113 protein-coding genes (2 of these 113 cut by a window edge) are annotated in these 112,049 nt (G+C 63.6%); 59 read left to right on the forward strand and 54 right to left on the reverse strand.

Going from position 1 to position 112,049, the window contains the following annotated elements; translation table 11 throughout:
* The 3 genes from ACZ1JM_RS15850 to ACZ1JM_RS15860 all read left to right on the forward strand — a co-directional run.
* Positions 1–425, forward strand: the 3' portion of a protein-coding gene (locus tag ACZ1JM_RS15850; RefSeq protein WP_465133319.1) for an Lrp/AsnC family transcriptional regulator. The gene continues 46 nt to the left of window position 1, outside the view; only the last 425 of its 471 coding nucleotides appear in the window; its start codon lies off the left edge, out of view; the stop codon is at positions 423–425.
* 68 nt (positions 426–493) lie between these two features.
* Positions 494–1,483, forward strand: a complete 990-nt coding sequence (gene trhO, locus ACZ1JM_RS15855) for an oxygen-dependent tRNA uridine(34) hydroxylase TrhO (protein WP_465133320.1) — start codon at positions 494–496, stop codon at positions 1,481–1,483.
* Positions 1,467–2,135 (forward strand): glutathione S-transferase, encoded by a 669-nt coding sequence (locus ACZ1JM_RS15860; protein WP_465133321.1) that lies wholly within the window; start codon positions 1,467–1,469, stop codon positions 2,133–2,135. The genes trhO and ACZ1JM_RS15860 overlap by 17 nt, the downstream gene beginning before the upstream one ends.
* Here ACZ1JM_RS15860 and ACZ1JM_RS15865 read toward each other — a convergent pair.
* From ACZ1JM_RS15865 to aroC, 6 genes are all read right to left on the reverse strand, one after another.
* Positions 2,111–3,421 carry a UDP-glucose dehydrogenase family protein gene (locus ACZ1JM_RS15865; protein ID WP_465133322.1) on the reverse strand — a complete coding sequence of 437 codons (1,311 nt, stop codon included), beginning with the start codon at positions 3,419–3,421 and terminating at the stop codon, positions 2,111–2,113. The genes ACZ1JM_RS15860 and ACZ1JM_RS15865 overlap by 25 nt on opposite strands.
* A 73-nt stretch (positions 3,422–3,494) precedes the next feature.
* Positions 3,495–4,499 carry an SDR family NAD(P)-dependent oxidoreductase gene (locus ACZ1JM_RS15870; protein WP_465133323.1) on the reverse strand — a complete coding sequence of 335 codons (1,005 nt, stop codon included), beginning with the start codon at positions 4,497–4,499 and terminating at the stop codon, positions 3,495–3,497.
* Positions 4,500–4,915: 416 nt separating this feature from the next.
* Positions 4,916–6,517, reverse strand: a complete 1,602-nt coding sequence (gene ahpF / locus ACZ1JM_RS15875; RefSeq protein WP_465135101.1) for an alkyl hydroperoxide reductase subunit F — start codon at positions 6,515–6,517, stop codon at positions 4,916–4,918.
* A gap of 197 nt (positions 6,518–6,714) precedes the next feature.
* Entirely contained in the window at positions 6,715–7,281 is a 567-nt protein-coding gene (ahpC, locus tag ACZ1JM_RS15880) for an alkyl hydroperoxide reductase subunit C (RefSeq protein ID WP_465133324.1), read from the reverse strand.
* 170 nt (positions 7,282–7,451) lie between these two features.
* Entirely contained in the window at positions 7,452–7,895 is a 444-nt protein-coding gene (locus tag ACZ1JM_RS15885) for a YaiI/YqxD family protein (protein ID WP_465135102.1), read from the reverse strand.
* Positions 7,896–7,934: 39 nt separating this feature from the next.
* Positions 7,935–9,014, reverse strand: a complete 1,080-nt coding sequence (gene aroC / locus ACZ1JM_RS15890) for a chorismate synthase (protein ID WP_465133325.1) — start codon at positions 9,012–9,014, stop codon at positions 7,935–7,937.
* A gap of 217 nt (positions 9,015–9,231) precedes the next feature.
* On the opposite strand from aroC, the gene ACZ1JM_RS15895 reads away from it, so the two are divergent.
* The 4 genes from ACZ1JM_RS15895 (at position 9,232) to ACZ1JM_RS15910 (ending at position 11,153) form a co-directional block, all read left to right on the forward strand.
* Entirely contained in the window at positions 9,232–9,558 is a 327-nt protein-coding gene (locus tag ACZ1JM_RS15895; protein WP_465133326.1) for an antibiotic biosynthesis monooxygenase family protein, read from the forward strand.
* A 99-nt stretch (positions 9,559–9,657) separates the two neighbouring features.
* Positions 9,658–10,005 carry an arsenate reductase gene (locus ACZ1JM_RS15900; protein WP_465133327.1) on the forward strand — a complete coding sequence of 116 codons (348 nt, stop codon included), beginning with the start codon at positions 9,658–9,660 and terminating at the stop codon, positions 10,003–10,005.
* Between the two features lie 51 nt (positions 10,006–10,056).
* The gene (gene pnuC / locus ACZ1JM_RS15905; RefSeq protein ID WP_465133328.1) at positions 10,057–10,635 is read left to right on the forward strand and encodes a nicotinamide riboside transporter PnuC; all 579 of its coding nucleotides are present in this window, start codon (positions 10,057–10,059) and stop codon (positions 10,633–10,635) included.
* Positions 10,632–11,153: an AAA family ATPase gene (locus ACZ1JM_RS15910; RefSeq protein ID WP_465133329.1), complete on the forward strand. Its 522-nt coding sequence runs from the start codon at positions 10,632–10,634 to the stop codon at positions 11,151–11,153. The genes pnuC and ACZ1JM_RS15910 overlap by 4 nt, the downstream gene beginning before the upstream one ends.
* 7 nt (positions 11,154–11,160) lie before the next feature.
* Here the strand turns inward: ACZ1JM_RS15910 and ubiG are convergent, their stop codons facing one another.
* A complete protein-coding gene (gene ubiG / locus ACZ1JM_RS15915) occupies positions 11,161–11,925 on the reverse strand; it encodes a bifunctional 2-polyprenyl-6-hydroxyphenol methylase/3-demethylubiquinol 3-O-methyltransferase UbiG (RefSeq protein WP_465133330.1) in 765 nt (254 codons plus the stop codon).
* A gap of 83 nt (positions 11,926–12,008) precedes the next feature.
* Here ubiG and ACZ1JM_RS15920 point away from each other — a divergent pair, with 83 nt between their 5' ends.
* The 6 genes from ACZ1JM_RS15920 (at position 12,009) to ACZ1JM_RS15945 (ending at position 19,187) form a co-directional block, all read left to right on the forward strand.
* Positions 12,009–13,268, forward strand: coding sequence for an aspartate kinase (locus ACZ1JM_RS15920; RefSeq protein WP_465133331.1), 1,260 nt, complete (start codon positions 12,009–12,011; stop codon positions 13,266–13,268).
* A 194-nt stretch (positions 13,269–13,462) separates the two neighbouring features.
* A complete protein-coding gene (bglX, locus tag ACZ1JM_RS15925; protein ID WP_465133332.1) occupies positions 13,463–15,739 on the forward strand; it encodes a beta-glucosidase BglX in 2,277 nt (758 codons plus the stop codon).
* A 112-nt stretch (positions 15,740–15,851) separates the two neighbouring features.
* The gene (locus ACZ1JM_RS15930) at positions 15,852–16,886 is read left to right on the forward strand and encodes an NAD(P)H-dependent flavin oxidoreductase (RefSeq protein ID WP_465133333.1); all 1,035 of its coding nucleotides are present in this window, start codon (positions 15,852–15,854) and stop codon (positions 16,884–16,886) included.
* Between the two features lie 12 nt (positions 16,887–16,898).
* A complete protein-coding gene (purU, locus tag ACZ1JM_RS15935; RefSeq protein ID WP_465133334.1) occupies positions 16,899–17,753 on the forward strand; it encodes a formyltetrahydrofolate deformylase in 855 nt (284 codons plus the stop codon).
* Between the two features lie 29 nt (positions 17,754–17,782).
* A complete protein-coding gene (locus ACZ1JM_RS15940; protein WP_465133335.1) occupies positions 17,783–18,241 on the forward strand; it encodes a VOC family protein in 459 nt (152 codons plus the stop codon).
* 73 nt (positions 18,242–18,314) lie between these two features.
* Positions 18,315–19,187: a dienelactone hydrolase family protein gene (locus ACZ1JM_RS15945; RefSeq protein WP_465133336.1), complete on the forward strand. Its 873-nt coding sequence runs from the start codon at positions 18,315–18,317 to the stop codon at positions 19,185–19,187.
* A 38-nt stretch (positions 19,188–19,225) separates the two neighbouring features.
* Here the strand turns inward: ACZ1JM_RS15945 and ACZ1JM_RS15950 are convergent, their stop codons facing one another.
* The 4 genes from ACZ1JM_RS15950 to otsB form a co-directional block, all read right to left on the reverse strand.
* Entirely contained in the window at positions 19,226–19,498 is a 273-nt protein-coding gene (locus ACZ1JM_RS15950; protein ID WP_465133337.1) for a hypothetical protein, read from the reverse strand.
* 143 nt (positions 19,499–19,641) lie between these two features.
* On the reverse strand, positions 19,642–21,054 hold the full coding sequence (otsA, locus tag ACZ1JM_RS15955; protein WP_465133338.1) for an alpha,alpha-trehalose-phosphate synthase (UDP-forming): 1,413 nt from the start codon (positions 21,052–21,054) through the stop codon (positions 19,642–19,644).
* 83 nt (positions 21,055–21,137) lie between these two features.
* Positions 21,138–22,952, reverse strand: a complete 1,815-nt coding sequence (locus tag ACZ1JM_RS15960; RefSeq protein WP_465133339.1) for a glycoside hydrolase family 15 protein — start codon at positions 22,950–22,952, stop codon at positions 21,138–21,140.
* Entirely contained in the window at positions 22,952–23,752 is an 801-nt protein-coding gene (gene otsB / locus ACZ1JM_RS15965) for a trehalose-phosphatase (RefSeq protein ID WP_465133340.1), read from the reverse strand. The genes ACZ1JM_RS15960 and otsB overlap by 1 nt, the downstream gene beginning before the upstream one ends.
* 326 nt (positions 23,753–24,078) lie before the next feature.
* Between otsB and ACZ1JM_RS15970 the strand changes: the two genes are divergently transcribed.
* A complete protein-coding gene (locus ACZ1JM_RS15970) occupies positions 24,079–24,831 on the forward strand; it encodes an HAD-IIB family hydrolase (protein ID WP_465133341.1) in 753 nt (250 codons plus the stop codon).
* Positions 24,832–24,892: 61 nt separating this feature from the next.
* Here the strand turns inward: ACZ1JM_RS15970 and galE are convergent, their stop codons facing one another.
* A complete protein-coding gene (galE, locus tag ACZ1JM_RS15975; RefSeq protein WP_465133342.1) occupies positions 24,893–25,909 on the reverse strand; it encodes a UDP-glucose 4-epimerase GalE in 1,017 nt (338 codons plus the stop codon).
* 159 nt (positions 25,910–26,068) lie between these two features.
* Between galE and ACZ1JM_RS15980 the strand changes: the two genes are divergently transcribed.
* From ACZ1JM_RS15980 to ACZ1JM_RS15995, 4 genes are all read left to right on the forward strand, one after another.
* On the forward strand, positions 26,069–26,626 hold the full coding sequence (locus tag ACZ1JM_RS15980; RefSeq protein ID WP_465133343.1) for a hypothetical protein: 558 nt from the start codon (positions 26,069–26,071) through the stop codon (positions 26,624–26,626).
* Positions 26,627–26,708: 82 nt separating this feature from the next.
* The gene (locus tag ACZ1JM_RS15985) at positions 26,709–27,164 is read left to right on the forward strand and encodes a Dps family protein (RefSeq protein ID WP_465133344.1); all 456 of its coding nucleotides are present in this window, start codon (positions 26,709–26,711) and stop codon (positions 27,162–27,164) included.
* A 39-nt stretch (positions 27,165–27,203) separates the two neighbouring features.
* Positions 27,204–27,821, forward strand: a complete 618-nt coding sequence (locus tag ACZ1JM_RS15990; protein ID WP_465133345.1) for a 6-phosphogluconolactonase — start codon at positions 27,204–27,206, stop codon at positions 27,819–27,821.
* Entirely contained in the window at positions 27,809–28,294 is a 486-nt protein-coding gene (locus tag ACZ1JM_RS15995; protein ID WP_465133346.1) for an NUDIX domain-containing protein, read from the forward strand. Before ACZ1JM_RS15990 ends, ACZ1JM_RS15995 begins: the two co-directional genes overlap by 13 nt.
* On the opposite strand, the gene ACZ1JM_RS16000 is transcribed toward ACZ1JM_RS15995, so the two are convergent.
* A complete protein-coding gene (locus ACZ1JM_RS16000; RefSeq protein WP_465133347.1) occupies positions 28,291–30,516 on the reverse strand; it encodes a tetratricopeptide repeat protein in 2,226 nt (741 codons plus the stop codon). The two genes, ACZ1JM_RS15995 and ACZ1JM_RS16000, sit on opposite strands and share 4 nt — an antisense overlap.
* 119 nt (positions 30,517–30,635) lie before the next feature.
* Here ACZ1JM_RS16000 and ACZ1JM_RS16005 point away from each other — a divergent pair, with 119 nt between their 5' ends.
* Both ACZ1JM_RS16005 and ACZ1JM_RS16010 read left to right on the forward strand, forming a co-directional pair.
* Positions 30,636–31,784, forward strand: coding sequence for an aminotransferase class I/II-fold pyridoxal phosphate-dependent enzyme (locus ACZ1JM_RS16005; RefSeq protein WP_465133348.1), 1,149 nt, complete (start codon positions 30,636–30,638; stop codon positions 31,782–31,784).
* A 238-nt stretch (positions 31,785–32,022) separates the two neighbouring features.
* Positions 32,023–32,475, forward strand: coding sequence for a hypothetical protein (locus ACZ1JM_RS16010; RefSeq protein WP_465133349.1), 453 nt, complete (start codon positions 32,023–32,025; stop codon positions 32,473–32,475).
* Positions 32,476–32,622: 147 nt separating this feature from the next.
* Here ACZ1JM_RS16010 and ACZ1JM_RS16015 read toward each other — a convergent pair whose 3' ends face one another.
* Positions 32,623–33,225, reverse strand: a complete 603-nt coding sequence (locus ACZ1JM_RS16015; RefSeq protein ID WP_465133350.1) for a response regulator transcription factor — start codon at positions 33,223–33,225, stop codon at positions 32,623–32,625.
* Between the two features lie 215 nt (positions 33,226–33,440).
* Between ACZ1JM_RS16015 and ACZ1JM_RS16020 the strand changes: the two genes are divergently transcribed.
* On the forward strand, positions 33,441–35,234 hold the full coding sequence (locus ACZ1JM_RS16020; RefSeq protein ID WP_465133351.1) for a cation:proton antiporter domain-containing protein: 1,794 nt from the start codon (positions 33,441–33,443) through the stop codon (positions 35,232–35,234).
* Positions 35,235–35,241: 7 nt separating this feature from the next.
* Here the strand turns inward: ACZ1JM_RS16020 and ACZ1JM_RS16025 are convergent, their stop codons facing one another.
* The 18 genes from ACZ1JM_RS16025 to ACZ1JM_RS16110 are packed head-to-tail and all read right to left on the reverse strand — an operon-like array spanning position 35,242 to position 51,293.
* Complete coding sequence (locus tag ACZ1JM_RS16025; RefSeq protein WP_465133352.1) at positions 35,242–35,613, reverse strand: flagellar protein FliS; 372 nt, start codon at positions 35,611–35,613, stop codon at positions 35,242–35,244.
* Position 35,614: 1 nt separating this feature from the next.
* A complete protein-coding gene (fliD, locus tag ACZ1JM_RS16030) occupies positions 35,615–37,057 on the reverse strand; it encodes a flagellar filament capping protein FliD (RefSeq protein ID WP_465133353.1) in 1,443 nt (480 codons plus the stop codon).
* A 46-nt stretch (positions 37,058–37,103) separates the two neighbouring features.
* Positions 37,104–38,249, reverse strand: a complete 1,146-nt coding sequence (locus ACZ1JM_RS16035) for an EscU/YscU/HrcU family type III secretion system export apparatus switch protein (RefSeq protein WP_465133354.1) — start codon at positions 38,247–38,249, stop codon at positions 37,104–37,106.
* Positions 38,246–39,028 carry a flagellar biosynthetic protein FliR gene (gene fliR, locus ACZ1JM_RS16040; protein ID WP_465133355.1) on the reverse strand — a complete coding sequence of 261 codons (783 nt, stop codon included), beginning with the start codon at positions 39,026–39,028 and terminating at the stop codon, positions 38,246–38,248. Before fliR ends, ACZ1JM_RS16035 begins: the two co-directional genes overlap by 4 nt.
* A gap of 10 nt (positions 39,029–39,038) precedes the next feature.
* Positions 39,039–39,329 carry a flagellar biosynthesis protein FliQ gene (gene fliQ / locus ACZ1JM_RS16045; RefSeq protein WP_465133356.1) on the reverse strand — a complete coding sequence of 97 codons (291 nt, stop codon included), beginning with the start codon at positions 39,327–39,329 and terminating at the stop codon, positions 39,039–39,041.
* A 23-nt stretch (positions 39,330–39,352) separates the two neighbouring features.
* Positions 39,353–40,165 carry a flagellar type III secretion system pore protein FliP gene (fliP, locus tag ACZ1JM_RS16050; RefSeq protein ID WP_465133357.1) on the reverse strand — a complete coding sequence of 271 codons (813 nt, stop codon included), beginning with the start codon at positions 40,163–40,165 and terminating at the stop codon, positions 39,353–39,355.
* Positions 40,162–40,446: a flagellar biosynthetic protein FliO gene (locus ACZ1JM_RS16055; protein WP_465133358.1), complete on the reverse strand. Its 285-nt coding sequence runs from the start codon at positions 40,444–40,446 to the stop codon at positions 40,162–40,164. Before ACZ1JM_RS16055 ends, fliP begins: the two co-directional genes overlap by 4 nt.
* A gap of 5 nt (positions 40,447–40,451) precedes the next feature.
* The gene (fliN, locus tag ACZ1JM_RS16060; protein WP_465133359.1) at positions 40,452–40,754 is read right to left on the reverse strand and encodes a flagellar motor switch protein FliN; all 303 of its coding nucleotides are present in this window, start codon (positions 40,752–40,754) and stop codon (positions 40,452–40,454) included.
* Positions 40,755–40,772: 18 nt separating this feature from the next.
* The gene (locus tag ACZ1JM_RS16065) at positions 40,773–41,666 is read right to left on the reverse strand and encodes a FliM/FliN family flagellar motor switch protein (RefSeq protein ID WP_465133360.1); all 894 of its coding nucleotides are present in this window, start codon (positions 41,664–41,666) and stop codon (positions 40,773–40,775) included.
* Between the two features lie 7 nt (positions 41,667–41,673).
* Positions 41,674–42,276 (reverse strand): flagellar basal body-associated FliL family protein, encoded by a 603-nt coding sequence (locus ACZ1JM_RS16070; protein WP_465133361.1) that lies wholly within the window; start codon positions 42,274–42,276, stop codon positions 41,674–41,676.
* A 36-nt stretch (positions 42,277–42,312) separates the two neighbouring features.
* The gene (locus tag ACZ1JM_RS16075; RefSeq protein ID WP_465133362.1) at positions 42,313–44,382 is read right to left on the reverse strand and encodes a hypothetical protein; all 2,070 of its coding nucleotides are present in this window, start codon (positions 44,380–44,382) and stop codon (positions 42,313–42,315) included.
* 32 nt (positions 44,383–44,414) lie between these two features.
* On the reverse strand, positions 44,415–44,840 hold the full coding sequence (locus tag ACZ1JM_RS16080; RefSeq protein ID WP_465133363.1) for a hypothetical protein: 426 nt from the start codon (positions 44,838–44,840) through the stop codon (positions 44,415–44,417).
* Between the two features lie 6 nt (positions 44,841–44,846).
* Positions 44,847–46,163, reverse strand: a complete 1,317-nt coding sequence (locus ACZ1JM_RS16085; protein ID WP_465133364.1) for a FliI/YscN family ATPase — start codon at positions 46,161–46,163, stop codon at positions 44,847–44,849.
* A gap of 9 nt (positions 46,164–46,172) precedes the next feature.
* Complete coding sequence (locus ACZ1JM_RS16090) at positions 46,173–46,847, reverse strand: FliH/SctL family protein (protein ID WP_465133365.1); 675 nt, start codon at positions 46,845–46,847, stop codon at positions 46,173–46,175.
* Between the two features lies 1 nt (position 46,848).
* Positions 46,849–47,859 carry a flagellar motor switch protein FliG gene (gene fliG / locus ACZ1JM_RS16095; protein WP_465133366.1) on the reverse strand — a complete coding sequence of 337 codons (1,011 nt, stop codon included), beginning with the start codon at positions 47,857–47,859 and terminating at the stop codon, positions 46,849–46,851.
* Positions 47,860–49,581, reverse strand: coding sequence for a flagellar basal-body MS-ring/collar protein FliF (gene fliF, locus ACZ1JM_RS16100; RefSeq protein ID WP_465133367.1), 1,722 nt, complete (start codon positions 49,579–49,581; stop codon positions 47,860–47,862).
* A 6-nt stretch (positions 49,582–49,587) separates the two neighbouring features.
* Entirely contained in the window at positions 49,588–49,965 is a 378-nt protein-coding gene (gene fliE / locus ACZ1JM_RS16105) for a flagellar hook-basal body complex protein FliE (protein WP_465133368.1), read from the reverse strand.
* Complete coding sequence (locus ACZ1JM_RS16110; protein ID WP_465133369.1) at positions 49,962–51,293, reverse strand: sigma-54 interaction domain-containing protein; 1,332 nt, start codon at positions 51,291–51,293, stop codon at positions 49,962–49,964. Before ACZ1JM_RS16110 ends, fliE begins: the two co-directional genes overlap by 4 nt.
* A gap of 276 nt (positions 51,294–51,569) precedes the next feature.
* Here ACZ1JM_RS16110 and ACZ1JM_RS16115 point away from each other — a divergent pair, with 276 nt between their 5' ends.
* Positions 51,570–52,394 (forward strand): flagellin N-terminal helical domain-containing protein, encoded by an 825-nt coding sequence (locus tag ACZ1JM_RS16115; RefSeq protein ID WP_465133370.1) that lies wholly within the window; start codon positions 51,570–51,572, stop codon positions 52,392–52,394.
* Positions 52,395–53,055: 661 nt separating this feature from the next.
* Here the strand turns inward: ACZ1JM_RS16115 and ACZ1JM_RS16120 are convergent.
* The 13 genes from ACZ1JM_RS16120 to flgB form a co-directional block, all read right to left on the reverse strand.
* A complete protein-coding gene (locus ACZ1JM_RS16120) occupies positions 53,056–53,871 on the reverse strand; it encodes a flagellar motor protein MotB (protein ID WP_465133371.1) in 816 nt (271 codons plus the stop codon).
* A 13-nt stretch (positions 53,872–53,884) separates the two neighbouring features.
* Entirely contained in the window at positions 53,885–54,748 is an 864-nt protein-coding gene (gene motA, locus ACZ1JM_RS16125) for a flagellar motor stator protein MotA (protein WP_465133372.1), read from the reverse strand.
* A 70-nt stretch (positions 54,749–54,818) separates the two neighbouring features.
* Positions 54,819–55,739, reverse strand: a complete 921-nt coding sequence (locus ACZ1JM_RS16130; protein ID WP_465133373.1) for a flagellin N-terminal helical domain-containing protein — start codon at positions 55,737–55,739, stop codon at positions 54,819–54,821.
* A gap of 8 nt (positions 55,740–55,747) precedes the next feature.
* Positions 55,748–57,085 carry a flagellar hook-associated protein FlgK gene (gene flgK / locus ACZ1JM_RS16135; protein ID WP_465133374.1) on the reverse strand — a complete coding sequence of 446 codons (1,338 nt, stop codon included), beginning with the start codon at positions 57,083–57,085 and terminating at the stop codon, positions 55,748–55,750.
* Between the two features lie 3 nt (positions 57,086–57,088).
* Positions 57,089–57,460 carry a rod-binding protein gene (locus ACZ1JM_RS16140; protein WP_465133375.1) on the reverse strand — a complete coding sequence of 124 codons (372 nt, stop codon included), beginning with the start codon at positions 57,458–57,460 and terminating at the stop codon, positions 57,089–57,091.
* The gene (locus tag ACZ1JM_RS16145) at positions 57,457–58,563 is read right to left on the reverse strand and encodes a flagellar basal body P-ring protein FlgI (protein ID WP_465133376.1); all 1,107 of its coding nucleotides are present in this window, start codon (positions 58,561–58,563) and stop codon (positions 57,457–57,459) included. Before ACZ1JM_RS16145 ends, ACZ1JM_RS16140 begins: the two co-directional genes overlap by 4 nt.
* A gap of 11 nt (positions 58,564–58,574) precedes the next feature.
* Complete coding sequence (locus ACZ1JM_RS16150; RefSeq protein ID WP_465133377.1) at positions 58,575–59,309, reverse strand: flagellar basal body L-ring protein FlgH; 735 nt, start codon at positions 59,307–59,309, stop codon at positions 58,575–58,577.
* Entirely contained in the window at positions 59,309–60,097 is a 789-nt protein-coding gene (gene flgG, locus ACZ1JM_RS16155; protein ID WP_465133378.1) for a flagellar basal-body rod protein FlgG, read from the reverse strand. Before flgG ends, ACZ1JM_RS16150 begins: the two co-directional genes overlap by 1 nt.
* 24 nt (positions 60,098–60,121) lie before the next feature.
* Positions 60,122–60,865 (reverse strand): flagellar basal body rod protein FlgF, encoded by a 744-nt coding sequence (locus ACZ1JM_RS16160; protein WP_465133379.1) that lies wholly within the window; start codon positions 60,863–60,865, stop codon positions 60,122–60,124.
* Positions 60,866–60,887: 22 nt separating this feature from the next.
* Complete coding sequence (locus ACZ1JM_RS16165) at positions 60,888–61,694, reverse strand: flagellar hook-basal body protein (protein WP_465133380.1); 807 nt, start codon at positions 61,692–61,694, stop codon at positions 60,888–60,890.
* Positions 61,695–61,716: 22 nt separating this feature from the next.
* Positions 61,717–62,031, reverse strand: coding sequence for a flagellar hook capping FlgD N-terminal domain-containing protein (locus tag ACZ1JM_RS16170; protein WP_465133381.1), 315 nt, complete (start codon positions 62,029–62,031; stop codon positions 61,717–61,719).
* Positions 62,028–62,390, reverse strand: coding sequence for a flagellar basal body rod protein FlgC (gene flgC, locus ACZ1JM_RS16175; protein WP_465135103.1), 363 nt, complete (start codon positions 62,388–62,390; stop codon positions 62,028–62,030). The genes ACZ1JM_RS16170 and flgC overlap by 4 nt, the downstream gene beginning before the upstream one ends.
* A gap of 44 nt (positions 62,391–62,434) precedes the next feature.
* Positions 62,435–62,782, reverse strand: a complete 348-nt coding sequence (gene flgB, locus ACZ1JM_RS16180) for a flagellar basal body rod protein FlgB (RefSeq protein ID WP_465133382.1) — start codon at positions 62,780–62,782, stop codon at positions 62,435–62,437.
* Between the two features lie 362 nt (positions 62,783–63,144).
* Between flgB and ACZ1JM_RS16185 the strand changes: the two genes are divergently transcribed.
* The 8 genes from ACZ1JM_RS16185 to ACZ1JM_RS16220 all read left to right on the forward strand — a co-directional run bounded on the left by ACZ1JM_RS16185 (position 63,145) and on the right by ACZ1JM_RS16220 (position 69,501).
* Positions 63,145–63,786, forward strand: a complete 642-nt coding sequence (locus tag ACZ1JM_RS16185; protein ID WP_465133383.1) for a MotA/TolQ/ExbB proton channel family protein — start codon at positions 63,145–63,147, stop codon at positions 63,784–63,786.
* Positions 63,783–64,184, forward strand: coding sequence for a hypothetical protein (locus tag ACZ1JM_RS16190; protein ID WP_465133384.1), 402 nt, complete (start codon positions 63,783–63,785; stop codon positions 64,182–64,184). Before ACZ1JM_RS16185 ends, ACZ1JM_RS16190 begins: the two co-directional genes overlap by 4 nt.
* A 66-nt stretch (positions 64,185–64,250) precedes the next feature.
* Complete coding sequence (locus tag ACZ1JM_RS16195) at positions 64,251–64,751, forward strand: flagella basal body P-ring formation protein FlgA (protein WP_465133385.1); 501 nt, start codon at positions 64,251–64,253, stop codon at positions 64,749–64,751.
* A 194-nt stretch (positions 64,752–64,945) separates the two neighbouring features.
* Positions 64,946–65,257 (forward strand): flagellar biosynthesis anti-sigma factor FlgM, encoded by a 312-nt coding sequence (flgM, locus tag ACZ1JM_RS16200; RefSeq protein WP_465133386.1) that lies wholly within the window; start codon positions 64,946–64,948, stop codon positions 65,255–65,257.
* Between the two features lies 1 nt (position 65,258).
* Positions 65,259–65,603 carry a flagellar protein FlgN gene (locus tag ACZ1JM_RS16205; protein ID WP_465133387.1) on the forward strand — a complete coding sequence of 115 codons (345 nt, stop codon included), beginning with the start codon at positions 65,259–65,261 and terminating at the stop codon, positions 65,601–65,603.
* A 137-nt stretch (positions 65,604–65,740) separates the two neighbouring features.
* Positions 65,741–66,580: a transglycosylase SLT domain-containing protein gene (locus tag ACZ1JM_RS16210; protein ID WP_465135104.1), complete on the forward strand. Its 840-nt coding sequence runs from the start codon at positions 65,741–65,743 to the stop codon at positions 66,578–66,580.
* Positions 66,581–66,583: 3 nt separating this feature from the next.
* Positions 66,584–68,713 (forward strand): flagellar biosynthesis protein FlhA, encoded by a 2,130-nt coding sequence (locus ACZ1JM_RS16215; RefSeq protein ID WP_465133388.1) that lies wholly within the window; start codon positions 66,584–66,586, stop codon positions 68,711–68,713.
* Between the two features lie 32 nt (positions 68,714–68,745).
* Positions 68,746–69,501 carry a sigma-70 family RNA polymerase sigma factor gene (locus ACZ1JM_RS16220; protein WP_465135105.1) on the forward strand — a complete coding sequence of 252 codons (756 nt, stop codon included), beginning with the start codon at positions 68,746–68,748 and terminating at the stop codon, positions 69,499–69,501.
* 9 nt (positions 69,502–69,510) lie between these two features.
* Here ACZ1JM_RS16220 and ACZ1JM_RS16225 read toward each other — a convergent pair whose 3' ends face one another.
* A complete protein-coding gene (locus ACZ1JM_RS16225; protein WP_465133389.1) occupies positions 69,511–71,562 on the reverse strand; it encodes a protein-disulfide reductase DsbD family protein in 2,052 nt (683 codons plus the stop codon).
* A gap of 141 nt (positions 71,563–71,703) precedes the next feature.
* Here ACZ1JM_RS16225 and ACZ1JM_RS16230 point away from each other — a divergent pair, with 141 nt between their 5' ends.
* Positions 71,704–73,347 (forward strand): alkaline phosphatase family protein, encoded by a 1,644-nt coding sequence (locus ACZ1JM_RS16230; RefSeq protein WP_465135106.1) that lies wholly within the window; start codon positions 71,704–71,706, stop codon positions 73,345–73,347.
* Positions 73,344–74,588: a UbiH/UbiF/VisC/COQ6 family ubiquinone biosynthesis hydroxylase gene (locus tag ACZ1JM_RS16235; RefSeq protein ID WP_465133390.1), complete on the forward strand. Its 1,245-nt coding sequence runs from the start codon at positions 73,344–73,346 to the stop codon at positions 74,586–74,588. The genes ACZ1JM_RS16230 and ACZ1JM_RS16235 overlap by 4 nt, the downstream gene beginning before the upstream one ends.
* Before the next feature lie 351 nt (positions 74,589–74,939).
* Here ACZ1JM_RS16235 and ACZ1JM_RS16240 read toward each other — a convergent pair whose 3' ends face one another.
* Complete coding sequence (locus ACZ1JM_RS16240) at positions 74,940–76,751, reverse strand: ABC transporter transmembrane domain-containing protein (protein WP_465135107.1); 1,812 nt, start codon at positions 76,749–76,751, stop codon at positions 74,940–74,942.
* Between the two features lie 243 nt (positions 76,752–76,994).
* Between ACZ1JM_RS16240 and ACZ1JM_RS16245 the strand changes: the two genes are divergently transcribed.
* From ACZ1JM_RS16245 to ACZ1JM_RS16325, 17 genes are all read left to right on the forward strand, one after another.
* Complete coding sequence (locus ACZ1JM_RS16245; protein WP_465133391.1) at positions 76,995–78,239, forward strand: polyhydroxyalkanoate depolymerase; 1,245 nt, start codon at positions 76,995–76,997, stop codon at positions 78,237–78,239.
* A gap of 188 nt (positions 78,240–78,427) precedes the next feature.
* Positions 78,428–79,090 carry a murein L,D-transpeptidase catalytic domain-containing protein gene (locus tag ACZ1JM_RS16250; protein WP_465133392.1) on the forward strand — a complete coding sequence of 221 codons (663 nt, stop codon included), beginning with the start codon at positions 78,428–78,430 and terminating at the stop codon, positions 79,088–79,090.
* Positions 79,091–79,197: 107 nt separating this feature from the next.
* Positions 79,198–80,208 (forward strand): XdhC family protein, encoded by a 1,011-nt coding sequence (locus ACZ1JM_RS16255; RefSeq protein ID WP_465133393.1) that lies wholly within the window; start codon positions 79,198–79,200, stop codon positions 80,206–80,208.
* Positions 80,205–80,765, forward strand: a complete 561-nt coding sequence (locus tag ACZ1JM_RS16260) for a nucleotidyltransferase family protein (protein ID WP_465133394.1) — start codon at positions 80,205–80,207, stop codon at positions 80,763–80,765. Before ACZ1JM_RS16255 ends, ACZ1JM_RS16260 begins: the two co-directional genes overlap by 4 nt.
* 145 nt (positions 80,766–80,910) lie before the next feature.
* Positions 80,911–83,088, forward strand: coding sequence for a M13 family metallopeptidase (locus ACZ1JM_RS16265; RefSeq protein WP_465133395.1), 2,178 nt, complete (start codon positions 80,911–80,913; stop codon positions 83,086–83,088).
* 118 nt (positions 83,089–83,206) lie between these two features.
* Entirely contained in the window at positions 83,207–84,019 is an 813-nt protein-coding gene (locus tag ACZ1JM_RS16270) for an undecaprenyl-diphosphate phosphatase (protein ID WP_465133396.1), read from the forward strand.
* Positions 84,020–84,023: 4 nt separating this feature from the next.
* The gene (ppk2, locus tag ACZ1JM_RS16275) at positions 84,024–84,818 is read left to right on the forward strand and encodes a polyphosphate kinase 2 (RefSeq protein WP_465133397.1); all 795 of its coding nucleotides are present in this window, start codon (positions 84,024–84,026) and stop codon (positions 84,816–84,818) included.
* A gap of 164 nt (positions 84,819–84,982) precedes the next feature.
* Positions 84,983–85,150: a 50S ribosomal protein L33 gene (rpmG, locus tag ACZ1JM_RS16280; RefSeq protein WP_160986321.1), complete on the forward strand. Its 168-nt coding sequence runs from the start codon at positions 84,983–84,985 to the stop codon at positions 85,148–85,150.
* Positions 85,151–85,192: 42 nt separating this feature from the next.
* Positions 85,193–85,852, forward strand: a complete 660-nt coding sequence (locus ACZ1JM_RS16285) for a LolA family protein (RefSeq protein WP_465133398.1) — start codon at positions 85,193–85,195, stop codon at positions 85,850–85,852.
* Positions 85,853–86,176: 324 nt separating this feature from the next.
* On the forward strand, positions 86,177–86,965 hold the full coding sequence (locus tag ACZ1JM_RS16290) for an exodeoxyribonuclease III (RefSeq protein ID WP_465133399.1): 789 nt from the start codon (positions 86,177–86,179) through the stop codon (positions 86,963–86,965).
* 32 nt (positions 86,966–86,997) lie between these two features.
* On the forward strand, positions 86,998–88,032 hold the full coding sequence (gene ribA / locus ACZ1JM_RS16295) for a GTP cyclohydrolase II (protein ID WP_465133400.1): 1,035 nt from the start codon (positions 86,998–87,000) through the stop codon (positions 88,030–88,032).
* A gap of 40 nt (positions 88,033–88,072) precedes the next feature.
* Positions 88,073–88,885, forward strand: coding sequence for a bifunctional DNA-formamidopyrimidine glycosylase/DNA-(apurinic or apyrimidinic site) lyase (gene mutM / locus ACZ1JM_RS16300; protein ID WP_465133401.1), 813 nt, complete (start codon positions 88,073–88,075; stop codon positions 88,883–88,885).
* A gap of 146 nt (positions 88,886–89,031) precedes the next feature.
* Complete coding sequence (gene rpsT / locus ACZ1JM_RS16305) at positions 89,032–89,292, forward strand: 30S ribosomal protein S20 (protein WP_465133402.1); 261 nt, start codon at positions 89,032–89,034, stop codon at positions 89,290–89,292.
* Between the two features lie 587 nt (positions 89,293–89,879).
* Positions 89,880–91,313, forward strand: coding sequence for a chromosomal replication initiator protein DnaA (gene dnaA, locus ACZ1JM_RS16310; protein WP_465135108.1), 1,434 nt, complete (start codon positions 89,880–89,882; stop codon positions 91,311–91,313).
* Positions 91,314–91,511: 198 nt separating this feature from the next.
* Positions 91,512–92,363 (forward strand): GGDEF domain-containing protein, encoded by an 852-nt coding sequence (locus ACZ1JM_RS16315; protein ID WP_465133403.1) that lies wholly within the window; start codon positions 91,512–91,514, stop codon positions 92,361–92,363.
* A 60-nt stretch (positions 92,364–92,423) separates the two neighbouring features.
* Positions 92,424–92,831, forward strand: a complete 408-nt coding sequence (locus tag ACZ1JM_RS16320) for a DUF983 domain-containing protein (RefSeq protein WP_465133404.1) — start codon at positions 92,424–92,426, stop codon at positions 92,829–92,831.
* Complete coding sequence (locus tag ACZ1JM_RS16325) at positions 92,825–93,598, forward strand: HesA/MoeB/ThiF family protein (protein ID WP_465135109.1); 774 nt, start codon at positions 92,825–92,827, stop codon at positions 93,596–93,598. The genes ACZ1JM_RS16320 and ACZ1JM_RS16325 overlap by 7 nt, the downstream gene beginning before the upstream one ends.
* Before the next feature lies 1 nt (position 93,599).
* Here the strand turns inward: ACZ1JM_RS16325 and ACZ1JM_RS16330 are convergent, their stop codons facing one another.
* A complete protein-coding gene (locus ACZ1JM_RS16330) occupies positions 93,600–94,310 on the reverse strand; it encodes an NAD-dependent deacylase (RefSeq protein ID WP_465133405.1) in 711 nt (236 codons plus the stop codon).
* 90 nt (positions 94,311–94,400) lie between these two features.
* On the opposite strand from ACZ1JM_RS16330, the gene dapB reads away from it, so the two are divergent.
* The 3 genes from dapB (at position 94,401) to ACZ1JM_RS16345 (ending at position 96,302) form a co-directional block, all read left to right on the forward strand.
* Positions 94,401–95,129 (forward strand): 4-hydroxy-tetrahydrodipicolinate reductase, encoded by a 729-nt coding sequence (gene dapB / locus ACZ1JM_RS16335; protein ID WP_465133406.1) that lies wholly within the window; start codon positions 94,401–94,403, stop codon positions 95,127–95,129.
* Positions 95,130–95,139: 10 nt separating this feature from the next.
* Complete coding sequence (gene nth / locus ACZ1JM_RS16340; RefSeq protein ID WP_465133407.1) at positions 95,140–95,796, forward strand: endonuclease III; 657 nt, start codon at positions 95,140–95,142, stop codon at positions 95,794–95,796.
* 98 nt (positions 95,797–95,894) lie between these two features.
* Positions 95,895–96,302, forward strand: coding sequence for a hypothetical protein (locus tag ACZ1JM_RS16345; RefSeq protein WP_465133408.1), 408 nt, complete (start codon positions 95,895–95,897; stop codon positions 96,300–96,302).
* A gap of 6 nt (positions 96,303–96,308) precedes the next feature.
* Here the strand turns inward: ACZ1JM_RS16345 and ACZ1JM_RS16350 are convergent, their stop codons facing one another.
* Both ACZ1JM_RS16350 and dapE read right to left on the reverse strand, forming a co-directional pair.
* Positions 96,309–97,643 (reverse strand): dicarboxylate/amino acid:cation symporter, encoded by a 1,335-nt coding sequence (locus tag ACZ1JM_RS16350; protein WP_465133409.1) that lies wholly within the window; start codon positions 97,641–97,643, stop codon positions 96,309–96,311.
* A 48-nt stretch (positions 97,644–97,691) separates the two neighbouring features.
* Positions 97,692–98,789, reverse strand: coding sequence for a succinyl-diaminopimelate desuccinylase (gene dapE / locus ACZ1JM_RS16355; protein WP_465135110.1), 1,098 nt, complete (start codon positions 98,787–98,789; stop codon positions 97,692–97,694).
* 124 nt (positions 98,790–98,913) lie between these two features.
* On the opposite strand from dapE, the gene ACZ1JM_RS16360 reads away from it, so the two are divergent.
* From ACZ1JM_RS16360 to ACZ1JM_RS16370, 3 genes are all read left to right on the forward strand, one after another.
* Complete coding sequence (locus ACZ1JM_RS16360; RefSeq protein WP_465133410.1) at positions 98,914–99,393, forward strand: cupin domain-containing protein; 480 nt, start codon at positions 98,914–98,916, stop codon at positions 99,391–99,393.
* Between the two features lie 60 nt (positions 99,394–99,453).
* Positions 99,454–99,852, forward strand: a complete 399-nt coding sequence (gene msrB, locus ACZ1JM_RS16365) for a peptide-methionine (R)-S-oxide reductase MsrB (protein ID WP_465133411.1) — start codon at positions 99,454–99,456, stop codon at positions 99,850–99,852.
* A gap of 105 nt (positions 99,853–99,957) precedes the next feature.
* Positions 99,958–102,174 (forward strand): transglycosylase domain-containing protein, encoded by a 2,217-nt coding sequence (locus tag ACZ1JM_RS16370; protein ID WP_465133412.1) that lies wholly within the window; start codon positions 99,958–99,960, stop codon positions 102,172–102,174.
* Between the two features lie 89 nt (positions 102,175–102,263).
* Here ACZ1JM_RS16370 and ACZ1JM_RS16375 read toward each other — a convergent pair whose 3' ends face one another.
* The 3 genes from ACZ1JM_RS16375 to hflK form a co-directional block, all read right to left on the reverse strand.
* The gene (locus ACZ1JM_RS16375; RefSeq protein WP_465135111.1) at positions 102,264–103,805 is read right to left on the reverse strand and encodes a Do family serine endopeptidase; all 1,542 of its coding nucleotides are present in this window, start codon (positions 103,803–103,805) and stop codon (positions 102,264–102,266) included.
* Between the two features lie 152 nt (positions 103,806–103,957).
* On the reverse strand, positions 103,958–104,797 hold the full coding sequence (hflC, locus tag ACZ1JM_RS16380; RefSeq protein WP_465133413.1) for a protease modulator HflC: 840 nt from the start codon (positions 104,795–104,797) through the stop codon (positions 103,958–103,960).
* On the reverse strand, positions 104,797–105,981 hold the full coding sequence (gene hflK, locus ACZ1JM_RS16385; RefSeq protein ID WP_465135112.1) for a protease modulator HflK: 1,185 nt from the start codon (positions 105,979–105,981) through the stop codon (positions 104,797–104,799). Before hflK ends, hflC begins: the two co-directional genes overlap by 1 nt.
* A 277-nt stretch (positions 105,982–106,258) precedes the next feature.
* Between hflK and ACZ1JM_RS16390 the strand changes: the two genes are divergently transcribed.
* The 4 genes from ACZ1JM_RS16390 (at position 106,259) to ACZ1JM_RS16405 (ending at position 111,666) form a co-directional block, all read left to right on the forward strand.
* Complete coding sequence (locus tag ACZ1JM_RS16390; protein WP_465135113.1) at positions 106,259–107,257, forward strand: P-loop NTPase; 999 nt, start codon at positions 106,259–106,261, stop codon at positions 107,255–107,257.
* Positions 107,257–109,539, forward strand: a complete 2,283-nt coding sequence (locus tag ACZ1JM_RS16395; RefSeq protein WP_465133414.1) for a molybdopterin cofactor-binding domain-containing protein — start codon at positions 107,257–107,259, stop codon at positions 109,537–109,539. Before ACZ1JM_RS16390 ends, ACZ1JM_RS16395 begins: the two co-directional genes overlap by 1 nt.
* Positions 109,539–110,570 carry a ferrochelatase gene (gene hemH / locus ACZ1JM_RS16400; protein ID WP_465133415.1) on the forward strand — a complete coding sequence of 344 codons (1,032 nt, stop codon included), beginning with the start codon at positions 109,539–109,541 and terminating at the stop codon, positions 110,568–110,570. The genes ACZ1JM_RS16395 and hemH overlap by 1 nt, the downstream gene beginning before the upstream one ends.
* Positions 110,571–110,685: 115 nt before the next feature.
* Positions 110,686–111,666, forward strand: coding sequence for a MarR family transcriptional regulator (locus ACZ1JM_RS16405; protein WP_465133416.1), 981 nt, complete (start codon positions 110,686–110,688; stop codon positions 111,664–111,666).
* Positions 111,667–111,674: 8 nt separating this feature from the next.
* On the opposite strand, the gene dinB is transcribed toward ACZ1JM_RS16405, so the two are convergent.
* Positions 111,675–112,049 carry the end of a DNA polymerase IV gene (gene dinB, locus ACZ1JM_RS16410; protein ID WP_465133417.1) on the reverse strand. The gene runs 747 nt beyond the window's last position, so only the last 375 of its 1,122 coding nucleotides appear in the window; the start codon falls outside the window, past its right edge; the stop codon is at positions 111,675–111,677.

Raw genomic sequence — 112,049 nt, forward strand, 5'->3', positions numbered from 1 at the left:
ACCAGCTTCAACGCGATGCGTCGATCAGCCATGCCGAACTTGCCGAACGTGTGGGAGCGTCAACGGCATCCTGTTGGCGCCGCATACGCGCCCTGGAAGCTGACGGAGTGCTCGGCAAGCAAGTCAGGCTTGTGGATGCGAAGCAAATTGGCCGCGGCGTGAACGTAATCTGCCACATAAAGATCAAGAATCACCTTGCCGACACGACGGAGGCTTTCGAGCGTTTCATCGAATCTCGGGAAGAGATCATTGAATGCTATTCGATATCCGGGGACTGGGATTATCTCCTGCGCATTCTCGTCTCAGATGTGGAAGATTATAACCGCTTCCTTATGCGCACGGTCCTTCGCCACCCATCGGTTGCGACTGGTTCGTCCCATTTTGCGTTAACTCAGGTCAAATACACTACTGCGGTCCCGGTATAAGGATAAGGGCATCGCGGACGTGAGGATGAGCGTAATCAAGCTGAGTATCCTCGGCTCTTCGCTTCGCGATGCGTTCGGAGTATGGGCGCGGGATGCAGACTTCTGGCGATTCACTGTGCGTAGCGGCGCTTTATCGATTTACCCGGTTTGATGATTGCGCGGAATTGCGCGTGCCGCTTGAGCAGGTTTGTCGAGAGCAAGGGGTCCGGGGCACTCTGTTGCTGGCGCACGAGGGCATTAACGGCACGATCGCGGGAACCAATGATGGCATCGCCAAAGTTCTCGACCATATCCGCACGCTTCCCGATTGCGCCGATCTCGATGTAAAGCTGTCGAGCGCGGCGGTGATGCCGTTTCACCGCATGAAGGTGCGCGTCAAGCAGGAGATCGTGACGATGGGCCAGCCCAGTGTCGATCCGCTGGCGGTGGTGGGCACATACGTCGCGCCTCAGGATTGGAACGCCTTGATCGCTGACCCCGAAACCATCGTTATCGATACCCGCAACGACTACGAAGTGGCGGTGGGAACCTTCGAGCGGGCGATAGACCCGAAGACCGCAACCTTTAGGGACTTTCCAGCTTGGTTCCGCGCTGAGCGAGAGCGGCTGCTGGGTGAAGGCAAAGCACCCAAGGTCGCCATGTTTTGCACCGGGGGAATACGCTGTGAAAAGTCCACCGCGTTCCTGAAGCAGGAAGGTGTCGAGGATGTCTATCACCTAAAGGGAGGCATCCTGAAGTATCTGGAAACCGTGCCGGAGGAAGAGAGCCTGTGGCGCGGGGAATGCTTCGTGTTCGATCAGCGCGTGACGATTGGTCATGGACTGGTACCTGGAACGCACTCACTCTGCCATGCCTGCCGACGACCTGTGAACGCGCACGACCGTGCCTCCTCTCTGTATGAGGAGGGCGTCAGTTGCCCGGCATGTCATTCCGAACGCACGGACGAGCAGCGCGCTTCTTACCGGGAGCGCCACAAGCAGGAAGCATTGGCAGCCGCGCGAGGCGTGTCGCATGTTGGCGCGGTGCGCGAGCCACGTGAGGATGACGGTCTTGGCTGAGCCGATCCTCTACAGCTTTCGGCGATGCCCCTACGCCATGCGTGCCCGTTTGGCGGTGGCGATCAGCGGGACGCGGTGCGAACTTCGGGAAGTGAAGCTTTCGGCCAAACCCGATGCCATGCTGGCGGCATCGCCGAAAGGAACCGTTCCAGTGTTGGTGCTGTCAGACGGCACGGTTATCGACCAGAGCATCGACATCATGCGCTTCGTCCTGTCGGGTCATGACCCGGAAGGCTGGCTGTCGCGGGACGATCGCGATCTGATCGCCGCCAATGACGGTGCGTTCAAACACGACCTCGACCGCTACAAGTATCCCCATCGGCACGGCAGCGACCCTTCCGTGCATCGGCAGAACGGTATCGATTTCCTTCGCGATCTCGAGGCGCGGCTGGTTTCCAGCGGCCAGCTCTCCGGTAACTCCAGAGGTCTAACGGACGCGGCCATCATGCCGTTTGTGAGGCAGTTCGCCTCGGTCGAGCCGGACTGGTTCGCCTCTCAACCACTGCCTAACCTGCATGCGTGGCTGTCGGACCATCTGACGTCGGACCTTTTTGCCGCCATCATGATTCGCCCGGCGCCATGGACGCCGGGCGCTCCGCCGATCTTTTTCGGCGCCGACAATTCGGTTCAGGGACGCCCGATCGAGGAATAGGCGAACCCGGCTGCACGCATTTCGTCTGGTTTGTAGATGTTGCGCAGGTCCACGAGCACCGGTGCGTTGGCGATCGCCTTGACCCGGTCGAGATCGAGCGCCCGGAAGGCATCCCATTCCGTTACGATAACTACCGCGTCGGAACCCGTGATCGCGGCGTAGGGGTCGCCCACCATCTCGACGTCAGGCATCAGCGGTCTGGCCTGCTCCATACCTTCGGGATCGAACGCGACTACGTCCACGCCGGCATCGGTCAGCGTCTGCGCGATGGCAATCGCAGGCGAATCGCGCATGTCGTCCGTATTGGGCTTGAAGGTCAGTCCCAGCATGGCAACCCGCTTGCCGCGCGCGGTGTCTGCCCCGCGCAGCGCCTCGATCACCTTGCGGCCCATGGCGCGCTTGCGGGTGTCGTTCACTTTGGCGACCGCTTCGACAATGCGCAGCGGGGCATCGTGATCTTCGGCCGTCTTGAGAAGGGCGAGCGTGTCCTTGGGGAAACAGGAGCCGCCATAGCCCGGACCGGCGTGAAGGAACTTCTTGCCGATACGCCCATCAAGACCGATGCCGCGGGCCACGTCCTGCACGTTGCCGCCCACCTTTTCGCAAAGATCCGCGATCTCGTTGATGAAAGTGATCTTCGTCGCGAGGAAGGCGTTCGCGGCGTACTTGATCATCTCGGCCGAGCGGCGCGAGGTGAAGAGGAGCGGCGATTCGTTGAGGAACAGCGGGCGATAGATGGCCCGCATGATGTCTCGGCCAAAATCGTCTTCCGCGCCAATGACGATCCGGTCCGGGCGCTTGAAATCGCCGATGGCCGCGCCCTCGCGCAGAAATTCCGGGTTGGAAACGACGGCAAAGCGATGCGGCGTCCCGCTGTCCGCGAGGATACGCTCCACCTCATCTCCGGTTCCTACGGGAACAGTGGACTTGGTAACGATGACTGCGTCGTTGGTCAGGCTGTCACCCACTTCGCGCGCGACGGCGTGGACGAACGACAGGTCCGCATGCCCGTCACCCCGCCGCGATGGTGTGCCCACTGCGATGAAGATAGCACTGGCCCCGCGAATGCCTTCGGCAAGGTTGGTGGTGAAGGAAAGGCGTCCCGAACGCACGTTGCCTGCGACAAGGGCATCCAGTCCCGGTTCGTAGATCGGCATCACGCCATCATGAAGGCGGTCGATCTTCGACTGGTCCTTGTCGATGCAGACGACGTCATGGCCGAAATCGGCAAAGCAGGCGCCGGACACAAGGCCGACATAGCCCGAACCCACCATTGCAATCTTCATGTAAACCTCATCGGGTCGAAATCAGGGTCGGCCTTTAGAGCCTGGGTCCCGGAAGGGAAAGCGCAGGATGCCGTCAAAGTCCGGTATAGCTTCGGAACCATTCGGCAAAGCGCGGCACGCCAACCTCGATCGGGGTGCTGGGTCTGTATCCGATGTCGCGGGTAAGGGCGGCAATGTCTGCGTAGGTAGCGTGTACGTCACCCGGCTGCATCGGCATCAGATTGCGCACCGCGTTGCGGCCAAGCGCCTCTTCCAGCACGTCGATCAGGCGTAGCAGGTGTTCGGATTTATTGTTGCCGATGTTGTACAACGCATGCGGCTTGATGCTGCCTCCGGCTTTTTCGGCCCCGTCGTCGGCAGGCGGGCGATCCAGGCAAGCGAGGACGCCGCCGACGATATCGTCGATGTACGTGAAGTCACGATGCATCTCGCCATTGTTATACACGTCGATCGGTCGCTCGGTCAGGATGCGTTCCGCAAACTTCCACATCGCCATGTCAGGCCGGCCCCAAGGCCCGTAAACGGTGAAAAACCGGAGGCCTGTCAACGGAATACGGAAAAGATGGGCGTAGGTTTCGCTCATCAGTTCATCTGCCTTTTTGGTGGCAGCGTAAAGTGAGACAGGGTGATCGCAGCGGTCTTCAACCGCGAACGGCAGCTTGGTATTTCCGCCATAGACTGAGCTGGAGCTGGCGTAGACCATATGGGAGACTTGCCTTGAACGCGCCAATTCGAGGACGTTGACATGGCCAGCGAGGTTTGAGGCGACATAAGCCCCGGGGTTCTCCAGCGAATAGCGAACCCCCGCCTGTGCGCCGAGATGGACGATGCGATCAAACTGCAAAGGTTCCAGCGCGCGGTTCAAGGCATCTGCGTCGGAAAAATCGAGACGATGGAAATCGAACATATCACCGCGCGCGGTAAGGCGGGCAAGCCGCGCTTCTTTCAGCGACACAGGATAGTAGTCATTCAGATTGTCGATCCCGACAACGGATGTACCGCGCGCCATGAGCGCTTCCGCCACGGCGGCGCCGATGAAACCTGCGGCGCCTGTCACCAAAACTGTCGATTTGCTCATGCCGTCGTCCCTGCCGCCTTTGGGTGTCACGCCCGTTACGGGCTTTGATCTAGCGTGAAAAGGTGGACCGGATACTAACTCGGGCGGGAGTGCCGGTTTGCGGAGCGGGGACAGGAGAGAGGGACACGTCCCTCTTGTCCCCGCTCCGCGTTCCTTCCAGCAGCAAGCTATCGGAAGGAACGGTCACCTCGGTCTGATCCGTACAGAGAGCCCTGAAGCCGTCGCTCGGATGAAAACTGGATGCGGCGACTCATGGCCGTCGTTGCGCAGCCATTACCGCACAGCTGTGGCAATTTTTGGACTCTTGTGTTGCCAACGTCCGCATGATGGAAACTTTTTAATAATGCCGCCCTAACCAAAACGAAAACAGGCGGAGGGCTGTTCGCCACTCCGCCTTCCTCTCGTTACTGGCAATGTCAGGCGGCCTGCTGGGCTGCCTGAGCGATTTCTTCGGGGGCTTCGTTGCGGATTAGGTAATCGAAGGCTGAAAGAGCGGCCTTCGATCCTTCACCCATGGCGATGATGATCTGTTTGTAAGGCACCGTCGTCACGTCACCCGCCGCGAAAACGCCAGGGAGGCTGGTGGCGGCCTTTTCGTCGATGATGATTTCGCCGCGACCGGTCAGTGCGATGCCCGAATCCTTGAGCCATTCGGTATTCGGCACCAGTCCGATCTGGATGAACACGCCTTCCAGTTCGACCTTGCGCTCCTGGCCGGAATCGCGGTCCTTGTAGACGAGCGCATTGACCTTCTCGCCGTCGCCTTCGACTTCGGTCGTCTGCGCCGAAGTGAAGATATCGACGTTTTTCATCGACTTCAGCTTGTCGACCAGCACCTGATCGGCACGCAGCTTGGCGTCGAATTCGATGAGCGTCACATGGCCCACGATGTTGGCAAGGTCGATCGCAGCCTCCACGCCGGAGTTGCCGCCGCCGATCACCGCCACGCGCTTGCCCTTGAACAGCGGTCCGTCGCAGTGCGGGCAATAGGCCACACCCTTGTTCTTGTACTCGGCTTCCCCTGGGACGCCCAAGTTTCGCCACCGTGCACCCGTCGTCAGGATGAGCGAGCGGGCCTTAAGCGATGCGCCATTGGCGAACACCACTTCGTGAAGGCCACCGACTTCGCTGGCCGGGATCAGCTTCTCCGCGCGTTGGAGGTTCATCACGTCGATGTCGTATTCCGCGACATGGGTTTCCAATGCGGACGCCAGCTTCGGTCCTTCGGTGTAGGGAACCGAGATGAAGTTCTCGATGCCCATGGTATCCTGTACCTGTCCGCCGAGGCGTTCTGCCGCGATGCCGGTCGAAAAGCCCTTTCGCGCGGTGTAGATCGACGCCGCCGCGCCGGCGGGGCCGCCGCCGACGACAAGCACTTCGAAGGGCTTCTTTTCGGCCAGCTTGGCAGCCGCTTTCGCATCCGCGCCGCTATCAAGCTTGGTGAGGATTTCCTCAACGCTCATCTTGCCGGAACCCCACATCTGGCCGTTCAGGAAGACGGCGGGCACCGCCATGACGCCGCGCTCCTCGACTTCGGACTGGAACGTGCCGCCCTCGATCAGAGTGGCGTTCACATGGGGGTTGTTAAGAGCGATCAGCGTAAGCGCCTGAACTACGTCGGGGCAGTTGTGGCATGATAGCGAGAAATACATCTCGAAGTCGGTGCTGCCTTCCAGCAGACGGATCTGCTCCAGCACTTCGTCAGATACCTTGGGAGGATGGCCGCCTGTCCAGAGCAGGGCGAGGACCAGCGAGGTAAATTCATGGCCAAGGGGCAGCCCGGCGAAGCGAACCCAGGCGCTGGCGTCCGAAGCGCGGCGGATGATGAAGCTGGGGCGGCGCTGGTCGTCGCCATCGAAAGTCGCGGTGACTTTGTCCGATAGCGAAGCGATGGTGTCCAGCAGTTCGCGGGTTTCGGAGGATTTCGCATCGTCGCCAAGCGATGCGACGAGCTCGATCGGCTCGCGCAGCATGCCGAGGTATTGCGACAGCTGTTGCTTCAGGGTGGCGTCGAGCATCATGGGTTCCTTATGAATGAAGCGTCCTGCTCCGGACGTGATCACCCTGAACCCGGCCCGTCATTCCCGCGTCAGCGGGAATCCTTCCCCGCCACTCACCTGAACAGGAAGCGACGGGAGACACATCCCCGCCGAAGCGGGGATGACGAGGGTTGGTAGGGTGATCACAAATCCGGCAGGAATGGACTGACTAAGTCTTAGAGCTTGCCGACGAGGTCGAGCGAAGGAGCAAGGGTCTCGCCGCCTTCTTCCCAATTGGCAGGGCAGACCTGGCCGGGATGCTCGCGCCAGTACTTGGCAGCCTTGATCTTGCGGACCAGTTCCTTGGCGTTGCGGCCCACGCCCTCTGGCGTGATTTCGACGAGCTGGATCACGCCGTCGGGGTCGACAACAAAGGTCGCGCGGTCAGCTAGGCCTGCTTCTTCACGCAGCACGCCGAAGTTGTTGGTCAGCTTGTGGTTCTGGTCGCCAAGGAAGGCATACTTCAGCTTGCCGATCTTGTCCGACGTGTCATGCCATGCCTTGTGGCTGAAATGGGTGTCGGTGGAAACGCCGTACACTTCGACGCCAAGGCCCTGAAGCGTATCATACTGAGCACCAAGGTCTTCAAGCTCGGTGGGGCAAACGAACGTGAAGTCGGCGGGATAGAAGAAGAACACGGCCCATTTCCCTGCAATGTCCTTTTCCGAAACGTCGAAGAAGTCCTTGCCGGCCTGAAAGGCGGTGTTGTTAAACGGCTTGATGGTGCTGCCGACGATACCCATGGATGTATGCTCCCTAAGAGGGTTGGTGAAACTGATGACCGGGAGATAGGCCGGTGAGGAGACTATTTTAAGTCCGTTGATCCGATTGGCGTCATCGATAACAACGATCACAGGCCGATGGATTGTGCGGCTGCGTCGATGATCGGTTAAATCTTATTTGTTAGGATTCATCAACGCGACAATTTCACTAAAACTTCATCGAGCGTGGAAAGAAATCGGGACCGATCCTGCTTCGAAAAGGGCGCCGGGCCGCCAACGATGTCGCCCCCAGCTCGGAGGTCCGCCATGATCGCTCGGGTTGCGACGGCGCCGCCGATGGAAGCTGGTGTAAAAGGCTTTCCGGTTGGCGAAACAGCCTGCGCTCCGAGCTTGAGACATCGATCGGCCAGCAGGATATCGGCGGTTATGACCACCGTAGCCGTATCCAGGTGCTCGACGATCCAGTCATCGGCAGCATCGAATGCGTCGCTCACGATCTTGCGGGAGATCAACGCGCTTTGCGGCACCTGGATCGGGCTGTTGCTGACAACCGTCACCGCAACCTTGTGTCGAAGCGCTACTTTGTAGACCTCGTCCTTGACCGGACAGGCGTCGGCATCGATCAAAATACGGATCACTGCGCGGAGCCGTTCGCCATCATCGCTGTAGCGGCGTTAGCCACACTGACCGCGATGGAGAAGTTTGTGATCCGCAAGCACCAGCGCCATCATCGCTTCCACGACCGGCACGCCTCTGATGCCGACGCAGGGATCATGCCGCCCTTTGGTGAACATCTCGGTCGCCTCGCCATCGCGGGTGATGGTGGGTTGTGGTGTCAGGATCGAACTGGTGGGCTTGAACGCAATCCGACAGGTGACCGGTTGACCCGTCGAAATTCCGCCAGCGATCCCGCCGGCGTGATTAGCGAGGAATTCGGGTGCTCCATCGGGACCTGTCTCTGCCGGTCGCATGGGGTCAGCGTTCTGTTCGCCAGAAAGGCGCGCTGCAGCAAATCCGTCACCGATTTCCACACCCTTCACCGCGTTGATCCCCATCATCGCTGCGGCAAGGTCTGCATCGAGCTTTCCGTACAGCGGAGCGCCCCATCCGGCTGGAACTCCGCTCGCATAGCATTCTACCACCGCGCCGACGGACGAGCCGGATTTGCGGGCGTCATCAACGATCTTTTTCCAACGCTTTGCCGCTGCTGCATCGGGGCAGAAGAACGGATTGATGCCGATCTCCGCTTCATCGAACTTGCCGGGATCGATCATGTCGCCACCGATTTCGGAGACGTAGGCAAGAATTTTGACCTCGGGGATCACCAAACGGGCTACCGCACCGGCAGCAACCCGGCTTGCGGTTTCACGTGCTGATGATCGTCCCCCACCGCGATAGTCGCGAAAGCCATACTTGGCGTCATATGCATAGTCAGCGTGGCCCGGGCGATAGGCCTGCGCGACTTCGGAATAGTCTTTCGATCGTTGGTCGACGTTTTCGATCATCAGGCTGATCGGTGTGCCGGTCGTCCGGCCTTCGAATACGCCCGACAATATCTTCACCTGATCGGGTTCCTGCCGCTGCGTCGTGTATTTGGACTGCCCGGGACGCCGCGCATCGAGGAACGGCTGGATCGTCGCCTCATCAATCGCCAGCCCAGGAGGGCACCCGTCCACGACAGACCCGATGGCGGGGCCGTGGCTTTCACCCCACGTGGTGAACCGGAAAAGGCGACCGAAGCTGTTGACGCTCATGTAAGGCGCCTTGTCGTGGATCGGTAGATTTGTCCAGAGGACGACGCTTATGACGCGCCGCTGGTGGAATGAAGTCTGGCAATCGCGAAATATTCTGTCCCGGTAACGGACGGGGTGAATCTATTTTACTCCGCTCGTCGCAATACATTGCAGCCTAGTGATCACATGGTAATTAACGGCTATTGCGATTTACGAAGCACATGCTCACATCCTAAGCATGTTCCTAGTAGTGTTCCGTAATCGCAAGCGCGACGATATCGACCCGGATGCGTATATTGCCGACGCAGTCATGATGGAAGAATTGGCTCACCAGCAGCCGGGGTTCCTTCTGTTTCGCAGCTATACCGCCGACGATGGGGAAGTGCTTGCGATGTCGGAGTGGGAAAATGAGGCTGCGGCTCAAGCGTGGGCTCGTCATGCGGAGCATCGGATAGTTCAGCTACGTGGCAAAAACGAATACTATCAGACTTATACGCTCTATTGCTGTGACTCTCCGCGCGTTAGTCATTTCCAGCTGGGCGATGGCAGGGGGTGTCGCCTTTAAACCCATTTTATTTATTGGGCCGGGCAGGCGAACAGTATCCAGCAATATCAACTTGATGTAACGGCCGCTACCGAGCTTCAGATCGAGATTGAGCGGTCCATGATCGAATTCTACGGCATTCCGAATTGCGATACGGTGAAAAAGGCGCGTGCTTGGCTGGATGCCAATCGCAAAGCGTACTGGTTCCACGACTACAAGAAAGAGGGCATTGATCCCGATAGGCTTGAGCGGTGGATCGAACAGATCGGTTTGGAACGAGCGCTCAATCGCGCGGGGACAACCTTTCGAAAACTATCTGACGACCAGAAGGCAGACCTTGATACGCCACGTGCCATAGCGCTGATGGTCTCCAATCCCAGTATGATAAGGCGTCCAATCGTTGAATATTCGGGCGGTGTCTTGGCAGGCTTTAACGAGGCCGAGTGGAGCAGCGCCTTTGGCGATTGATTGCAGCATCCCACGATCCGGTTTGATGACAGCTAAACATCAAGCGTCAGCATGAACTGGTTGGAATGGCTGGCTGCGGCGCTGGGACTCGCCAATATTGCGCTGATCGTTCGGCGCAGTGTCTGGAATTTTCCGTTCGGAATGGCGATGGTCGCCCTATACTCTTGGGTGTTCTTCGAAGCGCGTCTCTACGCCGAAGCGGCCCTTCAGGGGTTCTTTTTTGTAGCCCAGATCTGGGGTTGGTTTTTGTGGGTGAAGGCGGGGCATGGAGATGACCCTGTCCCAGTGCGCTGGTTACGAAAATCCAACCGCATCGCCTGGATGGCTGCGACGGCGGCCATTGCCGTTAATTTCGGTTGGGTACTGCATCGCTTCACCGACGCCTCGTTGCCATACGCAGACGCCGCTATTGCGGGCGCCAGCATCGTTGCTCAAATACTGATGGCGTTTCGCAGGGTCGAAAACTGGGTGCTTTGGATCGCCATCGATATAGCCTCTGTTGCCGTCTACCTGACCAAGGGGTTGTGGCCCAGCGCTGCTCTTTACGCTGTGTTTCTGGTTATGTCGGTCATTGGCTTACGCGAATGGATCTTGGCCGCGACGTTGCATAAAAGGGAGAAGCCCGCTTGAAGACCGTTTGCCTCCATGGCGCGGAAAGTACGGGTAAGTCTGTGCTGTGCGAACGACTTCTGGTGACGCGCGGATGGCCATTCGTGCCGGAATATGGTCGGCTCTATTGTGAAGAGAATGGCGTAGATCTGGCCATGAATGACCTGCTGCTCATCGCCGAAGGCCAGGCGCGGATGAACAGGCACGCGATGCAGCAGGAAGCCGAGGTTGAGGTCCTGTTACTGGACACCGACCAGCTGATGACGGCGGCCTGGGCGAAAATGTTGTTCGGAGAAGTCCCCTATCAACTGCTGACCTATCCCAAGGCCGATCTCTACCTCCTGTTCGAACCCGATGTGCCCTGGCAGGAGGACGGCACACGATTTTTCGGTCAGGACGATACCCGCGCCAGGTTCGCAGCGCTTGCCGAAGAGGTACTTATCAACGCTGATGTCCCCTTTATTCGAATTGCCGGTGCCTGGGATGAGCGCATTGCCCTTGCCGAGGCCTCAGTCGAACAGCTGCTGCGATCCAACTGATCGGCCGTTACGGTTTGCGAGCGGTCACTATGTAGTTCAGCGAAAGGTCGTCAGACAAGTGCAGTCCCTTCAACGGTGACCAGGCAATACCTTTGGGTTTGCCCAATATCAGGCCTGCATTTTCAGCAAGCGCATGAAGCTCGCCCGGCGTCGGAAACTGGTTCCAGTCATGCGTGCCGCGAGGTACCTTGCCTAAGCGTTCTGCTGCTTCGACCAGTAGCAGCCGCGATGCGGGCGTACGGTTGGGGCAGGAAAGAATCATCAGGCCATCATCGGCCAGAGTGGCAGCCAGGCCGGAAAGGAATGCCGCCTTGTCAGTGACGTGCTCAATCACCTCTAGCGAGCAGACCAGGTCGAAACCGGTGAGCCCCAAGCTGGCCAGCTCGCCTGCCGTATAATCTATAGTCAGTCCCATCTGCGCGGCATGCGCTTTGGCCGCAGCAATGTTCTCTGTCGCAGCGTCTACGCCGGTAACCGCTGCCCCCATCCGGGCCAGCGGTTCGCAAAGCAGGCCTGCGCCGCATCCGACGTCTAGCGCACGCTTTCTAGCTAACGGACGGATTTGCTTTGATTCGCACCCGAAATGAGCATCGATAGCCTCTCGCACGAAAGTAAGCCGGACCGGGTTCAACCGATGGAGCATGCCGGAAGACCCCTTGGGATCCCACCAATCGGCGGCCAAGGCTCCAAAGTGCGCTGCTTCCTTTGGATTAATCGTGCCGGGTTCGATTGTTGCGCGATCGCCGGGTATCGTTGCAGTTGCATTGTCCATCGCTCCCCCTTAACAGCGCGCCCGACCGTTATCCACACTCGCGCCGCCCCGCGCGGGCCTTTCCTCGCAGGAGCAAAGACGCCTTGGCACGTATCGTGATGAAATTCGGCGGGACTTCGATGGCCGGGACCGAGCGCATCCGGCGCGTGGCAGGCATCGTCAAGCGCCAGCAGGAAGCAGGGCATGAAGTCGCCGTGGTGGTGTCCGCCATGTCGGGCGAGACCGACCGGCTCGTGAATTTTTGCCGGGAGTCGAACGCGCTTTACGATCCGGCGGAATACGACGTCGTCGTCGCAAGTGGCGAACAGGTGACTTCAGGGCTTCTGGCGCTCACCTTGCAGGCGATCGGCTGCAAAGCCCGGTCGTGGCAGGGCTGGCAGGTGCCGATCAAAACGGACGATGCACACGCGAAAGCGCGGATCGAGGAAATCGACGCGGACGATCTCATCGCGTCGATGGCGCGGGGAGAGATCGCTGTGATCCCCGGCTTCCAGGGCGTATCTCCCGAAGGCCGTGTGACCACGCTTGGCCGTGGTGGCTCGGACACGTCCGCCGTGGCCGTGGCGGCCGCGGTTAAGGCGGATCGATGTGACATCTACACTGATGTCGATGGCGTCTACACCACCGACCCGCGCATCGTCGCCAAGGCCCGCAAGCTGCCTTTGGTGACGTACGAGGAAATGCTGGAACTGGCCTCGGTCGGTTCCAAAGTGCTGCAGACGCGGTCGGTTAGTCTGGCGATGAAAGAGAACGTGCGGGTGCAGGTGCTGTCCTCGTTCATCGATGAAAGCGCGCCTGCGGCCGATACCATCCCCGGCACCCTGATTGTCAGCGACGAAGAACTAGAGGGAAGCGACATGGAACGTCAGCTCATCACCGGCATCGCCGCCGACAAGAACGAGGCGAAGATCACACTGACCCGTATCGCCGATCAGCCCGGTGCGGTCGCGTCGATCTTCGCCCCACTGGCGGAATCGAACATCAACGTCGACATGATCATCCAGAATGTCGCCAAGGATAAGGGCGAAACCGACGTTACCTTCACGGTGCCGCAGTCGGACCTCGCCCGGACGCAGGCGATGCTGGAAGAGCGCCAGGAAGCGATCGGTTTCTACCGCATGATCGCGGAAGGCAACGTCGCCAAGATCAGTGTCGTCGGTGTTGGCATGCGTAGCCATGCGGGCGTCGCAGCAACCATGTTCAAGACGCTTGCCGATCGCGGCATCAACATCATCGCCATCTCGACGAGCGAGATTAAAGTGTCGGTCCTGATCGACGCGGATGAAACCGAGTTGGCGGTGCGTGTGCTCCATACCGCTTACGGGCTGGACGCGGCGGCCTGACCATCGACTGGCGGGTGGGTTCGCATGGCGAATCTGCCACATGCAATGTCGCGAAATTCAACCTGCGATATTCACTGATCGGATAGATCAACTGTCCTTCACAAAGCGATGGCGGAGGCGGGGCACCTCCGTTCGCATCGCTATCTGAAGGACGACCGACTTTGCGAGCTTCTCGATTCACTTTCGCCTTGGCGATGGCTTCCACCGGCCTGATGGCGCTCGCGTCAGAAGCCGTTCTGGCGAAGGAAGACCGGGTGATGACCGAAGCCGATGCGCCCAGCCGCGCCGATGCGCTGCTGAAACGCATGACCTTGGAAGAGAAGGCGGGCCAGTTGGTCCAGTACTTCGACTTCGGCGGCGCCACGGTGGCGGGAGCGCAGACCAAGGGCGTGAACATCGAGGCGGCGATCGCCAACGGTGAAGTCGGCGCGATGCTCCTCGTCTCCGACGCGGGGCGCAACAACAAGCTGCAGCGCCTGGCGATGACCCAGACGCGCCTGAAAATTCCTTTGCTGTTTGGCTATGACGTGATTCACGGCCTGCACACCATCCTACCGGTGCCGATCGGCATGGCGGCCTCGTGGGATCCGGCGATTGTCGAGCGCGGCCAAGCCGTGGCAGCAGCCGAAGCGCGCTCCGTAGGCATTCACTGGACCTTTGCGCCGATGGTGGACATTACGCAGGATCCGCGCTGGGGCAGGATGGTCGAAGGCGCGGGCGAGGACCCGGTCCTCGGTTCCGCGATGGCAGCAGCGCAAGTACGCGGATTTCAGGGCAGCAATGTCGGCGCGGGCAATCACGTACTCGCTGGACCAAAGCACTTCGCGGGATACGGTGCCTCGATTGGTGGGCGGGATTATGACGAAGTCGATTTGTCGGAAAACCAGCTGAGAAATACCTACCTTCCTCCGTTCAAGGCTGCGGTAGACGCGGGCGCGGCCAATATCATGAGCGCGTATATGGGGCTTAACGGAGTCCCCGCGGCAGCAAATCGCTGGCTACTCACCGACATTCTTCGCAAGGAATGGGGGTTCAAGGGGTTCGTCGTCAGTGACGCCAATGGTGTCAATTCTTTAGAAAAGCAGGGTGCAGCGGCCAATCCAGAACAGGCTGCAGTTCTTGCTCTGAATGCAGGCATGGACTTGGCCATGTCTGTGCCCAACGTGCCGTCACCCATGCTTTCACTCGTCGATGCCGTGAAGCGGGGCGAGGTGCCGGAAGAAGCGCTCGATGAACCTGTAAGGCGTATCCTGATGGCGAAGTACCGCCTTGGCCTTTTTGAAGATCCCTATGTAGACGCCAAAGCCGTGTCGAAAGTCCTTAATGATCCGAAGCACCGTGAAACCGCGCGGATTGCTGCAGAACGGTCGGCAGTCCTGCTGGACAACTCGGGCGCAGTCCTCCCGTTGAACAGGGCCGCCCTGAAATCGATAGCGGTGATCGGCCCGCTGGCGGACTCCGCACATGACATGCTGGGACCTTGGGTATTTCCAGCGAATGCGCCGAAGGGCGTTAGCGTCGTTCAGGGATTGCGGACCAAATTGGGCGCTTCGGTGAAGGTTGAATATGCCACGGGCGTGCCATGGCCCACCCGTAAGAACCGTTCGTTCTTCGACGCACTGAATAAACCCGATTTTCATCCTGAAATTGACGAAAAGGCTGAATTCGCCCGTGCAATCGATCTGGCGAAGGCGTCGGACGTAACCGTGCTCGTGCTTGGAGAGCCTCAAAACATGGCCGGGGAATTTGCCTCCCGTTCAGACTTGTCGCTGCCCGGACGCCAGCAGGAATTGCTGGATGCAGTCATCGCTACCGGAAAACCGGTTGCCGTTGTGCTCGTAAATGGCAGGCCTCTCAATCTCGGTGATGCCAAACCGGGCGCGATCCTTGAGGCATGGTATCCGGGATCGGAGGGAGGCACGGCTGTCGCCAATCTTTTGCTGGGCGACGCCAATCCCGGCGGCAAATTGCCGTTCAGCTGGATCAAGAGTGCAGGACAGGCTCCTTACACGTATGCGCATCTAATTTCGCACCAGCCTGAAAGCGCCAACAAGCGCTATTGGAACGAAGATAGCGTGCCGACCTGGCCGTTTGGCCACGGCCTTAGCTACACCACGTTCAGTTATGGCAAGCCAATGGTGGACCGATCCTCAATAAAGCCGGGCGAGAATGTCACTGTGTCGTTTGAGCTTGCAAACGACGGCAAACGCGCGGGCGATGAGGTGGCGCAGCTGTATATCCACCAGCGTGTCGGCACGTCCTCCCGGCCCGTGCGTGAACTCAAGAAGTTCCAGCGGATCAGTCTGGCTCCGGGTGAAAAGCGGCAGATCCGGTTCACACTGTTACCGGAAGATTTGCGCTATTGGAGCGCTGTGACCAAGGATTGGGTGCAGGACGAAAGCATTTTCGATGTCTGGGTGGGTGGCAGTTCCAAGGCTGATATGGGTACCACCTTCACGGTTGCGCGCTGACGGGCAACGGGCGCGTTCGCCTTTTCCAAGGCCCGCTCGTTCCACGCTTGTACGCTCCCATTCCGCACCCTATGGCGCACGGCTGTAGAAAATCGGGGCTATGGGAAATTCGATGACCGCCTACACAAAGACTTCGGCGCTGATGGCGCGTGGATGCGAATTTCTCGGCAGCGAGACAGCGATCCTCTGTGGCGCGATGTCGTGGGTGTCGGAACGGAACCTGGTCGCCGCGATCAGCAACGCCGGCGGGTTTGGCGTGATCGCCTGTGGCGCCATGACGCCTGCCCTGCTCGATGCCGAGATAGCCGCAACTAAGGGGCTGACTGCGAAGCCTTTCGGCGTCAACCTCATCACGATGCACCCGCAGTTGTTCGATCTGATCGACGTATGCAAGCGCCACGGCGTGACCCATGTCGTGCTGGCGGGCGGCATCCCGCCGAAGGGCAGCGTCGAAGCCATCAAGACCGGTGGTGCCAAAGTGATCTGCTTTGCCCCGACTCTGGCACTGGGCAAAAAGCTGCTGCGTTCGGGTGCGGACGCTCTGGTGATCGAGGGGATGGAAGCTGGGGGCCACATCGGTCCGGTTTCCACATCGGTACTGGCGCAGGAAATCCTGCCATCGCTTGCAACGGATCACCTCGTCTTCGTTGCGGGAGGGATAGGACGCGGAGAGGCGATCGCCGGGTATCTGGAAATGGGGGCGGCTGGTGTGCAGCTTGGAACCCGGTTCGCCTGTGCCAGCGAGTCGATCGCTCACCCTGATTTCAAGAAAGCCTTCTTCCGCGCGTCAGCGCGCGAGGCGGTGGCATCGGTGCAGGTCGACCCTCGTCTGCCGGTCATCCCGGTCCGCGCCCTTAAGAACAAGGGCACGGAAGAGTTTACCGCCAAGCAGATCGAGGTCGCTCGCCGTCTTGATGCAGGCGAAGTCGATATGGGCGAAGCGCAACTGGCGATCGAGCATTTCTGGGCCGGTGCCCTTCGCCGTGCGGTTATCGATGGTGACGTGGAAAGCGGCTCGATCATGGCAGGGCAGTCGGTCGGGATGGTGACCAAGGAAGAGCCGGCCGTCGATATTATCGCCGCTCTGCTTGCCGAAAGCGAAGCGGCTCTCACCAATCGCGTCGGTGCGCCGACGATCGCCGCCTGACGGGATCGCACAATGGCTGAACCGTTGATCCTCGCGCTGTCGTGCGCCGACCGTCCCGGCATCGTTGCCCGCGTCACCGGGTATCTGGCCCAGATGGGCGCCAACATCATCGAAGCGCAGCAGTTCGATGATTTGGCGGAAGGCCGCTTTTTCATGCGCGTCGCGTTCGATCCGCGTGCAGGCCATAGCGAGGAAATCCGCGAAGGGTTCGGGCCGATCGCGCATGAATACGGCATGGCCTGGTCGATGCTGCGGCGGGACCGGCCCCGGCGGGTGCTGCTGATGGTCAGCAAATTCGACCATTGCCTGGCTGACCTTTTGTACCGGCATCGCATCGGCGAGATCGCGATGGATATCGTCGGCGTGGTGTCCAACCACCCGCGGGAGGCGATCAATACGTTGATGCTGGGCGATATTCCGTTTCATTATCTCCCGGTCGACAAGGCGGACAAGCGCGCACAGGAGGCGCGGGTTCGGGCGTTGGTTGATGAAACACGCGCGGAACTGGTGGTGCTGGCGCGGTATATGCAGATTCTTTCGGATGAGATGGCGGCGTTTCTTTCAGGGCGCTGCATCAACATCCACCACTCATTTTTACCCGGATTTAAAGGTGCCAAGCCGTACCATCAGGCCCACGCGCGCGGGGTGAAGATGATCGGGGCGACCGCGCATTACGTCACCGCCGATCTTGATGAGGGGCCGATCATCCACCAGGACGTGGAAGTAGTGACGCATGCCGACACGCCAGAGGACATGGTGCGCAAGGGCCGCGACATCGAACGCCGCGTGCTGGCCGAGGCGGTTCGCCTGCACCTGGAGGATCGCGTGCTGGTCAACGGCGCGCGCACGGTGGTGTTCAAGAGCTGACCCGAAAGCCGCACCCTTTTGCCAAAAGCTTGCCCATCCCCACAGGATCGGCAAAGCTGATGGTCAAGGCCATCCGGGAGAGCGCCATGAAAGTCAGCGGCATCGATCACGTCAATATCCTGACGAACGATCTGGAAGCCACCGCCAGCTTCTACGAACAGACGCTCGATCTTGAACGCAGGGAAAACCCGGCCATCGGCAATGGAACAGCCGGGTACTGGATGTGCGATTCCACCGGTCATCCGGTGATCCATCTGGTCGACAAGGCGAGCACCGGTACGCGTTACGAAGGATACGACCCCGGCGGCTCCACCAATGCCTTCCATCATGTCGCCCTGCGCTGTGAGGGCTTCGACGCTACGCGCTCGCGGCTGGACGGTATGGGTGTGACGTACAGGATCAACGATCTGTCCCATATCGGTCTGCGGCAGATATTCCTGCCCGATCCCAACGCCGTGAACCTGGAACTGAATTTCAACGCAGACTGAGGCAACCGGTGCGCCATCCGCGCGCTATCCGTTTGCGCCACCGCATCCCCGCCATTTGCGAAGGGTCCTGTCCATGTGTGACGATTTTACCGCCGAAGCTGAAACAGCGCACCTGACCAGCCGAGGCCTTAATCGGCGTCAGTTCGCCGCACTGGGAGCGACAGTGGCGCTGGCCGGATGCACTGGCTCGATCGCGGCCGACGGCGGCAGTTCTGTCGCCGAACGCATGGTGTCGATCACCACGGCTGACGGCGTGTGCGATGCGTTTTTCGTGTACCCTACGAAGGGTAAGCATCCCGGCATCGTTATGTGGCCGGACATCGCCGGCCTGCGGGACGTCAAGAAGATCATGGCCCGGGCGCTGGCGGCGCAGGGATATGCAGTGCTGGTGATCAACCAGTACTACCGGTCCGGCCCCGCGCCGGTCATGAAGAGCTTCTCCGAATATCGCACACCGGAAGGGCAGGCGAAGATCGCACCGATGCGCGATGCCTTGACCCCGGAAGCGATCACCCGCGATGCCAAGGCGTTCGTCGCCTTCCTCGATATGCAGGACCCGGTGGACAAGAAGCGCGGGATCGGCAGCAACGGCTATTGCATGGGCGGGCCGTTCACCGTGCGCACCGCCGCCGCCGTGCCCGCTCGCGTTGGTGCTGCAGCGTCTTTGCACGGGGCGGGGCTGGTGACTGATGCCCCCGACAGCCCGCATCGCCTGCTCTCGGCGACCAGGGCGTCTTATCTGTTCGCGATTGCCCGCAACGACGATGCCAAGCAACCGGCGGCGAAGACCGAACTGCGCAAGGCGGCGGATGCGGCGAAACGTCCGGCAGAGAGCGAAGTCTATCAGGCCGACCACGGCTGGTGTGTTGCCGATTCCCCGGCCTATGATCCAAGCGAGGCGGATCGCGCTTGGACGAACATGCTCAACCTGTTTTCAAAGCTCTAGCGCGAGAGCAGCGCATCGGCGTCGGTAAACCGATGCCGTCAGCCTGCCGAAAAATGGCTGAGGATACGGTTGTCGAGCGGTTCCTTGAACCGAAGCGAAACTTCCCGATCGCCGTGTCGTTCGGCGGTTGCGGCCACCGGGCCGATCGCACCAATCCACAACGATACGTCGCCTGCGGCGAGTGCCGACAGGTCGACCGCGCCTGGCTCCCGCGTTTCGAGATTACAGCCTTGCCCGGCGAGGGCCTTGATACGGACGGCGGCGACGGCACTATTGCCGACACATTCGCCGTAAAGTTCAGAATCAACCACTTCTTGCTTCCACTCACCAATTTTTTCGTTCGCTTATCGCTTATTGACACATATTAGTTTCAGGACCGTGTCGCTCTATCGGCAAAACACATAATCTCTCGGCGGGAGGGGTTTTTCAGTCGGTGAATTGCAGATCCACCTGTTCAGGCGGCCACTTCCTGAACTACGGGCTTCTTGCCGTCCTTGCCCGCCAGCGCGTTGACGAACTGTTCGCGCCAATGGATCACGTCCTCTTGTCGCACTGAGGCCAGCAAGGTCTGGTGCCGCCGCTTGCGCTCTTCCAACGGCATGTCGAGCGCGCGCTTGATCGTTTCAGCGACATGCTCGACCGAGTGCGGATTGACCAGCAGGGCATCCTTCAACTGCAACGCCGCCCCGGCAAACTGCGACAGGATCAGCACACCGGGATCTTCGGGATCCTGCGCCGCGACATATTCCTTGGCGACCAGATTCATCCCATCCCGCAATGGGGTGACGAGGCCGATCTCCGCCGCCCGGTAATATCCTGCCAGTTGCGCGCGCGGATAACCCCGGTTCACGTAGCGGATGGGCACGAACCCGACATCGGCATGGGCGCCGTTGATATGGCCGGTCTTGCGTTCCAGATCCTCGCGGATCTGCTGATAGCTGGCGACATCGCCACGGCTAGGAGGAGCGATCTGCAGCAATACGGCATCGCCCGCCTGATCGGGATTGTCCGCCAGGAACCGCGCGAACCCTTCGAACCGCTCCCCCAGACCCTTTGAATAGTCGAGCCGATCGACGCCGATCAGGATTTTGCGCCCGCGAACGCTGGATTTCAGCTGAGTGTAGGCGTCCTTGGCTTCCTGGCTGTTGGCGGCCTGCGTGAATTCATCGAAATCGATCCCGATGGGGAAAGCGCGGGCGATGATCCGCCGCCCTTTGTAGTCCACCGAATTGTCGAGGTTCACCTTAAGGCCCATTTCCTTCTGGACGTAGTGCAGGAAGCTTTCCAGCCACTCGGTCGTCTGGAAGCCGATCACGTCGTATTCCAGCATCGAGGCGACCAGTTTCTCATGGAACGGGAGCGAGGCCAGCAGGCGGGTCGGCGGCCAGGGCGTGTGCAGGAACAGGCCCATCCGGTTCTTCACGCCCTTACCGCGCAGAATCGAACCCAGCGGCAGCAGGTGGTAATCGTGGACCCAGACCAGATCGTCCGGCTCGATCAGCGGCAGTACCGAATCGGCGAAGCGGCTGTTCACGCGCTCGTACCCTTCGCCGAAGTTGCGGTCGTATTCGGTCAGGTCGATGCGATAATGGAACAGCGGCCACAGCGTGCGGTTGGCGTAGCCGTTGTAGTATTCGTCGATGTCCTGTGGTTCGAGGTCAATGGTCGCGGTGGTGACATCATCGTTGCGCTGCATATCGAGATGGCCGGTGAACTCGGCGGTTTCCTGACCGGACCATCCGAACCAGATGCCGCGATGTTCGCGCAACGCGGAATTGAGCGCGACGGCAAGGCCGCCTTGCGCGCCCGAAGCGCCGCTGGCTTTGGGCACGCTCACCCGGTTGGAGATGACGATCAGTCTGCTCATGGCATTTCCTCGGTCGCGCCGTTGGACGCTCATTGGTCAGGCGCGCTTGGCGCCAGGGTACAAAGGCGGAGAGGTGGGCAGGGTCAGCGCCAGTCTCTCCATGACCGGGAAAGCTGCCCGGCGCAGTTGATGATGCCCACCAGCGAATAGGTCTGCGGGAAATTGCCCCACAGCTCGCCGGTTTCGAAATCCATGTCTTCGGACAGCAGCCCCGATTTGGTGCGGTGGGAAAGCATGCCTTCGAAAATACGGCGCGCTTCTTCATCCTCGCCGCTGCGGTGAAGCGCCTCTATCAGCCAGAACGTGCAGATGTTGAACGCGGTTTCCGGCAGGCCGAAATCGTCCTCGCTGTCATACCGCAGCATGTGTTCGCCCCGGCGCAGGGCTTTTTGCACGGCTTTCAGGGTGGCGCGGAACTTGGGATCGTCCGCCGGCAGATAGCGCAGTTCCACCATCTGGAGCAGGCTGGCGTCAAGCTGCGATCCGCCGAAGCTGGCGGCGTAGTGTCCGCCCGCATCATGCCCTTCGACCGTGTGCCACGCGCCTTCGTCGATGTTGCTGCGCACGGTATCGGCACGCTCGCGCCACAGGGTTGCCCGATCGTGGAGGCCAAGATGCTCCGCCGCGTTGGCCAGGCGATCGCAGGCCGCCCAGCTCATGACGCTGGAATAGGTATGGACGGCGGTGCGGGTGCGCAGTTCCCACAGGCCGGCATCGGGCTGGTTATGGGTTTTCCACGCCATCTCGCCCACTTGCTCCAGCCCGCGGAAGTCATCCTCGGTGGCGATGCGGAGCAGGCGCTGGTCCCAGAACGCCTGGATGGAGGGGAGCACGATCTGGCCGTAGCAGTCGTTCTGCACCTGATAGTAGGCGGCATTACCCACGCGCACCGGACCGGTGTTGCGGTAGCCGACCAGATCGGCGGCTTCCCACTCGATGATCTCCTTCGCCCCGCTCACCGCATAGAGCGGCTGGATCACGCCCTCCGGCGCGTCGGCCACGATGTTGCGCAAGTAGGCGAGGTACTTTTCCAGCACGTCCAGTGCGCCAAGGTGGTTCAACGCCTGCACGGTGTAGTACGCGTCGCGGATCCAGCAGTAGCGGTAATCCCAGTTGCGCTGGCTGCCGGGGGCTTCGGGGATGGAGGTGGTCAGCGCGGCGACGATGGCGCCGGTTTCCTCGTGCTGGCAGAGCTTCAGCGTGATGGCCGCACGGATCACCGCGTCCTGCCAGTCCAGCGGGGTAGCCAGCCCGCGCACCCACTGCCGCCAGTAGTCGCCCGTCTTCTGCAGCATCGTCTCTACGTCCAGCTCGACGTTGCCGCTAAAAGGCTCGTCCGGGCCGAGGAAGAAATGCAGCGCCTTTTCGAGCCGGAACCACCGCTCGTCCAGCACATAACCGACCGGCGCATCGGTGGTGAGGCGCATGGTGTTGCGCTCCACCAGATAGCGGATGTGGTTGGACCCCTGGGTGATCGACGCCAGCTTCTGGCCGTACCCGCTCATCGGAGTGAGGATCGTGCGGATGCGCGGCGCGCCGGATACCGGCCGCACGATGCGCGCAAACGCGACGGGGCGATACATTCGGCCGCCGCGTTCGAAACGGGGCGCGAAATCGAACACGTCCACCGCGCCGCCGTTGGCATCTTCCAGCCGGGTGACGAGGATCGGCGTGTTGCGCAAATACCGCTGGGTGGCGGAAATCTGGTTCTCCAGCTCGAACCTCCAGGTCCCGGCGTCCTGCCCCTTTTCGCCGCGCAGCAGGGCGCAGAAGGTCGGATCGCCATCGACGCGCGGCACGCAGCCCCACACGATCGCGCCGGCTTCGTCGATCAGGCCGCTGACCTGGCAATTGCCGATGGGCCACAGTTCCAGCGTGCTCTGTTCGGGCGAGGTCATCAGCGGCTATCTCCTGAAATGCCGGACTGGAGCCAGGCGTGAACGGATGAAACGTCGGGCAGACGGAAAGTGGCGGCAGTGGCGCGCATCGGGCCGACCAGCACGCCCTGTCCGCCCAGCCCGGCGACGACCTTGAAAGCGTCTTCGTCGGTCACGTCGTCGCCCAGGAACACGGGCGTCGCTCCGGCGAAAGCGGGCAGGGCCATGAAGCGGGTGACGGCATTGCCCTTGTCCGATCCCGGCATTGCCAGTTCGATCACTTGCTTGCCGTGCTTCATCGCCAACCCCGTCGTCTCGACGATCGAGCGAGCGCAGGCGAGCAGGCCATCCAGCGCATCGGGATGGCGGCGATAATGGACGGCCACGCTGAATGGCTTCGGCTCCACCAGCAGGCCGCCATTGGCTTCGGCGAAAGCGGTGAGGCAGGCAACGACCTCCGCCGGAAGCGGATCGGCCAAAGCCTCGACAGGAGCCGAACCCGATGCGCGAAACTCCCCGCCATGCGATCCGGCGACCGCCACATCGACCGGGCCGAGCAGACCCTCCAGCGCTGCAATGGAACGACCGGTCACGATCGCTACCCGACCCGCCAGTTTGTGGGACAGCGCAGTGACCAAGCCGGCAAGATATGGCGCAACGGCAACCGCATCGGGATGATCGGCGATTTCCACCAGCGTGCCATCGAAATCAAGGAATACCGCGATGTGATCACCGTTCGCCAATGGCGGGGGCAAGGGCAGCCCATCGACGGGCGCTGCCTGGCGCGCCGACACGGCAAGGGCTGGATCAAATTCGGTCATCGTCGGTCGTATTGTCCCCGCTGAGCGTCAAAAGTCGGTGGCGTCGGATCAAAAGGCCACGATGCTGCCCCGGCATACAGGTCTCACCACCCGGACCACTTGCCGAACGATCCACGCTTGCGGATGTTCCCTGCGCTCTGCCGCAATGCAGCAATTTTCGACGGGGATGGACGACCCATGTCGATCCATTTTGCAAATGCGAAAAAATTCCCCCATGGCGGCAACGCGCGCCAGCCTGACGTCTTGAACCGTTCGGTTTTACAGGTTTCGGATAGCGCCGGCCTTCGGAAAGCGAAGCGCTGGATATCGGCACGAAGGGCATTTGAATGAAAAAGATCGTGGCGTTTGATCTTGATGGCACGCTGGCGCTGAGCAAGCAGCCGCTGACCGACGAGATGGCCGAACTGCTGACGCAGTTGCTTACCGTGGCGCAAGTCGCCGTGATTTCCGGCGGTGACTGGCCCCAGTTCCAGAAGCAGGTCGCCAGCCGCCTGCCTGCCCACGCCGATCTGTCGCGCATGTGGATGATGCCCACCAGCGGCGCCAAGCTTTACCTGCATCGTGAGGATGAATGGCAGTCGGTCTATGCCGAACTGTTCACCGAAGAACAGAAGACGGAAATCCTGGAAGCCTTCGACGCCGCGCTGGAAGCGACTGGTTTCACGCCCGAACAGACCTGGGGTGAGCGTATCGAGGATCGCGGCAGCCAGATCACCTTCTCCGCTCTCGGCCAGCAGGCCCCGCTCGACGCCAAGGAACACTGGGACCCCGATTTCGCCAAGCGCAAGGTCATCCAGGCCGATCTGGTGAAGCGCCTGCCGGGCGTGTCGGTCAATCTGGGCGGGGCTACCTCCGTCGATGTGACCCAGCCGGGTATCGACAAGGCGTGGGGCCTCAAGCGCCTGGCCGAACGCAGCGGCGTGGCCGAAGCCGACATCCTGTTCATCGGTGACGCCATCTTCCCGGGCGGAAACGACTACCCCGCGAAAACGATGGGCCTCGACACGATCAACGTGCGTGACCCGCAGGACACGGCAAACGTGATCACCGCGATCGTGGCCTGCCAGAAGGCTGGCTGAGGCAGCGTAGCAAAACCGGAGGGGTACGGCGTCTTGAGGTTGGACGTCGTGCCGATCCCGATCAGCTTGGACGCAGGTCGTTCAGCTTGCGCTCCCATGCCAAAGCATGTTCGATGATCGTCGGCAGATCGTCATAGCGCGGTTGCCAGGGGATGGTCGCCTTGATCCGGCGGTTGTCCGAGATCAGCGCGTCCGGGTCTCCGGCGCGGCGGCCTTCGATCTGGCGGTCGATCTTCTGGTTGGTCACGCGGTCCACCGCATCGAGCACTTCCATCACCGAGAAGCCGCGACCGTAGCCGCAGTTCATCGTCAATGAACGCTCGGGCTGGTCGATCAGACCTTCCAGTGCCAGAACGTGCGCCGCCGCCAGATCGGAAACGTGAATGTAGTCACGCACGCCGGTGCCGTCGGGCGTGTCGAAATCGGTGCCGAACACGGCGACGTGGCTGCGCTTGCCCAGAGCGGCTTCGACCGCGACCTTGATCAGGTGCGTCGCGCCCGCTGTCGATTGACCCGTGCGGGCCTGCGGATCGGCCCCGGCGACGTTGAAATACCGCAGCGCGCAGTAGTTCATCGGGTGGGCCCGCGCGACATCGCCCAGCATCGTCTCGGTCATCAGCTTGGACATGCCGTAAGGGTTGATCGGCGCCTTGGGGCTGTCTTCCGTAACGGGCGAGACTTCGGGAATGCCATATGTCGCCGCGGTCGAGCTGAAGATGAAATGCGGCACGCCTGCGGCCACGGCCGCCGCGATCAGGGTGCGGGTCTTGGCGGTGTTGTTATGATAATACTTCAGCGGATCATAGGTCGATTCCGGCACGACGACCGAGCCGGCGAAATGCATGATCGCGCCTTTCCCTGCGCCCATTCCCTGCTCGGCAAAGATGCGTTCGAGCAGGGCGGTATCCTCGATATCGCCTTGGTAAAGCGGAACATCGTCCGGCACCGCGAACCGGAACCCGGTCACCAGATTGTCGATCACCGCTACCTGCCATCCCGCATCGCGCAGGGCCAGGACTGCGTGGCTGCCGATGTATCCGGCACCGCCGGTAACGAGGACTGGGTGTTTCGACGTCATGGATGGTTGTTCACTTCCGTTTGTTCTGGGTAACCGTATGCGGACCGGACGGCGTTCGAGTAATGCGATTGAACCCGGCCTGCAAGGCGATCGATGGTGTGTTGCCGGGCGGCTCCAGCACTGTCGACGTTCATCGCTTCGGCGGGTAGGACGTTGCCGATGCCCGCGTTCTATCTCACTTTCATTGCAGTGCTGCTCTCCGGCTTCGGTGCGCGCGATCAGGTGACTGTCGCGGGGATCGCCCATCGGCAGGGGCAGCGGCCAGCGCTGCTGATCGTGGCGATCATCTGTACTCTGCTGACGGCGGGATTTGCGGCCTATGCCTCGCAAGTGATGCTGGAGTTGTTGCCGCCTCCGGCTCGAACGATCTTTGCGGCCATCGCGCTGGGGCTGGCGGGGCTGGAATCGATGATCCTGGCGCCCCGCCGCGATCCTCGGGAACCGACCAATTCATTGGGCGCGCTGTCGCTGGTGCTGGTGGCCCATCAGGTGACGGACGCAGCTCGATTCGTGATATTCGGCATGGGGGTCGGGCTGGCGGGACCGTGGGCAGCGGGCTCGGCGGGGGCGCTGGGCGGTGTCATTTTGCTGTCGCTGGTATGGGCAAAACCGGACCTCCTGCGCTCGACGGCGGCCCGATGGACCCGGCGGGTGGTCGGTGCGTTGTTGACGGTGGTGGCCGCAGTGGTGTTCATGAGTGAATTCGGGATTCTCTGATCGAAATTTGCAATCGAACCGACGCTTCTCATCTGCGTTTGCGTTCAGTAATTCTCTCAATCCAACGAAGGGGACCGATCCGATGTCCAAGGACAACTCAAAAGCCGCGCTGATCGATAGCCTGAACGGCCTGCTGGCTGACAGCTTCGCGCTCTACCTCAAGACCAAGAACTTCCACTGGCACGTGCGCGGGCCTCAGTTCCATGACCTGCACCTGCTGTTCGATACCCATGCGGGCGAGATCTTCGGCATCACCGATCTGATCGCTGAACGCGTGCGCAAGCTTGGCGGCACGACGCTGACCTCGATCGGCTCCATCGCCTCCAAGGCCACGATCAAGGATCAGGATGACACACGCCTGGATGCCAAGGCGATGGTCAAGGAACTGTTCGAGGATAACACCGCGTTCGTAGCGACGCTGAAAGCCACCAAGGAACTGGCCGGCGAAGCGGGCGACAACGCGACCGACGGGGTCATCGACGACTGGACCGACCAAGCCGAACAGCGCGCGTGGTTCCTGCGCGAAATCATCGCGTAAGGCGTTTCGGATCGGGCGGGGGAGTGCTAGTGCTTCCCCATGCCCGATATCGACATGATCGAAGGCGCCGACGATGGCGCCATAGCGCAATGGTTCTCCCAACGGCTGCGCAAGGCGCTGGACGGCGCAGAGGACATCGCCGTCAACGTGCCCGGCGGCTCCACGCCGTTTCCCATCTTCGACCTGCTGGCCAAGGAAGACCTGCCGTGGTCACGCATCGCGGTGTGGCCGGGGGACGACCGCATCGTGGACGAAGCGCATGCTGCCAGCAACGTCGGCAAGATCAGGGCGCGGCTGGAGCCTGCAGGTGCAGTGATCGTGCCGCTGACCGCCGACGCCCGGCCGCCGCACTTCGCCTTGTCATGGCTGGGCATGGGCGGTGACGGGCACGTGGCCTCGCTATTCCCCAACACTGACCCGCAGGCGGACGACAGCCGACCGGTGCGCCAGCTGACGCCCGATCCCTTGCCGCCCGAAGCGCCTTTCGATCGCTTGACCCTGACCATCCCCGCGCTGCTGAACAGTGACGAAATCGTGTTCGTTATTCGCGGTGCGGAAAAGCGGGCGATTTTCGACGCCGCGATCAGGGGCGAGCATGATTTGCCAGTGGCAAGGCTGCTCAGGGCGGCGAGCCAACCCGTTACGTGTTTTTGCTGAACCTCCTGCCCGCCTCGCTGCACCGCGCCCTTTACCGGCTGGCGCATCGCGTGCGGGTGCAGGTATGGAAGGTGTGGCGGCCACGGGTGCACGGTGTCCGCGTGCTGGCCCTCGATACACTGGGAAGGGTGCTGCTCGTGCGCCACTCTTATGGCTCGGACAACTGGATGACGCCGGGCGGGGGAATGCACCGCGCCGAAGACCCGCTCGCCGCCGCCGCGCGCGAATTGCTGGAGGAAACGGGCTGCCGGATTGATCGTCCGCACCTGCTCACCCGCAGCGACGAGGTCTATCACGGCACGGCCAACGCCGTCCGCGTAATCATTGGCCGCACCAGTGATCAGCCGAAAGTAGACGGGCGCGAAATCGTCGAGGCGCGGTTCTTCGCCCTCGACAGCCTCCCGCCCGATATGTCGCAATTCCTCAAGACCGCGATCCCGCAATGGATCGGGCAGGGCGGCGGCGAGATCTAATCCATCTCGAAGTTATCGGGCGCCAGTCCCTGCACATGCCGTTGGTGCATGTATTCGAACGCGCTTTCCACCCGCCGCGTGTAGCCCACCGTGTCGAACAGGTCGCCTGACCGGCGGCCTTCCGCCAGCCGATCGCGGATTAATTCGAGCCGCTGCGGCGCGCGCGCCAGTTCGAGCGCCAGGGCGGCGTAGTCCGCCTCGGTATCCACCGCCAGATCCGGCAGGCCCACCGCATGCAGAAGGCTCGCCGCGACCCGCGCCGCAAACTGCCGCCCGGCCAGCGTCAGCACCGGCAGCCCGGCCCACAGCGCATCGCTCGCCGTGGTATGCGCGTTGACCGCGAAGGTATCGAGGAACAGGTCGGCGTGGGCGAGCCGCCCCAGATGCTCGGCATGGGGCAGAGGCTTGGCGAACATCAGCCGCTCGGGGTCGACACCGCGCGCCTGCGCTTCCTTGCGCAGATTGCTCTCCGCCCATTCGTTGGTGCTCAGCAACCACAGGACGCTACCGTCCACGTCCTTCAGCAGCGCCATCCAGATGTCCCACTCCGCCGGGGAGACCTTGTAGCACTGGTTGAAACTGGCGAAGACAAACCCGTCCTGCGGCAGTCCCCAGCCCGCCCGCCCGAGGGTATCGGCGATGATCGGACGCTGATCGTCGTTGGCCTGATAGGAGTGGGCGAGCCGGACGATCTTCTCGCTGAATGATGCTTCGGAACCGGGTGGCATGGTCACGTGATCAGCCAGGAAATAGTCCATGCAAGGGTGCCCCAGCGTGCCGGGATACCCCATCCAGCTCACCTGCACCGGGGCCAGCCGCTGCCCGAACAGGCGCGTGCGCGTACCCATCGTGTAGCCCTTGAGATCGACGGCGATGTCGAGGCCATCCGTGCGGGCGAGGGCGATGACATCCTCGTCACGCATCGCACCGATATCGGTGAACGAATCCGCCCGTTCAAGCAGCGCAACCCGCGCGGCATCCTCATCCCGTTGCGGCCCATAGCTGTAAAGCCGGATGTCGAAGCGATCGCGATCGTGCTCGCGGAAATAGCCCGCCATCAGGTGCATGGTCGCGTGATCGTGGAAATCGGCGGAGAAGTACCCGATGCGGATGCGTCCGTCCGCTGCGGGGGCGGGCGAGGGCAGGGTGTCCGGCTGGGCCGGAAACATGCGCGCCGCGCAGGCCGCCGATCGCCGGTACTGATGGTCCGGGTCGTCCACGAACGGCAGGGACGCGAAGGGTTGGACGGCCGCCGCCTCCGGGCCGTCGGTGAGCGGATATTCACCGCGCGCGTGCCAGTCGCACATGTGCGCTTCCTCGAACAAAGCCTGCAACCGGGCCGACTTGTCGAGCGGATTGAGCGCAAGCGCAGCGCGAAACGATGCCACCGCTGCCGGGCGCTCGCCGATCAGCACCAGCGCCTTGCCGCGATTGACCAGCGCCTGAGCGTTGCGCGGATCGGCGGCCAGCGCGCGATCGAACGCGGCGATCGCTTCCTCGCCACGCTGTTCGGCCAGAAGCTGCCCGCCCATGTTGTTGTGCGCATCGCTATGGTCCGGATTCAAGGCGACAGCGGCGCTGAAGCAGGCGATCGCTTCGTCCCGATAGCCCTGACGCGCTTTCAGATTGCCGAGGTTGTAGAGCGCGTCGACGTGCGCGGGATCGGCATCAATCGCGGCCTGAAGCCACTGCGCCGCCTCGTCCAGCCGCCCGTCCTGCTCCAGCAAATTGCCGAGGTTGTAGGGCGCGTCCGCATAGCCCGGCGCACGGGCGATCACGTCGCGGTAGGTCGCTTCGGCATCGGCGATGCGGCCCTGACGTCGCTGCGCGATGGCAAGGTTGTTGTAGGCTGCCGGAGTGTCTGGATCGGCGGCGACCGCGCGTCGAAATGCGGTTTCCGCCCCGGCGGCATCGTCCAGCTCAAGCAGCGCGGCGCCCAGCAGGTTATGGACGCCATGCGCATGGGGGTGATCGCGTGACAATGGGTCGCCCAGCCGAGCCGCTTCAGCCATCCGGCCATGGCGGAAGGCGTCCACCATCCGGTCGAACGCGATCTGGGCGTCGTTGCCGCCGCCTTCATCCAGCGCCTTCATCGCGGCCAGTGCCCGGGGATTGCGGGGGTGACGGTCGAGCACTTGCCGATAGAGCGAGCGGGCCGCATCGGCCTCCCCGCGCCGCGCTGCCGCCTTGGCCTTGATCAGGAGGCTTTCCAATCCGCTCATCAATGCTGTCCCGGCTGCAATAGGCATTGCGGATAAGGGGAAGCGGCGCGTGGCGCAATCGCCGCGATGGAAACCGGCCGCGCATTGCATCCGGGCATGGGCGGCAGTAGCACCCGCGCATGATCGCACATGTCGAACCGTTTCACGCCATCGCCATTGGCGGCCTTGCCTACGAACTGGCCGCGCAGGGGCGCCATGTCATCCACATGGAATATGGCCAGCCCTCCACCGGAGCACCCGCCGCCGCCATCGCCGCCGCCCATGAACTGCTCGACAGCGATCCGGGGGGGTACTGGGAAAGCGTGGCGTTGCGGGAGCGGATCGCTCGGCATTATCAGGAAGCTTATGGCGTTGCGGTTGCGCCGGGGCAGGTGTTCCTGACTTGCGGGGCGTCACCGGCTTTCGTGCTGGCCCTGTCGTGTCTGTTCCGGCCCGGCGCCCGGGTAGCCTTGGCGCGGCCGGGCTATGTCGCCTACCGAAATTCCCTGCGCACGCTGTACCTTGAACCGGTGGAAATGCCGTGCGGAGCGGATGAACGCTATCAAGTGACCGCCGGCGCGTTGGATGCGCTGGAACCGGCCCCTGACGGCCTTATCATCGCCAGCCCCGCCAACCCGACCGGGACCGTCATCGCACCGGCGGAAATGGCCGCCATCGCCGAAGTCTGCGAACGCAAGGGCATCGCGATCATCTCGGACGAGATCTACCATGGGCTGACCTATGGAGCGGCGGCGACGTCGATGCTGGAGCATGCGCCGGGCGCGCTGGTGGTGAACAGCTTTTCAAAGTGGTTCAGCATGGCCGGTTGGCGCCTCGGCTGGCTGGTTGTCCCGCACGCGCTGATCGAAGCGGCGCGGGCGCGGATCGGCAATCTGTTCCTGACCCCGCCGGTCCTCTCGCAGCACGCAGGCCTGATCGCGTTCGATTGCCGAGAGGAACTGGAAGGCCACCTTGCCAATTACGCACGCAACCGCGAACTGCTGCTGGCCGCGCTGCCCCGGCTGGGCCTGGCCCATATCGCGCCGCCAGACGGGGCATTCTACATCTGGGCCGACATTGGTCACCTGACCGACGATAGCCTTTCGTTCTGCCGCCAATTGCTGGAGGACACCGGCGTTGCAACCGCGCCGGGAATCGACTTCGACCCGATCGACGGGCATCGCTACATCCGCTTCAGCTTCGCCGTATCCACGCCGGAGATCGAGGATGCGATCGAACGCATGGTGCCGTGGTTCAGTGCTTGGGGGCAGGCACCCGAGTCGCTTTAGGCAATCGACGCACAACCGGTCTGAAAACAAAATTATTTGGGAAAACCGCAGATTTCTGCGGCGCCGCTCAGTCTTTTGTAATCGCCCGGTTTATTGTCCTTAATCTAGGTTATACTGAGCCTTCACCTTTCTGACAGTACGGCCACGGGCATCCAAGCTGGCTTTTACATCTCGGAAATGTGCGTATTGACACAATTCCGACATTTGGTGCCGCAGACTCGGAAGACTAGATCCAGCGATGACGCACACGTTCTTCAACACTGCCGAACACCACGACAAAGCCGTGCGGTTGCGTGCGCTGCTGCGCGATTTCACGAGCGTCGATTCGTCCGAAGAACGCAAGCGGGTCTACGAAGTAGCGATGGAACTGGGTGGCAGCGGTATCGATGGCACCGGTCCTGTCGATCTGGTCGCTCTTGGAAAGATGCTGGATTGCGGCGCTTCGGTTAATGCCGTTCTTACGCTGATGGGCAATGACACCTGTTTCATGCTGTCACGCGGGCAACATGACAACTGCCTGGCCAGCGTCATACCCGCGGACGGATACCCGGAAACCGTCGCCGAAGCGCCGACCCTGACGCTGGCGCTGCTCGCGGCCTTTGTTTTGGCGGTTCTGTCGCGACTTGAAGATGCGTCACTGAACGATGCGCTGGAAGCGCCGCTTCTGCGCTCCGCATCGCGCCTGCACTAAGTCTCTGATCACCGTCGGTTGCAACAGGCCCGGCCGCGGTGGACCGGGCCTGCTTCAGGAGACTGCGGGTACAGACACCGGGGTCATGCCGCCGATGTGTCGACAGTGCAGGCCGCATAGTTAATTTCGAGTTAAATGCTGCCTCCGTCAATTGACGAGGGCAGCCTCGATGGCGATGCGGATAGCGTCTGACGTGTGGCTGGCGCCAAGCTTGTTCAGCATGTTGGCCCGGTGGATTTCCACCGTTCGCGGGCTGATCGAGAGTTTTTCCCCGATCAGGCGGTTGGAGAGGCCATTGGCGACACCGCCCAGCACTTCGCGTTCGCGGCGAGTCAACCGTTCGATGCGGGCGCGGGCCATCACTTCGCGCAGCTTCGCGTTGCCGAGGCTTTCCGCCCGGGCGATCGCGGTGGCCAGACTCTCGGTCAATTCCTCCGGGCTGATCGGCCAGGCGATATAGTCTATCGCGCCGTCGAGAATGGCCTGGACGATCCGCTGGGCATCGGGTTCCTCGCTGAAAGCGATGATCGGAAACCAGTCCCCCTGCCGGGCCATGTTTTCGATCAGTTCCTCAATCGCGCCATCGCTGTCGTGAATGAGGACGACGCCGGAACGCGGCCACGCGCCTGCCAGTTCGGCAATATGTTCGAATGGTTCTACGTGAATCCCGCCCGAAGACAGGACATGGCTGATCGCGGCGCGTCGACGCATGTCGCTATCGATCAGGATGAGATTCGAGATAAGATCCACGGCTAAGCTTCCCTTTGGAATTGTGCCTAGGGATATACTCGGATGTTTTCCCAGCGCGCTTCGGACCTCCTCCGAAACCGAGGCAACCGGCGGATAACGACGGCTAACACCACGTGAAAAGCGCATCCGTAGAAACCGAAATGGTTGATTAATTGCAGACGAATGGCCGCCAGATGGCGGTTCCATCGCGCTCGCCGGTGCCCTAGTGTCACCGCATGTCAGGCAGCAGCGATCTCTACTCCCCCGTCATGTCCGATGCCCTGGTGATCCTGGGGGCGGCGGGGCTGGTCATCCCGGTGTTCAATCGCTTTCGCATCACCCCTGTCATCGGGTTCATTCTGGTGGGCCTGCTGGTCGGCCCGTTTGGCCTGGGGCGGCATGTGTTCGACTATCCCTGGCTTTCGTACCTCAGCATAACCGACCCCGACGGGCTAGAACTGTTCGCCGAATTCGGGATCATTTTGCTGCTGTTTTCCATCGGGCTGGAATTGTCGTTCGGCCGCCTGTGGGAGATGCGGCGGATGGTCTTCGGGCTGGGGTCACTGGAACTGCTGGTCATCGGCGGGTCGCTGACGTTCATCCTGGCCGCGATCGGACAGAGTTTTTCCGGTGCGCTGGCCCTTGGGCTGGCGCTGGCGCTGTCTTCCACCGCACTTGTGCTCAAGATCACGGAGACGACCACCCCGGTTGGACGCGCGGCGCTGGCGATGCTGCTGTTCGAGGATATTGCCCTCGTGCCGATCATCTTCCTGCTCGGCGCGTTGGCCCCCCACGCGGGTAGCGATGGCGTAGGCGAACTGCTGAACACGCTGATGTGGGGAACGATCGTAATCGGCGCGCTGCTGATCTTCGGTCGTTATCTGTTGCCGCCTTTGTTCGCGCAAGCGGCGCGCACCAAAAGCCCCGAGCTTTTTCTCGCCGCGAGCCTACTGGTGGTGATCCTCGCTTCACTGGCGACGGCGGCGGCGGGGCTGTCGCCGATCGTGGGTGCGCTGGTCGCAGGTCTGCTGATCGCCGAAACCGAGTATCACACCGAGGTCGAGCAGATCATCGAACCGTTCAAAGGCCTTGCGCTTGGCGTGTTCCTCATCACCATCGGCATGAGCATCGATCTGAAGGTGGTATGGGAAAACCTGGGGTCGATCCTGATCGCCACCGTCGTCGTGATCGTCCTGAAGGCGGTGGTGACCGGCCTGATGCTGCGGATCATGGGCGCGCGGCGGGGGACGGCGACGGAGACAGGCATCCTCATGTCCAGCCCGTCGGAAACGACGCTGATCGTGCTGACGGCCGCCACGTCGGCGCAATTGATCCAGCCGGGGACCGCGCAGTTCTGGCAGATCGTCACCGCGCTGGGGCTGACGATCACGCCGCTGCTGGCCTATGGCGGCAAGATCATGGGCAAACAGGTGGACCGCGTCGAGCCGCATCCCGCAATGGCGACAGACGATGAGGCGACGGGCGGACGCCCCCGCACGCTGATCGTCGGTTTCGGGCGGGTCGGGCGGCTGGTGGCGGACATGCTGGCGCGGCATGGACGGCCTTATCTGGCGATCGACAGCAACACCGATCTCATCGTCGAGGGCAGGCGGGCCGGATACTCGGTGGCGTTCGGTGACGCCGGGCGCGGGGACAGCCTGCTGCGGCTCGGTGCCGGAGAGGCTGCTGCGGTGATCCTGACGATGGACGAGCCGGTTACCGCGCAGCGCATCGTGCGCAAACTGCGGCTGCAGTTTCCCGACCTGCCGATCCTTGCCCGCGCCCGCGATGCGGCCCACGCCGCGCAGCTCTATCGCGCGGGGGCCAGCTATGCCGTGCCCGAGACGCTGGAAAGCTCGCTTCAATTGAGCGAAGCGGTGCTGGTGGAAACCGGCGTTGCGATGGGGCCGGTGATCGCCTCCATCCACGAAAAGCGCGACGAATTTCGCGAGATGATCATGGAGCAGGGCGGCCTTTCGGAAAAACCGTCCCTGAAATCAGGCCAGTTGCGAGAGCCGCAGCGCGCTTGACCGGGTGTCAGCCGCCGCGCAGCGCCCGGCCGATCTCGGTGAAGTCATCGCGCAGTGTGTTCATGCGATCCGCATCGAAAGCGAGCGCGCTGTCCAGCACGGTGCGGCGTGCCGCTTCGTACAGCTGGCTTAGCGCGCCTGCCATGCCGTCCTCGCCCGCGATGCCCATCTGCAATGCAGTGATTGCGGTGAGCGCGCGTGTGATCGAGCGGCTTTTCAGGCAGTTGTCGCCGTTGTGGTCGGCGTAGATGGCGGTGCCGAGCGCACTGGTCAGATGCTCGTAGCACAAGTGCACGAGTTCGGCCGGGCCGGCGCCGCTTACCCGGGCGTCGAAATCGACGCGGCGGTAGGCTTCCTGGGGAGAAATCGTGAGGAGCATCTCAGCTGCTCTTGTTCCACTGGGCGATCTGGTTGGTCAGCATCGCGAGCGTCGACTTCGACGCGCCGATCCGCGATTCAGACGCGCTGTATTGCGCCACCAGCCGCGCGCGCAGCTTTTCCTGCTGCTCGGCAAGATCGGCCTTCTCGGTGGAAATGCTGGTCTTCTTTTTGGTGTATCCAGCGATGGAGCTGCCAAGCGAATACGCGTCCGACGTCGAAACCGACGCGCGGTAGATGCGATCGAACGTGCCGTAGACGCCGTTCACGCCGTTGGTGAACATCGCGGCGACACCCTGAGGATCCGCTGCGGTGGTCGCGGAAAGGCGCTCGGTATCGAGGACATAAGTGCCGTCGCGCTGAGTCTTGAGGCCCAGGTCGGCCAGCGTCTTCGCCGCGCCGGTTGCGCTCGGCATGATCGTGGTCGAGCCCATGGACGCCAGCGAGCGCTTCAGCGCGCGGGCACCCTGATCGTTGGCCAGATCGCCACCCAGCGCGGTCGCGGCATTGAGCGCGCCCATCACTTCGTTCAGCGCGTCCACGAAATCCTGCATCGAGGAGGCGATCGCGCCGGTGGGATCGGAGAAGGAAACCTTGGTGGGTGCGCCTGTGTTGACGGCGGTCAGCTGCAGTTTGACGCCCGGGATCGCATCGGTGACGGCGTTCGACTTGGCCGTCATCTCCAGGCCGTCGATCTTGAACGCGGCGTCGCTGGCGGTGTTCAGCAGCTTGCCGGTGGTCGATGCGGGGTTCCAGGCGAGAGCGGACAGGCCGGGGTCCGACGCATTTTCGCTCGCTTCCAGGACGAAGCCGTTGTCCGCGCCTTCCGGCCCCTTAAGCACCAGCTGCGCGCCGTCCACCGTCGTGGTGACATAGGCGGATACACCGGCATTCGCGCCGTTGATCGCAGTCGCTACTTCGGCCAGCGTGGCCCCTTGCGGAATGGTGATATTGACCGCCGCATGCGACGTGTCCTGCGTGAAGGTGGAGCCCGATACCGCGCCGAACTTCAGCGTCAGGTTGCCGGAGCCGACCGTGCTGGTCCGCGATGCGAAGGGGGCGCTGGCCAGCTGCTGGCTGCTCGCCAGCTTGGTGACTTCCAGCGAATAGCTGCCGCTGGGCTGGCTGCTGCCGGAAAGGGTCGCCGTCGCTACGCCGGCCGCTGCGATCTGCGGGGTGCGCGCCAGATTGCCCGAGCGAACCAGCGTACCCAGCGAGGTATTCAGGCTGAGCATCAGCGACTTGATGTTGGATGCCGCCGAAACCTGGGCTTCCAGCTTGTCCGACTTCGATGCCAGTCTATCGTTGCGCGACTGGAACTGGGCGACCGCAAGATTGTTCGCCAGCGCGGTCATGTCCACGCCGCTTCCTCCGCCGAGCGCGGTCACGATCGAGGTCGTGGTGGTGGCCGACGAGCTGGTCGAAGAGGAAGTGCTGGTTACCATGCGGTCTAGAACGGCAAGTGTTGAGGCTTGTTAAGGGTTCAAATGGTCAGGAAACCGAATTTGGATCGAGCCGTCCGTCGGCGTCGAAACGGACGGTGACCGGTACCGAAACCTGCGGCGCGGTGCGCTTTTCACCGCGTTTCAGCGCCATCACGAAGGCGAGCAAGGCGGCGACCGCGACGTAGTGCTCCTCGCGGATCATCTGCCGTTCGCGCGTGGTGTAGAAAACCGATCGGGCGAGGGCCGGATATTCCAGCACGGGCAGCGAATATTCGGCGGCTAGCTCGCGGATCGCCAGCGCCTTTTCCGCTCGCCCGCGTGCCACCACCATCGGCGCCGATGCCTTGGCGGGATCGTATGCCATGGCGACGGCGAAGTGCGTCGGGTTGGTCACCACGAACTGCGCTTCCTTCATCGCCGGGACCAGCCCACCCATGGCGATCTTGCGCTGACGGTCCTTGATCATGCCCTTCTTCTCGGGCGATCCTTCGGATTCCTTGTGCTCGTCCCGTACGTCCTGCAGCGTCATTTTCAAGCGCATGATGCGGCGGACCATCTGGATCGGCAGATCGAACATGGCGATGATGAAAAGCCCGGCGGCCAGCCAGAACATCAGCAGGATGATCGTGCTCCACGCCCACGACAGCTGACCCATCACATCGCCGCGACCAAGCCGGGCAAAGGCGTCGATCCTGCCGTCAGCCCAGGTCCAGGCGATGACGCCCAGCAGCGCGACTTTGGCGAGGCCCTTGACCATTTCGATCCAGCCGGACGGGCCGAAAATGCGCTTCAGGCCCGATATAGGATTGATCCGCGATGCCTTGGGCGCAAGGTTGCCAGCCAGCCACCGCCCTTCGCCAAAGCTCAACTGCGAGATCAGCGACACCGCCACGATCGACAGGCCCAGCACGATGACAGGCGGGAGCGCGGCCACCAGCGCATCGATCAGCATGTTGCCGGGGCTGAAATCGTCGAGCGATGCGCGGTCGAAGGTGAAGCCGTTGCGCAGCATCCGCTTCGACAGGTCCAGCAGCCACGGCCCCGCAAGAAGCAACCATGCCGCACCGATGGCGACCGAGGCGGCGATGCCGAGTTCGCGCGGGCGAATGACGTCGCCGCGCTTGGCTGCCTCGCGTTTGCGCTTTTCGGTAGGGGCGAAACTCTTTTCGCCTTCCTGGTCGCTCCCGCTCATTTCAGCAGGACTTGCGCGGTATTGGCCAGCGCATCTGCGGACAGGCGCGACACCATGTCGGTCAGCACCGGAGCGGCAATCATCAGCGCGACGATGCCGCCCAGCACACCTGCGGGCATGCCCAGCGAAAACAGGTTGAGCGCCGGGGCCGATCGGCTGAGCACGCCGGTGACGATCTGCACCACCAGCAGCACCAGCGTGACGGGCAGGGCGATGGCGACGGCGGTGAGGAACATCTGCGTCGCGAACCCGGCGACCATCGCAAAGCGTTCCGGGCCAAGCCAGGTCTGCCCCGGCGCGAACACCTCATAACTGCGGACAACCAGCGCGAACCACTGCAGGTGTGCGCCCAAAGCCAAGAACACTACCGTCAGCACGACCATGAAATACTGGCCGAGCGCGGGGGACTGGGTGCCGGCCACAGGGTCCACCGCGACGGCCATGTTCATGCCCATCCCGCCGCCGATTATCTCTGCAGCGATGATGGGGGCGGCAAAGGAAAGCTGGAGGACGAAGCCCATCGTCAGGCCGACGAGCACTTCGCCCATGACCGCGAGGAGGCCCGCCACGGACAGCAACTGGGCGGGCGCCTGAACATCGGTCCAGGCGCAGATCATTACGGCGATTGCACCGGCGACCATCACCCGAACCTGCGGCGGAACGGTGACGGCCCCGAACAGGGGGGCAGCGACGAGGGCCGCGCCGATGCGGGTCATCACGAATACCAGCCGCCAGAATTCCCCTTCCAGCGCGCCATAGCCGAAGTCTATCCCGATCACGGCGCCGGCGTCATGGAGAGACCTGCTCAGCTTGCCCGGTGCGGGCGATCTGGGCGAAGATTTCCTGCGTGTAGTCCGCGATCAGCGTCATCATCGAACTGCCGAGCAGGACGAGGACGAGCGCGATGACGGCCAGCTTGGGCACGAACGTCAGGGTCTGTTCGTTCACCGATGTCGCCGCCTGGACGATGCCGATGATCAGGCCCACCGCCAGCGATGCCAGCAGCACGGGCGCGGCGACCAGCGCCGTGACCCACAGCATCCGGTCGGCCAGCGACAGAAGCCCGCTTATGTCCTCCATGGCGATCCCTCAGCCCGGCCCATCTACCCGAAACTCTGCGCCAGCGATCCCATCAGCAGCGCCCAGCCATCGACCATCACGAACAGCAGCAGCTTGAATGGCAGCGACACAATCATCGGGCTCATCATCATCATGCCAAGGCTCATCAGCACGGAGGAGACCACAAGGTCGATCACCAGAAAAGGAAGGAACAGCATGAAGCCGATCTGGAACGCGGTCTTCAGTTCGCTGGTGACGAAGGCGGGCAGGAGGATGGAAAACGGCACGTCGGCGCTGCTCGCAAACCGTGGAGCTTTGGCCATGTCCGCAAAGAGCATGAGGTCGCGCTGGCGGGTCTGCCGGATCATGAAGGCGTGGAATTCGCGCCCGCCGTTCTGGATTGCGGCCTCTGCATTCATCGTGCCGGCGGCGTAAGGGGCGATCGCGTTGGCGTTCACCCGCTCCAGCGTGGGGGCCATCACGAACAGCGACAGGAACATCGACAGCCCGATCAACACCTGATTAGGCGGCGACTGCTGCAGGCCGATCGCCTGACGCAGGATCGATAAAACCACCAGAATGCGCGTGAAGCTGGTCATCATCAAGATCAGGCTGGGCAGGATCGTCAGCAGGCCCATGATGAGCAGCAGCTGCAGCGACATGTTCATGCCCGGCCCATTGGTCCCGCCCAGCGATCCGAACGCACGGTCCAGAGCGCCGGGGATCGCCGTGGGCGACGGAGCCTGCGCCTGTGCCTGCGCGGCGGCCGCCTGCGCGAACGCGGTTGCCGATGTCAGCAGCCCGGCGCCAGCAGTCAGCAAAGCGCCTGCTTTCAGCCAGCGCGGCGCGCGCGTCATTCGTCTTCCTCCAGCTCCGCATAGCGGGGCCTTGCGGGAGCCTCCGCCAGCCGGGTCAGGCCGTGGCGTGATGCGGACACCAGGATTTCGCGGCCATGGAACTCGATCACCGCCAGCTTCAGCGTGGGGGAAAGCATGGTGGTCTCGACAATGCGGATCGATTTGGAGCCGGTACCGATCCCGGCGCGCGTCTGCACGGTCTTGGCCAGCTTGAGGCAGCCCCAGACCAGCAGCGCGATCAGCGGCAGCATCACCATCAGTTTGAGGATGTACCACAGCATCAGGCTTACTCCGCGCCGTTCTCTGGCAGACCAAGGGCGTCGCCGGGAGCGGCCGTTTCCTCGATCCCCAGCATCTCCACGATGCGCAGCCCGAAGCGGCCGTTGTGCGAGACGACTTCGCCGCGCGCGATCGGCTTGCCGTTGACCAGCACGTCGAGCAGTTCGTCGTTCATGCGGTCCAGCATGACCAGGCTTTCGGGGCCGAGCGCGAGGACGTCCTTCAGTTTCATCTGGGTGCGGCCCAGCTCTACCGACAGGCGGACGTCGACATCGCGAAGGAAGTCGAGGCCGCGGGAGTGGATGCTCATTTCGTCAGTGTCCCCAACTCAGAATGCATTTTGAACCTGGACCGCGACCCGGTCCTCTACTTCGCCGACGGTTCCCGTGGCGATCGTGCGCCCATCGACGACCAGCGGCACGGAACGAGCCACCGTCACCGGGATCACATCCCCCGGGCGCAGCGATGACAGACGCGAGAACGCCATCGGCATGTCCACCAGCACGGCGGTCACTTCCAGCGGCATGGAAGAAAAAGGCTCGTCATCGGGACCGATGCGGGCGGCGCGGGCCGCTACCCGGCGCTCCCGGCGCGGAACGACCAGCGTGCCCGACAGAGTCGAAAGCGGGAACGCCAGCGCCAGCGACCAGGGCTGGGCATCCGCCTCCTCTATTTCGAGCACGATTTGCAGCAACGCCTCGCGCGCAGAGAAAGGCGCGAGTTGGGCAAGGCTTGTATCCCGCTTCAGCGGGCGGACCTGATGGGTTTCATCACCGCCCATGCCAGCGCTGAGCGCGGCCGCGATGGCTTCCTCGATCCGCGCGAGCAGCAGTTCCGCCGACAGCGGGAAGGTCCGGGGCATGGGATTGGGCACCGCGCCGCGCCCGCCGAACGTACGGTCAAGCAGGCGAAACACAGGGGCCGCCTCGAACGTTGCAACCAGCGGCAGGCGCTTGGGACCGATGCCCATCAGGCTGTGCGAGGCGAGCGGGCTGTTGTCCGCCTGGGCAGAGGCGATGATGCTTTCCAGGGTACTCTCGGCCGGAATGCCAATGCGCACGACCGGCGCATCGCCGCCCGCCAGGCGTGCCAGCCCGGCCGGCAGCGTCCGCGCCAGCGTTTCACCCAGCCGTGCCAGCGGCCGGACCAGTTCCTCTATCGAAGGACCGGCGCCAAGCAGCTCCGAACAGTGCCGGGCCTTATGAGAAATATCCTGGGCCATTTCCCCGTTACTGGATGATGAAGTTGCGGAAGTAAACGGCATCCACGCCGCCGAAACCTTCCTTCTGGACAAGAACCTTGTTGATTGCCGCCGTCATCCGCTTTTGCAGGCGTTCCTTGCCGTCGATCGAGGTCACATCCTCTTCGGGCGTATCGGCCAGGATTTCCAGCAGGCGCGAACGGATCGCCAGCTCATGCTTGGCCAACCATTGCAGCACGCGCCCGTCGCGACGGGTGGAGCAGGCGATGCTGGCCTGGATCATCGCGTCGGTACCTTTCAGGTTCGACGTGAAGTCTTCGCTGAAGGTGTAGTACGCCGTGCGATATTCGTCACCGCCTTCGCCCTCGACTTCCTTGGCGCCGCCGCCCTCTCCTTCGCCTTCCTTCGCGGGCGGCGCATAGGGATCTTCCTCGCCCTTGCGGACGAGCTGCGGGCCTTCCTCCTTCTTCTTTTCCTCTGCATGCCCGCCGATCACCCCGGCGAACATGAGGCCGAAGACCGCTCCCCCGCCAACCACCAACATGGCGACGGCGATCAGGATCAGGCCCATCTTGCCTTTCTTCTTCGGCGCTTCGTCACCGCTGGCGGCGGGCGCTGGTTTGCTGCTCATTCGATGTCCCCTGTAATTCGGTTGTGCTTACGGGCGTCAGGCGTAGACGTCGCCGCCGCCCTGGCGTTGTTCGTTACGATTGCGCGCGGGAGAACCGGACGGCTGCTGATCCTGCTGGCGGCCCGACGCCCCGCCCTCGCGGCGCGATTGCTGGCCACCGGAGGCATCGGCGCGGGCCTGCTGGCCCTGTCCGTTCCCGGCATTGGTCTGCGTCTGCTGTGCCTGGTTAGCCTGGTTCTGTTGCGAAGCGGAGGCATCCTGCCTGGGTTGCTCGCCACTGTTCGAGGTATTGGCGGCAAGCGTGGCGGCGGCGGCCTGAACCGCGCCCGCAAACTCGGGATCGTGGCTGGCGAGCGTGACGGAGAGACCGGCATCGTCCTGATGCATCTGCATCGTCACCCGGCCAAACTCGCCATGCGCCATCGCCGTACGCACGACATGTGGGCTTGCGGCCTCTCGCGCCTCGGCAAGGCGAGAGACCAGCGTGTCGAAGTCATGCGGAGTTTCGGAGACGGTGGGCGAAGGCGGGCTGGACCCATCGGGCGCGGCGACGGCGGGCGCAGAGTCCGAAACCATCTGCGGCACCATCGTGGCAGACGCCACCGGCTTGTGACCCAGTATGCTCGGAATCTCACGCTCTGGCGTGGTCGCGCTGTCGGCCTTGGCGTGCGGTTCTGCACTACGCGCGACGTGGTTCGGCGATGGCGCGCGGGTATCATCGGCGAGCGGTTCGTTGGCTCCTGCCTGCTGAACCGATGCCTCCGCTTGCAGTGCCGCCCGGGTCGTATTGGCGAGGATTGGTTGAGCTACCCCCTCCAGACGGGCACGCTCTTCGGGCGATTGAGTGCGTGGCGAAGCGACGGTAACGACATTCGGTGCATCTGCAGCGGGCTTGGCCTGAAGAGGCGCTTCGGTTGCCGCTGGCGCTTCTGCCGCAGTCTCGCCGGTGCGAGGGAGGGCGGCGGAAGTCATTGCAGCGGTCAATGGGGCGGATACGTGTGTCATGGCCTTCGGCAGAACGGCCTCTGCACGCTCGGTCACTGTGCCGATGGGAGTATCGCCGCGTTGCTGGGCGGCAATCGGGTTGTCCTTAACCGGTTTTGGCTGAGCGGTTTCCCCAATGGGAGTTGCTACCGCCTGAAGCGGCACATCTGCTTGTTCCACTATCGCCGCCACTGGGGCGACCACGATCGGCTCGGCCCCTGCTGGCGTAACGCGCCCTTCGATAGCGAAGCTGGCGGGTGTGGGCGAGGCTGCCGGGATGGCATCCGCCCTGACGATTTCGATCGGCTCCAGACGAACAGCCCGAACGTCCGCCGGGATCTCGCGCGCAACCGATTTGGTGACCTGCATCGGAGCGGCAAGGCTGGCAGTCTCGGCTTCCATCGCAACGGACCGCGGCAACGTTGGAGCAAACGACTGCGCAGCCGCCATGCTGACAACCGACGTCGCCACCGGCAGAGCAATCACGATCGGCGCGTCAACCAGAGTGCCTGCCTGCTTTTCGGCTGCAACGAGAGGGTCGGACGAGAGAGCGGGTTCGGCGGATGACTCCGGCTTGTCGCCGATGGGCAAGGCGGCAGACGGCAACATTTTGCCGCCGGATTTGCCGTCCTTGCCGTTGACGGCCAGTTTGCTGTCGGCAGGCGTTGCCGCTTCCATCAGCAAAGCTGCGATCGGCAGCGCGCCGGATTTCAGCGCGGCTTTCGTTGGCGCCATCGAAGCGGGGGTTTCGGGCCGAACCACCGCAGCGTTGGCGAGCGAGGCTGAAGGTTGGGCGTCCGCCTTGGTCGCGATCTGCTGAAGGAGCGAGGAACCCGTTGCCGCAGCTGGCATTTGCGTAGGCGAAGGCGCCGCGGCGCCAGCCTGCAGGGCCAGAGCCGCCAAGCCGTTCTGGGTCCCGGTCACGATTTCCGGCAGTGTCATTGCAGTGGGCAGGGGAGCGGCAATGCTGGGCTGGACCGCTGCCGCCACCGGTGTCGCGACTTGCGGCGCAGCGCTGAGCAAGGCGGCAAAGTCGGCCCCGGGCAGGCCCGGTCCGGAGCCGGCACCCGATGCAGTCTGCAAAAGGTTGGCTTGGATCGTCGGGGCGGTTGTCTGAATCATTCGGGGCCTGTCCTTGATGGCTTCACCCGATCTTATTCAAGATCCGTGCCATTTCCTCGGCGACTGGTGAGCACGGGATGCTGCGCTTTCGTCGCGATCACCCGCGCCTGGGCCGTGGCGCGGTCTTCGATCGCGGCGCGGCGGCGCTCCGCCTCGGCCAGCAATTGCTGCTTGGCATCGGCGATCGACTTGGCGCGCAAGGCGTCGCCATCGGTATTGCTGCTCAGGGTCTGCAGTCCGTTGACGAAGCGACCCACGTTATGAAGCGCCGCCCCATCACCAGCGTCGCGGCGGGCGGCGTAGTCCCTGGCAAGGCGGCGGGTGCGGTCGGACAGGGTGCGCAGCTGGGTCAGCGTGCCCTCTGCCTGGGCCGCTTCGGTCGCCGCCGTCTGCTTGGCGATCGCGCGCAGCTTTTCGAGCCGCTGCAGCCGGGCCAGTTTCTGCTTGTCGGCCGTCATAAACGGTTAGCCCAACAGCCCGGCGAGCTGCGCCGCGCTGGTATCGAGATCGACGACTTGGCCCTGTGCCTGGCACAAAAAGCCCGTGAGCGCGCCGTGCATGGCGATGGCGCGGTCAAGCTGCGCATCAGCGCCGGTGCGATAGGCGCCCATCAGCACGAGGTCGCGATTGGCTTCGTAGCTGGCGGTCAGTGCGCGGAACGTGCGCGCGACTTGCTGATGCGCGGGGCTGACGATGTCGTTCATCACGCGGCTGAGCGAGGCGGCAATATCGATGGCGGGGTACTGGCCGCGTTGGGCCAGGTCTCGCGAAAGGACGACGTGGCCGTCCAGGATCGAGCGGGCGGTGTCCACCACCGGATCGTCCTGGTTGTCGCCATCGGCCAGTACGGTGTAGAGGCCGGTGATCGATCCGCCGCTCGCCGCTGAATTGCCCGCGCGCTCGACCAGCTTGGTGATCGTGGCAAGTGCCGATGGCGGGTAACCGCGCGCCGCGCCGGGTTCGCCCAGCAGCAGGCCGATTTCGCGCGCCGCGTGGGCGACACGGGTGAGGCTGTCGAGGATCAGCAGCACGCGCTTGCCCTGCGCGCGGAAGTGCTCTGCCATCGAGGTGGCGAGCATGGCACCGCGCAGGCGCAGGTTCGGCGCATGGTCGGCAGGGACCGCGACGATCACCGTCTTGTGCTTCTTCTCATCGTTCATGTGGCGCTCGACGAAGTCGGAAACTTCGCGCGCACGCTCTCCGATGAGGCCGACGATGATGACGTCGGCGCTGGCGCCGTGCGCGATCATGTCGATCAGCACGGATTTGCCGACGCCCGATCCGGCCATGACGCCGATGCGCTGGCCGACGCCGAAGGTGGTGAGGGCGTTGAGAGCGCGCACGCCGGTATCGAAGCGGTGGCGGACGGGGCTGCGGTCAAGCGCGGACGTGCGCACGCCGCCTGCGGGCCACTCAAGGCGCGTGTGGATCGGCAGGCCGCCGTCGATCGGCAGCCCCTCGCCATCGACCGCGCGGCCAAGGAAGGCATCGCCCACTGGCAGCATGCCGGGATGGCCTTCGGGAACGACGCGCGCGCCGGGGCGCAGCAGGATCGTATCGCCCAGGAGCATCATCATCGTGCGCCCGTTGCGAAAGCCGATGACTTCAGCAGGAAAGGTCTTGTCGCGCCCGTTTGCCACGCGGCACATCGCGCCGACGGGGACGGACAGGCCGCTCACTTCGAGCAGGCCGCCGTCGCAGGCGGTGACGATCCCGAACCGGCGTGGCGACAGGTCGGCAGAGCCAGCGGCGAAATCGTCCAGGATCGAGGCGTAGCTCATCGCCCCGGATCAGGCCTGGTGCAGCGCTTCGGCGATGGCGAGACGCCAGGTGGCAGGACCATCCTCGACCCCGCCGGACGCCGTTTCCACGCGTACGGTGCCGCGCTCCAGGGAGGAGTCCGGCTGTACGGTGTAGTTGGCGCTCAGGCGGTGGGATACCAGATCGATGTCGGCGGGATGCAGGCGGACCACGCGTTCGTCGTCGGCGCGCGCCAGCATCGCGACGGCGCGGTCGATGCGCTGGGCCAGCGCGGCTTCATCGATGGCGAGGGGGGCGAGCGTCGCTTCGCAAAGCGCAGCGACGGTATCGCGCAGGCGCAGGCGAAGGTCTTCCGCCATCACCGCGTCGAGCTTGGCGAACGACAGCATCAGCGCTTCGCGCGCGGCATGATTGGCGATGGCATGGGCCTCTGCCTCCTCGCTGGCGAGCGCATGGCCATCGGTGTAGCCACGGCCATAGGCTTCGGAAACCGGATCGACCGCCTCTACCTGCATCATTGCCACTTCGCGCTCGGAAGGCGTGGGCACGGGAACGCCGCCGAAGCGCGCGTCCGGGCGAAAGCCTGCCGGGCGGCCCAGCGCCTCGACCAGCGAGATGCGCGGCCCCAGCGTCGATGCGTGCGGCACACTTACCCGACCGGGCGCGGCAGGCACCGGTGAGGTTTGGGCGAATGAAAATCCCATATCAGACATAGTCGTCGTCCCCGGCCCCGAACACGATCGTTCCATCGGCAGCCAGCTTGCGGGCCACCGCCACGACTTCCTTCTGCGCCGCGACCACGTCGGCCAGCTTTACGCGTCCACGTGCAGCGATTTCGTCGCGCACGCCATCGGCGGCGCGGCTCGACATCGCGCGGAAGAACACGTCGCGCTCGTCCTCGGAAATACCCTTGAGGGCGTCGATCAGCGTCTCGTTCGAGACATCGCGCAGCAGCGCGCCCATCGACTGCGGATCGAGGACGAAGAGATGCTCGAACTTGAACATCTCTTCCTCGATCTTCTTCGCCAGCATCTTGTCGCGCTTGGTCAGCTCGCCCATCAGACGCTTTTCCACGACCTTGCCGACGCCGTTGATGATCTCCGCGGCCTCGCGTGCGCCGCCCATCTGGAGGGGGCGCTGGCCATGGCTTTCGGTGATCCGGCGCGAAAGCAGTTCTTCCAGCATCTCGATCGCATGCGGCGCCACCGGGCCAAGCGTGGCGATGCGGTGGACGATCTCGGGCTGGATCTCGGCCGGGAGGCCATGAAGGACGGCGGCGGCGACTTCGGGATCGAGCTGGATCAGCAGCACGGCGATCGCCTGCGGGTGCTCGCCCTTAAGCAGCGGCACCAGCGCGTCCGGGGTCAGCCAGCGGGCGAGTTCCAGCGGCGAGGTTTGCGGCGCGGCGGCAGGCGCGATGCGGCGCATCACGTTGTCGGCCTTCACGTCGCCAACCGCACGGCTCATCATCGTGCGCACCTGACCGACGCGGTCGTGCGTGACGAGGCCCATGCGCTCGGTCTTGGCGACGAACCCGGCGATCGCCTCGGCGATGACGTCGGGGCTGATTTCGCCAAGCGCCACCATTTTTTCGCCCAGCAGGCGCAGTTCCTGCGGTTCCAGGGCGCTGAGGATATGCGTGGTCTGATCCTCGGCCAGCAGCATCATCATGATGGCGGCGGTGTCAGCAGCCTGGATAGGGGCCATGGCGGTCATTTATGCGGCTTTCGACTGAACTTCGGCGACGGGTTCGGCAAGCATCTGGCGCAGGACATGCACCGCGCTCTCGGGCTTTTCGGCGACGATACGCTGGGCCAGCCCAAGCTGGCGGGCGAGCAGATCGGCGCGGGTGGTCTGGACGTCCACGTCCACATCGACACCGTCCGCGCTGGCGAGCATCGGGCGGACCGGGGCGGCGGGCAGGGCGTCGATCGCATCGGCATCCGCCTCTGCGACGGCCGCGCCCTTCTTCGCCTTCTTGCCCTTGGCGGGCTTGTCGCCGCGCATAGCGTTGACCATCGGGCGCACGCCCAGCAGCAGGACGAGCAGCACCGCGAGGACCGCCGCGCCGTTGCGCACGATCGTGGCGAACCACGGCGTTTCGTAGAACGGAGTCGCTTCCTCGGCCACCGGCTCGAAGCTGCGGGTCACGATCTTGACCACGTCGCCGCGCTGCGGATTGGCGCCGACGGCGGCGCTGACCAGTGCTTCCAGATCGGCAAGGTCCTTGGCCTTGGCGCCCTTCAGCGCGTCGGCGCTGATGGCGACAGCCACAGTCAGGCGCTTGATGTTGCCCGGACCGGTTTCCGAAACCGAAACCTGACGGCCCAGTTCGTACGTCTTGGTAGAAGAGCTTTCACCGTTCGCCGGGAGAGGTCCGGCAGCGGCGGGATTGGCGGGCACGGTGCCCTGCGGCGCGCCGGCCACGGCCTGCGCGGCAGGCGGCGGCGTGTTCGAAAGCACGCCCGGAACGCCACCAGCCTGCGGCGCGGAGGCCGACTGGGACTGCTGCAGCGTTTCGGCGCGCACGACGCCGTCCTTGTCATAGCTTTCGCGTGCGGCGGTCACCTGGTCCATGTCGAGTTCGACCTGGGCCTCGGTGGTGAACTTGCCGTCGCCCAGCATCGGGGAAAGCAGTTGCGCGATCTGTTCGCGCAGCTTCGTTTCCATGCGCGACTGCATGTCCAGCCGGTCGTTTTCAGCGCCGTTGGTCCGGCCCTGCGAGAGCAGCTGGCCATGCTGGTCGATGACGCGCACGGCATCGGCCGAGAGACCCGGCACCGATCCGGCGACGAGGTTGACGATGGCGGAAACCTGGCTGTCGCTCAGCTGGCGGCCGGACTTCAGGCGCACCATGACCGAAGCGGTCGGGGCCACGTTGTCCCGCACGAAGACGGACTTTTCGCCCTCGGCAAGATGGACGCGGACCGAGTCTACGCCGTCGATCTGGCCGATGGTCAGCTGCAGGTCATGTTCGCGAGCGGAGCGCAGGCGTTCGCCTTCCAGCGTGCGGCTGGCGCCCATCGGCAGCTTGTCGAGCATCTGGTCGCCGGTTTCGGGTGTCGCCAGCGCGCCGTCCGATGCGACGAGCATGCGGGCCTTGTAGAAATCGCCTTCCGAAACAGACAGCGCGCCGGTCTGGTTGTCGATGCTGTACTTGATCTGCGCGGTGTCGAGCGCGCCGACCACGCCTGCGCGCTCGCTGTCGTCCAGCTGGGCGTAGAGCACCCGCTGCGGCGAGGGCGCCATCATGCTCCAGGTCAGGGCCGCGCCGCCGATGGCGGACAGGCCGATGAACATGGGCAGCATCTTCTTCACGGCGGGCTGCGCCGTGAACGAGGAGATGCGCGTCAGTACGCTGCCGCCCGACGCATCGGTCAGGGGCGAGAACATCGAGGCAGGCGCTGCGCCGCCGGTGGCTGGGACGAGATCGCTCATGGTCTACTACACTCCCATCCGCATGATGTCCTGGTACGCGGACAGCAGCTTGTTGCGGACTTGCAGGGTTGCTTCGAAGGCGACGCCGGCTTCTTGCCGGGCGAGCATGACCTTCGCTACGTCGGTAACTTCGCCCCGTTCGTAGGCGACGCTCAGGTCTTCCGACTTTTGCTGGACGGCGCTGACACCGTCGAGCGCGTCCTTCAGGGCCGAAGTGAAGCCGTTCGCCGGGCCTTGCGTGGCGGTGGTGGCGTTGGTCTGCTCGGCCGCCTGGGTCGAATGAATTTCACGCAGCAGGTCGTTGCGCGAGATGATCTGCTGGCGCAGCGCGAGGATCTGCTGGATCCCTCCGCCGCCAGCGCCGATGCCGGGGATGCCGCTCATCGACGGCCTCCGACCGCGGTGCGGCCGATTTCGATGCCAGCCTCACGCATGGAGGCAAGGCGGTAGCGCAGCGTACGCTCGGAGATACCGAGTTCGCGGGCGGCGCGCAGGCGGTTGCCGCCGCAAGCCTCAAGGGTCTCGACGATGGCGCGGGCTTGCGAGTTCTGGACGATGCTCGACAGCTTGCGGTCGGCTTCGCCGGCGTCGGCCGAAGCCGGGGCGATCGAGGCGACGGTGCGCTCGGCGATGTCGTAGTTGCCCATGTCGAGGCCACCGATGACGGGTGCGGTAACGAGACGGGCAGGGCTGTCGAAAACAATGTTTTCCGGCGTGATTTGGGCCCGGCCATGCGACAGCAGGAGTGCGCGGCGAACCACGTTTTCCAGCTCGCGAACGTTGCCCGGCCACGAATGCATGCGCAGCATGGCGAGCGCGCCTTCGGTGAAGCAGGGAACGACGCCGGTTGCCGGGCTGTGGCGCAGGGCCATCGCGAAGGCGAGCGGGGCGATGTCGTCCGAACGCTCCCGCAGCGGGCGCAGTTCGAGGGGGAAGACGTTGAGGCGGTAGAACAAGTCGGCGCGGAAGCGGCCCTGGGCGACTTCGGTCGGAAGGTCGCGGTTGGCGCAGGCGATGATGCGCACGTCCACCTTGATCGCCTTGGTGGAACCGATCGGCACCACTTCCTGCTCCTGCAGGGCGCGCAGCAGCTTGGCCTGAAGGGTCAGCGGCAGTTCGGCGATTTCGTCGAGCAGCAAGGTGCCGCCATCGGCAGCGCGCATGAAGCCTTCGCTGGCGGCGGTTGCGCCGGTGAAGGCGCCCTTCTGGTGGCCGAACAGCATGGCTTCCAGCATCGTCTCGGGCATCGCGGCGCAGTTTACGGCGATGAACGGGCCGGTGCGGCGGGGCGATCGGGTGTGGATGAAGCGGCTGAGCACTTCCTTGCCGGTGCCGGTGGGGCCGTTGATCAGGACGGGGATGTCGCTGGCCGCAAGACGCTCTGCCAGCGCGAAGACCGAAAGGCTTTCCGGGTCGGCGGCGATCGGGTCTTCCGGGCCGGCCATGGCGGCGAGCAACATCGCCAGCGCGCTTTCGCCTACCGGGTCGGAATACGTGATCGAGGCGTGCGATCCGCCTTCGCGGACGAAGGCCGAGACCGGGCCGCGCGCCATGCGCAGGCAGCGGGTGCGGGGACGCAACGGGGCATTGTCCGTCTCGCCACGGAAATCGATTGCAGCCGCGTCAAATAGCGAACCGGCAATCGCCTTGGCGCGCTGTATCAGCGGGCCGTGGAGGCGGAGCGTGTCTTCGTTGCAAACCTGGCCGAGCATACGGCTTGTGTCCCTTGGATAAGTAACCTGATCCCGAGGCCTCATATGCCGCATTAATGGTAATGGAATAGTTAATGGGGGGTCCGGACGGTGCTGCTAAGGGTATTGAAAAATAACGATTTGTTGTGTTCGTCGCCACTCCGGTTCCATTAAAATCGTGGTTGGTTCCCGGTTGGACTTAATTTTTTTCCGAATCGGTCGGTCTTGTCCCTGGCAGCGGGCTGGAAGGGCTGGCCGGTTGCGAGACCTTCGGGACACGAGAAAAGGGGACGGCAAATGTCAGTCATCAACACGAACATCAGCGCGATCCGCGCCTCGAACGCTTCCAACTCTGCCAACAAGATGCTGGGCACGGCGATGGAGCGCCTGTCGACCGGCAAGCGCATCAACTCGGCCAAGGACGATGCCGCCGGCCTCGCCATTGCGACGTCGATGACCTCGCAGATCAAGGGCATGAGCCAGGGCATCCGCAACGCCAACGACGGTATCTCGCTGGCCCAGACCGCTGAAGGCTCGCTCTCGGAAGTCAGCAACATGCTGCAGCGCGTCCGCGAACTGGCGATCCAGTCGGCATCGGGCACCTATCAGAGCTCTGACCGCGCCGCCATGCAGCAGGAAGTCACCGCGCTGACCACGCAGATCACCTCGTCGATCACGCAGACCAAGTTCAACGGCAACACCCTGATCTCGACGACCTCGGGCACGGACGTCACCTTCGACATCCAGACCGGTTCGAACTCGGGTGAAAAGGTGACGCTCACCTCCAAGGCGATCAACGGCGCGAACCTCACCGCCTCCTCGCTCGACGTGACCGACGCCACCAAGGCCGCCTCGACGCTGACCGCGGTCGACAACGCCCTCAAGGACGTGAACGCCACCCGCGCTTCGCTTGGCGCCGGCCAGAACCGCCTCGAATCGGCGATCAACAACCTGACCAACAACGTCACCAACCTCTCGGACGCCAAGAGCCGCATCGAAGACGCCGACTACTCGGCCGAAACGACCCAGATGGCCAAGGCCCAGATCCTGAGCCAGGCATCGACCGCGATGCTCGCACAGGCCAACCAGAGCCAGCAGAACGTCCTGTCGCTCCTGCGCTAAGCGCAACCGCGACACCGACAACGACCTTCCCGTCCCCGGGTAGGTCCCAGCCCGGCGGTCAACAGACCGCCGGGCGTTTCGGCGTCTGGATTACAGGTAGCGCTTATGCGTCTGCCTGATCCCGCGTCGAGGCCGGTCGCGTGACCGCACCACTCTGCCGCAAACGGCGCGCATCCAGCGCTGCGGTCGCTACGCCATGTAACAGTGTCGAGGCGTATTTTACGCACCGAAATCCGCGCACATATAATATAGAATCCCGCGCGCGCGTGAGCGCTGCTTTTTGTGGGCCATTCACGCACTGCATTGGCAGCAGTCTCTGCGGTCCTGGATGCGAGAGGAGCGCGCTCTCCATCGCTGGCATGAGATGCTTCAACCATCCATGACATCACTCGTGCAGGCGCTGGGCGAACCATTTTTCCGTTCAGTAGATCAGTCGTCATTGAGGGATCAGCGTCCCGTCGTTCGTCCTCCTGGCATGACGCATTCCATCGGTCCGTGGGGCTGATGTGGGACCGTGTGGTCCCTCGCAGCCGGATTGGCCGGTCGTCCAGCAGGCCACCTTGGAAGGCCGCTCTCAGCACAAACGCTCGCGACACACGCAAGAAAGGCCCGGCGCATCGAGCGCCAGGCCATCAATAGGTGTCGTGCTGCTGAGTGAGGGTCAGTCGAGCAGAGTGATCGAGATGCGCCGATTGCGCGGGTCGTGTGGATCGGCGGGGATCAGCAGTTCCTTGTCGGCAACGCCTTCGATGCGGCGGAAGCGATCTTCCTTGATGCCGTCGCGCATCAGCGCCTGGCGAGTGGCCTCGGCACGGCCTGCGGAGAGCGACCAGTTGTTGCCGTACGTTCCCGGACGATAGGGCAGGGCATCGGTGTGGCCGCGAATGGTGAGTCCGGCGCCCGGTCCTCCCAGTGCTTCGCCGAGCGCGCCCAGCAAATCACTCGCCTCTGTAGTTAGCACCGTGGTGCCTACACGGAACATCGAGAAGTTGGCGTCATCCACCAGATCGATGCGGATGCCTTCGGTGGTGTCCACAAGGCGCACCTGCCTGGCGAGACGGCGCAGGCGTTCGGTGGATTGCAGCTTGGCTTCCACTTTGGCGCGCTGGCTCTTCCGAGCGCCTTCCTTGGCGCCGCCGGTGGTGTCACGCGGGATGGTGATGGCCTTGTTGCCGCTGCCGCCCGGGTGAGGCAGCTTGTCCTTCGCGGTCAGCGAGGTGCCGCCCAACAGGCCGGTCCCCGATCCCGACTGCGCGGACCGGTTCTTGACCAGCGTCGGCGAGAAATAGTCGGCGATTCCGCGACGCTGCTTTTCGGTGGTGGCGCCAAGGATCCAGAGCAGCAGGAAGAACGCCATCATCGCCGTCACGAAGTCTGCATAGGCGACTTTCCATGCGCCGCCGTGATGGCCGCCGGCGACCACGGTGACTTTCTTGACGATGATGGGCCGTACCGGCTCGTCAGGCTTCTTTGCCATGGCGTCGAATTCCTTAGCGGCCGCGCATCGCGTCGAGCAGTTCGGTCAGGCTCGGGCGGAAAGCATGGCCAAGGCCGGAGCGGGCCGATTCGACGACCAGCGGCTGTGGCCAGCCGTGCAGCGAGGCGATGATCACCTGCTTTACGGCGTGGAAGATCTGTTCGTCCTGTTCCAGCACCTGCTTCAGGCGGCCAGCCATCGGCGCGACGATGCCATAGGCCAGCAGCACGCCCATGAACGTGCCGACAAGCGCCGAGCCGATCATCGAACCCAGGATCGACGGCGGCTTGTCGATGGAGCCCATCGTCTTCACCACGCCCAGAACCGCCGCGACGATACCCAGCGCAGGAAGCGCGTCGGCAAGGCCCTGCAGGGCGTGTTGCGCTTCATGCTCTTCGTGGAAATGGGTCTTGAGGCCGTTGTCGATAACGTCTTCGACCGCGTGCACTTCCAGCGTTCCGGAAGACACGACGATCAGCGTCAGCGTATCGGCAATGACATGGACGAGCGCCTCGTTGGCGAGCAGGCGCGGAAATTCAGCGAAGATCGCGGAAGACTTGGGATCGCTGACATGGCTTTCCAGGGCTACCGGACCATCCGAACGCAGGATCTTCATCAGGCGCGAGGTCAGGATGATCGCGTCTACATGGTCCTGCTTGTTGTGCCTGGGGCCCTTGAAGACCTTTTTCAGCCCGCCGCCGATGCCCTTCAACTCGTGCATAGAGTTGCCGGTGACGATCGCGCCGATGGCGGCGCCGCCGATGATCAGCATCTCGTGCGGGATGGCATGCATGACCGGGCCAAGCGCGCCGCCGGTGATCGCGAAACCGCCAAAGACCATCACCAGCAGGATGACGACGCCGATGATTGCAAACATGGTTAACTGTCCTCTGTGGCAAAAACCCCGGCGCCCGGGCGGGAGCCGGGGCTGGGGACTGGTTTCGTCGTCAGCGCAACTGGTCGAAAAGGCTGAGGCCGGCGAGCTTGGTGAAGCTGGCCTGGCTGGCTTCCAGCACGGTCAGGGTTTCCTGCAGTCGTGCCATGGTGGCGGCGATGTCGGTGCCGCCGATATCGGCTTCCTCGGTGGAGCGCAGCTCGCCAAGGTTGGTCCGGCGTTCGGTGGTGAGTTCGATCCAGGCGAGCCGGGTGCCGACCACGGTCTGGTTGGTGGTAAGCGTGTCCAGCCCGGTCTGCAGGTTGGCCATGGCATCGCCGGCCGCAGCCGCGGTTCCGCTGCCCCCGGCCTTGAGCGCATCGGCCAGGGCCTTGACGGTGGCCATGACGTCGGTCTGCACGCCGTTCTTGCCCGTGAAAGATAGGAACTGCGGGCCGGTCATCGAACGGGTCACGCTCTGGCCTTCGCCAAGCGGCAGCTCTTCGGTCGTCGCCGTGCCGATGTAGGTCGCATTGCCCGAGGCATCGAGCTGGTAGGCGTCGCCCGTGCTTTCGCCGCCGAACAAGGCGTGGCCGCTGGAATCGCGCGCGTTGCTGAGAGCGAGGAGGTTGGACTGGATCTGCTCCAGTTCGGTGCCGATCGCGCCGCGCTGTTCGTCGGTCAGGGTGGCGGACGATGCGCGTGTCGCCAGTTCCTGAGCGCGGATGATCGCATCGGCCATGTCCGACATGGCGGAGTCGGCCAGCGTCAGGTCGGCATTGGCGCGGTTGGCGTTGGTGGTGTCGATTTTCGACAAGGATTCCATGCGCGACAGCATGCGCAGGCGCGATGCGGCGACTGGATCGTCGGACGAGCGCGTGAGGCGGTTGCCACCAAGCTGGGCCTGCATCGTCTCGGCCTGGGAACGCAGGCTCTTCATGTCGAGGCGCGAGCGTTCGTAAAAGGCGCCGGTGCTGGTCGAGATGGATGTCATGTCAAAACCTAACGGATGCCGAGGATGGAGTCGAAGAGGTCGGAAGCGACCTGCATGACGCGGGCCGATGCCTGGTAGGCTTGCTGGAAGCGAACGAGGTTCACCGCCTCGTCGTCCAGGTTGACGCCGGCCTGCGCCTGCAGCGATACTTTCGCGGTGCTGGCGATCGAGTTCAGCGCATCGCGTGTCACGGTACGCCCGGCGACGGCGCTGGAAATGCTGAACAGCAGCGTATCGACGTCGCCCGAGGGATCGGCCGAGGCCATGGCGCTGCGCATGCTGTTGAGGTTGGTCACGTCGCGGCTGTTGGCGGCAGACCCCAGCGGCGCGGTGGCGATTGCACTGCCGCTGGCGGCGACCATTTTCATGTCGGCGGCGCCAGTGCCAGAAAACAGCGCCTGACCCGCCGCGCCGTTCAGATCGGCGCCCGTGGCCTGCGCGTTGTTGATGGTGGTCATCACGCTGGTGGCGATGGTGTCCAGCTTTGCCTTGGTATTACCTACCTCGACCAGAGCCTGCGCCTTTCCGGCAAGCGCGCCGCCGCTGAGGGTGACAGGCTGGCTGTTGACCGCGAAGGAGAGAGTGCCGTTGGCCGCCGTCGACATCGACAGCGAATTGGCGGTGGCACCCGAAACCAGCGCTGAGCCGGTCGGCCCGCCAAGCATGACGGACACCGTCTTGTCGGGATTGATGGTGGTGGTGATGTCCGCCTGGCCGCTCAGTTGCTGCAGGAGCAGGTCGCGCTGATCGAGCAGGGCGGTCTGGTCGCTGGACGAATCGGTGGCGCGCATCAGGCGCAGGTTCACGCGCGCCAGTTCACCAGCCACGCGGTTGACCTGAGTCACGCCGTCGGTCGCTTCGAACTGCAGGCCGCTGGCGACGGCATCAAGGCTCTTGGACGCGGTGTTGAACGTCTGCGACATGGTCCGGCCGTCCTCGACGACCTGGGCGCGCAGCGATCCGTCGGTGGGATCGTTCAGCAGCTGCTTGAGGCTGCCTTCGAACGCCACGACCGAATCGAACACGCCGGTCTGTTCGACGGCGGTCTCGATATTTTCCAGCCCCTGCACTTCGGCAGTGGCGCGGGCGGCGTCGGCACCGGTGCGGCGCACTTCGGCCTGACGGAACACGTCGGCGTTGCGCACGATGCCGGTGATCCGCGCGCCCGCCAGGTTTACGGCGGTGGGCGCGGCGTTAAGCGTGCCGGCGTTGACCTCAGCGACGTTGACCGAGCGCCGGACATACCCCTCCGACGAGGCATTGGCGATGTTGTTCGCCGTCACGTCCAGCGCCGCGCGGGCGACGCGGGCGCCGGATTTGCCTATCGAGAGAAGGTCTGAAGACATCGCTTACTGTGGTCCCGTGGTCGTTGCCGGAGCGGCAGCGCTGGTGCTGGAAGGCGTTGCCGCTCCATTCGCCGATTCGGCGGGCAGGAAGCGTTGCATCTGCGCCTCGATGATCTTGGCGAGGCCGATGTTTCCGGTCTGCACCGTCGCGTCGGCGAAGTGCTCGTCCTGAAGCTGGCGGAAGGTTTCGAGGGCCTGTCCGCTGGACAGATCGCCCACGCCGCCGTCCCCGCTGAAGCTGGTCTTGCGGGCCGAGGCGAGCATCTCGCGAACGAACACGGCTTCGAACTGCTTGGCGACGGTGTGCAGTTTTTCGCGGTCGGTGGCCGTCGCCTTGCTGGTCATGCCCGGCGCGGATGGCAGGATGACGCTCATATCACGACCATCTCAGCCTTGAGGGCACCCGCTTGCTTGAGCGCTTCAAGAATGGCGACAAGGTCGGAGGGCGTAACACCCAGCATGTTGAGCGCATCGACAACCTTGGAGAGCGAGGCTCCACCCTTGAACAGGGCGACCGAACGCTGCTCTTCGCTGACCGATACGTTGGAGTTCTGCTCCACGGCGGTGCGGCCACGGCTGAAGGGGGCGGGCTGAACCACGGTCGGGTTCTCGTCCACGCGGACCGTCAGCTTGCCGTGGCTGATCGCGGCGGGCGAGAGGCGGACGGCGGAGTTGATGACCACGGTGCCGGTGCGACTGTTGACGATGACGCGGGCGGGCGTTTCCGCCGGGTCGATGTCGATCATCTCGATCGCGGCCATCACGCTGGCGCGGGTGTTCGGATCGGGCGGCAGGCGCAGGGCCAGCGTCACGCCGTCTTCCACCGCCGCCGTGCCGGGCAGGCGCAGGTTGATGGCATCACGAACGCGCGCGGCGGTGAGGAAATCGGCGTTGAACAGGTTCCAGCGCAGGGTGTCGCCGCTGTCGAACCCGGTAGCGACCGCGCGTTCCACGCTGGCGCCTTCGGCGATGCGGCCCACGGTGGGGATATTGACGGTGACCTTTGAGCCATCGCGACCCGACGCATCAAGGCCGCCCACGGCAAGGTTACCCTGCGCCATGGCATAGACCTGGCCGTCCGCGCCGATCAGCGGCGTCAGGATCAGCGCGCCGCCGCGAAGCGACTTGGCCTTGCCGATGGTGGAAACGGTAACGTCGATGCGCTGGCCGGGCTTGGCGAAAGCGGGCAGGTCTGCCGTTATCATCACGGCGGCTGCGTTCTTGAGGCCGGGGGAAACGCCGGGCGGCAGGGTCAGGCCCATGCGGCCGGACACGCCCTTCATCGCCTGCGTCAGGTATTCCAGATTGTCGTCGCCCGTGCCCGGCAGACCGACGACGATGCCGTAGCCGGTCAGCTGGTTGGAACGGACGCCCTGGAACTGGCCCAGATCGCGTACGCGCTCGGCATGGGCGGGGGCGGCAAGAGCCGTCAGCGCGCCCAGGATGCCGGCACAAAGCTTGAAGAAGGTCGAGTTCATTCCGGTCACCGTCAGAAGGGCGAGATCATGTTGAAGAAGCGGCCAAGCCACCCCTGCTTGCTGGCCTGCTGCAAGGCGCCCTTGCCGGTGTATTCGATACGGGCATCGGCAATGCGGCTGGACAGCACCTGGTTATCCTCATCGATGTCAGCCAGACGGACGATGCCGGAAAACCGGACCCATTCGTCACCCTGGCTGATCAGCATCTTCTTTTCCCCACGAACGAGCGCGGTGCCGTTGGGACGGACCTCCGCGATGGTGACGGCAAGTGTCGAATCGAGCGTGCTCGTTTGCGCCGCGTTGCCGGAACCATTGAACGTCGAGTTCGAGCTGGCTTTTAGGGCATTAGGGTTAAGAAACGATAACAGCCCTGCAGTTGGCGGCGTAATCGATGCGCCACCGGCCTTGCCGCTCTTGGAACTGACGGCCTTGGCGGCGGTCGTCACTTCGACCAGCCGGATCGTCAGCGGATCGCCGATCGCGGCGGCGCGGGTACCACGGTAGAGCGGGGCGTAGCCGGACGAGACGTTGAAGATGCCGCCCGTCGGCGCGGCCACCGGAACCGGCGCCATCACCGGCAGCGTCGGCTCGTAACCGCTGGGCTGCGGCGCCTTCTTCGCCAGCGCGGGGGCGGCGTGCAGGCCGATGCACAGCACGGCGATGCCGAACGTGCCGGCAAGCAGACGCGTCATCGCCTGGCGACCGGAAGAGGTGGGGGTGGACGCAAGGGCGGTCATCGTCTTCATCACAGTGTCTGGTTGGCGTTGCGCAGCATCTCGTCCACGGCCGAGATCATCTTGGAATTGATTTCGTAGGCGCGCTGCGTCTCGATCATGTCGACCAGTTCCTCGACCACGTTGACGTTCGAGGATTCGAGCATGCCCTGGCGAATGTGGCCACGGCCCTGTTCGCCCGCGATGCCGATCTGCGCCGGGCCGCTGCCTGCGGTTTCCAGCATGAAGTTGTCGCTGGCGGACTGCAGCGCCACCGGGTTTGTGAAGCTGGCGATGGTGATCTGGCCCAGCTGGCTCGGCTCTGATTGTCCGGCAAGCTGCGCGGATACGGTGCCGTCATCCGAAACCGTGATCGACGTCGCGCCTTCGGGCACGGTTATGCCCGGCTGCACCGGATAGCCCTGCGACGTCACCAGCTGGCCTTCGGCCGTGCGGCTGAAATTGCCGGCGCGGGTATAGGCGAGCTGGCCGCCGGGAAGCTGGACCTGGAAATAGCCGTCACCATCGAGCGCCATGTCGAAGGAATTGCCGGTGGTCTGCAGCGAGCCTTGCGTTTCCATGCGCGTGGTGGACTGCACCGCAACGCCGGTGCCCAGGTTCAGGCCGGTGGCATAGGACGTCTCGGTGGACGACTGGGCACCGGCAACGCGCGTGTCCTGATAGGCCAGCGTCGCGAAGTTGGCGCGGTCGCGCTTGAAGGCGGTGGTCGATACGTTGGCGAGGTTGTTGGCGATCACGCGCATGCGCGTGTCCTGGGCCTCAAGCCCGGTGCGGGCGACCTGAAGAGCGGAACTTGGCATTGTCTATAACCTTTCTTGAAAGGGTTAGCCGTCGATACGCATCAGGCGCGTGCCGGCCTCGTCAAGCTGGCCAGCGGTCTGGACAAGCTTGGTGCGCATGTCGAACAGCCGCTGGGCGGCGATCATTTCGACAAGCACTTCGGAAGGATTGACGTTGGACTGCTCCAGCGCGCCGGGGATCACCTCGGCATTCTCGTCAACCGGCAGGATCCCGCCATTGGGGACGCGGAACTGACCGTCCACGTCCTTGGCGATTTTCGTGCCGGTGGTGCTGACCAGCTTGATCTTGTCGACCACCGTGGGCGCGGCCTCGGGCGTGCTCGGATCGCGCGACAGCACGCTGCCGTCGGGACCGATCGTCACGGTCGATCCGGGGGGCACGCTGATCGGGCCGGACTGGCCGATGACCGGCAATCCTTCCCCGTTCTGCAACACGCCGGTCACGGTGATCGAAAGATCGCCGCGCCGGGTGTAGCTTTCGTTGCCGTCCATGGCTTGAACCGCCATCATGCCATCGCCCTGCATCGCGATGTCGAGCGGGGCGTTCGTGCGGTTCAAGCTGCCTGCCTTCATCGATGCACCGGTGACCTCGGTGCTCGACATCGCGCGCACCTCCACCTGCTGGCCTTCCAGAGTGGTCGGCGTCGCCTGGAGGATTTCTGCCTTGAAGCCCACGGTCTGCGCATTCGCCATGTTGCTGGCGATGACGCGTTCGCGGTTCATCGAGGCGTTCATCCCCGAGACGGCGGTGTAGATCAACCGGTCCATCGTATGTCGCTCCTATGTGGTTTTAGGTGCGCAGGTTGATGACGGTCTGCGAGATCTGCGTGGCGGTATCGATCGCCTTCGCGTTCGCCTGGAAATACCGCTGGGCGCTGATCAGTTCGACCAGTTCCTCGGCGATATCGACGTTCGAACGCTCGATCGAACCCGAGTTCAGCGACCCGAAGGCAGCCGTTCCGGGAGCCCCGTAAGAAGGCGCACCGGACTTGCCGGTGGCATGCCAGCTGGAGTCACCAACCTGCTTCATCCCGGTAGGAGCGATGAAGTTGGCAAGGGCGACAGTACCCAGCGTAAGGCTCGACGCATCGTTGTAGGTCGCCACGACCTGGCCCTGCGAATCGATGGTAACGCTGGCGTAGGGCGAGCCATTGTTGGTCGTCGGGATCTGCGCGTCCTGCCGCGTCGTCATGTCGGGCGCGCCGTTGACGGTCGGGAAGATCTGCATGCGCGACCCTTGGGTGTTCTTGATAAAGCCATTGCCATCGACCGAGAACGACCCGTTGCGCGTGTATTCGGTTTCGCCCGAAGTCGGCGAGACGGTGGTGAAGAAGCCTTCACCGGCGATCGCCACGTCCAGCGCGTTGCCGGTCTGCTCAAGCGCGCCGAGCGTGAAGTTCTGCTGGATGGTGGCGACGCGCGAGCCGATGCCGGTGGTGAGGCCCGGGTCGGTGACGACCGACGACGAGATGATGTCGGCGAACTGGGCGGTGCTCTTCTTGAAACCGTTGGTTTCGGCGTTCGCAATGTTGTGAGCGATGACGTTGAGTTCGGTCTGAGCGTTCTTCAGGCCGGTGAGCGAAGTGTAATAGGACATTTCGAGGTACTCCGAAAAAAGGTCAGACGGACTTGGTCTGGGCGGCGGCGAGGGCGGCGATCGCGTCGCCGGTGGAATTCTGGGCAGTGACCAGGGTATCGAGCTTGGTGGAGATGGCCTTAAGCGTGTCGCCCATCTCGGTGGTCCCGGCGAGGGAGGAGAACTGGGCCATCTGGGCCAGCATTTCCTTCTGATCGACGGGATCGAACGGGTCCTGCTGCTGAATTTGGGTGGTCATCAGCTTCAGGAAATCGCCGGAGTCCATGGCGGCGAGCGAAGTCTTCTTCGTCGCGGTGGTCGCCGCAGCGGCGGTGGAAGTTGCGGAAGTTACGGTCATTTCATCCTCATCGTTTCGAGCATGAGTTGCTTGGCAGTGGAAAGGGCCTCGACCATGTTGGTGTACTGGCGTGAGGCTTCGAGCATCTCGACCATTTCCGCGTTCTCATCGACGGGAGCAGACCACACGTCGCCGTTTTCATCGGCTAGGGGGTGGTCGGGATTGTGCTGGCGGACCGCGGCAGTCTGTTCACGCATCACGCCGGAGACGGACACGGTAGAAAGACCGCTCTGGCGGTCGAGGTCTTCGGCGAAGACCGCGCGGATCGGTTTGTAGGCACCTTGCTCGCTGCCCGAAACGGAGCCGGCATTGGCAAGGTTGGAGGCGGCCGCGTTCATGCGCACGAGCTGTGCGGACATGCCACGCTGGGCCACGCCGAAAAGATTGAGGGGGCCGCTCACGCTTATTCTCCCCGCAGCGCGCGCTTGACGGTATCAACCCGTCCGCGAATGAATTCGAGCGTGGTTGAATAGCCGACCGCGTTCTCTGAGAAAGCGAGCTGTTCGTTTTGCAGTTCGACGGTGTTGCCATCGAGCGAGGGCATGACCGGCACGCGGTAGAGCGTTGCCGAACTTGCCGCCTTGTCGATGTTGGCACCGGCATCGGCAGCGCGCATGGCGGCGCCGAAGTCGATATCGCGCGCCTTGTACCCCGGGGTGCCGGCGTTGGCGATGTTGGAGGCAAGCAGGCCCATTCGCTGCGATCGCAGCTCCAGTGCCTTGCCATGAATGCCAAATAAGTCTTGCGACATCGAATTGGGTATCCCGAACTTGTGTGCCCGGTGTTTCGCAAAAGGCGTGCCAGTTTGCGCAAGGCACTGTTCGGAGTCGGAAATTTTCGGTTGGGCATCATTCGGATGCGGGGCCTCGAACCCAGCAAGTGACTGTAATATTGAGGTAATATCGAGGTAATAAGTGACACCGGTGAATTCAGGGGACAGCCTTTGCCGGTCCCTTCCGGGCCATTTGTCCAGTTGCTATCGCCCGATCGAATGAGGCGCCAGGACCCTTGCCCTGCCAACCGGCAATGTCTTGCCGGTAAGCGGCAAATGTACGCCTTGGGCTGAATTTGCCGGCCAAGTGCCGTTCTGCTCGTTTAAATGGAGTACGGCCGATGATCTCCCACAGCCTGTTTGACCCGCTCGGCGCAGCGATCGTCGTGGGGGGCACGTGTCTTGCCACGGTTTTGCGATGTGGCGTTGGCGATACGCGCACGGCGTTCGCCGCCGTCGGTCGGCTGTTCCAGCCACGGTTCAAAGCGTCGCAAGCGCGGGCTGACCTTGCCGGGCAAGTCCAAGAAATCCAGCAAGATGGCCTGATCAGGGCGGAGGCCCATCATGTCGGGGACGAGGAATTTGACGATGTCACGGACGCCCTGATCGGATCGCGGTCGATGTCGGCTCTTCATGAGGCCCACGTAGCTCACAAGCGACGTCGCCTGGGCCAGAACCGTCGCGCGATCCGCACCCTGGAGCAGGCGGCAGAACTGTCCCCCGTATTCGGTCTGGCGGGCACGCTGGTATCGCTGACTCGCCTGCCCGCTGATCCCGGCGCGGCATCGGACTTTACCGGAGCCATTTCAATGGCGGTGCTGACGACGCTGTACGGATTGCTGCTGGGCAACTTGCTGTTTGCGCCGCTGGCCCGCATGATAGCCCGCCGCGCGGCGCGCGAGGAAACCGAACGTCAGCGCGTACTCGACTGGCTGGCGCAGCAGGTCGCAGGCGCAGTGCCCAGTGCCGGCAAGGCAAGATGAGAGGCAAAAGCACGTTCGGCTGGCAGACTTCGCTCGCCGATCTTTCCCTTATATTGTTCATGCTGGCAGCGGCGTCGCTGCATAATCGTCCCCCGGCATCCAAGCAAAATCCTGCCTCGCCGCAGTCCGAACCGTTGGCTGTCTATGATGCAACGCCAGACAGTCCGTCTTTGTCCGCTTGGCTCGATCAGCAGGCGGTCGATCCGCGCCAGCAACTGACCATCACGGCACGGTACGGATCGCAGCCCGGATCACGGGAGGCCGCTCTCAGGGACGCCGTTCGGTTATTGAACGAGGCCGGAGCGCATGGCGTTTCTGCACGCATCGTCGTGGAGCCTGGTTCCGGCCCCGTTCGCGTCGCTCTCGCCTACGATGTCCCGCCGACGCTTCGGGACTGAACAGGCTAAGTTTGGCACGGTGCTTGCTGTAAAGGCGCGGTACGCATTTCGCGCAAAGGGTATTCAATGCCAGCAAGCCTATTAGTTCTGGCCGCCGTCGCGTCCGCATCGTTTGCGGACCTGGACGCCATCGATCGGCAGGTCGCCGCTTTCACCGGCGCTCCGGCCGGGGAAATGGGGGGCGCATCCACGCCGGTCGATCGTCGCCTGCGCCTTCAACCGTGCCGCGCAGGGGTTGCCCTGTCGTGGCGCACGCCGGCGCAGGATAGCGTGGTGGTGCAGTGTGGGGATCCGTCAGGGTGGCGCCTGTTCGTTCCCGTCCGCAGCGCTGGTCCGGCAGGACAGGGCGGGGCCGTCGCCATCACGCGCGGAGATGCCATAGCCATCGCGGTTTCCGGGGATGGCTTCACGGTATCACAACCCGGCGAAGCCATGGATTCCGGCCCGGTGGGCGGATGGATCCGGGTTCGCCCCGCTTCCGTTCCCGCTGGCAGCCTTGCCGCCAGAAGCCAGGTGATGCGCGCGCGGATCGAACGCCCCGGGCTTGTTTCGGTGCCGCTTCCCTGACTTTGATTGCCGCTTGCCGGAGTGACGGCAAACAGTTGCCGGTTTTAGGTCATGCAGGCGTTTTGCCGAATTCCTTGAATGTATGTCCCTGATTTCAAGTCCTAAAACACCAACTGCAAAAAGCTGCCGCCACCCCCTTTAAATTGCCGCTCAACGGTCGTCCTAGTTATCAGGACATCTCAAGGAGCGGCAAAATGCCACCGATCGAAGTGGGGTCGACGCAGCGCATCGGCGCAGTCGATACCAGGCTGGCCCGCGTAACGGGCAACGAAACGAATACGGTCGCCGCTGCCGGCTCGGTAGCGAAGGCCCAGACTTCAACCCCCGTCTCGGCGGCTCCGGCTGTGGAGACATCGAAAGCACTGGATCCTGGTGCTGCGCCGGTCGACACCGACCGCGTCGCCATGATCCGCAAGGCGGTGGAATCGGGCACCTACCCGATCGTCCCTGCCAAGATCGCCGACGCGATGATCGCGGCCGGCATGCTGCTGAGGAGCGCGCATTAAGATGTCACAGTCCCACCATCGCGAGAACGAGCTGAAAGGCGCTCTGCGGCAGATGCTTGCCGTTCTCGAGGACGAACGGCAGGCGCTTGCCGGCCTCGACCTGGATGCGATCGTGGGAACCACGCATGACAAGGACCGTCTGTGCGGTACGCTCGAAACCATCGACGCGATCCACATGGACGAGGAATGCCGCGGCATGCTGGATACGGCCCGCCGTCTGAACGAGGTAAACCGCCAGGTCCGCAATATCATCGCGTCCAACGTGACGCGCCGATTGAACGCGTTGACCGGCAGTCCGCAGCTTTATCGCATCCCTCCGGCCTATGCGAGCGCCGCGCGCGGCTAGGCTGTTAACCACTCCACGCCATTTGGCACGGCTCTTGCTGATAAGCTCCCGGTGAATGTTTCGCCGGGAGTTTTCGTTTGAGCGACGGACAAGTCTTTGCACGGGCCGGAAGCCTCGCCGTAAACGGCGGATCGCAGGTGCGTTCCGCCATTGCGCAGGCGGCGGAAGCCACGGGTGTCGATTTCCAATACCTCATGGCGCAGGCCAAGCTGGAATCGAGCATGGACCCCTCGGCGCGGGCATCCACGTCGAGTGCGGCGGGCCTGTACCAGTTCACCTCCGGCACCTGGCTCAGCACCATGGATCGCCACGGCGCGGAACATGGCATGGGGTGGGTCAGCGACGCGATCCGGGGCGGTTCAATCGCCAACCCGGCGATCCGCGCGCAAATCATGGGCCTGCGCTATGACCCGCAGGTTTCTGCACTCATGGCCGGTGAACTGGCCGCAGACAACCGCGCGGACCTGACGGCACAACTAGGCCGCGAACCCGATGCGGCAGAGTTGTACCTCGCCCATTTCCTCGGTTCTGCCGGTGCAGGGCAATTTCTTGCCGCTCTTGCCAACAATCCGGGGCAAAGCGCTGCCGGCATCCTGCCCAAAGCGGCTGCTGCCAACCGTTCGATCTTCTTTGCCGGCGGCGCACCGCGCTCGGTCGGTCAGGTCATGGCGCTGATGCGCGACAAGGTATCGGGCGCCATGGAGGGCGGCGATTTCCAGTCCGGCTATGCCGTCGAATGGGCGCAGAACGATCCGAGCATCGGCGGGGTATCCGGAGGCTTGGAAGCCGCTGCCTATCAGCCATCGGGTCCGATCGCTCGTGAATTCCATGCCGGGCGACCGGCTGCAGCCGCCCCTTCGGGCGGCGCGGCGCGATCCATGGCGGACACGTTGCAGTCCGCCTTCGGAACCACCGGCACCGCCGCATCGGGCCATGTCCGCGATGCTTACGCCAAGCTTGCAAGGCTGGGGCTCTAAAGCATGTTCTCACGCATTCGTAACCCCGGCGCGATAGCGCTTCCGGCGGGCATCATGGTCCTCATCGTCCTGATGATCGTGCCAGTGCCCGCGTTCGTTCTCGATGTCGCGTTCGTCCTCAACATCGCGCTGTCGGTGGCGGTGCTGATGGCCGCGATGAACGCGGAAAAGCCGCTGGACTTCTCGGCCTTTCCTTCGGTTCTGCTGTTCGCCACCCTGCTGCGCCTGTCGCTAAACGTGGCTTCCACCCGCGTCGTGCTGGTGCATGGCCACGAAGGCGAAGCGGCTGCCGGCAAGGTCATCGAAAGCTTCGGCGCGTTCCTGATCGGCGGCAACTTCGCGGTCGGCATCTTCGTGTTCCTGATCCTGATGATCATCAACATGGTCGTCGTCACCAAGGGCGCTGGCCGTGTTTCGGAAGTGTCCGCGCGCTTCACCCTCGACGCGTTGCCCGGCAAGCAGATGGCTATCGACGCCGACCTTGCTGCCGGCCTGATGACCGCAGATGAAGCCAAGGCCCGCCGCCGCGAAGTGGCGACCGAAGCCGATTTCTACGGTTCGATGGACGGTTCGTCCAAGTTCGTGAAGGGCGACGCGATCGCTGCCCTGCTGATCCTTGGCGTTAACATCATCGCCGGTTTCTGCCTGGGCATGATCAGCCACGGCTTGTCCGCTTCGGAAGCCGCGCAGGCGTACATCACCCTTGCCATCGGTGACGCGCTGGTCGCACAGGTGCCGTCGCTCCTGCTCTCGATCGCCGCCGCCGCCATCGTTACCCGCGTTTCGGACAGCCGCGACCTTGCCGGTCAGATTGGCAACCAATTTGCCGCCCCCGGTACCTGGTTGCCGGTGGCCGTCGTGCTTGGCGCGATCGGCATGATCCCGGCGATGCCACAGAGCATCTTCCTCCCGGCATCGGCGCTCGCCTTCTGGTTGTGGCATTCGCTGCGCAAGCGGGCTGAACGCGCGCTCATCGCCTCCACCACCGTGGTCGAAGAGCCGGTCGCGCCTGCCGATCCGTCCAAGATCGAGCTTGACGATGTGTCCGACCATACCCTCGTCACCATTGAGCTTGGCTATGGCCTGGTGCAGCTGGTGGATGAACGACGCGGCTCGCCCCTCGTCACGCGCGTGACCGGCGTGCGCAAGCAGCTGAGCCAGTCGTTCGGCTTCATCGTTCCGCAGTTCCGCGTGCGTGACGCGCTGGACATGCCGCCGCATGACTATCGCATCGTCCTTGGCGGCGTGAATCTTGGCGGCGCATCGATCCGCGCGGACAAGGTTCTGGCGATCGACGCTGGCGAAGCGCGGCCCGGCCACGGTCTTCGCGGCGAGCCGACGTTCGACCCGAGCTTCGGCTGCCCGGCACTGTGGATAGACCCCGCCGCGCGCGATCACGCCACGGCGGAAGGTTTCCTTACCGTTGATCCCGGCACGGTTATCGCAACGCATCTTAACCAGCTGCTTTCAGCCCGTCCGCAGGATCTGCTCGGCCCGGATCAGGTGCGCGCGCTGATCGACTCGCTCAAGGAACACTCTGCTGGTCTGGTCGAAACCGTCCACCCGCAGCCGCTCAGCCTCGCCGCAGTCACCCGCCTCCTGCGCGCACTTCTCGAAGACCACATCCCGATTTCGCATCTGGTCCCGATCTTCGCCAGCCTTTCACGCGCGGTGCAGCTGACGGCGGATCACGATCGCCTTGTCGAACTGGTGCGCACCGATCTGGGCGCGCTGATCGTCGGACGCATCTGCCCGCCGAACCAGCGCCTGCCGGTCGTCACGCTCGACGCCGGGCTGGAAAATGCGATCGTTCAGGGCATGCTCGATCCGGCCACCGGCCAACCGGTCATCGAACCCGATCTGGCGCGCATGATCGGCGAGCGTATCGGCGCGCTTGGTGACGAACGTGGTCCCGGCGCGATCCCGCTGACGCTGGTGGTCCAGCCGCGTGCCCGCCGCGCGCTCGCCGCGCTGCTGCGCCTGCGTGCGCCGACGTGCCTGGTGCTTTCGATATCCGAACTGCCCGCGACCCAGCCGATCGAAGTCATCGACGTCATCGGCGCGGCCCCGCCCCATGAACCGCGCGGCCTGCCCGCGCCTGACGACTACGATCAAGAGAGCATGGCAGCATGAACCACGATCAGACCGCCTTTTCGACGTCGACCATGCTGGGCGCGGGTCGCCCGGAGCCGAAGCCCGCCGTGCCCGCCAGCCCTGCGCATCGCGCCTATCAGGGCGACGTCGCGGATCGGGTCCGCCGCTTCCTGCCGATGGTCCGCCGCCAGGCATGGCACGTCCACGGCACCGGACGGCCGGGCATCGAGCTGGAGGATCTGGTGCAGGCCGGGCTCGTCGCGCTTACCGAATGCGCGCAAAAGCACGCCGGGCCGACCGAAGACGGCTTTGCCGCTTACGCAAAGATGCGGGTGCGCGGGGCGATGGTGGACATGATCCGCCGCACCATGCCGATGACGCGCGGCGCCAATGAACGCCGCCGCTTGCTGGCCGAGCAGGAAACCGCGCTGCGCGGCAGCCTGGGCCGCGAACCCCGCCCCGATGAACTGGCGAAGGCAATGGGCATCGATGAGATCGAACTGGCATCTTTACGAGGGGACAGCCAGCCGCTGCGCTTCGATTCCATAGATGAGGTGTATTCGGACCAGAACATGGCCTTCGCCACCGAAACGCCGGACAGCTTCAGCATGCTGGCCGACGAGGAAACGCGCGGCGCGGTGATCGAGGCGATCACCGATCTGCCAGACCGGCTCAAGCTGATCGTCCAGCTCTATTTCGTTGAGGAACTTAACCTCGCCGAGATCGCCGAGGTGTTGCAGGTGTCAGTGCCGCGTGTCCACCAGCTGAAGGCCCAAGCCATCGACAAGCTGCGCGCCAGCCTATCGGGCGTAGCGGACATCCTATAAGGCCCGCCGTTATTGCGCGGCCTTGTCCGACAGTAGCGCGGGGGTCAGTACCTGGGGCAGCTTTTCGGGATTGCCGCTACGGTCATACCAGACGTAAAGCGGCACGCCCGCGGCGCCCTGTGCGGTGAGGTAGCGGGTGATTTCGGGATCGCGGCGCGTCCAGTCTCCGCGCAGGACGACGACGCCAGCCTTTTCGAAGGCGGCCTTCGTATCCTCCCGCTCGATGGCGACTTCCTCGTTCACCTTGCAGGTCAGGCACCAGTCCGCAGTCATCCACACGAAGACCGGCTTGCCGCCCCGCCGGGCTTTGGCCAGCGCGTCGGGAGAGAAGGGCTGCGTGGCGATGAGCGAGGCGGCCTGCTGCGCCTGTGGCCGTGGTTCCGGCATGGTGACGATCCCGCCGATCAGGATGGCCAGCGCCAGCAGGGCAGGCACCAAGGCCCTGCGCCCCTTGCGTTGCGCGCGCCCGGCAAGAGCCAGCATCGCCAATACGATAGCCCCGAGGGCCGCAACGTAAGCGAGGGAAGCAGTGCCGCCCAAGCGCCATATCAGCCAGGCAAGAGCCAGCGCAGTCAGCGCCATCGGCACCGCCATGATTCGCCTGAACGTCACCATCCACTGACCGGGGCGGGGCAGTCGCGCGCGTAACGCCGGTACAAAAGCCACCGCCAGGAATGGGAGGGCGATGCCGAAACCCAGAGCGATGAACAGGGACAGCGCGGGCACCACAGGGAGCAGCAGCGCCGCGCCCATGGCGCTCGCCATAAAGGGACCCGTGCAGGGCGTAGCGACGAAAGCGGCCAGCAGACCGGTGGCGAAGGCCCCTTGCGGACTGCCGCCGGACGCAAAGCCGGGCACCGCGAACTCGAAAAGGCCGAGCAAGTTGGCGGTGATCGCCACTGACAGCGCGAACAGGGCGACGACTACCCATGGTTCCTGCAACTGGAAGGCCCAGCCCACTTGCTCGCCCCCGGCACGCAGCACCAAAAGCACCGCGCCAAGGACAAGGCACGCGAAGATCACGCCGGCAGCATAGGCCAGCCCCTCGACCCGCGCATGGGACTCGCTTTCGCCCGCGCGCGCCAGGCTCAGCGCCTTAAGCGACAGGATCGGGAACACGCAGGGCATGACGTTCAGCAGCAGGCCGCCCGCGATAGCCGCCAACAGCAGCCAGGGAAGGGACGGTAGCTCGGGTGCCTCTCCGGTCGTGACAGGGACGCCGCCGATGGGTACGGGGCCGGGCTTGCCGCTGAGGGCGATGCCATTGCCTGCTCCATCCAGCCGCAGGACCGCTTCGATCATATCGGCGCTCCGTGGGGCGAATTTGGCGCGCGGGATGGTGACGATCAGCACGTCGTCCTTGCGGCTGAACAGCTGCGGAGCCGCGTAATCGATCAGCTTGTCCTCCCGCACGAACAAGTGCGGATTGTCCAGCTTGACCGACGAAGGCAGCGGGATCGCAATGCGCAAGTCCTTGCTGGTCAACGAAAATGCGGCAGCGGCGTCAAGCGGAGCGGGCAGGGCGCGCTCCCATTCGTCAAAGCGCTTGGCGCTCGCCGCGTTCAGGGCAGGGCCGGTGACGATCTCTGTCGCCAGTTCGGCGCGCTCCGGGACGCAGATCTGCTCTGTACAGGCGAGCCACTGTGCTTTGACCCGCACCGGCAGCCTTGTTCCGGCGGGGCTGGACGCCGGAACGGTGACGGGCACCAGAACCGCGTACTCGCTTTCGTACACATGGTTCATCAGTCCCTGCACGATAAGCGTGCTTGGCACCGGATAGCGTGGCTCGCCGGTTTTGACGCCGTCCAGCAAGTCCCAGGAAAGCTGCATGCCAAGGCCCGCGTCACCGGGATTGATCCAGTATCCGTGCCATCCCGGCGCGGGCGTCATCCTGATTGCCAGAGTGGCCTCGCCGGTATTGGAGACCGGTCCGGCGACGAGTTCGGCGGTGATATGGCTGGGAGCGGCCTGCGCTGGAACCACGCTTGCCAGCACGGCACCTATAACTACCATAAAGTGACATAGGACCGTCACAAGTACGGCGTAGCGGCGCGAAATCATGATGCTTCCCGTACTCTCGGGCGGCCCTTGCGTTCGGGCAGCGATCCGGTCATCCCCGCCTTGCCTCTTACGCGCGGAATTATCAAGGAACCTGCCTTCGTGCGCACCAGACTGTTCGCATTTGCTTCCACCTTCGCCACCATGCTGGCAGCCGGTAGCGCCATCCCTGCCTTAGCACAGGACGCCGCGCCACCGCCGCCGGTTCAGGCGCCAGCGCCTCAGGCCGCTCCCAAGCTGATCGTGGCGATTTCGGTCGACCAGTATTCGGCCGACCTGTTCCAGCAATACCGTGAGCGTTATTCGAAAGGTCTGGCGCGGCTGCTGCAAGGGGCGGTGTTCCCCTCCGGCTTCCAGTCGCATGCCGCGACGGAAACCTGTCCGGGGCACTCCACCATTCTGACCGGCGTGCATCCCAACCGGACTGGCATCATCGCCAACAACTGGTTCGTGCCGGGCATCGGGCGCACGGACAAGCAGGTCTACTGTTCGGAAGATGAAAGCAATCCGCGAAGCAATTCCGAAGATTCGGTGATCAGCCCGGTCCACCTCAAGGCACCGACGCTGGGCGACCTGTTCAAGAAGAAGAACCCGGCCTCCCTCAATGTCGCGGTTTCGGCCAAGGACCGCGCCGTGGTGATGATGAGCGGGCACACGGCGGATGCGGCGTACTGGTTCAAGGGGCAGGGCTTCACCTCGTTCGAGGATCGCAATCTCTCCCCCGCCGCACGGGCCGAAAACGCCGCGCTGGCGAAAACCGTCGCCGCCGGGGCTGCCGCGCTTCCCGTACCGGCGTGGTGCGGGGAGCTGGACCGGCCGACCGATGTCGGCGGCTTCACCATCGGCACCTACCGCTTTCCGCTGAAGGCGGGGGATTTCAAGGGCTATTCCGCCAGCCCCCGGATGGACGAAGCGACCACCGACATGGCCGTGCGCCTGCTGGACGAAATGCCGCTAGGTAAGGATGTCGTGCCCGACGTGTTGTCTGTCAGCTATTCGGCGACGGACAAGGTCGGCCATGCCTATGGCAACGAAGGCGTGGAAATGTGCATCCAGATGAACGTGCTGGACCAGACGATCGGCACGCTGCTCGACGCACTGGATGCGCGCGGGCTGGATTATGTCGTGGTGCTCACTGCCGACCATGGCGGGGCCGACGCGCCAGAGCGGATGCGCCTGCAAGGCGTGCCGGATGCCGCTCGCCTGGACCCGTCGCTGACGGACGAGGGGCTGTCCGCATCCGTGTCAAAGGCGACCCGGATCGTCCCGAAGGACGGTCCGCTGCTGTATGGCGCAGGCGGATCGGGCGACATCTGGCTGAACGCGGGGCTGACCGCGTCGCAGCGCAAGAAGGTGATCGCCACGCTGGTATCGCAGTTGAAAACCAATCCGCAGATTTCCGGGGCCTACACCGCCGACGAACTGAAGACAGTGAAGGTCCCCAGCGGCCATCCCCAGGACTGGACCGAGATCGAGCGCGTCGCAGCGTCGTTCGACCCTGAGCGATCCGGCGACGTGCTGATGATGACGAAGCGTGCAGTCGTTCCCGGCACCAAGGCTCGCCCCGGCTACACCGCCACCCATGGCAGCCCCTGGGATTACGATCGCCGGGTGCCGATGCTGTTCTGGCGCAAGGGCATGACCCGCATGGAGCAGGCCCAGCCGGTAGAGACGGTGGACATCGCCCCCACGCTGGCTGCGCTGGTCGGTCTGAGCGAACCGGCAGGCACATGGGACGGCAGGTGTCTCGACATCTACGCCGGGGAGTCCGATAGCTGCGCTCGATGAGCGATTCGAATAGTGATGCCAAGCCAGCGGCCGATCGCCGCGATCTGATCATTCTGGGCGGGGGCCTTGTCGGCATGACGCTGGCGCTGGCCGCGGCCCGGGCGGGGATCACCAGCCACGTCATCGACCGTGCCGACCCCGCTGATCTGGTGGCGGTTGGGGCGGACGCCCGCGCGTCGGCGATCTCGACCGCCAGCTGGAACCTGTTCACCAACATCGGCCTGGCGCAGAAGCTGGAGGCGCTTGGCTGCCCGATCGATTCCATCGCGGTGACGGACGGCATGAAGCCGGGACGGATCGACTTTACGCCCAAGCCGGAAGAAGGCTCGCTGGGGCGCATGTTCTCGAACCGCGACTTGCGCATGGCGCTGTTCGCCGCCGCCCGCGAGGAGCCGGCGATCGCCTGGCATGTGAAGACCGAAGCGGTCCATCGCTCGCGCAGCCCTTATGGCGTCGAAGTTGAACTGGCGGATGGCCGGGTGCTGACATCATCGCTGCTCGTCGCTGCGGAAGGGCGCCAGTCGCCCACCCGCGACGAAGCAGGTTTTGCGCTCGCCAAGTGGGAATACAAGCATCGTGCCGTGGTGGCCGCTCTGTTCCACGAAAAGTCCCATGCGAACACGGCGTGGGAAATCTTCTATCCGGCCGGTCCGTTCGCGCTTCTGCCGCTACTGGATGACGAGCAGGGTCGCCATCGCAGCGCACTGGTGTGGACCATTGCGGAAAAGGACGCCGCCGGAGTGCTGGCGATGCCCGATGCGATGTTCGTCAACGAAGTGGCGGAGCGCATGCACGGTGTCCTGGGCACGATATCGCTGGCCGCGCCGCGCATGGGCTATCCCCTGCGGTTCCATCATGCGGGCAAAGTCGTGGACGATCGGCTGGCCGTGATCGGCGATGCCGCCCACGGCATGCACCCGATTGCCGGGCAGGGGCTCAACCTGGGCCTGCGCGATGTCGGGGCGCTGGTCGAGGTATTGAGCGAGGGCATGCGGATCGGACTTGAGCCGGGCGACGCGCAGCTGCTCGCCCGCTACGAAAAATGGCGTTCGCTCGATACGTTCATGGTGATGTCGGTGACAGACGGCCTCACGCGCCTGTTTGGGGTGCCGGGACGTCTGCCCAGCGCGGCGCGGCGTCTGGGCATGGGGGCCGTCCAGCGTCTGCCCGCGTTGAAACGCTTTTTCATGGATGAAGCACGGGGTATGTCGGGCAAATTGCCCGAACTGCTGCAATCCTGAGGCTGCACAGAGCCAGCTTACCTTCTTTTCTTCTTTTCTTCGCTTCTCTCGCCCACCCCGATGATCACATACGGGATAGCGCCCTGCGCGCAGGAAACTTGACGCCGAGTGCGGCGCTACATAAACCGAGTGCGGCGCTACATAAACAGCGCATCAGAACGGTAAATCCGTCGGAGAGAGAGGAGATTCGGAAATGCGTAATTGGGTTGCCGCGCGTTGTGCCTACGACGGGTCCGCCTGTTCGGACATGAAGGCAGCTCTTCTGGCATTTCCGGCAGTTATCGCTCTAATTGGCGCATTCTGGACCCTTGGATTGTTCTGACAATCTGTCTTGGTTGGTTCAATCAAGCTTCATCCACGCATTGTATCACTCGGACTGTCGAACTGAAGAGAAGCCAGTCTGGCGTATAGCCCGCCCCCACGGTTCAGTGCATCGTGGCTACCTTGTTCGACGATACGCCCGACATCCATCACTACGATACGATCTGCTTTTCGCACCGTCGCCAGACGATGAGCGATTACCAGCGTGGTGCGATGGGCCATAAGCCGCTCCAGCGCGTCCTGCACCAGCCTCTCGCTCTCGGCATCCAGCGCGCTGGTCGCTTCGTCCAGCAACAGGATCGGAGCGTCGCGCAGGAGCGCGCGGGCGATGGCAAGCCGCTGACGCTGACCGCCTGACAGCCGCCCGCCATCTTCGCCCAGGAACGTATCCAGTCCTTGCGGCAGGGCCTGAAGGAAGCTTTCCGCATTGGCGGCGCGCGCCGCTTCCCAGATCGCGGCGTCATCGGCATCCCAGTTGCCATAGCGCAAATTGTCGCGCGCGGTGGCGGCGAACAGCACGCCTTCCTGCGGCACCAGCGCGATGCGCTCGCGGATCTGGGCGGGGTCGGCGGAGGAGAGTGGAACTCCGTCGATCTTGATCGCGCCGGCCTGCGGATCGTAAAACCGCTCGGCCAGCTGGAACAGGGTGGACTTGCCTGCGCCTGACGGTCCGACGATGGCCACGGTTTCGCCCGGCTCAATGCTCAGGCTGAAATCGTGCAGAGCGGGAAGATCGGGACGGGAAGGATAGCGGAACGTGACACCCTCGAACGCCAGCTGTCCGCGCGGCGGCTGGGGGAGTTGCTGGGCTCTGGCGGGTGCGGCGATCGTCGGGCGTTCGCCCAGCAGCTCGGCAAGGCGGCTGGCGGCCCCGGCGCCGCGCACCAGATCACCGTAGACTTCGGTCAACGAACCAAACGCGCCGGCGACGATGCCTGCGGTGACGACGAAGGCGGCGATGGTGCCGCCGGTTATCGTCCCCTCGGCCACTCCGATCGCGCCGCGCCACATGATCGCGGTGATCGAACCGAAGATCAGGAACATGATCACGGCGGTCATGATCGCGCGAATGGCGATGCGCTGCTTGCCGGTATCGAACGTGCGTTCCACCGCGGCGGCGAAGCGCTGGTGTTCGCGCCCCTCCTGGTTGAAAGCCTGCACCACCTTCAACGCGCCGAGCACTTCGCCGGTCAGCGCGCCGATGTCGGCCACGCGGTCCTGACTGGAGCGGGAGACGGCACGCAGACGGCGGCCGAATATCGTGATGGGGATGATGATGACCGGGATGGCGATGATCAGCCCCGCCGTCAAAGTCGGCTCCAGGGCAAACAGGTAGACGACCCCGCCGATCGCCATGATCAGATTGCGCAGCGCCACCGATACCGTGGTTCCCACGATCTGCTCGATGATGGCGGTGTCCGCCGTCAGCCGTGAGGAGATTTCCTTGGGGCTGTTATCCTCGAAGAAACTGGGCGCCAGCGTCAGCATGTGCTTCTGCACCCGCAGGCGGACGTCCGCGATCACTCGTTCTCCTAGCCAGGAAACCGAGTAGAACCGGATCGCGGTTGCGATGGCGAGTACCACAACCACGCCCAGGAGCATCAGGAACCAGCGCTGGATCGCGTTCGGGTCCGCCCCTTCCGCAAATCCCTGGTCGATGATCTGGCGAAAGCCGTAGGGTATCGCGAGTGTCGATGTGGCCGTCACGATCAGCGCCAGGCCTGCCGCTGCCATTCTGCCGGGGTATTTCAGCATCTCGCGCCAGACCATGCGCAATGGCCCGAGCTTGTTGCGCGATGATGCTGGTGACGTGGGCGCCGGTTTGTCGGCCTGGCTTGCCATCATGCCGTCTGCCCCGGTGAGATTGCCCTGCGTCGCGTTCATCCGCGCGCCCTTACAACCTCGTGGCGATCAGGAAAAGGCTTCGTTCCGCGAACATTCGTGCCGGTAATCGGGACGAACCGCCGCTCTCATGCGAAAAACCCATGCCAGAATTCGGAATTGCCGCATTGCAACAATATGCGCCGTTTACCTATTACCTTATATAAGACGGCATCAGGCCATGCAGAGGCCAGGAGATTTACCTTGCTCTACAACGCATATGAACTGCAGCGCACCATGCTCAACGGCGCGGCCGCCTGGGCATCGGTCGGCGCGGAAATGCTGAACAACCCCGCCCTGCCAATGGGATACTTCGGGTTCGGACCCATAATGGCGTCCGCGCTGGACGTGTTTGCCCATGCCACCAGCCCGCGCGGCAAGCCCGCGTTCGGGATCGAGACGGTCGGTGTGGACGGCAAGACTTACCCGGTGACCGAATCGATCGTTCTCCGTCGCCCGTTCGCGAACCTGCTCAGTTTCCGCCATGCTGGCCTCCCTGCCGACGCGCCGAAGCTGTTGATTGTCGCACCGATGAGCGGCCACTACGCCACGCTTCTTCGCGGCACCGTCGCCCGCATGCTGGAGCGGTGCGAGGTGTACATCACCGACTGGGCCGATGCGAAACTGGTGCCGATGAGCGCGGGCCGGTTCGACCTTGATGATTACATCGATTACGTCATCGATTTTCTGGAGCATATCGGAGAGGGCACACACGTTCTTGCCGTATGCCAGCCCTCGGTACCGGCCTACGCCGCGACGGCGATCATGGGGGCTCGCCAGAATCCGTGCCGCCCGGCCACGCTGACCATGATGGGCGGCCCGATCGACACGCGTGAAGCGCCCACCAGCGTCAACGACGTCGCCATGCAACAGCCGCTTTCCTGGTTCGAGCATAACGTCATCGCCACGGTGCCTCTCACGTATCCCGGTGGCGGCCGCAAGGTCTATCCCGGTTTCCTGCAGCTGGCGGGCTTCATGGCGATGAACCTGGGCAGCCACATGATGAGCCACTACGGCATGTTCAAGCACATGGTCGCTGGCGACGGTGATAGCGCCGACGCCACCAAGGCGTTCTACGACGAGTATCGCGCAGTCTGCGACATGACCGCAGACTTCTACCTCCAGACGGTGGAGCATGTGTTCCAGAAGCATTCGCTGCCCAAGGGTGAGTTCGTCCACCGGGGCCAGCGCATAGACCTGTCCGCGATTCGCGACACGGCTCTGCTGGCTATCGAGGGTGAGCGGGACGATATTTCGGGCATCGGCCAGACCAAGGCTGCACTACACCTCGCCAGCCATCTGTCCGATGATCGCAAGAAGTATCATCTCGCCGAAGAGGTGGGGCACTACGGCATCTTCAATGGCGGCAAATGGCGCACTCGCATTGCCCCGGTGCTGGAAGACTGGATTTCCCAGCACAGCCGCAAGCCGCTCAAGGTCGTCGCCTGAGCTAATTTATCGGCCTGATTCGCCGCGCTCGAAAGCGGGGCGGATCAGGCGATGCCTTGCTCGCTTGCGCCAGGATGCGCGAGCCATGCGCCGATGGTCTCACGATGGAGTAGATCAGTGCGTTCGATTGTGTTATAAGTGCAACTATGGATCGGGCGCATTCTCGGCGGAAAATACTGACGAACGGGTTGATGGCTGGGCTTGGGTTGGCCTTGCCGACACGAGCGTTTGCGACGGAAGATGCAGCCGATGTTGGCGGCACTTCTGCAACGACCCTTCAAAGCACGTTTCCTTCAATTTCCAGCACGCCGGCGCTCGCCAGTGGGCTGACTTCCTATCAGCGACGTGTTCTGGACGTGGCGGCCCGGCAATCGCAGCGGGTGCGCGGCAGGCTCTGGCGTGCCGACATCGTCGGCGTCGTGGACTTCGCGCAGCCTTCGTCCAGCCCGCGGCTTCATTTTGCGAATCTTGAGGATGGGACCATCAGGTCGTTCCTGGTCGCTCATGGGCGAGGATCGGACCCGGGGCATAGCGGCTGGCTTCAGAATTTTTCCAACGTTCCGGGGTCGGAGGCGACCTCACGCGGTGCTTATCTGACGGCGGAATGGTACAAGGGCAAATACGGCACATCGATCCGCCTGCTCGGTCTTGATCAGGATAATTCGATGGCCCTGCCGCGCGCCATCGTCATGCATCCGGCATGGTATGTCGACACGATGATGGTTGAAAAGTGGGGCAAGCTCGGCCGTAGCGAAGGCTGCTTCGCCATGAGCAATTCCGATTTCAACGAAGCATTGTGGCGCCTTTCCGGCGGTCGCCTGCTATTCGCGGATCGTATCGGCGCGGCGTAAGCGATCGCGTTCCCCCGTGGGAACCGCGCCGTACCGTGTCAGTTCGACCAGAACGTGTTCCGGAAGGGTGCTCTGCTCTTTCGCGCCTCTCCGCACGCAGGATTTAGATGGTAGTTGCCGAGCCTACTCTGGCTGCCGAGATCAAGGATGCGGACTGGCCGCAGTTCGGCTGGATCGATGATGTGCGCCCGGCAATGGCGGAGGCAGTCGCGGCCGGGCAGCCGGTTGCACTCGCAACTCTGTATCAGATTGCAGGCAGCGCCCCTCGGGGGCCAGGTGCGCAGATGCTTTTCACTCCCGGCATGGATGGCATGCTGGCGGCAACCGGCTATTTTTCCGGAGACTGCATCGAAGGCGATGTTGCCAACCACGCCGCGCAAGTGATCGCCGACGGCGAGCCGCGCTGGTTGCATTACGGCATGGGCAGCCCATGGATCGATCTGCGACTTCGTTGCGGCGGCGCATTGCACGTGCTGGTCGAGCGCGTGGCCTCCGATTCCCCGGCGTTGGCTGTGATGTTGCGCCATGCTCGTGAGCGCCGGGTCTGCACCTGGATCAGCGATGGCAGGACGCAGGACGTCATAGCGGATGACGGTCCGTTGCTTGATCTGGCGGGTGAGCCGAAGCGCATCTCCCGGCGCTATGATCCTCCGCGCCGCCTGATCGTGTCCGGCGGTGATCCGGGCGCGCTTGCCGTGGCGCAACTGGGCGCAATGGCGCGTTTCGAAACGATTCTCCTTCGACCAGGCGGTCCCGTTTCCCCGCCGCCCTTTCCGGTAGCGAGATACCTCCGCGAAGAGCCGGCCCAAGCGCTTGAGCATCTGAAGGTGGATCGGTGGACGGCCTATCTTGGCGCGACGCACGAGGATCATCACGACTTGGGCGGATGCCTTGCCGCCCTGCGCGGGAAGGCGGGCTACGTCGGCATGATCGGCGCGAAATCGCGGGCGGCGGACCGTCGCGGGGCGCTGGAGGCGGCAGGCGCCACGGCGGAGGAACTGTCCCGCCTGCATTTGTCGCCGGGGATCACCGGGCTGGGCAAATCGCCATGGGAAGTGGCGACCGGCATTCTGGCCGAGATCATGCAGGCGATCAATCCGGCAAGAGAGCGCGCTTGACGGATCGGGTCGCCGTGGTCCTCGCCGCAGGACACGGTCGGCGCTTTGGCGGCGGCAAGCTGATGGCATCGTTCAGAGGCAAGCCACTTCTCTCTCATGCGATCGCAGTGGCATGTCAGGCCCCCGTGTCACGGGTGATCGTGGTGGCTCGCGCCGAGACGACCGTTGAGACGTCCCCCGGTGCGCGCCCCGTCGACATTCTTCGGATCGAAAGCGATGCGCTGTCGCAGACGTTGAAAGCAGGAATAGCGGCGTCGGCTGGTGCGGACGCCGCTTTCGTATTCCTCGGTGACATGCCGTTGATTCCGGCCTGTCTTGCCCACGATCTGGCACATGCGATCGGCGGGAGTTACGCGGCCCTGCCATGGTGCGAAGGGCGGCCCGGGCATCCCGTCCTGCTATCGGCGCGCGCATTTGCGGACATCGCCATCCTGGACGGGGACGAAGGAGCCGGACGGCTTCTTCGCAATCGCGACGATGTGGCCTATGTCGAGTGCGATGATCCAGCCTGCCTGTTTGACATCGACCGCCCGGACGACCTGCTGCGCGACGCTTAGCAAATCATTGGGTGCTCTTGCTTTATGGCGCACTTTTCGGCTGGCATTGCGCGACATAGCAATTATGTTGCGCGTTATTGCGGGGCATTTCCGATGCCAAGCTTACTATTTTCCTGTCGCACCCCATTTTTGAAAAGGTCAGGACATGCCTCGTTTTTCCGGCAAGGCGCTTGCATTGAGCGCTGCTGTTTCCCTCGTCGCCATCTGCACCGCCGCCCCGTCGATGGCGAAAGAAGCGACTACCACCAAGACCCGCGCATCGTCTGCCCCGGCGGCCGCCAAGCCGACGCTTGCACCATCCAACGACTGGGGCAAATTCGGCGTCCAGACCCAATGGGTGGACCGCTCGGTCAAGCCGGGTGACGATTTCGACGCCTTCGTGAACGGGCTGTGGAACAAGACGGCGGTGCTTCCCGCAGACCGGACCCGTTGGGGTTCGTTCATCGAATTAAGCGACCTGTCGGAACAGCGCGTGCACGGTATCCTTGACCAGCTCGTCGCGTCCAATCCCGCACCGGGCACCGACAACGCGCGTATCGCAGCGGCGTACAAGGCGTTCATGGACACCAACGCCATCAACGCGGCAGGGCTGACCCCCGCCAAGCCCTATCTCGATCGCATCAAGGCGGCGAAGAACCCGGCGGATCTCGGCCGCCTGTTTGGCCAGCCCGGCTATGCCTCGCCGCTGGGCGCCTACGTGAACGCCGATGACAAGCAGAGCGACATCTACGCGCTGAACATCGGCGTGTCGGGGCTGGGCCTGCCCGATCGCGACTATTACCTGAAGAACGACGAGCGCTCAGTCACGCTGCGCAACAAGTACAAGGCCTACCTTGCGTTCCTGCTGGGCAAGGCCGGCAATGCCAACCCGCAGGCCGCCGCCGATGCGGTGCTGGCGCTGGAAACCAGCATTGCCAAGGCCGACTGGGATCGTGCCGCCGCCCGCAACCCCGATCTTACCTACAACAAGGTGCCCGTCGCCGAGTTCGAGGCGATGGGATCGAAAGGTACGGTGCGCAGTTTCCTCGACAGCCTGGGCGCGCAGAAGGCCAGCTACGTCCTGGCCGCTGAAATCCCGCCGACTGCCGAAGAACTGTCCGCAGCCCGCATCGATCCGGCCAAGGCACAGACCTTGTTCGGTGGTGGCGTTCCCGCTGTCGTCAAGCTGGTAGAGACGGTTCCGCTTGCCACTTGGCAGGCCTACCTGACCGCGCATTTCCTGAGCGACAATGCAGCCGTTCTGCCGTCCGATATCGACGCTGCCCACTTCGACTTCTATGGCAAGACCCTGTCCGGCCAGCCCGAGCAGCGTCCTCGCTGGAAGCGGGGCATTGGCGCGGTTGAAGGCATGGCCGGGGAACTCGTCGGCAAGATCTACGCCGAAAAGTACTTCCCGCCCGAGCAGAAGGCAGCGATGGCTGATCTGGTCGCCAACCTTCGCAAGGCGATGGCCGCCAACTTGCGCGACCTTTCGTGGATGAGCCCGGCAACGCGGGTGGAAGCCGAAGCGAAGCTCAACGCTTTCACGCCCAAGATCGGCCATCCTGAAACGTTCAAGACCTATCAGGGCCTGACCTTCAAGCCCAACGATCCGCTGGGCAATGCCTTGGCCGCCGGGAAGTGGGAAACCAATTTCCAGATGAACCGCATCGGCCAGAACGTCGACCGTGCCGAATGGGGCATGCTGCCAGAGACGGTGAACGCGTACTACAACCCGACCTTCAACGAGATCGTGTTCCCTGCCGCCATCCTCCAGCCGCCGTTCTTCAACCTGACGGCGGACCCGGCGGTGAACTACGGCGCGATCGGTGCGGTGATCGGGCACGAAATGGGCCACGGCTTCGACGATCAGGGCGCCAAGTCCGACGGGACCGGCAACCTGCGCGACTGGTGGACCGCTTCGGACAAGGCCGCCTTCGAAAAGCTGCAGGACAAGCTTGCCGCCCAGTATGATGCGCTTTGCCCGTTCGACGATGGCAAGACCTGCGTGAACGGACGCCTGACGATGGGTGAGAACATCGGCGACCTTGGCGGTCTCAGCCTGGCCTACCGCGCCTATAAATTGTCGCTGAATGGCAAGCCCGCGCCGGTGATCGATGGTTTCACTGGCGACCAGCGCTTCTTCATGGGCTGGGCGCAGGTGTGGCGTAGCAAGGTGCGCGAGGAGCAGGCGCGCCAGTACCTGATCACCGACCCGCACTCGCCCCCGCAGTACCGCATCAACGGCATCGTACGTAACTTCGACGAGTGGTATAAGGCGTTCGACGTGAAGCCCGGCGAAAAGCTATATCTCGCTCCGCAGGATCGCGTGCGCATCTGGTAATGCAATCGGCGGCCCTCGCTTCGGTATCAAGCGAGGGCCGCCCTTCAACCGTTATTTCACCGTATCGACCGCCGGGCCTGCTTGACTTGGCCGTACCATCCGGCATGACCTCCCGCCGATGGACCTGACTTTTACCGCAATCCTCCTCGGCATTGTCGAGGGGCTGACCGAATTCCTGCCGGTATCCTCTACCGGCCACCTCATTCTGGCGACCCGCCTGTTCGGGTATGATGCCGGCCAATGGGCCACTTTCAACATCGTCATCCAGCTGGGCGCGATCCTGGCGGTCATCGTCCAGTTCTGGAGGACGTTCTGGGCCGTGGGCATGGGCTTGCTCAAGTTCCATCCCACGTCGCTGCGGTTCGTCCGCAACATCCTGCTGGCATTCATCCCGTCAGCGATCCTGGGGCTGGCGCTGAAAGACTATATCGATGCCATGCTCGGTGAGCCTGCCATCGTGGCCTGGGCACTGATCATCGGCGGCATCGCTATCCTTGGCGTCGAGAAAATCGCCAAGCCCGGTCCGTTGACCGGCGTTGCCGAGCTGCCAGCCAAGCAGTGCCTGGGTGTTGGTCTGGCGCAATGCCTTGCCATGGTCCCGGGCGTCAGCCGTTCCGGCGCGACGATCATGGGCGCACTGGCAATGGGGGTAGAGCGGCGGACTGCCGCTGAATTCAGCTTCTTCCTTGCCGTACCGACGATGATCGGCGCGACGACGCTCGAACTGCTGGGCGCGCGCGACAAGCTCATGGCGGGCACTGGCCCCGTCGGCTGGGATGAGATCGGGATCGGGTTCTTCGTCTCGTTCGTGGTGGCGCTGGTAGTGATCAAGGCGTTCATGGCCTTCGTCAGCCGTTCCGGCTTTGCGCCGTTCGCCTGGTACCGTATCGTGGCCGGGGCGCTGGCATTGTTCCTCCTTTCAAGGGTCTGACGTCATGGGCGGTGAGAAGTCTGGGAAGCTGCACCGCAAGGAATACGAAAAGCTGCTCGAACCGATGGCCGAGGAACTCGTCGGCATGGCGCGCTGGGCGCAAGTGTCCGGCGCGCGGATCGTGGTCCTGTTCGAGGGACGGGATACGGCGGGGAAGGGCGGCGCGATTGCCGCCATTTCCGATCACGTCAATCCGCGCCAATGCCGCACCGTCGCACTCCCGGCGCCCAGCGATCGGGAAAAGAGCCAGTGGTATCTCCAGCGCTATGTCCCGCACCTTCCGGCCAAGGGAGAGATCGTGCTGTTCGATCGATCCTGGTACAACCGGGCCGGGGTGGAGCGGGTCATGGGGTATGCGACCGAGGCACAGGTCGATGCCTTCCTGCAGCACGCACCGCTGTTCGAGCGGGCGCTGGTCGATGATGGCATCCTACTCTTTAAATACTGGCTGACGTGCGACCAGGAAAAGCAGGAAGAGCGCATCGCCGAACGGGCGCAGGACCCGCTCAAGCGGTGGAAGCTGTCACCGGTCGATATCGCCGCGCGCGAAAAATACGCGGATTACACCAAGGCGCGCGAGGCGATGCTGAAAGCAACGCACACCGACCAGGCGCCATGGACGCTGGTGGACTTCAACGACCAGAAGCGTGGCCGGCTCACGCTGATTCGCGACCTGCTTGATCGCTTGCCCGACATGGCCTGCGATGAGCCGGAACTGGACCTTCCACCGCTTGACGGAAAGCTGCATCGCGAGAAATTCGGCGTTCTTAAGCCGATCGCGCCGTTTTCGGCTCCTTGATCGATTGCGATCATGTGTGCCGCGCTTGACTTTGTGCCCCTGATCCAGCAAGGGGCGCAACCTTGAAGGGCGGCGCTACCCGTGCCGCCTTCGCTGTTTCAAACGAATGGAACGCCGGTCTGTGATCGCATGACGGGCGACTGAAAAGAGTACAGGAAACCGTCATGGCGAAGCCCGCAACCGTCAAGATCCGTCTGGTCTCGACTGCCGACACCGGATTTTTCTACGTCACGAAGAAGAATCCCCGGAACACGACCGAAAAGATGAACTTCAAGAAGTACGATCCCGTCGTGCGCAAGCATGTCGAGTTCAAGGAAGCCAAGATCAAGTAAGGTTCACGGTCGGTTCAAGGCTGTGGACCCATTGGGGAAGCCATGAACCAACTGACCAGAACTTTTCGCGTGGGCGCGGCCGCTTTGGCCGCGCTTGTCGTTCCAGCCGGCGCTTTCGTGGCACCTGCGGCAATTGCAGCGCCGTCGTCGTCCGCCGATGCTGAGCAGCTCGCGCAGGCAGTCGATGCGCTGCGCGCGATCGATACGATGAAGGCGGACTTCGTTCAGACCGATCGCTCCGGTCAGACCGTACGCGGCGTGATGACGCTGAAGCGGCCCGGCAAGATCCGTTTTCAGTATGAAAAAAGCGCCAACATGCTGATCGTCGGCGATGGCAAGGCGCTGACGCTCATCGACTACGACGTGCGGCAGGTGCAGCGCTGGCCCATCAGCAACAGCCCGCTGGGCGCGTTGCTCGATCCCAAGCGCGATGTCGCCAAGTACGGCAAGGTGCTGCAGACCGGCAATCCGAACGTCACCAGCATCGAAGTGCGCGATCGTTCGCATCCCGAATACGGCGTGATCACGCTGATCTTTTCGCGCAAGCCATCAGCGCCCGGCGGGCTCGAACTGACCTATTGGGTCTCGCTCGATTCGCAGAACAAGCGCACCACGATCGCGCTTTCCAACCAGCGTTATGGCGTCCCGGTGACCGACAGCGATTTTCGCTGGAACGACCCGCGTCCAAGAAATCGTCGCTAAAAAGGGTTTCGTCGTCCGTCGGAACCGGCCTGTCGGCTGACGTTCTGACACGGCGACAAACTGCGACAGTTTTCTGAATTTCGTTCACTTGGCAGCAAGGCGGGGCACCCTACATAGGTTGTGTCAAAGCGGTTGTGAGGCGGGTTTTCCCCCCTGTTGCCCGCGCCTCCTGAGTGGCCGCTTTGATACTAGCGTGACGAACGCTTACAGGAACCCTCGAGCCTCTGCCCCCGGCTCGGGGGTTTTCTGTGTCTACAGTTTGCCGCCATGGGAAGCGGGCACGCCCTCTGGCAATTCCGGTTGGCGATGCCTAAAGCCAGCGCCATGAAAATTGCCACCTGGAATATCAACTCCGTCCGACTTCGCATCAATCAGGTGGAGCGCCTCCTGACAGAGCAGGCGCCGGACGTCCTGTGCCTGCAGGAGATCAAGGTGGCCGAGCATCTGTTCCCGCACGATATGTTCGAGCGGCTTGGCTATACCTACCGGGCGATCCACGGCCAGAAGGGCTACCACGGTGTCGCCACGGTTTCGAAAGTGCCGTTCCGCGATTTCTCGAAGCACGATTGGCAGGACAACGGGGAAGCTCGCCACGTCGGCGTCGAACTGCTGGGGCCGGGCCAGGGCATGATCCTGGAAAACGTCTATATTCCCGCCGGGGGCGATATCGCCGATCGCACGGTAAACCCCAAGTTCGGGCAGAAGCTGGACTTCCTGGAACGGATGACCCGTTGGGCGGACACGATCGACCGACCCACACTGATCGTCGGCGATTTCAATATCGCCCCTCTCGATTGCGACGTCTACGATCACAAGGCGCTGCTGAAAGTGGTCAGCCATACGCCGATCGAGGTGGAGACGTTGAAGCGGTTTCAGGATGCGCACGGGTGGGAGGATATGGGCCGCCGCTTCATTCCGGCCCCGGAACGCAATTATTCCTGGTGGTCGTATCGCAGCTTCTGGCGGCAGAAGGATCAGGGCCGCCGCCTGGACCACATGTGGGCCTCGCCCGATCTTGCCCCGCAAGCACGGGCGCATCACTTCGTGGAAGAGACACGGCGCTGGGACCAGCCCAGCGATCACATCCCGCTGATCACGGAGTTCGAGCTCTGAGCGCGGCGCTGCCCTCGCGCGGAGCACGTCGCGTGGCGCTGGCGATCGACGCGCTGCGCCATGGCTGGCCCTTGCGCGTCGATGGCGGCGACGTTCTATTGCCTGCGGAAACCGGTTTCGCGCCCGACATCACGGCGCCGCGCATGCTGATCTCCGCCGCTCGGGCCGTAACGCTCAAGCTGGCCAACCAGCGCGACGCTGCGGTCCCCGAAGCGCCGGTGCTCATTCGTGCCGCCGAGGTGTTCGATCTCGACGCGGCACGGGCGGTGGCTGATCCGGCGCTGGACCTTGTGCGGCCGATGAAAGGGCCGTTCATGGCCGAACCGATCGCCGATGTGGACGCTGCCGTCGCCGCCATGGAACTGGCGCGGTTGGCGGGAATCCTGCCCGCGTTTCTTGCGGGGGCGGTCCTCGACGGTGAAGTGCAGGACGTGACGTCGGCCGACCTCCGCGAATGGAAGGACACTCGTCGGCTGGCAATCGCATCGCGCGCGCAGTTGCCGATCGAGGTGTGCGAGAACGCCGAGATCGTCGCCTTCCGCGCGCTGGATGATATGCGCGAACACGTGGCGCTCGTCATCGGGACTCAGGACGGCGATCTCCCCCCGCTGGTTCGTCTGCATTCGGAATGCCTGACCGGGGACATTCTGGGGAGCCTCAAGTGCGATTGCGGTCCACAGCTCAAAGCTGCGCTGAAGGCGATGGCCGCGGAAGCAGAGACAGGTGGCTGGGGCGTGCTGCTCTATCTGCGTCAGGAAGGGCGCGGCATCGGCCTCGTCAACAAGCTGCGCGCCTACCGCCTGCAGGACATGGGGTTTGACACCGTTGACGCCAACAACCGTCTTGGTTTGCCGACCGAAGCCCGCGACTTTCCCGTGGCCGCGCGCATGCTCGACTTGCTGAGCGTCCCGACGATCCGATTGATGACCAACAACCCCGCCAAAGTTGCAGCGCTTCAGGACGTAGGCGTGGACGTGATCGAACGCGTGCCGCACCAGTTGCCGCCCAACCCGCACAATACACGCTATCTCGATACCAAGCGCGACCGGACCGGACATTTGCTCTGATCCTTTCAAACGCGCCGCGAAGGCTTATCTGAGGCGCACGATGCCAGAGCTTCCCGAAGTAGAAACGACCGTACGCGGCCTTACCCGGTTCCTCGATGGCGAGCGTATCGCGCGGGTCGCGGTCAATCGGCTCGATTTGCGCCGTCCGTTTCCGCTCGATCTTGTACAAGTCCTGACCGGTGCTCGGGTGACGGGGCTTGGACGGCGCGCAAAGTATGGTCTCATCCATACCGACCGCGAACAGACGATGGTGTTCCATCTCGGCATGTCGGGGCGGTGGCGGATCGAGCCGGAAGTGCCCGACAAGCACGATCATCTGGTGCTGGAAACGGGGGGCGGCCATGTCTTGGCGCTCAACGACGCGCGCCGGTTCGGATCGGTCGATCTGGTGCCCACCCCCCTGCTGGAGGCATGGGGGCCATTCGCCGCGCTTGGCCCGGAGCCGTTGGGCGATGGATTGACGCCCCAGCATTTGCGGCGCGCGTTCGCCGGGCGCGTCGCACCCATCAAGCAGATGCTGCTGGATCAGACGATCGTCGCAGGTCTTGGCAATATCTACGTATGCGAAGCGCTGTTTCGCGCCGGCATCCGGCCCGACAAAGCGGCAGGGCGCGTGACGTTGCCCGCCTTGAAGCGGCTCGTCCCGTTGATTCGTGACGTGCTCGACGAATCGATCGCTGCCGGGGGATCGACCATCCGCGACTATGCCCAGCCCAACGGGGAACTCGGCTACTTCGCTGCTTCGTGGAAAGTATATGGGCGTGAAGGGGAAGCGTGTTCCTGCGGGGCGCCGGTATTACGCTTCGTGCAGGGCGGACGCAGCACGTTCTGGTGCCGCCAGTGCCAGAAGTAAGGGCCGCTGCGAATCGTCGTTCGGGTTGACGGCAAGGCCCGCCAACTGTAAGGGGCGCGCTTTCCGGCGGGTCCGCTCGCCACAGCAGATTCGTTAGGCATAGGGCCGCCCAGTCACCAGTTGGGGGGCCAGACAGAGGAAATTCGATGGCCAATACGCCGCAAGCACGCAAGCGCATCCGTCGCAACGATCGCCGCGCCGAGATCAATACCAACCGCGTCAGCCGCATCCGTACTTTCGTAAAGAAAGTGGAACTGGCTCTCGATGGTGGCGACAAGACCGGTGCTGCCGAAGCGCTCAAGGCTGCCCAGCCTGAACTGGCTCGCGGCGTGGCTCGCGGCGTGCTTCACAAGAATACGGCTGCGCGCAAGTTGTCGCGCCTGACCAAGCGCGTCGCCGCGCTCTGAGTCGCGCTGCCGATTCGCATTTGCGATGAGCGCCAAGGCTGCTCGTCGCGGGACGAAACAAGAACGGAGCCGGGGTCATCGATCCCGGCTCCGTTCTTGTTTTTGCTGCATCGCAGCAGTGGCGGGCGCAAACCCCAGCAAAACCTGCGATTCGGTTCGCTGCATCGCAGAACCATTTGAAAATAAACGACATTACATTTCAGCGACGCTTTTTGGCGGGTCCTGCTGAGTCAACCGCGATAATTTTATTTATTTGGGGAGTGCCGTCTTGCCTGCAGTGCAAACGCCTACCTAAAAGGATGTCGGCCGGTGCGGAACGGGCCGGGGAAACAGCGCAAGCAATTCGGAACAATGGCCGCGAACAAGCGTTCGCGGTTAGGGGAGGTTTTACCTTTCCGACGTGATGAAGTGTCAGCGTTGAAGGACCTACTTCCGCAGCCACTGTTTGAATTACGCGGATTGGGGGAGTTTCAGCTATGTCGACTACGTCAGCAGGCCATCCTTTCTTGACCCTTTCTCCAATGGTCCAACCGGTCGATCAAGGTGCGAACAGCGTGAACAGGAAGTCCAAGGCGGTGCGAGTAGTGATGGAAGAGGATCAGGAAGCCGTAAACCTGGCGGCGGACTGGGCTGACATCAGCCAGGGCCTGCGCAAGGACTTGGGCCATCAGGCTCACAGCCAGTGGATCCGGCCGATCCAGCCGGGCAATTACTGCAAGGAAACCGGCACGCTCGACCTGTACCTGCCGACCGAATTCTCTGCCAACTGGGTGACGGACCGTTTCGCCGACCGCCTGTCGCTCGCCTGGAAGATCGCCCGCCCCGACGTTCGCCATGTTCGCATCCTCGTCCATCCCGGTCGGCGCCAGTTGCCCGAGCTTCGTCTCGGTTCCGGTGGACGCCCGGCCAGCGCGCCGGCCAACGATTCGGCGCAAGGTTCGCCCGATACACTGGGTGCTGCCCTCGCCGGCGAGTCGTTTGCGTCGCTCGGCCAGGGTCCTGCCGGGATCGATGCCTCGCAGACCTTCACCAGTTTTGTGACCGGTGCATCGAACGTGCTGGCCTGCAACGCTGCGCAGCGCATGTCCGCGATGGAAGCGCCGCAGTTTTCGCCTCTCTATCTCAAGGCCGCGACCGGACAGGGGAAGACGCACCTCCTGCATGCAATCGGCCACGCCTATCTCGCCAGCCATCCCAATGCGCGGATCTTCTACTGTTCGGCCGAACGGTTCATGGTCGAATTCGTGCAGGCGTTGCGCCAGAACCAGATGATCGAGTTCAAGTCGCGCCTTCGTGGGTTCGATCTGCTGCTGGTGGACGACATCCAGTTCATCATCGGCAAGGCGTCCGCGCAGGAAGAGCTGCTCTACACGATCGATGCCCTGCTGCAGGAAGGCAAGCGACTGGTGTTTGCGGCCGACCGGGCACCACAGGCACTGGACGGTGTGGAGCCGCGCCTGCTTTCGCGGTTGTCGATGGGGCTGGTCGCAGACATTCTGCCCGCCGACATCGAACTGCGCCGCTCGATCCTGGAAAGCCGCCTCACGCGCTTCGCCTCGATCGAAGTGCCCGCTGACGTGATCGAATTTCTTGCCCGCACCATCAACCGCAACGTGCGTGAACTGGTGGGCGGCCTCAACAAGCTGATCGCTTATGCGCAGCTGACCGGGCAGGCGGTATCCCTGCAACTCGCGGAAGAGCAGCTGACCGACATTCTGTCGGCCAATCGCCGCCGCATCACCATCGATGAAATCCAGCGCACCGTGTGCCAGTTCTACCGCATCGATCGTACCGAAATGAGTTCGAAGCGCCGCGCCCGTGCGGTGGTCCGTCCGCGTCAGGTTGCGATGTACCTGGCCAAAGTTCTGACGCCGCGCTCATACCCGGAGATCGGGCGCAAGTTCGGCGGACGCGACCATTCCACCGTGATCCACGCGGTCCGTTTGATCGAGGAACTGCGCACCCGCGACGCCGACATGGACGGCGACGTTCGCTCTCTCCTTCGTCAGCTGGAAAGCTGAGTTCTGCCGGGTCATCCCGGCGTTCCACACAGGCTTGTCCACAAGGGCCGGCGGGGCTGACCTCGCCGGTCGTTTGGCGTCTGTGTCGTTCGCCGCGGTAATCGCACTTGAGCGGTGCTTAACTTTTCAGAAGTTCCAACTATATACCCGTCGTTCGATCGCCCTTGTCCGTTATCGTCGTTGAGAGGCGTTCGCCCGATGCGTTTTTACCGAGCTACCGCGTTTCTGTTTCCGGATAGCTATGAACGGCGCATTTTGCTGGTTTGCTTCGGGGCCGTGCATATCCCGTTGATCGCCTGCATCGCCCTGCAGGCAGCGACCGGTGAGTGGGAATTGACCACTCTTCTGACATTGCTGGTGGCCACGCTGATCGGGTCGGTGCTTGGCCTGTTTGCAATTCATGCCCTGCTCGCACCCATTGGTGAGGCGACAGCGATGCTTCAGGCAGTCCAGCGGGGAGAACGCATTGCCGATGTCCCCCAAGGCGGCAATGACCTGGTCGGGCGTCTGTTCAAGGGCGTTGCGGCGGCCGCCAACGACACGGCAACGCGGATAGAGCAACTGATCGACGCTGCCGAGCGCGATCCACTCACCGGCCTGCTCAACCGTCGCGGCTTCAAGGAAGCGGTCCAGCCATTGCTCGGCGCACGGCGTGAAGGCGTGCTGGCGCTGATCGATATCGATCATTTCAAGTCGATCAACGATCGCTTCGGGCACGATGCCGGTGATGCGCTGCTGAAGGCATTGGCGCGGGGGATCGAAGGGCATCTGCGCCGTCAGGACGTGGTGGCGCGCTGGGGCGGTGAGGAGTTCGCCGTCCTGCTCCCGGATACCGACCTTGAATCAGCCCGCCTCGTTCTGGAGCGGCTCTGTGTCAGCACTGCCGAGGGGCGGTGGGCGGGTCTGGCCGATCGCATCGTCACGCTATCAGGCGGACTGGCGCCTGTGCGCAGCTTTGCTGATCTGGACGAGGCCACGCGGCTTGCGGATGCGGCGCTTTACGAATCGAAAGATGCTGGCCGCAATCAGGTGCGCGTCGCCCAGCGATGAGAACCTCGCATCCGCCTTTGCCGCTTCACCCGGCATGGCTGTTGCTGTAGGCGCACAGGCATGATTCCAGCCACCTACGCCCAGGCCGCGTTTCGCGGCATCCGCTTTCGCTGCCCGCGGTGCGAGCAGGGAAGCCTGTTCCGGCAATGGCTGAAACCGCGTGATCGGTGCCCGGTCTGTGCGCTCGATCTGACTCCGCAACGGGCGGATGATTTCCCGGCCTACATCGCCATGATCGTGACCGGCCACCTGATGGCCCCGCTGATCATCGCGTTGTCGCTGGATTTCGAACTGGGGCCGGTGGCGATGATGGCGATCCTGGTGCCGCTCGCGCTGGTGATGATGCTGGGCATGCTGCAACCGGCCAAAGGCGCAGTGATCTCCACCCAGTGGTGGTTCGGCATGCACGGGTTTGTAAAGGAACGGCTGCCCGATGACGTGCCCGGCGGGCCGGAACCGCGATCGTGATACCCGCCGATCGGCTGGGGCGGTTCGCTCGCCATATCGTGCTGCCCGAAGTCGGCGGCGCGGGGCAGGTGGCGCTGGCGAACGCGCATGTCGTGCTTGTCGGCTGCGGCGGGATCGGCAGTCCTGCGCTTCAGTACCTCGCCGCAGCCGGCATAGGGCGGCTGACACTGGTGGACGATGACGTAGTCGACATCAGCAACCTTCAGCGTCAGACGATTTACACGCCATCGGATGTCGGCAGGCCCAAGGCGGAAGCGGCGGCCGAATGGGTGCGGCGTTTTGATCTTGGCCTTGAGGTGGCTCCCGTCATGGCGCGGCTGGGGGATGACAACGCGCAAGCGGTCCTTTCCGGCGCGACCGTGGTACTCGATGGCTGTGACAATTTCGCGACTCGCCTGACGGTGTCGGACGCCTGCGTCGCGCTTGGTATACCGCTGACCAGCGCGGCAATCGGGCGGTTTCAGGGCCAGGTCGCGAACTTTGCCGGGCACCTTGATGGACAGGCCTGCTACCGCTGCTTCGTGGGCGATGCCTTCGATGCGGTAGACTGCGATACTTGTGCAGCCGATGGCGTGCTGGGGGCGATGGTCGGGATGGTCGGCACCTTTGCCGCCATGCACGCGATGCGGGTGGTGATGGCGGGACATGCCGCGTTCGGCGAGCCGCAGTTCGGGACCCTTCAGTTGATCGACGGGCTGGCGCCATCCATGCGCCCCTTGCGGATTGCCAAGGACCCCGCCTGCAAAGGCTGCGCGCAGCCGCGATAGGCTAATCGTCCAGCAATTCCGCCACCCAGGCCGGGACGATTCGCGTTGCCGGGCCATGGCGCGCCTCGTCGAACCACCGCGTGCCCTGACTGGCTTCAAGGTTGAGTTCCAACGTCCGGGCGCCCAGATCACGCGCGTTGCGCACGAAGCCCGCCGCCGGGTAGACCGCACCCGACGTGCCGATCGACACGAACAGGTCTGCATCTTCCAACGCTGCGAAAATCTCGTCCATGCGGTACGGCATTTCGCCGAACCAGACGACGTCGGGCCGCAGAGCCGCCGTCCCGCATTCCGGACAGGCGGGCCGGTCGATGAGCGTTCCCGTCCAGGGGGAACGCACGTCGCAGGCCGTGCACCAGGCGTTGAGATGCTCGCCGTGCATGTGCAGGACGCGCTGGGCGCCTGCCCGTTCGTGCAGGTCATCGACGTTCTGCGTCACGATCAGCAGGTCCCGACCATCGCCGCGCCATTTCCGATCGAGCCGGGCCAGCGCTTCATGCGCGGCATTGGGATGCTTCGTCTGGATCGCCTCGCGCCGCATGTCGTAGAAGCGTAAAACCAGCTCGGGATCACGCTCGAACGCTTCGGGTGTGGCCACATCCTCAACCCGGTGCTGCTCCCAAAGGCCGCCTTCGGCGCGGAAGGTATCGATGCCGCTTTCGGCGGAAATCCCTGCGCCGGTCAGGATGACGATCTTGCGGATTGTGCTCATGCCTCATCATAGCCGCGTGGTCGCGCTTGTCGAACGGGCGTCTTTACGCCATTCGCGGGGACGGGCAATTGAGCGGACGGAGACAAGGGCGTGGCACGAATCGGTATCATCGGCAGCCAGGGCCGGATGGGTCAGGCGATCGCGGCGGCCATTGCCGATGCCGGTGAGGATCTGGCGGGCGGCGTGGACCAGGGCGGCGACGTTTCGGACGTGGCAGGCAAGGCTGACATCCTGATCGACTTCTCCAGTCCGGCAGCGCTCGAAGGTAATCTCGAAGCGGCCATCGATGCAGGGCTGCCGATCATCATCGGCACGACAGGACTGGAGGAGCGCCATCACTGGCTGATCGATGCCGCCGCAGAGTCGATCCCTGTTTTGCAGACGGGCAATACCTCGCTCGGCGTCACGCTCCTCGCTCATCTTGTACGGGAGGCGGCGTCACGACTGGGAGAGGATTGGGATATCGAGATCGTCGAAACTCACCACCGCATGAAAGTGGATGCGCCTTCCGGTACGGCGACTCTGCTGGGCGAAGCGGCTGCAGCGGGCAGGGACGTAACGCTATCCCAGGCGGCGGTTCGGGGACGCGACGGCATCACCGGCAAGCGCGAGGCGGGGACGATCGGCTTCGCCTCGCTGCGTGGTGGCTCGGTCGCAGGCGACCACACCGTCCATTTCCTGGCGGACAACGAACGGCTGTCGCTGTCGCATCTCGCCGAAAATCGCGGGATCTTCGCGCGGGGAGCGGTCAAGGCGGCGCAATGGCTGATCGGCCGGAAGCCGGGCCGCTACACAATGCCGGAAGTTCTGGGGCTATAGGACGCAGCCGGTGAAGAAAGCCGACATCTTCGAATTCTTCCGACGTCTGGCAGAGGCGAATCCATCGCCTGAGACGGAACTGGAATTCGGCAATACCTACCAGCTGCTGGTGGCGGTGACGCTGTCGGCCCAGTCCACCGATGTCGGTGTCAACAAGGCGACGCGTGCGCTGTTCCGCGAGGTGAAGACCCCGGCGCAGATGATCGAATTGGGGGAGGAAGGGCTGAAGCAGCATATCAAGACCATTGGCCTGTTCAATTCCAAGGCCAAGAACGTCATCGCCCTTTCGCAGATTTTGGTGGATCGGCATGGCGGTGAGGTGCCGGCAGACCGTGATGCCCTGGTCGAACTGCCGGGAGTTGGGCGCAAGACGGCCAACGTGGTGATGAACTGCGCCTTCGGTGCGGAGACCTTTGCGGTCGATACGCATATCTTCCGCGTGGGCAATCGCACCGGTCTTGCCAAGGGCAAGACCCCGCTCGCCGTCGAACTGCAGTTGGAAAAAAAGGTGCCTCAACCGTTCCGGGTCGGCGCACATCACTGGCTGATCCTGCACGGTCGGTACATCTGCAAGGCGCGCACGCCGGAGTGTTGGCGGTGCCCGGTCGTGGACTTGTGCGCGTACAAGCCCAAGACGTTGGAAAAGGGCGTCAAAAAAGCGGTTTGATCAAGGCTGAGGAGGTGGAACTCCGTCTTGAAGTCAGGGTTGGATGAGCAGACAGTCGTCTGGATTCGTCTTGCCAGACGCTTCGAGAGGATACCGCCATGAACAAAGGTGCCGCCGCAGTCCTGTTGCTCTCTCCCCTTGCATTGACCGCCTGCTCACAGGGCGAAATGGGCCAGACCTCGAACGCCATGTCCGCAGTCACGCCTGCTGCCGAAGTCATTGGCAAGCCGCTGGATTGCCTTCCCATCACTCAATTCTCCAACACGCGTATTCGCGATGACCAGACGATCGACTTCATGAGCGGCGCGGGCGGCAGGGTGTGGCGCGTGACGCTACCGAACAAGTGCAACGGGCTGCGCTCGGCGAACACGTTCACCTATGAAACCTCTCTGACACAGCTGTGTCGGCAGGACATTATCTACCCGCTTCAGCAGCTTGGAAATCAGTGGCAGCGGATGGGCGGTTGTGGGATGGGACCGTTCGTGCCGGTGAAGCTGGCGAAGTAAGCGGCGTCAGGCGGGCACCGGATCTGCGTCGTCGTGCGCGCCGCCGCTGATCGCAGAGATCACCGTAGCGCAGACGAGATCGCCGATGACGTTCAGCGTCGTCCGGCACATGTCGAGGAAGCGGTCGACACCGATGATCAGGCCGATGCCTTCGGGCGGAACGCCGACGCTGCCCAGGATCAGCGCCACGACTGGCAGCGACCCCGCTGGCACGCCCGCGGTGCCGATACCGGCAAGGATGCAGATCACCATCACATAGAGCTGCTGGCTCAGCGACAATTCCACACCGAAGAACTGCGCCAGGAAGATCACCGTCACGCCTTCGAACATGGCCGTGCCGTTCTGATTGGCGGTGGCCCCGATCGTCAGCACGAAGCGAGCGACGCGGTTCGGCAATTTCAGTTCCTCGTCCGCAACGCGCAGCGATGTTGGCAGCGTGGCGTTGGAGCTGGCGGTGGAGAAGGCCAGTACGCTGACCTCGCGGGTTTGCTTGAAAAACGCGATCGGGCTTTTGCGGGCCACTAAAGCCAGCAGCGCCGGATAGACGCCGAACATCTGCAGTCCCAGCGCCAGCAGGACCACGCCAACGAACGCCGCCAGCTTGCCCAGCAGGTCCCACCCGAATTGGGCAGACAGGTTGAACATGAAGCAGAAGATCGCGATCGGGGCGAGCTGGATGACGATACCGATCAGCTTCATCGCGACTTCGAAGATGCCCTCGATCGCTCCTTTCAGGGTCTGCGTGCTCGGCGTGGTCACCAGCAGCAAGCCAATCCCGAAGAACAGCGCAAAAAACATAACAGCAAGAATGTCGTTGTTGCTCATCGCGGTGACGACGTTGGACGGCACCAGCGCCAGCACCGCATCCACGCCCGACGCGGCCTTGGTGGAGGACTGCAGAATGCTGCCTGCCGAATCCGCACCTTTGGCCAGCAGGTCCTGCGCCGCCTGACGGTCTACCCCGTCACCCGGACGGATCGTGTTGACGACCAGCAGGCTGATGGCGACGGCGATCCCGGAGACGACGAACGTGTAGATCAGCGTTGCCACGCCCACTTTTCGCAAGGCGCTGATCTCGCCCATCTCGGCGATACCGATCACCAGCGCGGAAAACAGCAGCGGCAGTACGAGCATGAACAGCAGCCGAAGGAAGATTTGCCCGATGGGCATCGTCACATAGGCGATCAGCGTCGAAACCCAGGCGGCATCGCGCGCAAACGTATACGCCAGCAGCCCGGCGGTAAGCCCTGCGACGAACCCGATCAGGATGCGCCATTGCAGGCGGCTATGGCCCTTGTCGGCCTTTGCCGTGTCCGGCTGCGGTTCGATCGTTTGCGACATGAAGGGGTATTTCTCCGGAAGTGGCGCGCAAGGTCGCAAGCGAGGGCGTTATTGTCCAGCGTTCAGCGCGGCATGCGTGACGCGGGCATAGATCCGGACCAATGCCTCAAGGTCGGCGATGGCCACGGCCTCGTCCCGCTTGTGCATCGTCGCGTTGCACAGGCCGAACTCGATCACTGGCGACAGGTCCTTGAGAAACCGCGCGTCCGAGGTGCCGCCGCTGGTCGATAGTTCCGGCTCGATGCCGGTTTCGGCGGTGATCGCTTCCGCCAGCATGGCCGAGAACGCTCCGGGCTGAGTCAAAAATGCTTCGCCCGAGATGACTGCGCGTGCCGTGCCGCCATGCGTGCGGGCGATCTCGCTGACGCGGTCGGCCAGCGCCTGCCCCGTGTGCAGATCGTTGAAGCGGATCGAGATTCGTGCAGCGGCGCTGGCGGGAATGACGTTGGTGGCGGGGTTGCCGCACGAAAGGTCCGTCACTTCAAGGTTGCTGGCCTGGAACCAGTCGGTCCCTTCGTCCAGCGTGATGGCCTTCAAATCGGCCAGCATGGCTATCAGCCGGGTGATGGGATTGTCGGCAAGGTGAGGGTAGGCGACATGCCCCTGCACGCCGTCTACGGTCAGCCAGATATTGACCGAACCGCGCCGCCCGACTTTCATCATGTCGCCCAGGCGGTTCACCGAGGTCGGCTCGCCCACCAGGCACAGGTCGGGAATGTCGCCACGCTCACGCATCAGGTCGATGAGGGCGAGCGTGCCGAACCGGGCCGGGCCTTCTTCGTCGCCGGTGATCACGAAGCTGATCGTCCCGGCATCGGCGGGCAATTGCGCCACGGCGGCGACCATTGCCGCGATCGAGCCTTTCATGTCCACCGCACCGCGACCATAGAGCAGTTCGCCCCGCCGCTCCGGAAGGAACGGGGCGCTGGTCCAGCCATCGCCCGGCGGCACGACATCGAGATGACCGGCGAATGCGAAATGCCGCGATCCCGCTGGTCCGCGTCGTATCGCAAACAGGTTTTCAACCGGCCCATCCGGCGCCTCGCCTGCCAGGAAGCGAGTGACGTCGAAGCCAAGCGGGGCAAGCTGCGCTTCGAGGCAATCGAACACCGATCCGGTGGCGGGCGTCACGCTGGGGCACGCCATCAGCGCTTCGGCGAGTTCGACGACACTTGCGGACACCGCGTTTGCGGAGGAAGAAAGGCTTTCAGACATAAGTCCGCGCCATCGCACAGCGACCCGGATAAGACCATAGGGAGCCAGCGCCACCATGCCAAAGCTCGACATAGAAGCGGTCCCCCAATCCAATGCCACCGGCTATCCACCGCCCTTCGACGCAGCGGTGCAGGGGCGGTGGTGGCGTCGGCTGGCGCATGTGGGCGGTCTGACTGAACTGGGTGCAAGCCATGTCATGCTCAAGCCGGGCGGCTGGTCCAGCCAGCGGCACTGGCATGACGAGGAAGACGAACTGCTGATCATGCTCACCGGCGAGGCTGTGCTGGTCGAAGACGCGGTCGATGGTGGGGACGGGCGAACCTTGCTCCGCCCTGGCGACGTCTGCGCCTGGCCGAAAGGCGTCACCAACGGCCGTCATCTCATCAATGAGAGCGAGGCTGATTGCAGCTTCATCGCGGTGAGCGCGGGCAATCGTAACGGCACCGGCGGCTATGCAGACATCGATATGACGTTTGGCCCCGAAGGATATTCTCGCAAGGATGGCACGCCCTATGGCACGCGGCGGCCCGATTGATGGCGGCGTCTGGATTCCCCGCCTGATCAGACCCATATTCGCGATCAAAGGAGTTTCTTGATGACCGACAAGATCCAGTTGACCGACGAGCAATGGCGCGAGCGCCTCTCCCCTGAGCAGTTTCATGTCCTGCGCGAAGCCGGGACCGAGCGTGCGTTCACCGGAAAGTACGAGAGGAACAAGCAGGAAGGCGTATATACCTGCGCCGGATGCGGTGCGCCGCTGTTTTCGTCCGATACCAAGTACAATTCTGGCTCGGGCTGGCCAAGCTACACCGCCCCGCTGGGCGATGACGCCGTGGAAGCTCATCGGGACGTGTCGCACGGCATGGAGCGGATCGAGGTGAAATGCGCAAAATGCGAAGGCCATCTGGGCCACGTATTCCCGGACGGACCGGGGCCGGAGGGCCTGCGCTACTGCATCAACAGCGCCTCGCTGGACTTCAAACCGGAAGACTAAGCGTGTCGGCGGCGGGAGTTATGTTCACCTCGGGTTACAAATCGGCCTGCAAGGTGTAGGAGCGACCGGACACGTTCGTCCTATATCGGGGTTTGCACCGTACCCATGGCCAATAATTCCGGCCGCAGCCGCGCACCGCGCGGCGCATCTTCACAGCCTGAGCGCAAGCCCCTGTGGCGCCGCATCGTGCGCGGCATCTTCATATGGGGAACCGCGCTCGCGCTGCTGGGGGCCATCTTCCTCGGCACCGCCGTGTTCTTCACCATGCGTGAACTGCCGGACTACGGCGCGCTGAAAAGCAGCCAGAACGGCCAGATGATCGTCGTTCGCGCGCGTGACGGGCGCGAGTTGGTGTCACTGGGGCCAAGCTATGGCAAGTGGCTGAATTACAATGAAATCCCGCCGATCATGCGCGATGCGCTCGTATCGGTGGAAGATCGCCGTTTCCGCGACCATCCGGGCATCGATCCCATCGGTCTGGCGCGGGCGGTCTACGTATCGTTCACCACCGATAGCCGGGCGCGGGCGACGTCCACGATCACGCAGCAGCTGGCGCGCAACATCTTCCTCAACAACAGCCGTTCGTTCACCCGCAAGGCGCGAGAAATGGTGCTGGCACTGGCGCTGGAGCGCAAGTTCTCCAAGGATCAGATTCTCGAGCTGTACCTGAACAAGGTGTATTTCGGCGGCGGAGCCTATGGCGTCGACGCGGCCAGCCGCAAATTCTTCGGGCACCCCGGGACCGAGCTCTCCACCGCTGAGGCCGCGATCATCGCGGGCCTGGTAAAGGCTCCATCCAACTATTCGCCCACCGCTGACGTCGAAGCAGCGATCGGGCGCGGCAAAGTGGTGCTGGGCCTGATGGCGCGCGAAGGCGTCATCACGCGGGATGAAGCGGACTCAGTCGATTTCACGAACGTCAGTGTCGCCAAGGAAAAGGGCCAGAACTCGGTCCGCTACTTCACCGACTGGGCGCTGCCGCAACTCGATATGCTGCTGCCTGAGAACAACGAGCCGATCGAGGTCTGGACGACGCTTGACGTTGCCATGCAGAACGCGGCGACCACGGCCGTCGATGCCAATGTGCCCAAGGGCGCACAGGGCGCGCTGGTCAGCCTTGATCGCGACGGTGCGGTGCTGGCGATGGTCGGCGGTACCGACTACGTGAACTCGAACTACAACCGCGCTACCAGCGCGTTGCGTCAACCGGGTTCCGCCTGGAAACTGTTCGTCTATCTCGCCGCGCTGGAGGCCGGATATACGCCGGAGGACCGCGTAGTGGACGAACCGGTCACGATCGGCGGCTGGAGCCCGCAGAACGCCGGACGCAATTTTGCCGGCCCGATCGATATCCGCACCGCCTTCGCCTATTCCAAGAACACGATCGCGGCCAAGCTGGGCAATGAGGTAGGCTTCGGTACGGTTGCCAGCATGGCGCGCCGGTTCGGGATCAGCACTCAGATCAACACCAAGCCGGCAATGGTTCTGGGCACGTCCGAAGTGCGGGTGATCGACATGACCCGCGCCTTCGCGGCGGTTTCGGCGGGCGGAACGTCAGTAGAGCCATACGGCATCCTGAAGGTCACGACCACGTCGGGCGATGTGCTGTACGAACACAAGTCTGCCGTGGGTCAGGTGCTGGTGCCGCCGTTCGTCGCTGCCGGCATCACCGACCTGCTTCAGACGGCTGTGGCCACCGGTACTGGCCGGGCGGCGCAGATCGGCCGACCGGTCGCAGGCAAGACCGGCACCACCAGTTCCAGCAAGGACGGTTGGTTCCTTGGCTTTTCCAGTGGCATCACCACTGGCGTCTGGATGGGCCGTGACGACGCGAAGGCGGTCGGCGGCCTGTCGGGCGGCCATGCACCTGCGCGCGCGTTTGCAGCTTATATGAAGGTCGCCGTCGCCAAGCGCCCTGTTGAACAGTTCAACACCCAGCTGAAACTGCCGGAATGGCAGTTGGAGCCCGACGACGAGCAGATGCAGGGGAACCCTGACGACTATTACTACACGGATGAGAACGGCAATCTGGTTCGTCCTGACAATGGTCCCGGCGTCAACGATCGTCCGCGCTATGAGGACGGGACGTATGGGCAGATGCCGGATGCAGGGGTGGTTCCCGATTATGGCCCTGACGGTCCACCTGCCGCAGCCAACGATGATTTCCTCGATCGCGCAACAGGGCGGGGCGATCAGGACCCGCGCATGCGTCAAGGGCAGGGGCCTAGCTATCCGCAGCAGATGCGGCCCGGCCAGGGTCCGGGTGGGCCTCGCCCCGCACCTGTCCCTCGACCGACCCGGCCACCGGTGATCGAGTACTGAACCCCAGGCGATCTGCCTCAGCGTCAGACAATAAAAAGGCCCGCCGGAATTGCTTCCGGCGGGCCTTTTTATTGTTGAGGGCGCGTTGCTTAACGCATGCGAACCGGCACAAATGTAGCGGGCTGACCGCGCGGCTGGACGCGCAGAAGGATCGCCGTCCGCCCTTCACCCTTAGCGGCGGTGACGGCGGCAGTCAGTTCGGCCTGAGTGCTTACCGGCTTGCCGTTCGCTTCCAACAGAATGAACCCACGCGCGAAACCCTTTTGGCCCGCATCCGAGTTAGGATCGACGGCTACGATCACGAGTCCCCTGGTGCCGTCCGTCGCGCCGAGCTGGCGGGCGATCTGGGGCGTCAGCGGGGTTACCGAAAGGCCGAGCGACTTTTCGACAATGCCCTGCTGCTGCGGGGTGGACGGGCTGTTGAAGGCATCGTCATCCTGCGTGCCGCTCGGATCGAAGGACTGCGACAGCTCTTCCTCGCTCGGGCGCTTGGCGATCGTGACGTTGAGCGTCTGGCGGCGGCCATTGCGCAGCACCTCGATCGGGATGCGCTTGCCCGGCGCGATATTGGCGACAAGGTAGGACAGGTTCTGGTCGCGCGTCACTTCCTTGCCATCGACCTTCATGACGACGTCGCCGGCCTGAATGCCGCCGGTCGCCGCCGCACCGCCAGGCTCGACCATCTGGATGAATTCGCCCTTGTTATGGGCGATACCGAGCGAATCGGCTAGATCCTCGTTGATCGGCTGGATACGCACGCCAAGATATCCGCGCTCGATCGCCTCACCCTTGATGAGCTTTTGCACGATCGGCGACGCGGTTTCGGCGGGAATCGCGAAACCGATGCCCACGCTGCCACCCGTCGGCGAGAAGATGGCGTTATTGATGCCGATCACTTGGCCCTTCATGTCGAAGAGCGGGCCGCCCGAGTTGCCCCGGTTGATCGAAGCGTCGGTTTGCAGATAACGGTCGTAGGCGCCGCCGGACTGCGTGTTGCGGTAGACAGCGGAAACGATACCGGCGGTTACGGTGCCGCCCAGGCCGAACGGGTTACCGATCGCGACGACCCAGTCACCCACGCGTGCATTGCTGCTGTCACCGAACTTGACGAACGGCAGCGATTTCTTGGCGTCGATCTTGAGAACCGCAAGGTCGGAAGCCGCATCCTTGCCCACAAGCTTCGCCGGGTATTCGGTGCCGTCCGGCATAGTGACGGTGATCGATTCGACCTGGCCCTTGCCATCGGCGGTGATGACGTGGTTGTTGGTCACCACATAGCCGTCGGCCGATACCAGGAATCCTGAACCCAGGGACTGTGCCTCACGCGTTTGCGGAGCGCCGCTGCCGCCGCCCTGTCCACCAAACAGCCCTTCGAACGGAGTGCCAGCGAAAGGATTGGCGCCACCACCCTGCACTTGCACCTTTTGCCGGGTGGAAATGTTGACGACTGCGGGGGCCAACTGCGCCGTCAGGTCCGCGAAGCTGGAGGGAGCGCCGGCGCGCGGCACCACCCGCGACATTTCGCTGGATTCGTTCTGAGCCACCTGCGCACCCGCGGGGTAGCCGGTCACTAGCGTTGCAGTGGCGCCTCCAAGCAGGAGCGCGCTGGTCAATCCATAAGCGTATCGCACGGGCTTCACGTCCTTTGGTTCCTCCGTATCGGCGGTGCTGCGTCACCATCCGTCAAGTTCGGGCCGATTGTGAGGCCCGGTGAGCTTAACCGGATTTGAATGGCGCCGGTGGGCCGTTTTTTCGGGTTGCGATCGTCAACGACCGGGGCCGCTTACGGCTCCCGGAAATGATTGAGATAGGCATTGTCGGGCGAAAGAAGAATGGTTTTGCCGCCCTGATCCTTGGCAAACGAAACCGAATAGCTCTGCATCGCGCGGTAGAAGTCGTAGAAGCTGGCATCCTTGCCGAAACTGTCGGCATAGATCTTGGCGGCCTGTGCCTCGGCATCGGCGCGGATGATCTGCGCATCGCGCTGGCCACGGGCCGCGATCGTCTTTGCCTCTTCCTGACGACCAGCTTCCATGCGTACGAACGCAGCGGCGAGAGCGCCTTCGGGAAGGTCGGCGCGCTTGATCCGCACGTCGACGATCTGGGCGCCGTATTCGCGCGCCTCGTTCTCAAGGCTGTCGCGAATGTTTTCCATCGCCTTGCCGCGCTCAGCCGTCAGCAGCGACTGGAAGGTGCGCTTGCCCAGTTCCTGACGCACTGCCGATGACAGGATCGGCTGCAACTGCTGAGTCACGCGCTCGGTCGTCCCGGCGGTCTGCACCATCTTCACCGGATCGACGATGCGGTAGCGGGCATAGGCATCCACGTTCAGGCGCTGCTGATCGGTAGAAAGAACCTGCTGCTGCTCCATATCGACGGACAGGATGCGCTTTTCGATGCGAATGACCTGCTCGACCAGCGGAATGCGGAAATGCACGCCCGCCCCCGTCTGCCCGAACGCGGCATTGTCTATAAAGGGATTGTAGACCCGCACCGGCTTACCGGTCTGGACGACGACTGCCTGCTCATCCTCGGGGACGATGATCACGCTGAGCATCAGCGCGATCACGACCACGCCAGCGGCGATGCAGGCGGCTTTGTACTTGTTCCAAAGATCCCCCATCACTGGTCTCCGCCACGAGTAGTGTCCGGCGCGGCGAGTGCAGCAGCGGCAGCGTCATTCGCTGGAGCCGCCTGGGCGCGGCGCTTGAACTCGGAGAGCGGCAGCAGCGTAGTAACGCCCCGCTCCGCGACGACCGTGTCGTTGTCGCGGATCACGCGCTCCATCGTCTCGTAATACATGCGGCGCTTGGTAACCTCCGGGGCGAGCTTGTACTGCTCGTAGACTTTGTCGAACGCGGTGGCGTCACCCTGCGCGCGGGCGATCACCTGCTGTGCCCATGCGCGGGCCTCGGAACGATCGCGCTCGGCCTCCTGCTGGGCGACGTTCACCTGATCGAAGGCAGACTTCGTCTTGGCCGGCGGATCGGCCTTCTTGATTTCCACACCCTGGATCGAGATGCCGGAACGATAGAAGTCCAGGATCGCCTGCATGCGGTTGCGCACGTCCTGTTCCACCGTCGCGCGCCCGGCACCGGAGAGGGCATCGCTGAGCGTCACCTGGGCTATCGCTGCGCGCATGGCGGCTTCTGCCACTTCGCGTACGGTTTCCTTGGGATCGGTCAGGCGGAAAGTGTAATTCTTCAGGTCCTTGATGTTCCAGCGGACCACGTAGCTCAAGTCGACAAGGCTCTTGTCGCTGGTGAGCATCAGCTTCTCGTTCTCGTTGTCGGGGATCATGTCCACGGAGAAAGAGCGGACGTCCGCCACCTGCACCTGCTCGATCGGCCAGGGCAAGGTCATGCTGACGCCGGAATCGATGGTGCGCGAATACTTGCCGAGTGTCGTGACGACGCCCTGTTCCTTGGGGCCGAGCATGTGGAAGCTGGACATCGCGAGCAAGGCCACCACGGCCACGCCGATACCGAGCGGCACCCAAGATTTGCCGTCTGGACGGCGTGGGATATTGGGAAAACTGCCACCGGGGCCGCGTCCACCGCCACCACCGCCGCCGGTCTTGCGCGCTTCCCGGTTACGGAAAATGTCTTCTATTCCAGCCGACCTGCGTGGCGGAGGCGGGGTTTCGCCGCTGGGCAGCCACGGGTTGCGAGGGCCACGACGGGTATCGTCGCCCTTGTCGTCAGCATCGCCTTCGGGCTTTGGGCCATCTGATCCGGGACTGTCGCCATCGCCGCTGGAGCCATCGTCACCGCCGCCGCCACCCCATGGGCTGTTGCGACCGGCCATCGGCAAGAACCCTGCGTCCTCCCCAGCGCCCCTGGCATCATCCCCCAATGCGCCGCCGCGCGTTCCTGCACCACCAATAGATTTCATGACGCTATCTATAAGTACCCCTCTGCCAATTAACAGTGCCTCTCTTGCCCTTTTTCCTTGGGTGCGCCACCTGATCGGCGGAGGAAGCGGCCTTGATGCGACGCATGATTGCGCGTTCGTGTCTGCCCGGTTTCCGCAGTCGGCTTCCGTTTTGGCGGTTCGGATCAACATTTACGCAGTGGAAGATACGATGAGCGGCGGCCCGGTAGCACATGACGACCTGAAGGCGCTGTTGCCTGACGAAGCTGCACGGCGGCTGCAATCGCTGCGCGTGACGGATGGCCGTGTCATGGTGGTGCTGGATGCAAGCGGCTTGGCGCAACACCATCGCCAGCGGATCGAGTTGGACGTGAAAAGCGCGCTTGGCGCCCAGTCGAGTGTGAGCGAGGTGCATGTGGCGATGATGGCTGACAAAGCTGCCGAGTCTGCGCCTCCTCTCGGGCCGATCATTCTTGCGGTCGGGTCCGGCAAGGGTGGGGTCGGCAAATCCACTTTGGCCGCTAACCTAGCGGTCGCTCTGGCGCGCGCAGGGCGGAAAGTCGGGCTGGTCGATGCGGACATATACGGCCCATCGCAAGCTCGGCTGCTGGGAACGGAAGAGAAGCGGGCGGTCGCCCACGACGGCAAGCTGGTTCCGGTGACCAGCCAATGGGGCGTACCGGTCCTGTCGATGGCGCATCTCTCGCAGGCGGGGCAGGCAATTGCCTGGCGCGGCCCGAAAATCTCGGGCGCACTGATCCAGCTGGTGGAAGCACACTGGGATGAGGCGCAGTTGCTGATCATCGACCTGCCACCGGGTACGGGCGACATCCAGTTGACGATGCTTCAGCGTTTCAAGCCGGCGGGGGCAGTGATCGTGTCCACGCCGCAGGATCTGTCGTTGATGGACGCAGCCCGCGCGGTCGACATGTTCGCCAAGGGCGGCGTACCTGTCGTCGGCGTGATCGAGAACATGGCCGGATACGCCTGTCCCCATTGCGGCGAAGTCAGCGATCCGTTCGGTTCGGGCGGCGCGGAAGCCGCTGCTGCAGACATGAAGGTGCCGTTCCTGGGCCGGATACCACTGCATATCGCGATCCGCACGCAAGGCGATGCAGGGACGCCGACAGCGGCGGGGGACAGTCCGCAGGCGGAAGCCTTCGTGGCGCTGGCCGCTCAGGTGAGCGACTGGCTGGAGCAGGCGCGCTGATGGCGGTAACCCGCCGCAAAGTGCTGGTCGGCGCATTGGCGGGCAGCGGTCTGGTGCTGGGGTTCATGCTGCGCCCGCGCCGCTATCCCCTTCCGCTGGAGCCGCGCGAGGGTGAGTTCGCGTTCGACGCCTGGCTGAAGATTGCCGAGGATGGCGTGGTCACCGTTGCCGTCCCGCAAGTGGAGATGGGGCAGGGCATTACCACCCTGATCCCGCAAATCGTGGCGCATGAACTGGGGGCGGACTGGCGACGCATCGCAGTAGAACCTGCTCCCGCCAGCGCCCATTACGCGAACCTTGCCCTCGCAGCGCAATGGGCACCGCTCTGGATGCCGGTCGTACCGAGCTTGGCCGACGAACCCGACGATCTGCTCACCCGTCGATGGGCGCAGGATCACCGGTTCAATGCGACGGCGGACGGCACGTCGATCGCCGCCCATGAAGCCCCCGCACGCGCTGCCGCCGCGTGCGCCCGCGCAATGCTAGCGCAAGCGGCCGCCGCCCGCTGGAATGTAGCCTCGGAAGAGTGCGCGATAGCCAACGGGTTTGTCACCCATCAGGGCAAACGGCTCGGCTTCGGCGCTCTGGCGGAAGCGGCGGCTGCCTTGCCGGTGCCATCGACCCCGCCGCTGCGGCCGGACGCGATGGCGGAACGGTCCAGTCAGTACCCGCCCGGTGGGGAACTGGCCTATCCCCGGCTCGATCTTCCGTCCAAAGCGGACGGATCGTGGACATTCGCCGCCGATGTGCGGCTGCCTGACATGGTGTTCGCGGCGATCCGCCATGCCCCGATCGGCATGAACACCTCTTTCTCCGGCTTGGACGAGGCCGCGGCGAAAAGCATACGCGGATACCTGGGCCTGGTGCGCAGCCCGGAAGGCAGCGACGCATGGGTTGCAGCGGTCGCCAGCGATGGCTGGGCTGCGGAGCAGGCGCTCAAGGCGATGGCGCCGCGCTTCACGGTGGCGGCTGGGGCGGATACCGATCAGATCGACGCCGCGATGGACGAGGCGATGCGGATGGGCAAGGCGCACTCGGAGCATCGGGAGGGGGACATGGACGTCATCGCCGGCGGCCTTCCCCTTCAGCTGCGGTACGAGGTAGCCCCCTCCATCCACGCGACGGTGGAGACTGCTGCAGCCGCCGCCCGCTTCCGCGATGGCCGATTGGAAGTGTGGGTCGGCACGCAGGTTCCCGAGGCGACCCGTGAGGCCGTGGCTCGCGCCGTCGGCCTCGGCGCGCACGACGTCGTACTCTATCTCATGGGCATCGGCGGCAGCTTCGATCGGCGGCTGGAGTTCGGACAGGCGGTGGAAGCCGCGCTGATCGCCAAGGCCATCGGCAAACCAGTCAGCCTGTGCTGGTCACGGCGCGAGGAATTCCGCGCTGGATTGCCGCGCTCGCCAGTAGTTGCGGTGATGGGGGTTCGCACCAACGCGGAAGGCGGGATCGCGGGGTGGCGGGCGCGCATCGCCATGCCTGCCACCGCGCAGGAGTTTGGCCGACGCCTGTTCGACCACGACACGCCATTCGACGCCATCGACGCTGCGGAGGGGCGCGCCGATCCGATGGCAGTGGAGGGCGCGTTGCCTCCTTATGCCATTCCCAATAAGGTTGTGGACCACGTCCCCGCCCGGATCGGCCTGCCTACCGCGCGCATGCGGGGCAACGCTCACGGCTGGACGGCGTTCTTCACCGAAAGTTTCGTGGATGAACTTGCTCACAAGGCCGGGCGGGAGCCGTTATCCTATCGCATGGCCATGCTGGGGACGAACCCACGCCTCGCGGAGTGCCTGCAACGGGTTGCCGCCCTGGCGCAATGGGGCGGCGGCGCCGATGCCAGCGGCCAAGGCATAGCCTGCCACATGATCGGCCAGGGGCGCATCGCAGTGATCGCCAGCGCGCGCCGCGAAGCGGAAGGCGTGCGCGTCGATCGCCTGAGCGCCGTCGCGGATATCGGGCGCATCATCAACGTGGACATTGCCCGCCAGCAGATCGAGGGCGGCCTTATCTTCGGTCTTGGCCTCGCGCTCGGCTGTTCGGTGCGCTATGAAGGTGGCCGACCCGATGGTGATCGGCTGGGCTTGATGGGGTTGCCTACACTGGCCGACTGCCCAGAGATCGAAATCGAATTCATCGATCACCGCGCCGGTGACGGCGCCGACCCTGCCGACCCCGGGGAACTTGGCGTCGCGGCCGTCGCGCCGGCGGTCGCCAACGCACTGTATTCGGCGACGGGCCTCCGCCTGCGCCGCCTGCCCTTTTTCGGCGAGGATATCTAATGCCCCCCATCAATGCCCCCGCCGGACATCCCGAGGCACCGACCGGGAAGGTCGGCGTCATGCTGGTCAACCTGGGAACTCCCGATGCTGCGACACCTACGGCGGTGCGGCGGTATCTCGCGGAATTCTTGTCGGACCGCCGCGTCGTGGAGATACCGCCGATCGCCTGGAAACCCATCCTCCATGGCGTGATCCTGCGCACGCGACCGTCTAAATCCGCCCATGCCTATTCACAGGTCTGGACCGAGGGAGGATCGCCGCTTGCAGCGATCACGGCGGCACAGGCGCGCGGACTGCAGGCCATGCTGGGGGATACGGTGCTGGTCGATTGGGGAATGCGATATGGCAATCCCTCGATCCCGTCGCGCCTGAAGGCGATGAAGGACGCCGGCTGCGACCGTATTCTGATGGCGCCGCTCTATCCGCAATATTCCGGCGCAACCACCGCCTCTGTGATGGACCGGTTGGGCGGCGCCCTGCGCACGATGCGCTGGCAGCCCGCGATCCGCACACTGCCCCCTTATTATGACGATCCGGCCTATATCGGGGCCTTGGCCAACGACCTCACCGCTCAGGTTGAAGCGCTCGATTTTACCCCCGATCTGCTGCTGCTTTCCTATCATAGCATGCCGCAGCGGACACTTGAACTTGGCGATCCGTACCACTGCCACTGCCGCAAGACGTCGCGTCTCCTGTCCGAAAAGCTCTCTGAGCGATTGCCGGGCCTGCGGGTCGAAACCAGCTTTCAGTCGCGGTTCGGACGGGCCAAATGGCTGGAGCCCGCGACCGAAACCACGCTGGCAGCGGAGGCAAGGTCCGGCATCAGACGCATCGCAATCGCCGCGCCCGGATTCTCCGCCGATTGCGTCGAAACGTTGGAGGAGCTGTCGATCCGAGGTCGCGACGTGTTCCAGGCGGCGGGTGGTGAGCAGTTGGCCGTGCTGACCTGCCTCAACGATGGCGCGGAGGGCATGACCATGCTGCGGACGCTGGTGCAGCGTGAACTCGCCGGATGGTGGTCGGCGGACTGACGGCGGTCTCGATGTGCCGCAACGCCTTGCACTTGCCAGAATTTAACCGCCAGCAATATTGACCCTCGTAGGCGTTGTTCCGATTATGTTCCTGAACTTTTGACGGGGCCATCGCATGTACGAGAACGATCTGATCCAGCCGGACTTCGCTTATGGAGCGGCAAAGGGAGCGGGGCGTGGATCGTCTGCAGAGCCATCGGTGGCCCTATCGATTTTCGCCAATCGCGCTCACTTGCGGGCGACCTTGCGCGAAGACGCGCATGCGGCGGGGCTGTCGGTGATGGCGGTGGGGCCCTTGGCGGATCTCGTACTGGGGGTCGAGCGCCCGCTCGGCGATGTGGTCATGGTGGACTGCCCACAGGTGGACGGCGCTTCGCTCGCCGCGCTTGCCCGGCTGGACATGCGCGCGGCGCGGGGCGAAACCCGACTGATCGTCTCCACCAGCGTCGAGGCGCTGGAAGACGTCTTCGCCTGTATGGACCAGTCCCGGCCGGTCCTGCTGGTCGATCCCGACCGGGCGGAACGCGTGATCGCGCTTGGCCAGGTGCTCGCCGGCTTCCCCTCGGGCAGCCTGCGTGAACTGTCCGACGATGACCGCCTGATGCTGCTGCGCCTGACCGAGCAGGTAGGCCAGATCGCGGGACGTATAGACCGGCTCGATCCGCGGGGCTCCAGTCCTTCCGCATTGGCGCAGCCGCCGTCCGATCAGCCCGCGCCACCGGCGCTGACACCCGGCACTCCGGGGAAATTGCCTGACGCAAAGGTGCTGCGCCGGATCATCCGCCAGCGACAGGTTCGCGCCCGCTTCTTCGATGGAGACCTGTTTGCCGATCCCGCGTGGGACATGCTGCTGGACCTTGCCGCTTCGCGCGTCGAGGGAAAGCAGGTATCCGTAACCTCGCTGTGCATCGCGGCGGCTGTTCCGCCGACTACTGCGCTGCGCTGGATCGGTCAGATGGTGGAAGCTGGCCTGTTCGATCGCGTCAGCGACGCCACCGACCGGCGCCGCGCCTTCATCGCCCTCAGCGACAAGGCGACTGCGGCCCTGTCCCGTTATTTCGCCGAAATAGCCCCGACAGCGCCCGCGCCAGTGTAAGCCCGAATTCAGAGCAGAGACAATTGCCTATCCTTCGCGGGCCGGGCGTTTTCCTCTTCTCGATGCAATGCCGAAAGCGTCAAACCCATCAGACGGATCGGCTGGGGCAGGGGTAGCTGCTCCTGCAGCAGGGCATGGCCGATCGCCGCGAACTCAGCTTTGTTTGCTACGAAATGGGGGAGGGACCGGGCGCGGGTGAGGGTCTGGAAATCGGCGTAGCGCAGTTTGAGGGTCACGGTGCGCCCGCGTGCTTGGGCGCGTTCTATGCGTTCCCACACGACGTCGACAATGTGGTCCATCGTTTCGCGCAGTGCCTCAGGGGCTTCGATATTGTCGAAAAACGTCCGCTCTCCACCGACCGACTTGCGCTGGCGGTCCGCACG

This window comes from Novosphingobium sp. BL-S-24, from assembly GCF_055521575.1.

Coding starts and splice junctions, on each gene's coding strand:
- ACZ1JM_RS16225 (WP_465133389.1), bottom strand. CDS start 71,562: ATGATTTCGCGCCGCTACGCCGTACTTGTGACGGTCCTATGTCACTTT.
- fliF (WP_465133367.1), bottom strand. CDS start 49,581: ATGAGCGATCTCGTCCCAGCCACCGGCGGCGCAGCGCCTGCCTCGATG.
- rpmG (WP_160986321.1), top strand. CDS start 84,983: ATGGCGAAGCCCGCAACCGTCAAGATCCGTCTGGTCTCGACTGCCGAC.
- ACZ1JM_RS16405 (WP_465133416.1), top strand. CDS start 110,686: ATGTACGAGAACGATCTGATCCAGCCGGACTTCGCTTATGGAGCGGCA.
- ahpF (WP_465135101.1), bottom strand. CDS start 6,517: ATGCTCGACGCCACCCTGAAGCAACAGCTGTCGCAATACCTCGGCATG.
- ACZ1JM_RS16270 (WP_465133396.1), top strand. CDS start 83,207: ATGGACCTGACTTTTACCGCAATCCTCCTCGGCATTGTCGAGGGGCTG.
- dapE (WP_465135110.1), bottom strand. CDS start 98,789: ATGGCGTGCCCCAGCGTGACGCCCGCCACCGGATCGGTGTTCGATTGC.
- ACZ1JM_RS15860 (WP_465133321.1), top strand. CDS start 1,467: ATGACGGTCTTGGCTGAGCCGATCCTCTACAGCTTTCGGCGATGCCCC.
- ACZ1JM_RS15960 (WP_465133339.1), bottom strand. CDS start 22,952: ATGACCTCGCCCGAACAGAGCACGCTGGAACTGTGGCCCATCGGCAAT.
- ACZ1JM_RS15970 (WP_465133341.1), top strand. CDS start 24,079: ATGAAAAAGATCGTGGCGTTTGATCTTGATGGCACGCTGGCGCTGAGC.
- ACZ1JM_RS16240 (WP_465135107.1), bottom strand. CDS start 76,751: ATGGCAAGCCAGGCCGACAAACCGGCGCCCACGTCACCAGCATCATCG.
- ACZ1JM_RS16185 (WP_465133383.1), top strand. CDS start 63,145: ATGATCTCCCACAGCCTGTTTGACCCGCTCGGCGCAGCGATCGTCGTG.
- flgG (WP_465133378.1), bottom strand. CDS start 60,097: ATGCCAAGTTCCGCTCTTCAGGTCGCCCGCACCGGGCTTGAGGCCCAG.
- ACZ1JM_RS16290 (WP_465133399.1), top strand. CDS start 86,177: ATGAAAATTGCCACCTGGAATATCAACTCCGTCCGACTTCGCATCAAT.
- ACZ1JM_RS16390 (WP_465135113.1), top strand. CDS start 106,259: ATGAGCGGCGGCCCGGTAGCACATGACGACCTGAAGGCGCTGTTGCCT.
- ACZ1JM_RS16145 (WP_465133376.1), bottom strand. CDS start 58,563: ATGAACTCGACCTTCTTCAAGCTTTGTGCCGGCATCCTGGGCGCGCTG.
- ACZ1JM_RS16285 (WP_465133398.1), top strand. CDS start 85,193: ATGAACCAACTGACCAGAACTTTTCGCGTGGGCGCGGCCGCTTTGGCC.
- trhO (WP_465133320.1), top strand. CDS start 494: ATGCGTTCGGAGTATGGGCGCGGGATGCAGACTTCTGGCGATTCACTG.
- flgB (WP_465133382.1), bottom strand. CDS start 62,782: ATGTCGCAAGACTTATTTGGCATTCATGGCAAGGCACTGGAGCTGCGA.
- ACZ1JM_RS16320 (WP_465133404.1), top strand. CDS start 92,424: ATGATTCCAGCCACCTACGCCCAGGCCGCGTTTCGCGGCATCCGCTTT.
- otsA (WP_465133338.1), bottom strand. CDS start 21,054: ATGAGCAGACTGATCGTCATCTCCAACCGGGTGAGCGTGCCCAAAGCC.
- ACZ1JM_RS16000 (WP_465133347.1), bottom strand. CDS start 30,516: ATGAGCGGATTGGAAAGCCTCCTGATCAAGGCCAAGGCGGCAGCGCGG.
- ACZ1JM_RS15895 (WP_465133326.1), top strand. CDS start 9,232: ATGTTCCTAGTAGTGTTCCGTAATCGCAAGCGCGACGATATCGACCCG.
- otsB (WP_465133340.1), bottom strand. CDS start 23,752: ATGACCGAATTTGATCCAGCCCTTGCCGTGTCGGCGCGCCAGGCAGCG.
- fliD (WP_465133353.1), bottom strand. CDS start 37,057: ATGGTAACCAGCACTTCCTCTTCGACCAGCTCGTCGGCCACCACCACG.
- ACZ1JM_RS16265 (WP_465133395.1), top strand. CDS start 80,911: ATGCCTCGTTTTTCCGGCAAGGCGCTTGCATTGAGCGCTGCTGTTTCC.
- flgC (WP_465135103.1), bottom strand. CDS start 62,390: ATGTCCGCACAGCTCGTGCGCATGAACGCGGCCGCCTCCAACCTTGCC.
- ACZ1JM_RS16205 (WP_465133387.1), top strand. CDS start 65,259: ATGTCACAGTCCCACCATCGCGAGAACGAGCTGAAAGGCGCTCTGCGG.
- ACZ1JM_RS16195 (WP_465133385.1), top strand. CDS start 64,251: ATGCCAGCAAGCCTATTAGTTCTGGCCGCCGTCGCGTCCGCATCGTTT.
- ACZ1JM_RS16110 (WP_465133369.1), bottom strand. CDS start 51,293: ATGCTCGGCCAGGTTTGCAACGAAGACACGCTCCGCCTCCACGGCCCG.
- flgK (WP_465133374.1), bottom strand. CDS start 57,085: ATGTCTTCAGACCTTCTCTCGATAGGCAAATCCGGCGCCCGCGTCGCC.
- ACZ1JM_RS16075 (WP_465133362.1), bottom strand. CDS start 44,382: ATGATTCAGACAACCGCCCCGACGATCCAAGCCAACCTTTTGCAGACT.
- ACZ1JM_RS16165 (WP_465133380.1), bottom strand. CDS start 61,694: ATGTCCTATTACACTTCGCTCACCGGCCTGAAGAACGCTCAGACCGAA.
- fliN (WP_465133359.1), bottom strand. CDS start 40,754: ATGAGCATCCACTCCCGCGGCCTCGACTTCCTTCGCGATGTCGACGTC.
- ACZ1JM_RS16190 (WP_465133384.1), top strand. CDS start 63,783: ATGAGAGGCAAAAGCACGTTCGGCTGGCAGACTTCGCTCGCCGATCTT.
- ACZ1JM_RS16065 (WP_465133360.1), bottom strand. CDS start 41,666: ATGGCCCAGGATATTTCTCATAAGGCCCGGCACTGTTCGGAGCTGCTT.
- ACZ1JM_RS16035 (WP_465133354.1), bottom strand. CDS start 38,249: ATGAGCGGGAGCGACCAGGAAGGCGAAAAGAGTTTCGCCCCTACCGAA.
- ppk2 (WP_465133397.1), top strand. CDS start 84,024: ATGGGCGGTGAGAAGTCTGGGAAGCTGCACCGCAAGGAATACGAAAAG.
- ACZ1JM_RS15865 (WP_465133322.1), bottom strand. CDS start 3,421: ATGAAGATTGCAATGGTGGGTTCGGGCTATGTCGGCCTTGTGTCCGGC.
- ACZ1JM_RS16020 (WP_465133351.1), top strand. CDS start 33,441: ATGTCAGGCAGCAGCGATCTCTACTCCCCCGTCATGTCCGATGCCCTG.
- galE (WP_465133342.1), bottom strand. CDS start 25,909: ATGACGTCGAAACACCCAGTCCTCGTTACCGGCGGTGCCGGATACATC.
- ACZ1JM_RS16090 (WP_465133365.1), bottom strand. CDS start 46,847: ATGGGATTTTCATTCGCCCAAACCTCACCGGTGCCTGCCGCGCCCGGT.
- pnuC (WP_465133328.1), top strand. CDS start 10,057: ATGAACTGGTTGGAATGGCTGGCTGCGGCGCTGGGACTCGCCAATATT.
- ACZ1JM_RS16215 (WP_465133388.1), top strand. CDS start 66,584: ATGTTCTCACGCATTCGTAACCCCGGCGCGATAGCGCTTCCGGCGGGC.
- ACZ1JM_RS16160 (WP_465133379.1), bottom strand. CDS start 60,865: ATGGACCGGTTGATCTACACCGCCGTCTCGGGGATGAACGCCTCGATG.
- ACZ1JM_RS16345 (WP_465133408.1), top strand. CDS start 95,895: ATGAACAAAGGTGCCGCCGCAGTCCTGTTGCTCTCTCCCCTTGCATTG.
- bglX (WP_465133332.1), top strand. CDS start 13,463: ATGGCTTCCACCGGCCTGATGGCGCTCGCGTCAGAAGCCGTTCTGGCG.
- fliE (WP_465133368.1), bottom strand. CDS start 49,965: ATGAGCGGCATCCCCGGCATCGGCGCTGGCGGCGGAGGGATCCAGCAG.
- ACZ1JM_RS16255 (WP_465133393.1), top strand. CDS start 79,198: ATGGTAGTTGCCGAGCCTACTCTGGCTGCCGAGATCAAGGATGCGGAC.
- ACZ1JM_RS16230 (WP_465135106.1), top strand. CDS start 71,704: ATGCTGGCAGCCGGTAGCGCCATCCCTGCCTTAGCACAGGACGCCGCG.
- ACZ1JM_RS16370 (WP_465133412.1), top strand. CDS start 99,958: ATGGCCAATAATTCCGGCCGCAGCCGCGCACCGCGCGGCGCATCTTCA.
- ubiG (WP_465133330.1), bottom strand. CDS start 11,925: ATGGACAATGCAACTGCAACGATACCCGGCGATCGCGCAACAATCGAA.
- ACZ1JM_RS16120 (WP_465133371.1), bottom strand. CDS start 53,871: ATGGCAAAGAAGCCTGACGAGCCGGTACGGCCCATCATCGTCAAGAAA.
- ACZ1JM_RS16220 (WP_465135105.1), top strand. CDS start 68,746: ATGCTGGGCGCGGGTCGCCCGGAGCCGAAGCCCGCCGTGCCCGCCAGC.
- ACZ1JM_RS16130 (WP_465133373.1), bottom strand. CDS start 55,739: ATGACATCCATCTCGACCAGCACCGGCGCCTTTTACGAACGCTCGCGC.
- ACZ1JM_RS15945 (WP_465133336.1), top strand. CDS start 18,315: ATGTGTGACGATTTTACCGCCGAAGCTGAAACAGCGCACCTGACCAGC.
- ACZ1JM_RS16235 (WP_465133390.1), top strand. CDS start 73,344: ATGAGCGATTCGAATAGTGATGCCAAGCCAGCGGCCGATCGCCGCGAT.
- ACZ1JM_RS15990 (WP_465133345.1), top strand. CDS start 27,204: ATGCCCGATATCGACATGATCGAAGGCGCCGACGATGGCGCCATAGCG.
- ACZ1JM_RS16330 (WP_465133405.1), bottom strand. CDS start 94,310: ATGAGCACAATCCGCAAGATCGTCATCCTGACCGGCGCAGGGATTTCC.
- dnaA (WP_465135108.1), top strand. CDS start 89,880: ATGGAAGAGGATCAGGAAGCCGTAAACCTGGCGGCGGACTGGGCTGAC.
- ACZ1JM_RS16080 (WP_465133363.1), bottom strand. CDS start 44,840: ATGACGGCCGACAAGCAGAAACTGGCCCGGCTGCAGCGGCTCGAAAAG.
- aroC (WP_465133325.1), bottom strand. CDS start 9,014: ATGAGCGTCAACAGCTTCGGTCGCCTTTTCCGGTTCACCACGTGGGGT.
- msrB (WP_465133411.1), top strand. CDS start 99,454: ATGACCGACAAGATCCAGTTGACCGACGAGCAATGGCGCGAGCGCCTC.
- mutM (WP_465133401.1), top strand. CDS start 88,073: ATGCCAGAGCTTCCCGAAGTAGAAACGACCGTACGCGGCCTTACCCGG.
- ACZ1JM_RS16170 (WP_465133381.1), bottom strand. CDS start 62,031: ATGACCGTAACTTCCGCAACTTCCACCGCCGCTGCGGCGACCACCGCG.
- ACZ1JM_RS16025 (WP_465133352.1), bottom strand. CDS start 35,613: ATGCTCCTCACGATTTCTCCCCAGGAAGCCTACCGCCGCGTCGATTTC.
- flgM (WP_465133386.1), top strand. CDS start 64,946: ATGCCACCGATCGAAGTGGGGTCGACGCAGCGCATCGGCGCAGTCGAT.
- ACZ1JM_RS16085 (WP_465133364.1), bottom strand. CDS start 46,163: ATGAGCTACGCCTCGATCCTGGACGATTTCGCCGCTGGCTCTGCCGAC.
- ACZ1JM_RS15870 (WP_465133323.1), bottom strand. CDS start 4,499: ATGAGCAAATCGACAGTTTTGGTGACAGGCGCCGCAGGTTTCATCGGC.
- hemH (WP_465133415.1), top strand. CDS start 109,539: ATGCCCCCCATCAATGCCCCCGCCGGACATCCCGAGGCACCGACCGGG.
- ahpC (WP_465133324.1), bottom strand. CDS start 7,281: ATGGGTATCGTCGGCAGCACCATCAAGCCGTTTAACAACACCGCCTTT.
- motA (WP_465133372.1), bottom strand. CDS start 54,748: ATGTTTGCAATCATCGGCGTCGTCATCCTGCTGGTGATGGTCTTTGGC.
- ACZ1JM_RS15900 (WP_465133327.1), top strand. CDS start 9,658: ATGATCGAATTCTACGGCATTCCGAATTGCGATACGGTGAAAAAGGCG.
- ACZ1JM_RS16350 (WP_465133409.1), bottom strand. CDS start 97,643: ATGTCGCAAACGATCGAACCGCAGCCGGACACGGCAAAGGCCGACAAG.
- purU (WP_465133334.1), top strand. CDS start 16,899: ATGGCTGAACCGTTGATCCTCGCGCTGTCGTGCGCCGACCGTCCCGGC.
- hflC (WP_465133413.1), bottom strand. CDS start 104,797: ATGGGGGATCTTTGGAACAAGTACAAAGCCGCCTGCATCGCCGCTGGC.
- ACZ1JM_RS16140 (WP_465133375.1), bottom strand. CDS start 57,460: ATGAGCGTCATCCTGCCATCCGCGCCGGGCATGACCAGCAAGGCGACG.
- ACZ1JM_RS15980 (WP_465133343.1), top strand. CDS start 26,069: ATGCCCGCGTTCTATCTCACTTTCATTGCAGTGCTGCTCTCCGGCTTC.
- ACZ1JM_RS16070 (WP_465133361.1), bottom strand. CDS start 42,276: ATGAGCAGCAAACCAGCGCCCGCCGCCAGCGGTGACGAAGCGCCGAAG.
- ACZ1JM_RS16150 (WP_465133377.1), bottom strand. CDS start 59,309: ATGAAGACGATGACCGCCCTTGCGTCCACCCCCACCTCTTCCGGTCGC.
- rpsT (WP_465133402.1), top strand. CDS start 89,032: ATGGCCAATACGCCGCAAGCACGCAAGCGCATCCGTCGCAACGATCGC.
- fliG (WP_465133366.1), bottom strand. CDS start 47,859: ATGACCGCCATGGCCCCTATCCAGGCTGCTGACACCGCCGCCATCATG.
- ACZ1JM_RS16010 (WP_465133349.1), top strand. CDS start 32,023: ATGACGCACACGTTCTTCAACACTGCCGAACACCACGACAAAGCCGTG.
- ACZ1JM_RS16005 (WP_465133348.1), top strand. CDS start 30,636: ATGATCGCACATGTCGAACCGTTTCACGCCATCGCCATTGGCGGCCTT.
- ACZ1JM_RS15985 (WP_465133344.1), top strand. CDS start 26,709: ATGTCCAAGGACAACTCAAAAGCCGCGCTGATCGATAGCCTGAACGGC.
- fliQ (WP_465133356.1), bottom strand. CDS start 39,329: ATGGAGGACATAAGCGGGCTTCTGTCGCTGGCCGACCGGATGCTGTGG.
- ACZ1JM_RS16315 (WP_465133403.1), top strand. CDS start 91,512: ATGCGTTTTTACCGAGCTACCGCGTTTCTGTTTCCGGATAGCTATGAA.
- ACZ1JM_RS16360 (WP_465133410.1), top strand. CDS start 98,914: ATGCCAAAGCTCGACATAGAAGCGGTCCCCCAATCCAATGCCACCGGC.
- ACZ1JM_RS15930 (WP_465133333.1), top strand. CDS start 15,852: ATGACCGCCTACACAAAGACTTCGGCGCTGATGGCGCGTGGATGCGAA.
- fliP (WP_465133357.1), bottom strand. CDS start 40,165: ATGACGCGCGCGCCGCGCTGGCTGAAAGCAGGCGCTTTGCTGACTGCT.
- ACZ1JM_RS16115 (WP_465133370.1), top strand. CDS start 51,570: ATGTCAGTCATCAACACGAACATCAGCGCGATCCGCGCCTCGAACGCT.
- ACZ1JM_RS16395 (WP_465133414.1), top strand. CDS start 107,257: ATGGCGGTAACCCGCCGCAAAGTGCTGGTCGGCGCATTGGCGGGCAGC.
- hflK (WP_465135112.1), bottom strand. CDS start 105,981: ATGGCCGGTCGCAACAGCCCATGGGGTGGCGGCGGCGGTGACGATGGC.
- ACZ1JM_RS16055 (WP_465133358.1), bottom strand. CDS start 40,446: ATGCTGTGGTACATCCTCAAACTGATGGTGATGCTGCCGCTGATCGCG.